Source organism: Streptomyces sp. NPDC056373 (assembly GCF_042262425.1).
GTDB lineage: Bacteria > Actinomycetota > Actinomycetes > Streptomycetales > Streptomycetaceae > Streptomyces.
Genome location: NZ_JBHJPX010000007.1, coordinates 308,316 through 422,057, shown reverse-complemented (window position 1 = coordinate 422,057; position 113,742 = coordinate 308,316). Strand labels below are relative to the sequence as shown.

Sequence of the window (113,742 nt, the reverse complement as noted above, 5' to 3'; positions counted from 1 at the left end):
GTTGGTTTGCTGGGCGCCTATCAAATTAAAATCTTTCTCTAATATTGGGGGGGGGGGTTTTTGTTTCATAACCCCCCCCCCCCCGCCCTGCTGCGTACTTGAAGCGTGTACGATCCGGATGCTTCACCGAACCATCACATCGCCTTCACCTGAAGGCCATGCAGGGGGGACGAACGTCCATGCGTATACGCCTTGTCGCCACCACGGCCGTCGCCGCCGGAGCTCTCACCGCCCTTACGGCGGTTCCGGCCCAGGCCGCCGAGTACGACTCCGCGCTGAAGATCCGGGGCATCCAGTACGACGCTCCCGGCAGCGACTCGAACCGGTGCTCGGGCGGGAACACCGCCGCGGAGTACCTGACCATCGAGAACTACTCGCGCTCCACGACCGTGAACCTCAAGGGGTACGTCGTGAAGGACGCCGCGGGCAACAAGTTCACCTTCACCGCGAGCCACACCCTGCAGCCGGGTGACTACGTGAAGCTGCGCGGCGGCAACGGGGCCGACTCCGACGCCAAGAACGTCGTCTACCGCGACAACTGCAACTTCATGTGGAACAACGACAAGGACACCATCTACGTGTACAAGCCGTCCGGCAGCCGTGCCGACGTGCACTCGTACACCAAGCGCGGCTCCGACGCGGACGGCAACGGGTACATCACCTACCACGGCTGATCCCTTCGCCGGACCGGCTGCCCGCCCCTCTCCTGAGGGGCAGGCAGCCGGCGGTCCAGGCAGGCGCGCGGGCCCGTGAGGTCGGTGCCCCGGGCCAGGGGCTTCGCGGGCCGTCCGGTGTGCTGGGCTCAGACCTCCAGGTCGGCTTCGATGCGGCGCAGTTGGTGGCGGGCCATGGCGAGGTTGGCCCGGCTGCCGTCGAGCACGAGGTAGAGGAAGAGCCCGCTGCCACCGCGCCCCTTCAGGAGGCGGATGAGGTGGTACTGGGTGTTCAGGGTGATCAGGATGTCCTCGATCTCCTCCTTCAGTCCCAGGTGCTCCATGGTGCGCAGCTTGGATCGCACGACGTCGGTGTTGCCCGCGGCGGCGACTTCGAGGTTGAAGTCCTTGGTGCCGCCCAGGGTGCCGAGGGCCATGCCGCTGGTGTAGTCGACGAGGGCGGCGGCCGTCGCTCCGTCGATGGAGCTCAGGCATTCCTTCAGCGCGGTCTCCGTGTTGGCCATGCGCTCGGTTCCTTTCCTTCGGTCTTCTGCTTCGGTGGGTCGGAAGGTTCGGGTGGGTTCAGATGCCGGTCTGCGGGCGCGGCAGGTGTGTGGGCCGCTGCGGAGTGCGTACCGGGAGGGTGCCGATGGGGCGGTCCGCGGCCGTGGGCACCGTCGCGAGATGCTCTTCGGACGCCGGCCGGTCGGCGTGGCGGCCGGTGCCCGGGCCCACGCGCGTGGCGAGCAGGTCGGCGATCCGGGCGCCGCTGCGCCGGCCTTCGAGGTGGAGGCGGCCGACGTTGACGCGGTCCTCGGCGAGAAGGGTGAGTACGGCGGTGGTTCCTGCGGCGTAGGTGGCGACGTAGCCACCGGAGCCCCGCACCAGCAGTTCGCGGAAGTCGCCGCGGGCGGCGGCGTCGGTCATGCGGTGGGCGACACCGAGGGCGGCGGCGGTGAGCGCCGCGAGTCCCTCCGGTTCGGTGTCCGGCACGTCGTGGGCGAGGACCAGTCCGTCGACGGTGGCCGCGAGGGAGCCCGTCAGCCGGGGTATGCGGGTGCGGAGCCGACGCAGTTCGTCCAGGACGTCGGTCTCGACGGCCATGAGCAGTCTCCTTTCGGCACGCTGTCTTCGCGCGCGGATCACAGTGCCTCCAAGGCGTGCAGGAGCCGTCGCAGGAATGCGGTGTCGGGCTCGTCCGGTGCGGTGGGACGAGGAGGGGGGCCCGGCTCGGCGGACACGGGAGCGGGGGCTGGGGTCGGGGCGGGGGTGGGGACCAGGGGGGCTACGGGAGCCACCAGTCCGGCGGCGGCGAGGCGGCGGAGTTCGACGAGGGTGTGGAAGGTGCGGCAGGCCAGGGCCGTGGCGATCTGGGCTGCGGTGCGGACACCGTCGACCTGGGCGAGGGTCCGGCCGCGGCGGGCCGGCAGGTCGGCGGCGTCCGGGCCGGGCACGCGGGCGAGAGGAGCGCGGTCGACGGCGGGTTCGGGCCATATACGGTGCAGCAGTTCGCGACGGCGTCTGGACTCACGCAGGACGCTGTCCACCGGGACGGCCCGGACCGCTCCGAGCCAGTGTGCGGCTCCGGGGCGGAACCGGAGAGCCGGTCCGTCGTGGGCGAGGACGAAGTACGCGGCGTCGAAGAGGGCTCCCAGGTGGCACAACTCCAGCGCCCCGACGGGGAGCCGGCCGCTGTCCACCAGCTGCCGTCCGACGCGGCAGCGGCGCCCGGCCTGGTCGATCGCCTCCCACCAGCCGTCCGGGGCGAGCGCACCGCTGTGGGTGAGCAGGTCGCCGAGGTCGGGGGTGACGGCGGATTCGACGTGGACGACGTGTCCCGTGGCGAGGTAGACGATCCCCGACTCCGTGGACAGGGCACCGGTCGCCCCCTGCTCGGCGAGGGTGCTCAGCAGGGCCGAGGCTGGTTCGTCCGTGCGCGGGACCCGGGTCGGTGTGGTCATCCGAGCACCAGCCGGTCCGTCAGCTCGGCCAGCCGGATGCGGGCCAGGGCCAGGTTCCCTTCGCTGCGGTCGAGCCACAAGTGCACGAACACGGTGCTGTCGAAGGTCGTGGTGACGAACCTGAGCAGGTGGTACGAGTCGGCGTTCGTGATGATCAGGTCCTGCACGGGGGGCTCCTTGCCGGCCGGCCCGTCGGGCTCGCCGGGAGCGCCGCCGGGCGAGGCACCTGCACCGTCGGCCGACGGTCCGGTGAGGGCGAGGGCGCCGCTCTCGGTGGCGAGGCGGGCGAGTTCAGCGGTTTCCGCAGACGTCGCCTCCGCGTCGCCACCGGGTGCGTCACCCACCGCGCCCAGGGCTAGACCACTGATCCAGTCGACCACCGACGCCCCTCGAGCACCTGGCAAGCGCATGGCTTCCAGCAGACTCTCGTCGATTCCGGGCACGCCGAATCCCCTCCCCCTGCACGGCCGTTCCCGCGAACGTGAGCACGACACTACGGAATGTGGTGGGCGCAGGTGAACGCTTTGGCATTTTCCAAAGGAATGTGCAGTGAAGCGGGCGGGGGTGAACGGGGCTGATCGGAAGCGGGCAGGATGCATCGCGGGGCGCGTCGGCGCGCCCGGCCCCGTGGGCAGCCTCACAGGTCGGCCAGGATTGCGGGGGAAACGGAAGAAAACGTATCTTGACCTCCTGCTTTTCAGGTTCGTCAGGTGGAAGGTGCTTGCGTGGGACGTCGCGAGAAGCCGGTCGACCCCGACGCCGGCCCCGTGCAGCGGCTCGCGCACGATCTCCGTGTCCTGCGGGAGAAGGCGGGGAAGCCGCCGTACCGGGAGATGGCCGAGCGGGCCGGCTACTCCCTCACCGCGATGTCTCAGGCAGCAGCCGGCGATCAGCTGCCGTCGCGGGCGGTGGTGAGGGCCTACGCCGAGGCTCTGGATGCCGATCCGGACGAGTGGGAACGGCGCTGGCGGGAGGCGGACGCCGAGGTCCGGGTGCCCGCGCCGGACGAGAAGCCGCCGTATCGGGGACTGGCCCGCTTCGAGCCGGACGACAGCGGCCTGTTCTTCGGCCGGGAGGCGCTCGTCACCGAACTGATGGAGTGGGTGCGCGAGCACCGCTTCGTGGCGCTGTTCGGCGCGTCCGGAAGTGGCAAGTCGTCACTGCTGCGGGCGGGGCTGATCCCGAGACTGGGGCAGGCGGAGGGTGCGGGGCGGCCGGCGGTGATCCGTGTGCTCACCCCGGGTGAGCGGCCCGCTCTCACACACGAGAAGGTGTTCTTCCCCGGCGACGGCGACGGCGAGACATGGGTGATCGTCGATCAGTTCGAGGAGCTGTTCACCCTCTGCCACGACCGCGCGGAACGAGACAGGTTCCTGGATCTGCTGCTCGCGGCCCGTCGGCCGGAGAGCCGACTGCGCGTGGTGATCGCGGTCCGCGGCGACTTCTACGGCCACTGCGCCGATCACCGTGAGCTGGCGGAGACCGTCTCCCGGGCCGCTCTGCTGATCGGGCCGATGAGCCGGGACGAACTGCGCGAGGTGATCACCGGCCCGGCCGCCTCCGCCGGCCTGAACGTGGAGCGCGCTCTCACCGCCCGCATCATCGACGAGGTCGTGGACCAGCCGGGCGCACTGCCCATGCTCTCGCACGCACTCCTGGAGACCTGGCACCGCCGCCGCGGCCGACTGCTGACCCTGGCTGCCTACGAGGAGACGGGCGGCGTACGCGGCGCGATCGCCGCCACCGCGGAGGAGGCGTACGGGGGGCTGTCGGCGGAGCAGGGCAGGACTGCCCGGCGCATCCTGCTGCGGCTGATCGCACCCGGCGACGGCACGTCCGACACCCGTCGTCCGGCGTCCCGCGGTGAACTAGGCAGCGGCGCGCACGACGTGCTGGAACGTCTCGCCGCAGCCCGTCTGGTCATCCTGGACGGCGGCACCGTGGAACTCGCGCACGAGGCGCTGATCACCGGCTGGCCGCGCCTCGCCGACTGGATCGAGGAGGACCGGGAGCGGCTGCGCGAGCGGTGCCGGCTCGGTGAGGCGGCGCGCGGCTGGGAGGAGCTGGCAGGTGACTCCGGCGCGCTGTACCGGGGCACGCGACTGGCGCGGGCCGAGGAACTGTTCGCCCGGCGCAGGAGCGACGACCGGCCGGCGCAGCCGGAGGACGACCTCACGGCGCAGGAGCGAGCCTTCCTCACCGCTTCCCTCGCCGCCCGGGACACCGAACGGGAGGCCGAGACCCGCTCCGCGCGGCGGACGCGCTCACTGATCGTCGGTCTGTCCGTCTTCCTCGTGCTGGCGCTGACGGCCGGTCTGGTCGCCTGGCAGCGTGATCAGGTGAGCCAGGAGGAGGCCGCCAAGGCCGCCGCCCGCCGCCTGGCCACCGTGGCCGGCAGTCTGCGCTCCACCGATCCCCGTACCGCCGCCCTGCTCGGCGTGGCGGCATGGAGGACCGCCCCGCTCACCGAGTCCCGCTCGGCGCTGCTGGGTGCTCTGGCGCAGCCGGAACGCGATGCCTTCACCGACCCCCAGGCCGGCAAGGGCGTCCAGCGGTTCCTCACCGACGGCGGCCGGACACTGGTCAGCGTCGACGGCTCCGCGGTGACCGCCCGGAACGTGGCGACCCACAAGGTCACCGCTTCTCACCGGCTGCCGGGCGGTGGCGAGGTGGCCGACGTCGGGCCCGGCTCCCGGTACCTCGACGTCATCGGGCCGGACGGAGGCGAGATGCTGTGGGACCTGCCACGGGGCAGATCCGCCGCCGACCTGGGCGACGCCTATCCGCAGGGCAGTGCGCCCGACGGGAGCGCCTATCTCGCCGCGCTGCCGGACGGTCCGGGCGCGGTCCGGCTGCGCCGGACGCACGACGGCAAGGTCCTCTTCACCACGCGTATCGGGCGCACACTCACTTCGGCGGCCGTGGGCCCCGGTGGACGTCTGGTCGCCCTGTGTCCTGCCGAAGGGCCGCTCCAGCTGTGGGACACATCCGGCCGCACGCGGCTTCCGGGATCCTGGGACAAGGCGGACGCGACTTTGTGCGGCACCGGTTCCGGTGCGGACGGCGGTGCACGCCTGCTGCGGTTCAGCGCTGACGGCGGACGGCTGACCGCCGTCTACGGCACGAAGGCCGTGGTCTGGGACACCCGCAGCGGGCGCACGCTCGCCGAGATCGCCAGTGAGGGGGTCACCGGCTTCACCCAGGCCGCTCTCTCCCCCGACGGCGAGTTCCTCGCCGCGGCGGACGACCACGCACTCACCGTGTGGCGACTGGGCACCGGCGGCACGCAGGTCTTCCTCCGGCCGCTGTCCAAGGATGAGGCGAGCGGACTGACCTGGGACCCGGGCAAGCCCCGCCTCCTGCGCTACCTCGACGGGGCCACGGTCCACACCTTCGACCTGACCGACCGTCTCACCCCTCGGTGGCAGAGCACTCCGGCCGACCGGGGCGCGCTCAGCCCGGACGGCGCCGTCCTGGCCACCGTCGCCCGGTCCGGCGGCGGCTACCGTTTCGAGCTGCGTTCGACAGGCACGGGCACGGTCCTCGCCCGCGCGACAATCGGCGCACTGCCGGGCCTTACCGGTGATGACATCCCTCTGCTGGCCTTCAGCCCGGACGGCGGATCGCTGGCCGTCGCCGACACCACGTCGTCGCACGGCTCCCTGCGCCTGCGCTACACCGTGTGGGACGTGAGGTCGCACCGGGTGCGTACGGTCCTCGAAACCTCCGGTGCCGCCGACCGGCCGGCCACCGCCCTCGCCCTGGGGCCCGGCGGCCGCACGGTGCTGGCGGCCCGCTCCGCCACCGGCGTCTCCACCACAGAGGTCTGGGACACCCGCGACCACCGGCGGTCCGGGGCCGTGCGAGGTCTCTCCGGGGTGGCTCTGGCCGTACGGCCCGACCAGGACCTGCTCGTGACCTCCGACGATCAGTACGCCGATCCTGGGACCGGGAGGGTCTCGGGGCGCGCGCTCGCCGACGGCCGCCAGGTGACCGTGCTGGCGTTCAGTCCCGATGGCACCCGGCTCGCCGTCGGCGACTCCACCGGCCACGTCACCCTGTGGGACGGCGATGTCCGTCACCGTGCTGGTGCGCTCACCGGCACCTCCGACACGGCCACCCAGGGCGAGCCGGAGGCGGTGGGGGCGCTCGCCTTCTCCTCCGACAGCGGCACGCTGGCGGTGGGCGGCGCGAACGGAACCCTGCGGCTGTGGGACACCGCGACCCAGCAGCAGCTCGGGACGGACCTGCCCACGCCCGGCGACGAGATCCGTTCCGTCGCCTTCGCCGAGGACGGCCGGACGGTCTACGCCGCCGGCCCCGACGTGCTGCTCCAGCGTTTCCCCATCGCCCCGGACCTGGCCGTCCGCACCATCTGCGCCCGCGCCGGTGGCGGACTTACCGAGGCTCAGTGGCGGACCTACGTCCCCGACGCGCCGTACGAAAACGTGTGCGCCGAAAGCGGCTGAAGTATCCCAAACCGGAAGAACCACCCGGGGACCGGATTGTTCAGGGTGGCCTCGCGGGTCGCTGAAAAACACCTCTGACCTGGACGATCAGTGACCAGAACAACCGCGGCGCCCCTTCGACGGCGTCCGGACATCCCCTCAGTCAGGTTCTGGTCCCATGCGCACTCACGCCCTCGTTCCCTCGCTCCTTCTGCTCGGCGCCCTCTCCTTCACGGCGGCCTGCTCTTCCGGATCGGACAGCTCCTCCGATGTGACAGACGCCGACGGCCGGCCCGGATCCAGCGCCACTCCGTCACCGGTCCGCACCGTCGATCCGTCGAAGATCAAGGGCCTGCGGATCGTCAGCCACAGCAGCGAGCAGAGTTCCTGCCCCTTCGCCACGAGCTATCCGGACGTGCCCGGAGCCGAGGCGATGACAGCCGCGATGCGGAAGGACGTGGAGAAGCGCCTGACCGGCTTCCGTTCGGGGCAGTGCGAGGACGGCACGCCCGGCACGCCGCCCCGAGAGCTCAACATCAGCCACCAGTTCCTGGTCGCCTCCGGCGACGTCCTCGGTGTCCGCCTCAGGACACAGGACCACAGCGCCGCGGCGTCCGGGCTGTCCACCACGACGTACTGGTACGACGGCAAGGCCGACGCGTACCGCACGGCCCTCGGACTCGTCGCCGAGGGCTCCCGGGACGCCTTCATCACCGCCCTGGAAGACCGGCTGAAGGGGCGCGAAGGTGTCGACGCCGCCGCCCTCGACGACACGTTCTCCGACCCGGCCTCCCGTACCGCCGCCCTGGACGACATGGCGATCACCGCCGACGGCGGACTGCGGGTGAACCTCGACCGCGGTGAGGTGGGCGTCCCGGCAGCCGGGGCCCTGACGGTGGTCCTCCCCAGGAAGACGATCACCCCCTGGTTGTCCGCGTTCGGACAGCGTGTCCAGCGGCAGACGATGACGCCCAGCCCCTCGCTCGACCTGGGTGTGCCCCACACCTCCACGCCGACCGCCCCCGCCCCCACCGCCTCCGGTGACGACAACACCGACTGCAAGAAGGTCACGTGCATCGCTCTGACCTTCGACGACGGACCGGCGGCGCCGGAGACCGCGACCCTCCTCACCTACCTGGCGCAGTACAAGGCGCGCGCCACCTTCTTCACCGTCGGCCAGAACGTCGCCGCCCACCCCGACCTGGTCCGCGCCGAAGCCCGCGCCGGACACGAGGTCGGCAATCACTCCTGGAACCATCCCGATCTCACCAAGCTCACCCCCGGGCAGATCGCGTTCCAGCTCAACCGCACCAGTGCCGCCATCGAGGCCGCCACCGGCAAGGCCCCCACCCTCTTCCGCCCTCCCTACGGAGCCGTCAACGCCCGGGTGAAGGCGGCGACCACGCTCTCGCCCGTGCTGTGGGACGTGGACACCGAGGACTGGAAGTACCCCGACGCCGACAAGGTCGCCCGCAGCGTCATCACCAAGGCGCGGCGCAACGGCGTCGTCCTGATGCACGACATCCACCCCACCTCGGTCGCCGCGGTCCCGCAGATCCTGCGCACGCTGAGCGCCCGCGGCTTCCACTTCGTCACGGTCAGCCATCTGCGCGCCACCCTCTGAGCGCTGCCGTACGCCGACATGCCCTTACGCACGAGGCGGCGGGAAGTCCACTCGCCGTCACCTTGCCCGACGACCCCATCAGACGCCGGCTCGTAGCCGGACACCGAAGGAGTACGCGTTGCTGCCCAAGTCAGTCAGGTGGGGGATGGTCCCCGCCCTCGCAGGTGTGGTGACCGTCGCGGCCGCCGTTTCGGGGCCGGACGCCGATGCCGTCGGCCCCGCCGCGACGTCGGCCCGGCACCGTGCGGGGGCAGGGAAGGAGGCGGCCAGAACGGTCACCCTCATCACCGGAGACCGGGTCACCCTGCGCACGCGGACCAGCGGTGGCGGCCCCACCGTGTCCGTGCTGCCCGGCAAGGGCCGGGAGGGCATGGCATTCCGCGTGGAGCACGCCCGTCGTGCCGGGACGCAGCACATCAGCGTGGTCCCCGCCGACGCCGAACGCCTGCTGTCCGCCGGTACGTTGGACGCGCGGCTGTTCGACGTCACGGAGCTGGTCCGCATCGGCCGGGACGACGCGCACTCACACTCGCTGCCGTTGATCGTCGCCGAGCGGCACGGCCTGGCGCCCGCTCGTTCCGCCCTCACCGCTCACGGCGCCGGTCTCGGCCGCACTCTGCGCGCCCTGAACGGCAGCGCGCTCACCCAGCCCAAGGACGGCACCGGCGGCCTGTGGCACTCGCTGCTGAGGGGCGGGCTGTCGAGCCGCGTCAGCAAGCTCTGGCTGGACGGCACGGCGAAGGTCCTGGACGACGAGAGCAACAAGATCATCGGCGCTCCCACCGCCTGGAAGTCCGGTATCAACGGCAAGAACGTCCTGATCGCCGACCTGGACACCGGCATCGACGCCGCCCACCCGGACTTCAAGGGGCGTATCGCCGCCACCAAGGACTTCACGGGCACCGGCATGAAGGACGGCTACGGCCACGGTTCCCACACCGCCTCCACCATCGCGGGCACCGGTGCGGCCTCCCACGGCAGGTACGCGGGAGTCGCACCGGGCGCCAAGCTGCTCATCGGCAAGGTCTGCGACGACAATGGCGAGTGCCCCGACAGCGAGATCATCGCGGGCATGGAGTGGGCCGCGGCCCAGCACGCGGTCGCCGTCAACCTGAGCCTCGGCGGCACGGCCACCGACGGCACGGATCCGCTGTCCACCGCACTGAGCCGGATCACCGCGCAGACCGGCACCCTGTTCGTCGTGGCAGCGGGCAACGAGGGCGGACCGACGGGCAACGGCGTCGACGGCACCGTGGAGAGCCCGGGCAGCGCCCAGGCCGCGCTCACCGTGGGCAGCAGCACCAAGCGCGACACCCTCAGCGACTTCTCCAGCCAGGGGCCCCGGCTCGGCGACGACGCCGTCAAGCCCGACCTGGTGGCGCCGGGCGAGGACATCATCGGCGCCCGCGCCGACGGCACCAACCTCGACACCCCGGTGGACAACCCGCGCTACGAGCTGGCGTCCGGCACCTCCATGGCCACCCCGCACGTCACCGGCGCGGTCGCCCTGCTCGCACAGGCCCATCCCACGTGGAAGGCCGCCGACTTCAAGCGTGCCCTGACCTCCTCCGCGCACGGCCTGAAGAAACTGACCGCCTTCCAGCAGGGCTCCGGCCGCCTCGACGTCGTGCGCGCGCTGAAGCAGAAAATGTCCGTCACCTCCGGGGCCGCGAACCTGGGCCTGTTCGCCTGGCCGCACGCCGGAGCCACGGCTACCCGGCAGATCACCTACCGCAACGAGGGCGACAAGCCCGTCACTCTCAAGCTCGCGCTCGACGCGTACGGTCCCGGCGGCAGGAGCGCCCCGGCCGGCATGTTCTCCCTGGGCGCCGACAGCGTGACCGTCCCGGCCCATGGCACCTCGACCGCAACCGTCACCGGCCGCACCACGAAAGCCCAGGTCGGCCGCTTCGGGGGCGCCGTGGTCGCCACCGCCGGGGCCACCACGGTGCGTACGGCGGTCGGTCTCTTCGCCGAACCAGCCCGCCACACCCTGACCATCTCCGGCCGCAACCGCGACGGCAAGCCCGCCGCGGGCACGCTGCTGACGGTCTTCGGCCCGCACACCGGCATCCAGCAGCAAATCAAGCTGGGCCCCGACGGCAGGTTCCGGCTGCGCCTGCCCGAGGACGACTACGACATCGTCGGCATCGACGACAGCCTCGCCGCGACCGACAGTTCCGGCACCACCACCGGCACCCGGACCCTGCTCGTCGCCACGGGCGTCCACACCGACCGGGACCGCACCGTGCTCCTGGACGGCCGCAAGGCCGGCAAGGTCGGGGCCCGCACCGACCACCGGGACGCCACCGCCGTCTCCACCTCGGCCACCGTCGAACTGGACCCCGCGCGGGGAGACCAGACTTACGCCCTCACCGCCGTCGCCGGACGCAAGGCCACCCTGTACGCCACCCCCACCGCACCGGCCACCGGCCACCGCGTCACCTTCGCCTCCTCCACCACCCTCACGGGCGGGGCCCCGGGCCACGCCTACCGCTACTCCCTGCGCACCTCGCACCGCGGGGGCGTCCCCGCCGTCACCGACCCCGTCGTCCACAACCGGCAACTGGCCACCGTGCACGCCACCTACGCCTCCCAGGGCGGCAGGCGGGCCGTGGCCGTACGGGCCGACGAGCCCTCGACCGGCGAGTCCCTGACGCCGTTCATCCCGACCCTGCGCACGTCGCTGCCGAGCCGGGTGACCGAGTACTACTCCCCCGGACTCACCTGGACCCACACCCTGGACCTCTTCGGGACGACACAGAGCCTGCCCGACGGCGGCCTGCCCGACCACGACACGACCACCGCGGTCCGCCGCTACCGACCCGGCCACACCTACCGCGTCGACTGGAACCGGGCCCCCGTCGGCCCCGCCGTCCACAGTCCCACCCGCGAAGGCGACGACCTGCACCTGGACTTCGCTCCCTACGCGACCGCAGGCGCCGGGCAGCAGCTCGACGAGTCCAACGCGACCGGGGTACTGGACGGAGAGGTGGTGCTCTCGTCCGGCGGACGGGTGCTGGACCGAACCAGCCCCTTCCTGGTCGGCCTCACCACCCCCATCGCCGGCAAGCGCCGCTACACGCTCACCGCGCACACCACCCGCACGGCGGACTGGACGGCACTGGGTACCCGCTCCACGGTCAGCTGGGGCTTCACTTCGGCACGGCCAAGCGGCTCGGCATCCTCGGTCCTGCCACTGCTCACCGTGCACGCGGGCGGGGCGGTCGACCTCACCGACTCGGCCCCCGCCGGCCGCGCCTTTCGCCTGCCTTTCGCCGTGCGTCACCCCGCGGGCTCCGAGCGGACGCCCGTGACCAGGCTGACCCTCCAGGTCTCCTACGACGACGGCCGCACCTGGAGGACCGTCCACGTCACCCGCCGCGGCGCCACGGCCGAGGCCCTGCTCCACCACCCGGGCCACGCCGGTTACACCTCCCTGCGGTTCGCCGCCGCGGACCAGGCGGGCAACACCGTCACCCAGACCGTCATACGGGCCTACCGCATCGCACCGGCCCACTGACACGGTCTCGCCGGGCACCGGTGAAAAGCTGCCGGTGCCCGGCGCTTCCAGTTCATACTCACGAACCTTTCACAGATCCTCTCGGGTCGGGTTGTCCGCCGGGGCAGGTAGACACCTCGAACGAATGTGGCGCGGGTCGCTGCCACCTGGAGAATTCGAGGCAACCTTCCGCCAGGCGGAAGCATCCAGGAGGTGCGGCACCCGTTCAGGGAATGGAATCGCATTGAGGATGCATACAGGATTCACCGACCGGTCGGCCCGGAATCCGTCCGGACCATTGGCTTGTAATCGCCCTTACGGTTGTACTGAATTGACAATTCAATCGTGGAACCATGCATAAAGAGTCTCTGACCTGCGCATACTCGATTCGCACACATCGAGGAGGATGGCCGATATACAACCCTGCCGCTCCTTTGCTTCCGCTTCACCAAGAGGTTCTTGAAAGTTGACCAGACCCGCATGTAGCTTGATCGCCGGTGATCGAAGGTGAATCACCAGGACCCGATATTCGAAATCCGAAGCCCGGAGAATCCATACCGCCCATCAGAGCTTTGGGCAGATCTACGGCGGATACATGGCATCCGAAACTTTCGATGTGTGTGTGGTCGGCAGCGGCGCGAGCGGTTCCGTCGTTGCCCAGGAATTGGCGTCCAGCGGGCTGAGTGTGCTCGTGCTGGAGGAAGGAAGGGCGCTCGACCCCGGCGAATCCTTACGGAGTACCGAAAGCGCGTGGGAAAACGCCCTCGTGCCCACTCCCAGCGGCACCTTGCTCCCGCTGGGCCGCCCCTGGAGCGCGTCCGCGCTGGGTGGCGGCACGGCCCTGTACGCGGGAATCTCCTTCCGATTACGGGCCGTCGACTTCAACGCCCGGGCCCATGTGGCCGCCGACGCGCTCGACCCGGCATGGCCGATCGGCTACGACGACCTGCGGCCCTACTACGATCTCGTCGAACGGCGTATCGGGGTGGCCCGGACCACCGGTGCCGACCCGCTCGAACCCCCAGGGCAGCCGGCCGTGATGCCCGCCCACCCCTTCAGTACGCAGGGACGGCTGATCGCCGAAGCCGCCCAGCGCATCGGGCTGCGGCCCTTTCCGGCTCCGCTGGCCATCAACTCGGTTCCGTACGCGGGACGGCCGGCCTGCGTACGATGCGGCCCCTGCAACGAACACGTCTGTCCCACAGGTGCCCGTGCGGACGCCGCGTCCCTGCTGGCGAGGAGGCCGCCGCCGGCCGGCGCCCTGCGGATCGAGCACGGCGCGAAGGCCCTGCGGATCGTTCTGCGCAACCGGCACCGCGCCGGCTGGGTCGAGTGGCTGGATCTGCGCACCCGCACCCGGCATGTGACCCGGGTCCGCCGTGTCGTCCTCGGCGCCAACGCCGTCCAGTCCGCCGCACTCCTGCTGCGCTCGGCCCAGCCCGGCGCCCCGGACGGCCTCGGCAACAGTACCGGGATGGTCGGCCGGGGTCTGTCCTTCAAGATCAGCGGCTATGTCTCGGGAACGGCCGCGGTGTACGTCCCCTTCCCGGACGGTCCGGCCCGGGACCAGGGCGGGCCGTTCTGCACCGTGGTGCTCGGCGACCACTACCTCGACGCCGACGCCCCCTCCGGCCTCGGTGGCCTGCTGTACGAGGCGAGCGGCGATGACCGGGCGGTGCGGGACGGCCGTATCCGGTTGCGGGTCCACTTCCTGGCGGCCGACCAGCCGATGCGTGACAACCGGGTACGGCTGTCACGGGAGCGCGGCCCGCTGAACCTGCCCAGGATCGTGCTGGAGTACGCGACGCACCCCCTGGACAAACGGCGTCTGGGATACCTTTCGCGGCGGGCGTCGGAGGTGCTGGCCAAGGCGGGCGTCGACGACATCGCCTACGAGGACTCCCACTACCAGTTCGGCAGCAGGCATCTGCACGGCGGCTGCCGGGCCGGCGTCGATCCCGCGGAATCGGTGGTCGACCCCTGGGGCAGGGTCCACGATCTCGACAACGTCCACGTCGTCGACGGCGGCTATTTCCCGTACTCCGGCGGGGTCAACCCGACACTGACCATCCAGGCCAACGCGCTGCGCATCGCGCGCCGGATCGTCGCCGAGTCGGGCTCGGGCGGCGCCGCGCCGCCGGGCCCGGCCTGCACCGGCTGACACAGCCCTTCCCGTCTCACGGCCCAGCCCTCCGCCCCGCGCCGACGTGCTGCCGGGCTTCTGCCGGGCGACCTGCCCCTGGCCTTTCCGTCCCCCCTCCCACCCTGGAGCACCCTCATGTCCACGCGTCCGCTCGTTCCCGGCCACGCCGACGCCCTCGAACGGGCCCGTCGTGTCACCGCGTCGGAGAAATGGGATCTCGACCGCCGGTTCCCCCTGGTCCTCGACCGTGCGTCGGGTGCCGAGGTATGGGACGTGGCGGGCAACCGCTACGTCGACTTCACCTCGTGCAGCGGCGCCGCCCCGCTGGGCTCGGGCCACCGCCCCGTTCTGGAGCGGGTCATGACCGAACTCTCCCGCAGCGGCGGCATCCTGCCCGGACCGCTGTCCGCACTGCGGGTCGAACTCGCTGAGCGGCTGGCCTCGCTGTTCCCCGTGGCGGAGCGTTCCTTCTTCTTCCGTACGGGCTCGTGCGCCACGACCGCCGCCGTCCGCCTGGCACGCGTGCACTCCGGCGCCCGCACCGTACTGACCAGCGGTTATCACGGCTGGCACGACTGGCATCTGCAGGACCGGGGCCCCATGGGCCCACCAAACCGCGATCCGGACAGCCTGGACTTCCGCTATGACCTCGACCTGCTCGACGCGCTGGCCACCACGCACGGGCCGGTCGCCGCGGTGATCGTCACGCCGGAGGTCAACTTCTTCCCGCAGGAGTACGCGCGCGCCCTCCAGGACGCCGTGCGCCGCCATGGCGCACTGCTGATCGTGGACGAGGTGATGACCGGCTTGCGGTACGCCACCGGCGGCTACCACACGGCCGCGGGCCTCACTCCCGACCTCATCACCCTGAGCAAGGGCCTTGCCAACGGCACCGCCCTGTCCGCGGTGGCCGGCCGGGCCGCGGTGATGAACGCGGTCGAGGACACCTACCTCGGGAACACCTACCAGCGCGAGGTCACCCCGTTCGCGGCTGCCCTCGCCACTCTGGAAGCACTGGCGGACGGCACCGCGCTCGCCCGGATGCACGAGGTCGGCGCACAGCTGATCCACGGACTCAACTCGGCGTTCGCCCACCACTCCACGGCGGCCTGGGCCTTCGCCCACCCCACCATGTTCGACGTCGTCTTCGCGGATGCCCGGCTCGGACAGGCGTTCTGCCGGCAGATGTGGAGCCGCGGCTTCCTGATGCAGTACGGCGGCCGGCTCATGCCGTCGGCCGCCACGGCGGACGCGGACCTGGACGCGGCCGTGAAGGCGGCCGACGACGCGCTTGCCGCGGCGCTCGCGGAGACCGGCACCGGCGACATGCAAGCCGGCCGTGACGGCGAACTCCTCGCTGCGGCGACCGAGTTCGCCCGAGAGCGGTTCCTGGCCACTCCGGACACGGTGAAGACGTGGTTCCGGCGCGTCGAACGTCCCTGAACACGGCCGTCGGCCAGCCCTCGACCCGCTTCCCGTTTCCCGCTTCCCGCTTCCCGCTTCCCGCTTCCCGCTTCCCCCTTCCCGCTTCCCGCTTCCGCAGGAGAGTCATGCCCCGTCCCCCCGCCCTGTCTTCCAGCCCGGTCCTGCTCGGCGGCGAGAACCGCTCCGGCACCACCGTCCTCAGCGTCCTGCTCGACTCGCACCCGGATCTGGTCGTCGGCCCGGAGATCGACTTCACCGACCCCGTCGACCTCGGCCCTCACATCCTGGCCGTGTGCGAGCTGATGGACCGCGGCGACCCACGGGTCGCCGGAACGACCAAGGACGCCATCGACCCCGAGTGGTACGACGGCATGCACTTCGTCGTGCAGTGCGAGCGCTCCGGTCTGGCGCGAGACGACATACGGGACCTGGTGACCGGCCTGATGGCCGAGCGCGGCACCCACCTGTCCACCCCGGAGGACCGCTGCCGGCTCGTCGACGCCATCGGCGAACTCCAGCAGCGGCGAACAGGCGCTGCCCGGTGGGGCATGAAGCTCCAGCGGAAGATCCAGGACATCGGCACGTACGCCGCGATCTGGCCCCGAGCCCACTTCATCCACATCATCCGCGACGGCCGCGACCTGGCCGCCTCACACCTCAAGACCGTCCCCGACTGGGGCTACCGGACCGTCGCCGAGGCGGCCCACGGCTGGCTGGAGGTCGTCACCCGGCCGCGAGCGGCGGCGCCCGCAGGCCGCTATCTGGAGGTGCGGTACGAAGATCTCGTGACCCGCCCCCGCGAGACCGCCGAGCGGATGCTGGACCACCTCGGCCTGCCGTGGGACGAAGCCGTGCTGCGGCACGCGGAGCACGAGCACGCGCTGTTCGAGAGGCCCTGGGGACACCCGGCCGCGGAAGCGGCAGGCAGGCCGCTGTACACCGGACGCAACGGGCGATACCTGCGGGACCTCACGCCGGCGGAGATCGAGGAGTTCGAGCGGATCGCCGGCAGTGAACTGCGGCGCCTGGGCTACGGCTTGTCCATGCCGGATCCCTGGAGCACGGGGTGACGCGGGAGACCGGGCAGGCAGCAGGCCGACGCTTCCTGCCCCGCGGCTTCCACATCCTGCTGACAGCACAGACGGTCTCCCTCGTGGGCTCCCAGGTGACGCTGCTCGCCCTGCCCCTGACCGCGATCCAGCTGCTCGGCGCGGGACCGTTCGAGACCGGAGCCCTGCTCGCCTGCGGACGGGCCCCCTACCTGCTGCTGGGCCCGCTCGTCGGGGTGCTCGTCGATCGGCTCCCGCACCGGGCCCTGCTGATCACGGCGAACACGGTCATGGCGCTCACCCTGGCCACCGTTCCGCTGGCCGCCCTGACCGGACACATCTGCCTGCCCCATCTGTACACCGTCGTCATCCTGGTGGGAGCGGCCACCGTGCTCGCCGACGTGGCCTTCCTGGCGTGCGTGCCCACCGTCGTGCCGTTGTCCCAACTGGTACGGGCACAGACCAGGCTGGAGCTGGGGCAGTCGGCGGCCCTGGCGCTCGGACCGCCGCTCGCGGGATGGCTGATCGCCGGCTTCTCCGCACCGACCGCGATCCTCGCGGACACGGCGTCGTTCCTGGCGGCGACCGCACTGCTGCCGTACGTGACGACGGACCGAGTGCCGGGCGCCCCCACGACCACAGCCCACGCGGGCTCCCGGTCCCTCGAGCCGACGCACGGCATGATCCGCCGCGTCCTCTCGGAAGCGGCCGAGGGTGCCCTCTTCGTGCTGCGCACGTCCCGGCTGCGCGCGGTCACCCTCGCCACCGGCACGCTCATCTTCTGCTACAGCGCCTACTCCGCCGTCTTCCTTCTCCATCTGACCGAGCGTCTGCACCTGAGTGCCGCAGCGACCGGCACGGTCACGGGCATCGCCGCGGCGGGGTGTGTCGTCGGCACACTGCTCGCCCGGCCGGCCGCGCGAGTCCTGGGCCTGGGCCGTGTTCTGGTCGCATCCCTCCTGGCCGCCGCCGTAGGCGCGATGCTCACTCCGATGTTCCAGGTGTCGGGATGGCTGGTGTGGCCGGCCGTGGGGCTTTCGCAGCTCCTGCTGTGGACCAGCCAACAGGTCTACAACATCCACCAGGTGCCGATCCGCTACGCCCTTTCCCCGCCCGAGCTGCACGGCAGGGTGAACGCGAGCATCCGCACCGTCGTCTGGAGCCTTGCCCCTGTGGGCGCCCTGCTGGGCGGCGCCTGCGGTGCCTGGTTCGGAACGCGCACGACTCTCCTCGGCAGCGGGGCCCTGATCGTGACGGCCGCGGCGTGGATCGTGAAGTCGCCGCTGTGGGCCGTAAGAACGCCGCAACTCGCCGAGCTGCACCCCGAACCCGTGTCCGCGACGGCCCACTCCACCGGACAGGACGAAGCCACGCACCCGCCTCGTGGTGAAAGGGACGAGCACAAGCGCCCGTCCTGACATCACGACCACGGCCCGCCGGACCGTCATCTCGCCCCCCACAGCCGCTTCCCCCTCGCTCAAGGCAGGACACCACGTGAAGTTCATCGACATCGCCGCGCTCAGCCCACGCCCGGGACGCCTGGCCGTCTGGCGGGCCGATGGCCCGCCACCGGCCTCCGGTCTGTGGAGGAGCGATCCTCGGCCGGCGTCCCACGTGCAGGAAGCGCATGTCGCCCACGCGCTGGACGCGGTGGGTGAGAGCCCCCTGCCGCCGTCCTGGATCGGCACCGCCTTCGACCTGCCCGGCGCACTCGACGAGAACGCCTTCGCCACCGCGTTACGCGGCTGGACGGACCGCCACGAGACCCTGCGCAGCCGTCTCGCTCCCGCCCCGGGCACCGCACCGGCCGGCCCACTGCACCGCAGAACGCTACCGACCGGAGCCCTGAGCATCCACCGCACGGAAGCCGGAGATCACACCGACGGCCGGCGACTGGCGCGGTCTCTGGAGGAACTGTTCGACCGCGAAGCAGGCCCCCTGGGCTGGCCCGGATACGTGTGTGCCACCATCAGCCGTCCAGAGACGACCACCGTCTGTCTGGCCGCCGACCACTCCCTGATGGACGGCTACTCCGTCTTCCTGGTTGCCCACGAGATCCACACGCTGTATGCCGCAGCCCTAGCCGGCCCTGGTACCCCCGCACTGCCTCCCCTTCCCCTCACGGCAAGCTACCTGGACTTCGCGCAGGACGAGCGAGGCGCAGCCGACGCGCTCACGACCGAGCACCCGTCCATCGTCCGGTGGCGTCGATTCCTCGCCGAGGCCGGAGGCCGACTGCCGGAATTCCCTGTACCGGTCGGCGAGACGAGCAGCAGCCCCGGCACCCAGCCGGGCGGATACGCCCAGCTCCTCGACGCGTCCGCGGTACACGCCTTCGACCGGGCCTGCCGCGCCGCCGGGGGCGACTGCTTCACCGGCTTGCTCGCCTGCCTGGCCAAGGTGGGTAACGAGATCAGCGGCTCGGACACCTTCCGCACCATGGCCCCCTTCCACACCAGGACGGACCGCTGGTGGCCGTCCGTCGGCTGGTATGTGGGCATGGCCCCGATCGCCTTTCCCTTGCGGGGGACTGACTCCTTCGCCGAGGCAGTGCGCTCGGCGGTCACCGGCCTGGACGGAGTCAGGGACATGGCGCGCGTCCCCGTCCCCCGAGCCGAGCAACTCCTGGGCCGGCCCCTCCGGGACCCCTTCATGGTGTCGTACATGGACCTTCGCCGTACCCCGGGCGCCCAGCAGTGGAACACCTGGCGAGTCGTCACCCTCCGCGGCCGCACCTCCGACCCGGACGAGGTGTACCTGTGGTTCATGCGCACCCAGGACGGTCTCTCGGTCAGTTACCGCCACCCCGCCACGGGCCCCGCGGGCGTCGCAGTGCCTCGCTACGTGGCCCGCGCACAGAACGCCCTGTCCACCGTCACAGCCACCGGCCGCTGGCCGCTCCCCCCTGCCCCCACTCCCCTCATGCCAGGCATCCCGGGTCGCGTCTCGTAGTGACGGAGGCGGGCGCCGGCCGGTCCCTGCGGATGCGCAGGGACCGGCCGGCTTCGCAGTCGCCTGGATCAGCTGACCTCGCGCTTCGGCGTGATGGAAGTCGCCGTCGCCTTTCGGCCCGGCCACCACTCCGAACGCGAGCGGACCCGCAACCCCAACCAACGCTTCACCCGCCGCCACGTCTGACCGGGGGGCCGTGTCGGGGCATCGCTCGGCCACATGGGCGGGTGGTACCCCGACCGACCTGGCCCCCACGGTCCTTCACGAAACGACGATGCCGCCCATCCGCCGGGGGGCCGGCCCCCCGGCCGGAATCGTTGGCGTGAACAACCCCCGGACCGCTGTCTTGACAACCCCGAACTCACGAGAAAGGCTGTTGCACATAGAGAGTGCAGTTGCTCAATAGGAAACGGGAGCCCGCTGGTGGCCATCTCCGTCTTCGACCTCTTCTCCATCGGCATAGGGCCGTCCAGTTCACACACCGTCGGCCCGATGCGCGCCGCCGGTATGTTCGCCGGACGACTGGCGGAGGAAGGACTCCTCGCCCGCACGACAGCGGTGCGGGCAGAGCTCTTCGGCTCCCTCGGCGCCACCGGACACGGCCACGGCAGCCCCAAGGCGGTGCTGCTCGGCCTGGAAGGCAACGAGCCGCACACGGTGAACGTGGCCGAGGCCGGGCAGGACGTCGAGCGAATCACCTCGACAGGGCGGCTGCGGCTGCTCGGCCGCGAACTCGGCGACACCCACGAGATCGGTTTCGACACGGACAGCCAGCTGGTGCTGCACCGCCGCCGTTCGCTGCCGTACCACGCCAACGGCATGACGTTGTTCGCGTACGACGCCGAGGGCACACCCCTGCTGGAGAAGACGTACTACTCGGTCGGCGGCGGGTTCGTCGTCGACGAGGACGCGATCGGCGCGGACCGGGTCAAGCCGGACGACACTGTGCTCAAGTACCCGTTCACCAGCGGTGACGAGCTGCTGCGGCTGACCCGGGAGACGGGCCTGTCGATCTCGGCGCTGATGCTGGAGAACGAGCTGGCCTGGCGCAGTGAGAAGGACATCCGTGCCGGCCTGCTGGAGATCTGGCGGGTGATGCGGGAGTGCGTGGCCAGAGGACTGTCATGTGAGGGGATACTGCCGGGTGGGCTGAAAGTCCGCCGCCGGGCCACCGCCGTCGCCAAGGCGCTGCGGGCCGACGGCGATCCAGCCGGGCGGGCGCTGGAGTGGGTGACCCTCTACGCGATGGCGGTCAACGAGGAGAACGCGGCCGGCGGCCGCGTGGTCACCGCCCCGACCAACGGGGCCGCCGGAATCATCCCGGCCGTCCTGCACTACTACGTCGACTTCGTCCATGGAGCCGACGACGAGGCAGTCGTGCGGTTCCTGCTGGCGGCCGGTGCCATCGGACTGCTGTTCAAGGAGAACGCCTCCATCTCCGGCGCAGAGGTCGGCTGCCAGGGTGAGGTCGGCTCCGCCTGCTCGATGGCCGCGGGCGGCCTCGCGGAGGTCCTCGGCGGCTCGCCGGAGCAGGTGGAGAACGCCGCCGAGATCGGCATGGAACACAACCTGGGCCTGACGTGTGACCCGGTGGGCGGCCTCGTCCAGATCCCCTGTATCGAGCGCAACGGCATGGCCGCGGTCAAGGCCGTCACGGCGGCGCGGATGGCTCTGCGGGGCGACGGCCGCCACCATGTCTCCCTGGACAAGGTCATCAAGACCATGAAGCAAACCGGCGCCGACATGAAGGTCAAGTACAAGGAGACGGCCCGCGGCGGACTCGCGGTCAATGTCATCGAGTGCTGACGAAGGGGCGCCCGGGCTGTCGCACGCGCTACGCCGGACCCGACACGGCCGCCGCCGCCAGAGGGGAAGGGTACGCCTGTGCCGCGGCGCCGCGCGATCGGGACTGACCCGCAGGCGGGTCAGCGCGCCGGTTCCAGCCTGACCACGATCGACTTGGACGTCGGCGCGTTGCTGATGTCCGCGGTGGAGTCCAGTGGGACGAGGACATTGGTCTCGGGGAAGTAGGCGGCGCAGCAGCCACGCGGGGTGGGGTAGGCGACCGTTCGGAAGGCCGGCGCCCGGCGGTCGACCCCGTCGGAGAACTCGCTGATGATGTCGACCGGTTCGCCTTCGGTCAGGCCGTGGGCGGCGAGGTCGTCCGGGTGGACGAAGAGCACTCTGCGGCCCCGGTGGATGCCGCGGTAGCGGTCGTCCAGACCATAGACGGTGGTGTTGTACTGGTCGTGCGAGCGGATGGTCTGGAGAAGGAGCCGCCCCGGCGGGACGCTCAGCAGGTCCAGCTGGTTGACGGTGAAGTTGGCCAGTCCGGTACTGGTGGGGAAGCGACGCTCGTCGCGGGGCGGGTGCGGCAGGGCGAAGCCGCCCGGCGCCCGCACCCGGGAGTTGAAGTCCTCGAAGCCGGGTATCACCCGGGCGATCCGGTCCCGGACCCGGTCGTAGTCCGCCTCGAAGTCCGCCCAGGGCACGTGTGGACCGTCGCTCGCGAGGGCCGCGTCCGCCATCCGGCAGATGATCGCGACCTCGCTCAGCAAGGCGTCGGAGGCGGGTTCCAGACGGCCCCGCGAGAGGTGCACCATGCCCATGGAGTCCTCCACCGTCACCTGTTGCTCTCCGGCGGGCCGGAGGTCGGCTTCGGTGCGACCCAGGCAGGGCAGGATCAGGGCCTGGCGGCCCGCCACGGCGTGGGACCGGTTGAGCTTGGTGGAGATCTGCACCGTGAGCTCGCAGTTGCGCAGCGCGCGCTCGGTCAGGTCGGTGTCGGGGGCGGCGGAGACGAAGTTGCCGCCGAGGGCGACGAAGACCCGTACCCGCCCGTCCCGCATGGCCCGGATGGTCTCCACCGCGTCGTGGCCGTGGAGGCGCGGCGGCTCGAAGCCGAACTCCGCGCCGAGCGCGTCGAGGAAGGCGGCGTCCGGCTTTTCGTGGATGCCCATCGTCCGGTCGCCCTGGACGTTGGAGTGGCCGCGCACGGGGCAGAGTCCGGCGCCGGGGCGTCCGATGTTTCCGCGCAGGAGCAGGAAGTTGACGACGTCGCGGATGGTCGGCACCGAGTGGCGGTGCTGGGTGAGGCCCATGGCCCAGCAGACGACGATCTTCTCAGCGGCCAGGACCTCCTGGAACGCCTCCCGGATCTGCTCCACCGGCAGCCCGGTGGCCTCCAGGACGTCGTCCCAGGAGGTCTTGCGGGCCTGGTCGGCGAAGTCCGCGAAGCCGTGGGTGTGCGCGGTGATGAAGTCGTGGTCGAGGACCGTGCCGGGGGCGTCGTCCTCCGCCTCCAGGAGCATGCGGTTGAAGGCCTGGAAGAGGGCCTGGTCGCCACCTAGCCTGATCTGCAGGAAGAGGTCGGTGAGTTGGGTGCCGCTCCCCAGTACGCCGGAGGGCCGCTGGGGGTTCTTGAAGCGCAGCAGGCCGGCTTCGGGGAGGGGGTTGACCGAGATGATCCGGGCTCCCCGGTCCTTGGCGGTTTCGAGTGCCGAGAGCATCCGGGGGTGGTTGGTGCCCGGGTTCTGACCGACGACGAGGATCAGGTCGGCCTCGTACAGGTCCTCCAGCCGGACGCTTCCCTTGCCGATGCCGATGGTCTCGGTCAGGGCCGAACCGCTCGACTCATGACACATGTTGGAGCAGTCGGGCAGGTTGTTGGTGCCGAGGAGCCGGACGAAGAACTGGTAGGCGAAGGCGGCCTCGTTGCTCGCCCGGCCGGAGGTGTAGAAGGCCGCCTCATCCGGTGAGTCGAGTGCGCGCAGCTCCCGGGCGACGACGGCGAACGCCTCGTCCCAGGAGACCGGCCGGTAGTGGTCGCTGTCGGCGGGGCGGTACATGGGGTGGCTGAGGCGGCCCTGCCGGCCGAGCCAGTAGTCACTGCGCGCGGCCAGCTCCGCCAGGGAGTGTTCGGCGAAGAAGTCGGGGCCCACCCGGCGCAGCGTGGCCTCCTCGGCCACCGCCTTGGCGCCGTTCTCGCAGAACTCCGCGCGGTGACGGTGCTCGGGCTCGGGCCAGGCGCATCCGGGACAGTCGAAGCCGGACTTCTGATTGACGCTCAGCAGGGTGAGCAGACTGCGGCGGACGCCCATCTGCGCGTGGGCGTGGCGCAGGGAGGACGTGACCGCGGGAATTCCCGCGGCGTGGTCCTGGGGCGGGCCCACCCGCAGCCGGGAGTCGTCGGGGTCCTCGGCGGGTGCCTTGCGTGCCATCTGCTAGCGCTCCGCGAGGTTCGCGCGGGTGCCGAGGCGGTCCTGGACCCAGTCGTGGAACTCTCCGATGTGGTGCTCGCTGGGCACCAGGACTCCGCCCTTGGCGTACAGGCGGGAGCTCATGGCGGGCTGGCAGCGCTCGCAGGCGTCGAAGTCCTGCCGGTTGACCCGGTCGAACAGCTCCACGGACCGGCTGACGTCCCGGCCACTCTCCACCACGCCCTTCAGGTACAGCCAGTCGCACTCCACTATCGTGCGGTCGACCGCGACCGGGTACATCCGGTGGAAGATCACATGGTCGGGCACGAGGTTGATGAACACCTGCGGGCGCACCGTGATGGCGTAATAGCGGCGGTCCTGGTCCTCGGTGACGCCGGGGATGCGGTCCAGGCCCTCCGAGCCGTCGACGGTGAAGCCCTTGACGTCCGCGCCGAACTCCGCGCCATGTCCCACGTAGAACTGCGCGGCGTACCCGTCGGCGAACTCGGGCAGCACCTCGGTGAGTTCGGGGTGGATCGTCGCGCAGTGGTAGCACTCCATGAAGTTCTCGATGATGAGCTTCCAGTTGGCCTTGACGTCGTAGACGATCCGCCGGCCGACTTCCAGGCTGTCGACGTCGTAGCGCTCGATGGCCTCGACGCCGCCCAGGCGCGCGACCACGTCGGCGATCACCGACTCCTCGAACGGCGGCGGGTTCTCGGCCAGGCACACCCACACGTAGCCGAGCCATTCGCGCACGGCCACGCCCGCCAGGCCGTACTCGGTGCGGCCGATGTCCGGCATCTTGGTGAGGTTCGGGGCCGCGACGAGCTTGCCGTTCAGGTCGTACGTCCAGGCGTGGTACGGACACTGGAAGGCCCGCTTCACCTCGCCGGACTCCTGCGTGCAGAGCTTGGCGCCCCGGTGCCGGCACACGTTGAAGAAGGCCTTGACGGAGCCGTCCCGCGAGCGGGTCAGCAGGACGCTCTCCCGTCCGACGTCCACGGTCCGGAACGCGCCCGGCTTCGCCAGTTCCGACGAGCGTGCCGCGCAGAACCACATGGACTCGAAGATGTGCTCCTGCTCCAGGCGGAAGATCTCCGGGTCCGTGTAGTGGTCGCCGGGAAGGGTGGCGATCAGGCTGTCCGGCAGGCCGGTCGTAGTCATGGTTCACCTCGGAGTGCAGCGCCCCGATCGGGCGGTGGTTGCTTCATACGCAACGAGCCTCTTGCTACGCAACTCACAGTGCAGTCCGGCCGAGGCACTGTCAAGACCTTGACCGCGGGCCGCCACAGCCGGGACCATGTTGCGTATCAGTCCCACTGTTGCGCAATACGCACTTCCCTCAGGGAGGGCTCAGTGTCTCTTGGACCCACTACCGGCCGCGAGTTCGTCCTCACCCTGGCGTGCCCCGACCGCTCCGGCCTGGTCCACGCCGTCACCGGCTTCCTCGTCCGGCACTCCGGGAACATCCAGGAGAGCCAGCAGTTCGACGACCGGCTCAAGGACCGCTTCTTCATGCGGGTGCACTTCGACGTCACGGACCCGGCCATGACGCTGGAGGACCTGAAGTCCGGCTTCGCGCCGGTGGCGGAGGCGTACCGGATCTCCTGGCAGCTGTACGAGGCGTCGACCCCGACGCGCACGCTGATCATGGTGTCGAAGTTCGGGCACTGCCTGAACGACCTGCTCTTCCGCTGCCGTACCGGCGCGCTGAACATCGAAGTGCCGGCGATCGTCTCCAACCACCGGGACTTCGAGCCGCTCGCCGAGAGCTACGGCATTCCGTTCCACCACGTCCCCGTGACCCGGGAGACCAAGCCCGAGGCGGAGGCGCGGCTGCTGGAGCTGGTCGAGGAGCTGGACATCGACCTGGTGGTCCTCGCCCGCTACATGCAGATCCTGTCGAACGACCTGTGCAAGCAGCTCGAAGGCCGGGCGATCAACATCCACCACTCCTTCCTGCCGAGCTTCAAGGGAGCCCGTCCCTACGTCCAGGCGCACGAGCGTGGCGTCAAGCTCGTCGGAGCGACGGCCCACTACGTCACCCCGGACCTGGACGAGGGGCCCATCATCGAGCAGGACGTCGTCCGGGTGAGCCACTCACAGGGACCGGACAGCCTGGTCGCCCTGGGGCGCGACGTCGAAGCGCAGGTCCTGGCACGGGCGGTGGAATGGCACAGCCAGAGCCGCATCATGGTCAACGACAACCGAACGGTCGTCTTCCGCTGAGGAAATTGACCTCCCCCCCCTCACACCTGTTGCCCATTTCACCTAGGGTTTCGTCATGAGCAACCACGGTGCCGATTCCGCAGGCGCTCCGAGTGGGGGAGTGCAATCCGTCGACCGCGCTGTCGCCGTGCTGGAGATCCTCGCCCAGCACGGCGAGGCGGGCGTGAGTGAGGTGGCCGCGGCGATCGATGTCCACAAGTCCACCGCCTTCCGCCTGCTCGGCGCACTGGAAGCACACGGGATGGTCGAGCAGGAGAGCGAGCGCGGAAAGTACCGTCTCGGCTTCGGAGTCGTGCGCCTGGCCGGCGCCGTGACAGGCCGCATCGCCGTCACCCGCCACGGGCGGGGCATCTGCGAGCGTCTCGTCGACGACGTGGGCGAGACGCTGAACATCGCCGTGCTGGAGTCCCACCACGCGATCAACCTCTACCAGGTGCGCAGCACCTCGGCCATCGCCGCGCAGAACTGGGTGGGGCGGCAGACGCCGCTGCACTGCACGTCGAGCGGCAAGATCCTCCTCGCCCATCTCGACCGCGAGGACCGCGACGAGCTCCTGGCCGATACCGGCCTGCCCCGTCTGACGCCGCGCACGGTGACCTCCAGGAAGAAGCTGGAGGCGGACCTCGCCGAGGTCCGTGAGCAGGGCTACGCGATCACGATGGAGGAGTACGAGGAGGGCCTCAACGCCCTCTCCGCGCCCGTGCGATCGGACGAGGGCGAGGTCGTCGCCGCCCTCAGCGCGTCGGGGCCGGCCTTCCGGATGACCGAGGAGCGGATGCGCGAACTCGCGGAGATGATCGTCGCGGGAGCGGATGAGCTGAGCCGCCGTCTCGGCTACGCGGGCTGAGGGTCTGCCCATTCGCTGAGAGGACAGGAACCGTCCCTACGCGAGCGGCGGTCGGAGAGCCCCTCATGGGTTTCTCCGACCGCCGCTCGCGTAGGGGCCGGGTCAGCCCGTCCACTCCACGGCAGCGTCCAGCAGCCAGTCCGTCAGATAGCCGGCGAAGGAGGAGCGGACCAGTACCCAGAACCCGGCCCTCGGGTCGTCACGGGCCACCAGGACGACCTGGGTGCGGCCCAGGGTCGTCTGGGCGCAGCGGCCCGGGCCGAAGACGCGGGGGTGCAGGTCGAGCGAGCAGCCGTGGGCCAGCAGGTCGTGGGCACGGGGGCCGGCGACCAGGAGCGCGGTGCGCTGTGCCGAGACGTCGACGACGGACACGGGCTCGTCCCCGGCGGCTTCACGGATCCGGTTCTCCAGTCCGTTTCGACCGCCCGGCGGGCCCACCACGAGCCACTCGTCGGGGCCGAGCCACAGCGCGGTCAGCTCCCCGGCGCGGACGACCGTGCCGGGCTCGACGGGCAGTTGCAGACCCAGCGCCAGCCCCACGGCGTCCGCCGCCGCTCCCTTGGGATCGAGACGGACGTTGATCTGGGTCAGGAAGGGAAGCTCCGCCAGCCGGACGGCGCCCCCGGAGGTCCGGGTCGCCGCGGCCAGCCGGTCCGCGGCGTGTGCCAGGGGGCTGCGGAGCGGGGCGGTAAGGGCGGTGTCAGCCATCGCGACGGGCTCCCTCGGAGTCGTAGAGGACGGGGCTCGCGACGGTCACCGGGACGAGCCGGTCACCGACGGGGGCGTAGAGGCGCTCACCGATACGCTCGCGTCCGCCCTTGACCAGCGCGAGCGCGAAGGTCCGGCCGAGGGCCGCACTGCGGTAGCTGGACGTGACGTGGCCGAGCATCGGAACGGGCGGCGCGGGCAGCACGCTGTCGGCGACCAGTTGTGTGCCCTCGGGGAGGAACGTGCCCGGGTCCTCCGGGAGCAGCCCGACCAGGTGCTTGCGGTCGGGGCGGACGGTGTCGGCACGCGCGAAGGAACGCTTGCCGATGAAGTCGGGCTTCTTCTTCGACACCGCCCAGCTCATGCCGAGATCCTGCGGTGTCACCGTGCCGTCGGTGTCCTGGCCGACGATCGGATAGCCCTTCTCCGCACGCAGGACGTGCATGGTCTCCGTGCCGTAGGGGGTGATGCCGTACGGGGCGCCCGCCGCGTACAGCGCCTCCCACAGGGCGAGGGCCTCCCAGGGCGACACGTTGATCTCGTAGGCCAGCTCACCGGAGAAGCTGATCCGGCACACCCGGGCCTCGATGCCCGCGACCGTCGTGTCCCGCCACGCCATGAACGGGAAGTCGTCATTGGCGACGGCCAGTCGCGGTGCGAGTGAGCCGAGCACCTCACGGGACTTCGGACCGACCAGGGCGACGGTGGCCCACTGTTCGGTAACGGAGGTGCAGTGGACCTTCAGCTCGGGCCACTCGGTCTGGAGCCACTCCTCCATCCAGTCCAGCACGGTGGCGGCGTTGCCCGTCGTGGTGGTGACCAGGTAGCGGTCCTGGTCGAGGCGGATGACGGTGCCGTCGTCGAAGACCATTCCGTCCGGGCGGCACATCACGCCGTAGCGGATCATGCCGACCTTCAGGGTGCTCATCATGTTGGTGTAGAGCAGGTCGAGGAAGACGGCGGCGTCCGGGCCCTGGACATCGATCTTGCCGAGGGTGGAGGCGTCCATGAAGGCGACGCCCTCGCGGGCGGCGGCGCATTCGCGCAGCACGGCCGTCTCCATGTCCTCGCCGTCCCGCGGGTAGTACCAGGGCCGCTTCCACTGGCCGACGTTCTCGAAGAGAGCACCATGCCCGACATGCCACTCGTGCAGGGCGGTCGTACGGACCGGGTCGCTCAGCACGCCGCGGTCGCGGCCGGCGAGGGCGGCGAAGGAGACCGGGGTGTACGGGGGCCGGAACGTGGTCGTGCCGAGGGCCGAGATGTCCACGCCGAGCAGTTCGGCGACGACACCACTGGCCAATACTCCGGAGGTCTTCCCCTGGTCGTTGGCGGTGCCGGCCGTGGTGTAGCGCTTGGTGTGCTCGACGGAGCGCATGCCGGCGCCGGTCGCGCGGGCGAGGTCGTCGACGGTGACGTCGCGTTGGAGGTCGACGAAACGCGGGGCGCCCTCGCGGCCGGGGACGGTGAAGACCCGCATGGGTGGCGTCTGCGGCCGTGCCGCCACCCGCGGCAGGCGGGGCGCCTCCGCGGTGTAGCCCTCGGCCTCCACCGCGCGGGCTCCCGCGGCCGCCCCCTGGGCGAGGACGCGGGCGAGGTCGAGGACGCCGCTCGCGGAGCCGGCGACCTCAACGGCCTGACGGACGGTGTCGGGGACGAAGCTGCCGAGCTCCTCGTCGAGGCGGAGCTTGCCTCCCGCCTGACTGAACAGGTGCGCGACCGGATTCCAGCCGCCGGAGACCAGAAGCAGGTCGGCGGCGAACTCCCGCCGCCCCGCCGTTTCCCCGTAGGGCGCGACGGTCACGGCGGTGAGACGCGGGGCGCCGTCCGTGGCGGTGACGGCGTGTCCTGTCAGGACCTCGATGCCGGCCCGGCGGGTGCGCTCGGCCCACTCTCCCGGCTCGGGACGGGTGTCGACGACGGCCTCGATGGCGATGCCCGCCGCGGCGAGGTCCAGCGCCACCGCGTATGCGCTGTCGTTGGTGGTGAAGACCACCGCGTGGCGGCCGGGCAGCACGCCATGGCGGTTGACATGGGTGCGGGCCGCAGCTGCCAGCATCACGCCGGGCCGGTCGTTGTCCGCGAAGGCCAGCGAGCGTTCATGGGCGCCGGTGGCGAGGACGACGTGGCGGGCCCGGATGCGGTGGACGCGTTCCCGGGAGACCTGCTCGGGAGCCGCGGCGCCGAAGTGGTTGGTGCGGCGCTCGACGGCGAGCAGGTGATTGTCGTCGTAGTAGCCGAAGACCGTCGTGCGGCGCAGGACACGTACGTCGGGGGCGGCGTCGAGCCGGGCGGTCGTCTCGGCCACCCAGTCGGGTAGTTCGCCCGTGCCGAGGAGGCTGCCGCCGAGCTCCGGCTGGTCGTCGGCGAGGATGACGCGGGCACCCGATCGGGCGGCGGCGGCCGCCGCGGCGAGGCCGGCCGGGCCCGCGCCGACGACCAGGAGGTCGCAGTGGGTGTGCACGGCGTCGTAACGGGCCGGGTCCGGTTCGGTGGCGAGGCGCCCCTGGCCGGGGAGGCCGGTCGCGACGAGGCCGTCGTAGAGCTCGACGGTGGTGGCCGGGAGCATGGGCTCGGGGAAGGGTTCCTCGATCTGGACGACCGCGTTGGGTTCTTCGACGCCGGCCGAGAAGATGCCGCGGGGGCGGCCCAGTTTGATGCTGGTGCCGGTCTGGATGACCCCGTTGGCGAGGAGGGCGGAGGCGAGGGTGTCGCCCTTGCAGCCCTGGTACTCGGTGCCGTCGAAGGTGAACGTGAGGGGCTCGTCGCGGTGGATTCGGCCTCGGGTGGGGTGGCGGAACGGCTGGCTGTTCTCCCCCACCCCGCCCCTTCCCGAAACCAGGGGCTCTGCCCCCGGACCCCGCTGGGGGCTCTGCCCCCAGGCCCCCGTATCGGCCTGAACGGCCTCGTCCTCAAACGCCGGACGGGCTGGGATTGCTGGACGCGGCTGCAGAGAGACCGAACGCGCCTCAACCGTCTCCGGGCGCTCCTCCCCCGCCCGGTACACCGTCAGGATCTCGTTCGTCGACGTGTCCCGTACGGCGTTGAACCAGCGGCGGCAGCCCGCGGCATGGCTCCAGCGCTCGGCGAAGGGGCCCCTCGGGTTGTCGCGGAAGAAGAGGTAGCGGGCCCACTCCTCGTCGGTGAGGGTCGCCGGGGCCTCCGGGTACGGCACATGGGCCTGGCCGCCGTAGTGGAACTCGGCCTCGTCGCGAGGTCCGCACCACGGGCAGGGGATCAGCAGCATGGATCGGCTCCCAAAACTTCCAGTGGTCCTAGTGGGCCACCGCGGCCGCGCCGTGCTCGTCGACGAGCGCGCCGGTGGTGAATCGGTCGAGCGAGAAGGGGGCGTTCAGCGGATGCGGTGCGTCGTGGGCGATGGTGTGGGCGTAGACCCAGCCGACGCCGGGGGTGGCCTTGAAACCGCCGGTGCCCCAGCCGCAGTTGAGGTAGAGGTTGTCCACCGGGCTGAGGCCGATGATCGGGGAGGCGTCGGGGCTGACGTCGACGATGCCGCCCCAGGTGCGCAGGACGTGTGCGCGGGCGAAGACCGGGAAGAGTTCCAGGGCCGCCGCCATCTGCTCCTCGATGATGTGGAAGGCGCCGCGCTGGGTGTAGGAGTTGTACGCGTCGATGCCCGCGCCCATCACCAACTCGCCCTTGTGCGCCTGGCTGACGTACACGTGGACGGCGTTGGACATGACGACCGTCGGATGGACCGGTTCCAGCAGCTCCGACACGAGCGCCTGCAAGGGGTGGCTCTGCACGGGGAGTTCGATGCCCGCCATGGCCGCCAGGACCGAGGTGTGGCCCGCCGAGCAGAGCGCCACCTTGCCGGCGGCGATCGGGCCCCGGGTGGTCCGGACTCCGACGACCCGGTTGCCGACGACGTCGAGGCCGGTGACTTCGCAGTTCTGGATGATGTCGATGCCGGCGGCGTCGGCGGAGCGGGCGAGGCCCCAGGCGACGTGGTCGTGCTTGGCGATGCCCGCGCGGGGTTGGTAGGTGGCGCCCAGGACGGGGTAGCGCACGTCCGGGGAGATGTTGACGATCGGGCAGACGTCCTTGACGCCGTCCGCGTCGAGCCACTCGGCGTCCACGCCGTTGAGGCGGTTGGCCTCGACACGGCGCACACTGTCGCGGACGTCCTGGAGGCTGTGGGCGAGATTCAGTACACCGCGCTGGGAGAAGAGGATCGGGTAGTCGAGTTCGTCCGCCAGGCCTTCCCACAGCTTGAGGGCGTGCTCGTAGATGCCGGCGCTCTCGTCCCAGAGGTAGTTGGAGCGGATGATCGTGGTGTTGCGGGCCATGTTGCCGCCCGCCAGCCAGCCCTTCTCCAGCACGGCGACGTTGGTGATGCCGTGGTTCTTCGCCAGGTAGTGGGCTGTGGCCAGGCCGTGTCCGCCGCCGCCCACGACGACGACATCGTAGGAGCGCTTCGGCTCGGGGTTGCGCCAGAGCCAGTCGGGGTGTTCGGGGAGCTCGGCGCCGGGGGTGCGGGGGCTCATCGGGCGTCTCCGTTGTCGGACAGGTGCGGGTAGAGCGGGTGCTTGGCGGCCAGGGCCTCGGTGCGGGCACGCAGGGCGGCCACGTCCGGTTCCGGCTGGAGGGCGAGGGCGATGACGTCCGCGACCTCGGCGAAGTCCTCCTCGGTGAAGCCGCGGGTGGCCAGGGCGGGGGTGCCGATGCGCAGGCCCGAGGTGACCATGGGCGGGCGCGGGTCGAAGGGCACGGCGTTGCGGTTGACGGTGATGCCGATCTCGTGGAGCAGGTCCTCGGCCTGGCGGCCGTCCAGCTCGGAGTCGCGCAGGTCGACCAGGACAAGGTGGACGTCCGTGCCGCCGGTCAGCACCTTCACTCCGGCGGCTGCCGCGTCCGCCTGGGTGAGGCGTTCGGCGAGGATGCGGGAGCCGGCGAGCGTGCGGGCCTGGCGTTCGGCGAACTCGGGTGTCGCGGCGACCTTGAACGACACCGCCTTCGCGGCGATGACGTGCTCCAGGGGGCCGCCCTGCATGCCGGGGAAGACCGCCGAGTTGATCTTCTTGGCGAGGTCGGCCTCGTTGGTGAGGATGACGCCGCCGCGGGGGCCGCCCAGGGTCTTGTGCGTGGTCGTGGTCGTGACGTGGGCGTGCGGCACGGGGCTCGGGTGCAGGCCGGCCGCCACCAGTCCGGCGAAGTGCGCCATGTCGACCATCAGCAGGGCGCCCACCTCGTCGGCGATCCTGCGGAAGGCCGCGAAGTCCAGCTGCCTGGGGTACGCCGACCAGCCCGCGATGATCATCTTGGGGCGGTGTTCCTTGGCGAGCCGCTCGACCTCGTCCATGTCGACGAGGTTGTCCTCCTCGGACACGTGGTACGGCACGACGTTGAGCATCTTGCCGCTGTAGTTGATGCGCATGCCGTGCGTGAGGTGCCCGCCGTGCGCGAGATCGAGGCCGAGGACGGTGTCGCCGGGCTGGAGCAGCGCGAAGAAGACGGCGGTGTTCGCCTGGGCACCCGAGTGCGGCTGCACGTTGGCGAAGCCCGCGCCGAAGAGGGACTTGATGCGCTCGATGGCCAGCCGTTCGGTGACGTCGACGTGTTCGCAGCCGCCGTAGTAGCGGCGGCCCGGATAGCCCTCGGCGTACTTGTTGGTCGCGACCGAACCCTGGGCCTCCATCACGGCGGAGGGCGCGAAGTTCTCGGAGGCGATCATCTCCAGGGTGGACTGCTGGCGGTGCAGCTCGGCGCGGAGCGCGGCGTGGACGTCGGGGTCCAGCTCCGCCAGGGGGGTGTTCAGCGCGTTCATACGGCGTTCGCGTTCCTCTCGGCGGCCTCGACGACATTGGCGAGCAACATGGCGCGGGTCATGGGGCCCACGCCCCCGGGCATCGGCGCGAGCCATCCGGCGACCTGGGCGGCGTCCGGGTGGATGTCTCCGACCAGGCCCTGGTCGGTGCGGGTGATGCCGACGTCCAGGACGGCCGCGCCGGGGCGCAGCATGTCCTTGGTGATCAGTCCGGGCGATCCGGCCGCCGCGACGACGATGTCCGCCTCGCGTACGTGCCAGGCAAGGCCCTTGGTTCCGGTGTGGCAGAGGGTGACGGTGGCGTTCTCGGAGCGGCGGGTGAGCAGGAGCCCGATCGGCCGTCCGACCGTGATGCCCCGCCCGATCACACACACCCGGGCTCCGGCGAGCGGCACGTCGTGCCGGCGGAGCAGTTCGACGATGCCGCGCGGGGTGCACGGCAGCGGTGCCTCGACGCCGAGGACGAGCCGGCCGAGGTTGACCGGGTGCAGTCCGTCGGCGTCCTTGGCCGGGTCCATGCGCTCCAGCACGGCGCCCGCGTCCAGATGGCGGGGCAGCGGGAGCTGAACGATGTAGCCGGTGCAGGCAGGGTCGGCGTTGAGCTCGTCGATCGTCTCCTCGACCTGCTGCTGAGAGGCGTCGGCGGGCAGCTCCCGCCGGATGGAGGCGATGCCGGCCTGGGCGCAGTCCCGGTGCTTGCCACCGACGTAGGCGCGACTGCCGGGGTCGTCACCGACCAGGACGGTGCCGAGTCCAGGAGCCCGGCCGGTGAGGGCGGTCAACTTGGCCACGCGCTCGGTGAGTTCACGACGGATGGCGGCTGCGGTCGCCTTGCCGTCGAGGAGTTGTGCAGTCACCTCAAGGGTTCCTTCCAGCGAGGGTGTAGCTGAACGCCCCCTTCAGGGGCGCGGGGAACTGCGCGACAAGCCACGACGCGCCCGCAGACGACGACTCAGCCACGAAGCCGGGACATCGCCGGATCGAACAAAGGCTCCTCAGCCACTACCGCCTCGACGGACTGATCGAAGTACCCGACGTGCAGAACAGTCCCGGGAGCGGCCAGCTCCACCGGCAGCCACGCATAGGCGATGCCCTTGCCGATCGTGTAGCCGTACGCCGCACTCGTGACGTACCCCACCGCACAGTCCCCGTCGTACACCGGCTCCTTGCCCATGACGACGGCCTTCGGGTCGTCGATCGTGAGACAGGTCAGCTTCCGCCGGACATCGGTCTTGCGCCGCTCCAGCGCCGCCTTCCCGACGAAGTCGTCCTTGTCGGGCTTCACGGCGAAGCCGACCCCGGCCTCGTAGGGATCGTGTTCGTACGTCATGTCCGTGCCGAAGGAGCGGTAGCCCTTCTCCAGCCGCAGGCTGTTGAACGCGCCCCGCCCGGCCACGATCCCGCCCAGCGGCTCGGCCGCCTCCCACAGCGTGTCCCACAGCTTCTGGCCCAGGTCGGCGGTGGTGTACAGCTCCCAGCCGAGCTCGCCGACGTACGACAGGCGCATCGCGGTGACGGGCACGGAGCCGATGTGGGCGCGCTTGGCGCGGAAGTACTTCAGGCCGGTCGCCGAGAAGTCGGCGTCGGTGAGCGGCTGGAGGACGTCGCGGGCGCGCGGCCCCCACAGGCCGATGCAGCAGGTGCCGGGGGTGATGTCGCGGACCTGGACCGTGCCGTCGACGGGGAGGTGGCGGGTGAACCAGTCGAGGTCCAGGTTGCCGTTGGCGCCCACCTGGAAGAGGTCGGGAGCGAGCCGGGCGACGGTGACGTCGCTGCGGATGCCGCCGTCGTGGTCGAGGAGCAGCGTGTACGTCACCGAGCCGACGGACTTGGCGACCTTGCCGGTGCACAGCCGCTCCAGGAACTCGCCGGCGCCGCGCCCGCTGACCTCGAGCCGCTTGAGGGCCGTCATGTCGTACATGGCGACGGTCTCTCGGGTGGTCTGGGCCTCGGCGGCGACGATGGGCGACCAGTACTTCGCGGCCCAGTCGTTGGGGGTGACGATGGAACGGCCCTCGACCAGGCCCGCGTTGGTCTCGTACCACTGCGGGCGTTCCCAGCCGTTCGCCTCCAGGAAGAAGGCACCCAGCTCCTGCTGCCGGGTGTGGAACGGGCTGGTGCGGATCGGGCGCGGGTCCCCGGACGGTTGCAGCGGGTGCAGGATGTCGTAGACCTCGACGAAGTTCTGGCAGTCGCGGGCCAGCACGTACTCGGGCGAGAGCTGGTGCGGTTCAAAGCGGTTGACGTCGCACTCGTGCAGGTCGAAGGAGGAGCAGTAGCCGTCGACGAGCCATTCGGCCATGGCCTTCCCGACGCCCGCGGAGTGCGTGACCCAGACGGCCTCAGCGACCCAGAAGCCCTTGACGTCCGGGGACTCACCGAGCAGGGGCAGGCCGTCGGTGGTGAAGGAGAACAGGCCGTTGATGCCTTCCTCGACCTTGGCGTCCTTCGTCGCGGGGAGCAGTGACTGCGTCTCGCTCCAGGCCTCCTCGAAGTCCTCCTCGGTGAACTTCAGGACGGAGGGCATCTCGTCGGACTCGTCCACGGAGAGGATGTCGTCGGCGGAGATCGGCATCGGGCGGTGGCCGTAGTAGCCGATGCCCAGGCCGTCGAAACGGTCGCGGTAGTACAGGTCGGCGTCCTGGTGGCGCAGGATGGGGCGGACCGCCTCCTGCGTCTGTCCCGCCAGGGCCGGGACCGGGCCCGTCCAGGCGAGCTGGTGGGCGAGCGGGGTGAGCGGGAGGTTCATGCCGGCCATGCGGGCGATCTTGGGGCCCCAGATGCCGGCGCAGCACACGACGACGTCTGCGGGGATCTCGCCCTGGTCGGTCAGGACGCCGGTCACCTCGCCCTCGGCCTGCTGGATGTCGAGGACTTCGTGGCGGGCGAGGAAGTCGACGCCGCGCTCGGTGGCCCGGCGGATCTGTGCCTCGACGGCGAGGACCGCCTTGGCGAGGCCGTCCGTCGGCACGTGGAGGCCGGCGAGGACCTTGTCCGGGTTGACGAGCGGGTGCTGTGCGACGCACTCCTCGGTGGTCAGCAGGCGGGACTCGATGCCCCAGGAGGCGAGCCAGCCGTGGCGCCGCTGGAGTTCGGTGACGCGCTCCGGGCCGGTGGCCACCTCCAGGCCGCCGACCTGGAGGAAGCAGGGCTGCCCGTCGACGTCGAGTGAGCAGAGCTTCTCGACGGTGTAACGGGCCATCTCGGTCATGGTCTTGGAGGGGTTGGTCTGGAAGACCAGGCCCGGGGCGTGCGACGACGAGCCCCCGGTGGCGGGCAGTGGGCCCTGGTCGACCACGGTCACTTCGGTCCAGCCGCGCGCGGAGATCTCGTCGGCGAGCGCCGCCCCCACGACGCCCGCTCCGATGATGACCACCCGGGGTCCCGCCATCGCCGCACCTCCGACGTTGAAAGCGATCCAGTTGCTGTCTACGCAACAGGGTTCAGGTTGCGCAACTCAATGTGCCCGCCGCGCATCGGCGTGTCAAGGGGTCCGCGACGCCGGAAAAACACCCGGGGGCGAGGGGGAGGTACCGGCGCAAAACGACGAGGCCCGGCAGGCTGACGACACAGCCTGCCGGGCCTCTTCGGCCGGATTCACACGGGCGTTCCCGCGCCCTACTTCTTGATCCAGGCGTCGACCTTGTCGCGGTTGGCCTCGACCCACTTCTTCGCCGCGGCTTCGGGCGCCATCTTGTCCACCGCGATGTACTTGGCCACGGTGTTCTGGTCGTCGTTCGTCCAGCTGAAGTTCTTCACCAGGTCATAGGCGGGACTGCCCGACTTGGCGAACTTCGCGCTGACGATCTTGTCGAGTTCGTACACGGGGTAGTCGCAGGCGACCTTCTCCGCGTCGGCGTCGCAACCCTCCTTGTACTCGGGGAGGCTGACCTTCTTCAGCGGCACCTCGGACAGGAACCACTGCGGCTCGTAGAAGTAGCCGATCACCCATTCCTTGTTCTTCTCGGCGTTGCGGTACGCCTGGATGAGCGCGGTCTCGCTGCCCGCGTACACCACCTTGAAGTCCAGCTTGAGATTCTTGACCAGCGCCTCGTCATTGGTGACGTACGAGGGGTCGCCGTCGAGGAGCTGGCCCTTGCCGCCCGACTCCGAGGTCTTGAACTTCGACGCGTACTTGTTGAGGCTCTTCCAGTCGGTGATGTCCGGGTGCGCCTTCGCCAGCCACGGCGGCACGTACCAGCCGATGAGGCCCTTGTTGCCGGTCGGACCGGCCTCGACGGCCGTCTTCTGTTGGGTGATGTACTTCTTCTTCAGGTCGTCGTGGCCCCAGTTCTCCACGACTGCGTCGACCTCGCCCGTCCCGAAGCCCTGCCAGGCGATCTCCTCCTTGAGGTCCTTCTGCTCGACCTTGCAGCCGAGGTCGTGTTCGGCGACGTACGCGAGGACCGCCGCGTTGGCCTCGTAGCCCACCCACGGGTTGATCGCGAGGTTGAAGGTGCCGCATTTGCCCGAGCTGCCCGGGCCGGCCGCGCTGTCGTCGCCGACCTTCGCGCCCCCGCAGGCCGTGAGGGTGAGGCCGAGGACGGCCAGGCCGACCGCGCCGGCTCTCCAGTGTCGTGCCATGGTGAGGTGCTCCTTATGCTCCGGCGCGGCGAGCCGCCGCCTGAGTGATCCGGTCGAACATGACTCCGAGCAGGACGATGGCGAGTCCGGCCGCCAGTCCCTTGCCGTACAGCTGGCCCTGCGAGAACCCGGCCACGACGTCGTAGCCGAGGGCGCCCGCTCCCACCAGGCCGCCCACGACAACCATCGACAGCACGTAGATGAGGCCCTGGTTGGTCGCGAGGGTCAGCGCTCCGCGTGACATCGGCAGCTGGACCTTGGTGATGATCTGCCAGGTGTTGCATCCGGTGGACATCGCCGCTTCGACGGTGGTCCCGGGCACGGCCCGCACCCCGTCGGCGATGATCTTGATGGCGACAGGTGCCGCGTAGACGATCGCGGCGACGATCGCCGTGAACCGTGTCGCGCCGAACAGCGCGAGGAACGGCACGAGATAGACGAACGGCGGCATGACCTGGGCCGCGTCCAGGGACGGCCTGAGCAGCCGGTCGACGAGCGCGCTGCGGCCCATCCACACCCCGAGAACGACGCCGAGCAGCATCACGAGCACGGTCGCCACGGCGGTGGACGCCAGGGTCGTCATGGCGTCCGACCACACACCGGTGCCGATGAGCAGGCCCACGCACACGGCGGTGGTGACCCCGGCACGCCATCCGCCGAGCACCGTGCCGAGCGCGACGAGAGCGGCGCCCACGAGCCACCACGGGGAGTCGGTCAGCACGGTCTGGAAGGGGTTGAGCAGGCCGTTGGTGAGGAGGTCCCGGAAGGCGTTGGTCAGGCCCGACAGGTTGTCCTGCGCCCAGGTGGTCACGTCGGTCGCCGCCCTGGCGATGGTGCTTCCGGTGCTGCCCTCGCCCGGGAACTCGGCCGCCCACAGATACGTGTGCGACAGGTACACCAGGACCAGGGCCGCCACCCCCCCGGCCGCCAGCAGGTGCCGCCGCCACTTGAGGAAGGGACTGTCCGAGCCCCGGGCCGAGTCGGCCCGTCCGCTCGCGGCGGTGGTGACCCGGTCCAGCACGATGGCCAGGACGACGATGGCGAGTCCGGCGTTGAACGCCGTGCCGACGTCCAGTGACTGCAGCGCCTGGACGACGGTCGCTCCGAGGCCGGGCGCGTTGATCAGGGCCGCGATGGTCACCATGGCCAGGGCGGCCATGATGGTCTGGTTGACGCCCATCACCACGGTGCGTTTGGACATCGGCAGCAGGACCTTCAGCAGCGCCTGGCGCCGCGTCGCGCCCATCGAGTCCGCCGCCTCGACGGTGGTCTCGGGTACCGAGCGGATGGCGTGGGCGGTGATGCGGATCGCGGGTGGTGCCGCGTAGATCGCCGTCGCGATGGTGGCGGAGGCCGGGCCGATCAGGAAGAACAGGGTCAGGGGCGCCAGATAGACGAAGGTGGGCATCGTCTGCATGAAGTCCAGGAACGGCGTCACGATCCGGTTGACCCGGTCGGACAGCCCGGCCCACACGCCCAGGGGCAAGGCGAACAGGAGCGCCACGAAGACCGCGGAGAGGGTCAGCGCGAGGGTGTCCATGCTTTCCTGCCAGAGGCCCTGGAGGCCGAGGAAGGTGAAGCCGGCGACGGCGAGCAGCGCGACTCGCCAGTTGCCCACGGCCCAGGAGACATAGCCGGCGATGCCCACGACACCGAGCCAGCCGATCTGCGGAACCGGGCGGCCCGCGGTCGGCTGCGAGATCAGCTCCTGGACGAAGGTCACCAGGGAGTCGATGACCAGGCGTATCTCGTTGAAGAAGTAGAGGAAGAGCGGGTTGGTGTTGCGGTTCGCCCCGATGGAGTCGTTGACGTCGTTGAACCACCGGTGCAGGTCGGTGAGATCGGCCGCGGCGAGGGACAGGGTCTGCCTGCCGCGCAGCACGGCGAAGAGGACGAGCCAGACGACCAGGATCGCGGCCACGATCATCGGGCGGCTGACCGTGCGCGCGCGCCTGGCGGGAGCGGGCGGCTCCTCGGTCCCGGTTCTCTGCGGCCTCTCGGTCTTCTGCACGGCGACGGTCATCACGCGTCGCCTTCCTGCCCGGCGACCACCGCGAGGATCTCGTCGTCGCCGACGATGCCGAGCAGCTTGCCGTTCTCGACAACCTTGACCGGCTTGTCGGCCGCGAGCACCGCTCGCGTGGCCTCCTTCACCACGACGTCCGGGCCCAGCTCGGGACCGTCCAGGGGGTCGTCCGGCTCCGCAGGGCGCATGATCCACCGCAGGGTCAGCACATCACCGCGGGGCACGTCCCTGACGAAGTCCCGTACGTAGTCGTCCGCGGGCGCGCCGACCAGTTCGTCGCCGGTGCCGCACTGGACCATCTTGCCGTCGCGCATGATGAGGATGCGGTCGCCCAGCCGCAGCGCCTCGGACAGGTCGTGGGTGATGAACACCATTGTCTTGCCGACCTCGTGGTGCAGACGGACGACCTCGTTCTGCATGTCCCGGCGGATCAGCGGGTCGAGTGCCGAGAAGGGTTCGTCGAACAGGAGGACGTCGGGGTCGCCGGCGAGGGCGCGGGCGAGACCCACGCGCTGCTGCATGCCGCCGGAGAGCTGGTCGGGGTAGGAGCTCTCGTACCCGGCGAGGCCGACGAGTTCGACGACCTCCAGCGCGCGTTTGGTGCGCTCGGCTCTGCTCATGCCGCGGATCTCCAGGCCGAAAGCCACGTTGTCGACGACCCGGCGGTGGGGCAGCAGCCCGAAGTGCTGGAAGACCATGGAGAATTTGCTGCGGCGCAGTTCGCGCAAGCGGCTCGCGTCCGCGTCGCGGATGTCCTCGCCCTCGAAGAGGATCTGGCCGGCGGTGGGTTCGATGAGCCGGGTCAGACAGCGCACCAGGGTGGACTTGCCGGAGCCGGACAGGCCCATCACGACGAACACCTCGCCGGGCGCGACGTCGAAGTGCACGTCGCGCACGGCGGCCGTACATCCGGTGCGGTCCATCAGTTCACGCCGGGTGAGTCCGCGCAGCTCCTCGGATCCGGGTACCTGGGCCGCCTTGGGCCCGAACACCTTCCACAGTTCGCGTACGGAGATGACCGGCGTGGGTGCCGAGTCCTGGGGGGTGTCGCGCCGCCGCGGCGCCTCGGTCGTTGCTGGGGTCATGTTCGACCTCTTTTCGGCGTTCAGCCGCGGAACCAGTGCTGCGGCCGGGGTTGGATGTTCTGCCAGATGTGTTTGGGCTCCCGGTACTCGTCGAGACCGGTCGGTCCCAGCTCCCGGCCCACGCCGGAGTGCCCGAACCCACCCCATTCCGCCTGCGGCACATAGGGGTGGTAGTCGTTGATCCACACCGTGCCGTGGCGCAGACGGCGGGCGACCCGCTGGGCCTTGCCGGCGTCCTGCGTCCAGACGGCGCCGGCGAGTCCGTACTCGGTGTCGTTGGCGATGCGTACCGCGTCGTCCTCGTCGGTGAAGCGCTCCACGGTGAGGACGGGCCCGAAGGACTCCTCGTGCACCACACGCATGTCCTGACCGCACGCGTCGAGCACGGTCGGCGGGTAGTAGTGGCCGTCGGCCAGGCCCGGGTCACCCGGGCGTTCGCCGCCGCAGCGCAGGACGGCGCCCTCGGCGAGTCCGGCCGCGACGTACGCCTCGACCTTCGCCAGGTGCTGGGCGGAGATCAGCGGTCCGGTGTCGGCGAGCGGGTCGAAGGGACCGCCGAGGCGGATCCGCCGGGCGCGGCGGACCACCTCGTCGACGAACCGGTCGTGCAGCGCGTCCTCGACGATCAGCCGGGCGCCCGCCGAGCAGACCTGGCCCGAATGCAGAAAGACGGCCGTGAGCGCGAAGTCCACGGCCGTCTCGAAGTCGGCGTCGGCGAAGACGACATTGGGGTTCTTGCCGCCGAGCTCCAGCGCGACCTTCTTCACGGTCGCGGCGGCGGTGGCCATGATGCGTCTTCCGGTGTCCAGGCCGCCGGTGAAGGAGACCATGTCGACGGCGGGGTCTTCGGCGAGCGGTGCTCCCATCTCGGGCCCGGTTCCCAGGACGAGATTGGCGGCGCCGTCCGGAAGTCCGGCCTCTGCCAGTGCCCTCATCAGCAGGATCGAGGTGGAGGGGGTGAGCTCACTGGGCTTGAGGACGATCGTGTTGCCCGCGAGGAGGGCCGGTGCGACCTTCCAGCTCGCCTGGAGCAGCGGGTAGTTCCAGGGGGTGATCAGCGCGCACACGCCGATCGGCTCGTACACCACGCGGCTGACGGCGTCGTCGCGGCCGGTGTCGATCACGCGGCCGGCGTCGGTGCCGCCCAGCCCCCCGAAGTAGCGGAAGCAGGAGACGACATCGGCGATGTCGTACTCGCTCTCCACCAGCCGCTTGCCGGTGTCCAGTGATTCGGCGCGGGCGAACGCGTCGGTGTCGCGTTCGAGGATGTCGGCGGTGCGCAGCAGGAGTGCGCCGCGCTCGCGCTCGGAGGTCTGCGGCCAGGGGCCTTCGTCGAAGGCCCGGCGGGCCGCGGCGATGGCCGCCTCGGCGTCCGGGCGCGTGCCCTCGGACACGGTCACGGAGAGTGTGCCGTCTGCGGGGCATCGGATGTCCCGGTGGCCTCCGGCCACCGGATCCCGCCATGTGCCATCCACGTACAGGTCTGCCACGTCGGGGCCCTTCGAGCGAACAGCGTTGCGCATCGCGCACCGAATTGCTTGTGGTGGAACACTCTGGAGAAGGCGGGAACCCACGTCAAGGGGTTGGCCTATGACGGTTTTACCAAGGAGGCAACCCTGAGAACCCGACGTCGACCGGCCCGGAACGCCGGGTTTCCGGGCCGGTCGGCTGTCTGAAAACAGTGGGTTACGCGGGTGCTTCGCGGTGCCGGTAGTACGCGGCGCCGGACGGCGGCAGCGGCTCCTTGCCGAGGATGAGGTCGGCCGCCTTCTCGGCGATCATCATCACCGGTGCATAGATGTTGCCGTTGGTGATGTAGGGCATCACCGACGCGTCGACGACCCGCAGTCCCTCCACGCCGTGCACGCGCAGGTCGGCCGGACCGACGACGGACATCTCGTCGGTGCCCATCTTGCAGGTGCAGGACGGATGCAGCGCGGTCTCGGCGTCCTTGGCGACCCAGGCGAGGATCTCCTCGTCACTGTCCACGGACGGCCCGGGCGAGACCTCCCCGGCGTTGTACGGGTCCATGGCGGGCTGGTTGAGCAGCCTGCGCGCGACCCTGACGGCCTCGACCCACTCGCGGCGGTCCTGCTCGGTGGAGAGGTAGTTGAATCGCAGCGCGGGGTGCTCGGCCGGATCCTTGCTCTTGATCTTCACCGAGCCGATGGCGTCGGAGTACATGGGTCCGACGTGTACCTGGTAGCCATGCCCGCCGGCCGGCACGGAGCCGTCGTAGCGGACCGCGATGGGCAGGAAGTGGAACATCAGGTTGGGGTAGTCCACGTCGTCGTTGCCGCGGACGAAGCCGCCCGCCTCGAAGTGGTTGGTCGCGGCCGGTCCCGTACGGAAGAGCCACTGCAGGCCGATGAAGGGGGCGCGCCACTTCGCCAGGTACGGCTGCATGGACACGGGCTGCTTGCAGGCGTACTGGATGTACACCTCCAGGTGGTCCTGGAGGTTCTCGCCCACACCCGGCAGATCGTGTACGACGTCCACGCCGAGCGCCGCGAGCTCCTCGGCGTTGCCGATACCGGAGAGCTGGAGGAGTTGCGGGGAGTTGATCGCACCTCCGCTGAGGATGACCTCACCGGCTCTCACCCGCTGGGGTCTGCCGCGACCGCGCCGGTACTCGACGCCGACGGCGCGTTTGCCCTCGAAGAGGACGCGGGTGACCAGGGCACGGGTGGTGACGGTGAGGTTGGGCCGCTTCCGCGCGGGCTTGAGGTACGCCTTCGCGGCCGACAGCCGACGCCCGCGGTGGACATTGCGGTCGAATCTGGCGAAACCTTCCTGTCGATAGCCGTTCACGTCAATGGTGGGAGCGTGCCCCGCCTCCTCGGTGGCCGCGAGGAAGGCCTCGAACAGTGGGTTGGTCCCCGGACCCCGCTCGAGGACGAGGGGGCCGTCATGGCCGCGGAACTCGTCCTCCGGGTCGGCGGCCAGACAGTTCTCCATCCGCCGGAAGTACGGCAGGCAGTGTGCGTAGTCCCAGTTGTCCATGCCGGGATCGGCCGCCCAGCGCTCGTAGTCCATGGGGTTGCCGCGCTGGAAGATCATGCCGTTGATGCTGCTGGAACCGCCCAGGACCTTGCCGCGTGCGTGGTAGACGCGCCGGCCTCCCATGTGGGGCTCCGGTTCGGACTCGTATTTCCAGTCGTAGAAGCGGCTGCCGATCGGGTAGGTCAGCGCCGCGGGCATGTGGATGAAGACGTCCCATGGATAGTCGGGTCTGCCCGCTTCCAGGACCAGTACCCGGTTGCCGGGATCCGCGGAGAGCCGGTTGGCCAGTGCACTGCCGGCCGATCCACCACCGACGATGACGAAGTCGTACTGCAAGTCAGCCATGAGGCCTCGTCTCGCTCGCGCCGTAGAGAATGCGCGGCATGCTAGTACCGGTATCTCTATGCGCACCAGGTTGCGGACAACGCAACTTCAGATTTTCCACCCCAGGCCCGTGACCTGCATCGCTGTCGGCTATGTTAATCGCCCGTATAGTTGCGGTGTGAGCAACGACCATGCAGATACCGAAACGACAAGCGCGACGACCGGTGGGGTGCAGTCGGTCGACCGGGCCATCACCGTGCTGGAGATCCTGGCCCGGCGCGGCGAGGCAGGCGTCAGCGAGGTAGCCGGCGAGATCGACGTCCACAAGTCCACCGCGTTCCGGCTGCTGGGCGCCTTGGAGCTGCGCGGCCTGGTGGAACAGGCGGGCGAGCGCGGGAAGTACCGCCTCGGCTTCGGCATCGTCCGCCTCGCCGGTGCGGTCACCGGACGCATCGACATCACCCAGCAGAGCCGCCCGGTCTGCGAGCGTCTTGCCGAGGAGATCGGCGAGACGGTGAACCTCGCCGTGATGCAGGAGAAGTACGCGATCAACCTGTACCAGGTGCGCGGTCCGGGCGCCGTCACGGCGTTCAACTGGGTCGGCCAGCTGACGCCGCTGCACGCCACGTCCAGCGGCAAGATCCTGCTGGCCCACATGCCGGCCAAGGAGCGGGCCGCGCTGCTGTCGGACGCGGCTCTGAAGAAGATGACGCCGCGCACTCTGACCGCGAAGACGAAGCTGGAGAAGAACCTCGCCGAGGCGCTGGAGCGCGGCTACTCCTGGACTCTGGAGGAGTTCGAGGCGGGGCTGCACGCCATGGCCGCCCCGGTCCGCAACCGGGACGGAGAGGTCATCGCGGCGATCAGCGCCTCGGGACCGGCGTACCGGCTCACCGAGGACCGTATGCACGACCTCGCTCCGGTGCTGGTCAAGGGCGCAGACGAGATCAGCCACCGGATGGGGTACCTGGGCTGAGCCCGCCGCGCCGTCCACGCCGACCGCCCCGCGCACCGTGGTGGGCCGTCGCGAACCGCCGTTACTGTGGCCGCCCCGCGCCCAGGCGCTCCTGGACGAAGGTGTGGAACTCACCGATGTGGTGCTCGCTGGGCACGAGGACCCCGCCCTTGGTATACAGCCGCGAGCTCATCGCGGGCTGACAGCGCTCGCAGGCGTCGAAGTCCTGCCGGTTGACCCGGTCGAAGAGCTCCACCGACCGGCCGACGTCCTTGCCGCTCTCGACGACGTGCTTGAGGTAGAGCCAGTCGCACTCGACGATGGTGCGGTCCGTGGCGACCGGATACATCCGGTGGAAGATCACATGGTCGGGGACGAGATTGATGAACACCTGCGGCCGCACCGTGATCGCGTAATAGCGGCGGTCCTGGTCCTCGGTGACACCCGGGATGCGGTCCAGGCCCTCCGAGCCGTCGACGGTGAAGCCCTTGACGTCTGCGCCGAACTCCGCGCCATGCCCCACGTAGAACTGCGCGGCGTACCCGTCGGCGAACTCCGGGAGGACCTCGGTCAGCTCCGGGTGGATGGTCGCGCAGTGGTAGCACTCCATGAAGTTCTCGACGATGAGCTTCCAGTTCGCCCGCACGTCGTAGACGATCCGTCTGCCGATGTCGAGGTCCTCGATGCCGTAGTGCTCGATCGACTCCGTGTCGCCGAGACGCGCGACCACGTCCTGTACGACCTCGTCGAAGGGGGGCGGGTCCTCGGCGAGGCACACCCACACGTAGCCGAGCCATTCGTGGGTGGCCACCGTAGCCAGGCCGTACTCGGTGCGGCTGACGTCCGGCATCTTGGTGAGGTTGGGCGCCGCGACGAGTTTGCCCGTCAGGTCGTACGTCCAGGCGTGGTAGGGGCATTGGAAGGCGCGCTTGACCTCGCCGCTCTCCGCCGTGCAGAGCTTGGCTCCGCGGTGCCGGCAGACGTTGAAGAAGGCGCGTATGGACTGGTCGCGGGCACGGGCGACGAGGATGCTCTCGCGGCCCACCTGAACGGTCCGGAATGCTCCGGGACCGGCGAGGTCGGCGGAGCGCACGGCGCAGAACCACATCGCCTCGAAGATGTGCTCCTGCTCCTGGGCGAAGAACCCGGGGTCCGTGTAGGCGGTCCCCGGCAGGGTGGCGATGAGACTTTCCGGCAGGCCGGTCGAGGTCACAGTGCACTCCTCGGAAAACGTCGTGGATCGGGCATGCACGCGCCGGGACGAGCTACACCGGACGTCGTCGGTTCAAGGAGCAACGCCCGTTCAGGGCGTGTTGGCCGCGAGCTGCTTGCGCCAGCGCATGAACAGCCGGGGCTGGTTCATCCCGAGGACGGCGACCGGGTGTCCGGCCCGCCGGTAGACGGCCAGGACGTTACGGTCGTCCGCGGCGCCTTCCTCGATGGTGACGCTGTCGGCGCGGGACGCGTAGCCGACGAACTGGATCTTCACGCCGTACTGGTCGGACCAGAAGTACGGCGGCCTCGGTACGCCCGGTTCGGACTCGCCCCAGGAGAGCAGAGCGGCCACCGCCGCGTCGGGGCGTTCCCGGGCGCCGGTCCAGTGCTCGACGCGGCGGTGAGTGCCCGCGCGCGGGTCGTACCAGGAGGCGCAGTCCCCGACGGCGACCACCCCGGCCAGGCTGGTACGGCCGTCCGCGCCGCACTTGACGCCGTCGTCGAGTTCGACACCGGAGCCTGCCAGCCAGTCGACGCAGGGGCGGGCCCCGACGCCCACGACGACGATGTCGGCGGGGATGCTGCGGCCGTCCTCCATCAGGACGGCGTCGACGCGGGTCTCGCCGCTCAGTCCCTTGACGCCCACACCGCACAACAGGCGTACGCCGTGGTCGGTGTGGAGGGCGGAGACGATGCTTCCCATGCTCGCGCCGAGCGGTCCGGCCAGGGGTGCGGGCGCCGCCTCGACGATGGTCACGTCGAGGCCGAGGGCGTAGGCGGTGGAGGCGACCTCGGCTCCGATGAAGCCGCCACCGATCACGACCAGGCGTCCGCCCCGGGCCAGTTCGTCCCGCAGGGCGCGGGCGTCGTCCAGGGTGCGCAGGGTGTGCACACCGGCCAGGCCGTCCGTGCCGGGCAGGGTGCGGGCGGAAGCGCCGGTGGCGATCACGACGCCGTCGGCTCTCACCTCCCGGCCGTCGGTGAGCCGCACTGCGCGGGGCGTGGTGTCGAGTCCGGCGGCGCGTGAGCCGAGCAGCCACTCCGCCTGCAGGTCCTCGTCGTCCGGCTCCAGCGCGAGATCGGCTTCGCCGATGCCGCCGGCCAGGAACTCCTTGGACAGGGGCGGCCTGTCGTAGGGGCGGTGGAGCTCGTCGCCTATGACGACCAGCCGTCCGTCGTACCCCTGCTTTCGCAAGGAGCGCGCCGCTGACAGACCGGCCAGCGACGCGCCCACCACGGCCACTGTCCTCACGCGACGCCCCCGGCGAGCCGGGCGGCGATGCAGGGGGGCAGGTTCGGCGCTGCCGTGGACTGCCGGACGTAGATCATGCCGTCCTCGACGAAGACCTCGTGGGTGCGCACGGGGAGCTTGGCCGGCGGGGCGTCGACGGCTCCGGTCTTGAGGTTGAACTTCGAGGCGTGCAGCGGGCATTCGACCTCGCAGCCCTCCAGCCAGCCGTCGGCGAGCGACGCGTCCTGGTGGGTGCATGTGTCGTCGATGGCGAAGAGTTCGCCGTCGTCGGTGTGGAACACCGAGACCGGCGGGTCGATGTCGAGCCTGTGGGCCTCGCCTCGGGGCAGATCCACGAGACGGCACGCGGGAATCATCATGACACCTCGGTGCGTATAGCGAAACGGATTGCGGTGAACGCAACGCCAGTTTGGGGTCGCCCACAAACCCTTGTCAAGGAGTTCACGGGTCGCTCGCGGCTCCGATTTTTCGTTGCGCGATGCGGAACATCCTGCGCCATAGGAAACGCAGGTCAGAGCTGGGCACCCTTCAGAACCGGGATGCCGGCGACGACGTCGGCGCGTTCTCGATGCCCCAGCGGGCGGCCACGCGCACCGCGTCGGCCGTCGAGGCGACGTCGTGGACACGGACGCACCAGGCACCCTGCGCGGCGGCCAGGACCGACACCGCGGAGGTGGCCGCGTCCCGCAGGTGCGCCGGGCGGGCCCGGCCCGTCTCCGGGTCCCTCAGCAGGTGGCCCAGAAACGCCTTCCGCGCCGCGCCCACCAGAACCGGCCGGCCGAGCGCGGCGGTGACCTCCCGGAGGCGGCCGAGGAGTTGCCAGTTGTGCTCGGCGTGCTTGGCGAACCCCAGTCCCGGGTCGACGATGAGACAGTCCGGCGGGATTCCGGCGTCCAGGGCCGCGCCGGCTCTCGCCCGCAGTTCGTCGACGACGTCGGTGACGACGTCGTCGTAGACGGCGTGCGCCTGCATTCCGGCCGAGTGCCCGCGCCAGTGCATCAGCACATACGGCGTACCGGCCCCCGCCATCAGCGGCAGCATCGCCGGGTCGGCGAGTCCGCCGGAGACGTCGTTGACCAGAGCGGCACCGGCCTCGACGGCGCGGGCGGCGACCTCGGCCCGCATGGTGTCGACACTGACCGTCGCGCCGGCCGCGGCGAGTGAGCGCACGACCGGCAGCACCCGCCGCAACTCCTCCTCGACCGCCGGGCGGGCGGCGCCGGGACGGGTCGACTCGCCGCGGACGTCGAGGATGTCCGCGCCTTCCTCCAGTAGTGCGAGTCCGTGCGCGACGGCCCGCGCCGGTTCGAACCACCGCCCGCCGTCGGAGAACGAGTCGGGCGTGACGTTCACGATGCCCATCACCAGGGTCCGGGCCACGCGGGGAAGACCTCGGGGGCAAAGGGCGGGAACGGCCCGCGCGACGGCGCTCATGTTTTGCGGGGCGGGTCGGCGAGGGGACGCACGGAAGTCATCATGGGCTGGTCGACCTCGTTGCATATAGAGGAACAATGTGCGATTTGAGCAACGAGTGTGAGGACGACCGCGCGGCACTGTCAAGGCAGGTGACGGACCCCGGCCTCGTGACGGGTTCCGGACGCCAGCGCGACCAGCCGGGAGGCCTTCAGTTCGGTCTCGTCCCACTCCCGGGCCGGATCGGACCCCCAGGTGATACCGGCGCCCGTGCCGAAGCGCAGCAGCGGCCCTGCCGTGGCGGCCCGGTCGATCCAGAACGTGCGGATCCCCACGGCCAGTTCACCGGTCCCCCGGTCGGCGTCGACCCAGCCGACGGCGCCGCAGTACGGACCGCGGGGCGCTGTCTCCAGGGCCTCGATGATGCGCAGGGCGCTGTGTTTGGGCGCGCCGGTCACGGAGCCCGGTGGAAAGGTTCCGGCCAGCAGCTCGGGCCAGCCGGCGCCCTCCGCGAGTTCCCCGCGCACGGTGGAGACGAGGTGCACGAGCCCCGGGTGGCTCTCGACGGCGCACAGGGCCGGAACGGTCACGGATCCGGTGGCGCAGACGCGCCCCAGGTCATTGCGGACCAGGTCCACGATCATCACGTTCTCGGCGTGATCCTTGGGCAGCAAGTCGTCCGCGGTACGGCCGGTGCCCTTGATGGGTCCGGACTCCACGGTGCGGCCCGTGCGCCGCAGGAACAGTTCGGGCGAGGCGGTGGCGACTTCGACGCCGTGTGCCGGAAGCCGGACGGTGCCGGCGCAGGGCGCCGGGTTGCCGCGGGCGAGCAGCGCGCTGAGCGCGTCGATGTCGGCGACCGGATCGGGCAGGGGCGCGGAGAGCACCCGGCAGAGGTTGGCCTGGTAGACCTGGCCCGCCGCGATGTGCTCGCGGATGCGGCGTACGCCCGCGGTGTAGGCGGCACGGTCCAGCGACGACGTCCAGTCGCCGGGGGCGGGTCCTCGCCAGGCCCCGGGCTCAGGAGGAGGCACCGGCGCGTGACGCACATCGCCGAATCTCGCACAGACCGGGAGGCCCTCGAACCCCGCGACGACCGTCCAGAAGCCGGAGGAGTCCAGGGCCGCCGGGTCGTTGGTCACGTCGCGCAGATCAGTGGCGACGCACCCGCCGAAGCGGGCCATGGGAGCGGGAGCGTACACGGCGGTTCGTCCAGGGGGCGGCGGCGGATCGAAATCGTCTGGGCCGTGACGGCCGGGGTGGGTGGCGTTCATGGGTCTCGCTCGGTACTCGCCCGATGCGGGAAGACCGCAGGTGTTCGGCCACCCCGGCCGGTGGGCGGCGCTCGTGTCACCGGCCGCGGGCGGCCCACTCCTCCAGGTGCGGTGCTTCCGCGTCGATGGTGGTCGTGTCGCCGTGCCCGGTGTGCACGACCGTCTCGCCGGGGAGCGTCAGCAGCCGCTCGCCGATCGAGGTGATGATCGTGCCGAAATCGCTGTACGAGCGCCCCGTCGCGCCGGGCCCTCCCGCGAACAGCGTGTCGCCGCTGAACAGAGCCCCGAGGTCGGGGGCGTACAGGCACACGGCCCCGGGTGCATGCCCGGGCGTGTGCAGCACGCGCAGCCCGATGCCCGCCACGACGAGTTCGTCGCCGTCGGCGAGGGGGCCGTCGGGGTGCCGGTTCGGATGCGCCATCTTCCACAGCACCTGGTCGTCGGGGTGCAGCAGGACGCGCGCGCCGGTGGCGAGAGCGACGTCCGGCGCGGCGCGCACATGGTCGTCGTGGGCATGGGTGCACACGACGGCCGACAGCCGGCGGTCACCGACGGCCTCCAGGATGGCGTCGGAGTCGTGCGCCGCGTCGATGACGAGCACCTCGTCGTCGTCACCGACGATCCAGACGTTGTTGTCGACCTCCCAGGTACCGCCGTCGAGGCTGAACGTCCCGCTCGTGACGAGGTGTTCGATGCGGGGTGCGCCGGCCATCACAACACCACCACGGAGCGCAGCACGTCGCCGCCGTGCATCTTCTCGAAGGCCTCCTCCACGTCACCGAGTCCGATGGTCTCGGTGACGAACGCGTCCAGGTCGAACCGGCCGCCCAGGTACAGGTCGATGAGGGCCGGGAAGTCACGCGAGGGCAGGCAGTCGCCGTACCAGCTGGACTTCAGCGAGCCGCCGCGACCGAAGACGTCGAGCAGCGGCAGTTCCATCTTCATCTCCGGGGTGGGCACGCCGACCAGCACGACCGTGCCGGCCAGGTCCCGCGCGTAGAAGGCCTGCTGGTACGTCTCCGGGCGGCCGACGGCCTCGACGACCACGTCCGCTCCGAAACCGCCGGTGAGTTCGCGCACCGCCTCCACCACGTCGCCCTTGGCACCGTCGACGGTGTGGGTGGCCCCCATGGCCATGGCACGGTCCAGCTTGCGCTGGTCGATGTCGACGGCGATGACCTTGGACGCGCCGGCCAGCCGCGCGCCCGCCACGGCGGCCATGCCGACACCGCCGCAGCCGATCACGGCGACGGAGTCTCCCCGTCCGACGGCGCCGGTGTTGACGGCGGCGCCGAAGCCCGCCATGACACCGCACCCGAGCAGTCCGGCTGCCGCCGCCGGGGCGGCCGGGTCCACCTTGGTGCACTGCCCGGCGGCGACCAGTGTCTTTTCCGCGAAGGCGCCGATGCCGAGGGCGGGTGACAGGGGCGTGCCGTCGAGCAGCGTCATCGGCTGCGTCGCGTTGTGGGTGGCGAAGCAGTACCAGGGCTTGCCCTTGCTGCACGCCCGGCACTGGCCGCACACGGCGCGCCAGTTGAGGATGACGAAGTCCCCGGGCGCGACGCCGGTGACCCCCTCTCCCACGGCCTCGACACGACCGGCCGCCTCGTGGCCGAGAAGGAAGGGGAACTCGTCGTTGATCCCGCCCTCGCGGTAGTGGAGGTCGGTGTGGCAGACGCCGCACGCCTCGACCTTGACCAGCGCCTCACCCGGGCCGGGATCGGGGACGACGATCGTCTCGACGGAAACCGGGGCGCCCTTCTTCAGTGCGACGACGGCACGTACCTCGTGAGCCATGAGCTGCTCCTCAGACGGGAAACTCGAGCCGGGTGCGTTGCTTCCTGAGTTGCCTCATCAGATACACGCACCGCGATACGCAACTGAGCATCGGGGAGGAGGATACCGGGGGTCAAGGGGTCGACCGGAACCGGACGGACTCGGCCGGATCAGCGGGGCGGGAGATCCGGGCGATGAACGTCCCGACGAACGGTGCCCAGGAGATCCACCACGCCCAGTAGAAGATCGTCCAGCCGGAGAGCCACTCGCCGGCGCCGAAGGCACCCGTCGTGAAACTCATCTTGGGCAGCGACGCCAGATAGCCGCCCAGAGCTTCGGTCTGGCTCTCCAGGATGAACACGGTGGGGCCGACGGCGAAGACGAACAGCAGCAGCACGGCGGCAAGGATCGTGTTGCCGTTGCTCAGCCACTGGATGCCCCGGTGCACGCCGGACACTCACCTGACGTCCGGTGCCTCGGTCGGGCCCGGGCCGATGCCTGGAGCTGGGGGCCTTTCCGGTTCGGCCGGTTACTGCCCGAGGAGGGACGCCGAGGAGTCTCGATCGTCGACGGAGCTGGACCCGCGCTCCCCCGTCGTCAGGGCGCGGACCAGGCTCGCATTGACGCTCGTGCGCCAGGGTGCCAACCTCGGCACGTGCAGGTGACGATTCGAGAAGTGGCGAAGGCAGCAGGGGTTTCCCCGTCCACGGTGTCGCGGGCGCTGACTCCGGACGGGACCGTCAGCGCGGTCACCCGGGAACGGGTCCAGGCCGCCGCCGACCGCCTCGGCTACCAGCCGAACCGCGCCGCCCGAGGTCTCATCACCGGCCGTACGGGTCATCTGGGAGTGATCGTCCCGGACCTGCTCAACCCCTTCTTCGCGGACATCTGCAAGGGTGTGCAGGCCCGCGCCCGAGGCCTCGGCCACGCCGTGTTCGTCAGCGACGCCGAGCGGGACGAAGGCCTGGAGCTGGACGCGATCCGCACGATGACACCGGAGGTGGACGGCATCGTGCTCTGCGCCCCGCACCTGAGCAGCGAGGAACTGCGCTCCCTGGACCGGGTCACGGACAAACCGATCGTGCTGCTGCACCGCACGGAGCCGGGCTTTCCCAGCGTCACCGCCGACATGGTCGAGGGCATGACCGATGCCCTGACCCATCTGCACGCCCTCGGCCACCGCCGGATCGCCTACGTGGGCGGCCCCCGCAGCACCTGGACCGCCCATGAGCGGGCGGCCGGCATCCAGGCCATGGCCGCCACCTGCGGTGATATCGAGATCGTCCAGGTCGGCAGCGTCGCCCCCCACTTCGACGGCGGAGTCACGGGCGCCGCCGACGTGGTGCTGGCCAGCGGTGCCAGCGCGGTCGTCGCCTTCGACGACATCGTCGCCTTCGGCCTGATCAGCCGCTTCACCGCCCGCGGGGTCCGGGTGCCGGACGAGATGAGCGTGGTCGGGTGCGAGGACATCGCCCTGGCCGGGATGGCGGCTCCGCCGCTGACCACCGTGCACGTCCCCAAGGCGCACGCGGCGCGGGCGGCGGTCGACCTGCTGTTCCGGATCCTGGGAACGCCGGCGGAAGAAGGCGCCCCGCCGCCTCAGCGGGTACTGCCGACGCATCTGGTGGTGCGGGGGTCGACGGCGGTGATCGAGCAGAGCTGAACCGAGCCCGACGGCGGCTTCCGCCGGGGGCTCAGCCCTTGGGGACGGTGGTGTTGTACTTCTCGAACATGTCGGCCGCCGCCTCACGGACGGTCGTCTTCCCGAACAGCACGTCCTCGTTGAACCCCCGGAAGAGCAGCTTGTCCTCGCTGGAGCCCGACGGCGGGATCGAGGACGACGTGAGTCTCTTCTCGAGCGAGACGACGTACTCGTACACCGTCCGGTTGGCGCTGCTGAGACCGGGGGCGATCCGGTTCATGATCTGCCGGTTCGGCGGCAGTCCGCGTACCACGCCGAGGATGCTGCCCGCCTCGGGGTCGTTCAGCAGGAAGTCGAGCAGTTGCGCGGCCTGCCGTGGGTGCCTGCTGCCCCGCCGCACGCACATCATGCCCGGCCCCACGGTCAGTCCCAGCGGCGCGCCGGAGGAGACGGTGGGGAACGGGATGAGCCGGACGTCCCCGTAGGTGTCGAAGTACGGCTGCACGGTCGAGGTGATGTTGAACTCGGCTGTCGACAGCTTCCTCACCAGAAGGGAGTTGGGGGTCGAGCCGTCGTAGGAGGCAGTCTCGTTCGGCGGGGTGAAGATGCCCGCGTCGCGCAGGCGTGCGGTCATCTCCCAGAAGGCGGTGAGGTCGGCCCGGGTGAAGCCGAGCGAACCGTCGTGCCGGTACAGGGACTTGCCGCGCTGGACGAGCCAGAGGTCGAACGTCTCGCTGTAGCCCCCGAAGTCGGTGAGCGGGGCCCGGCCGGGTGCCGCCCGTTTGAGAGCGGGCCCCACGTCGTGGACGAGGTCGTCCCAGGTCCAGCCCGCCTTCGGAAGGCCGCCTGCCTTCTGCCAGATCTCGGGGTCCACGAGCAGCGCCTGGCAGGCCACTCCCGTCGGCACCGCCCACAGTTTGCCGTCCAGCCGGTTGGAGTCGACGTAGCGGCGGGGGACGCGGTCGAGGCGGACGCCGGAGAAGCCGGGGCCGCTGAGGTTCGCGATCAGCCCGTTGGCCGCGTAGTCCCGCAGCTCGTAGTAGTCCATCTGCAGCACGTCGGGGCCGGTGCCCGCCGCCACTTGCGTCGCGAGTCGCTGGAAGTAGGAGTCGTACCCGGTGAACGAGACCGAGACCTTGATCTTCGGATGGCGCCGCTCGAAGAGCCGGATCGCCTTCCGGGTGGCCAGGCTGCGCTCGTCGCCGCCCCACCACTGGAAGTCGAGCCCCACCTCGCCGTCGGCGGAGGTGGCGTCGGTGCCGCACCCCGCGACGGCCGTCCCCAGGCCGAGTGCGCCGAGGGAGGCGAGCACCCGGCGGCGGGAGGGCTGCAACGGGACAGCGGGTCGGCGGGTCGGAGTCATCGGCGGCCCTTCGCTGGGTGATCGAGTGGTGGTGGAACGACGATTGCAAACGATCCCACTCTGTTTCGAACTGGCCCGGAAGCTACGCGCGCCTGCTGACCCCCGTCAATGCAAGTGACCGAATAACCCTGGGAAAATCCCCGGCACCTCGCCCCTTGCGGTTGATCCAGACGCATGCAAACGTTGCCACCGTCCTCGATCCTCGGTGTGGAGGAGAAGCCCCCCATGGCTCAGGCGACCGCCCCGCCCCGGCCCCGATTCGACGACGGCGCCGCCGACACCCGGCCGGCCTCACGTCGTCGTTCGCAGGCTCCGGCCGCACATGTGTTCCTCGCGCCCTGGCTGATCGGCATGATCGCCCTGACCGTGGGCCCCATGCTCGCGTCGCTCTATCTGTCGTTCACCGACTACGGGCTCTTCACCGGTCCGAAGTGGGTGGGTCTCGCCAACTACCGCTACATGCTGGAGGACGACCAGTTCCTCGCCTCCATCGGCGTCACCCTCAAGTTCGTCCTGATCGGCGCCCCGCTCAAACTGGCCGCCGCGCTCGCCGTGGCGCTGCTGCTGAACCGCGACCGCCGCGGTGCCGGTCTGTACCGCGCCGCCTTCTACGCCCCGTCGCTGCTGGGCGCGAGTGTCAGCGTCGCGCTGGTGTGGCGGTCACTGTTCGCCACCGACGGGTTCACCGACAAGACCCTGGGATCCCTCGGAATCCATCTCGGCGGCTTCACGGACAATCCCGACTACGCGCTGTATCCGCTGATCACACTGACCGTCTGGCAGTTCGGCGCCCCCATGGTGATCTTCCTGGCGGGACTGAAGCAGATCCCGAAGGAGCTGTACGAGGCGGCCTCACTGGACGGCGCGAGCCGGCTGCGCACCTTCGTCTCCGTCACCCTGCCCATGCTGACCCCGGTTCTCTTCTTCAACCTGGTCCTGGAGATCATCCACTCCTTCCAGTCCTTCACCTCCGCGTTCGTGATCAGCAGTGGCACCGGAGGCCCGTCCGACTCGACGCTCCTCTACTCGCTCTACCTGTACAAACAGGCCTTCAGCAACTTCCACATGGGATACGCCTCCGCGATGGCGTGGGTCCTGCTCGTCATCATCGCGGCGGTCACGGCACTCGTCTTCCGTACCTCCCGCATGTGGGTCCACTACGGCCAGGAGGAAGCGTCGTGACGACCACCGCACCCCCGCCCTCGATGTCCGCCCCGGCCGCCGACGCGCCCTCGGGACGGCCGCGTTCAGTGCTCTGGCATGCCGTCTGTGTGGCGATCGGCGCCGTACTGCTCTATCCCGTGCTGTGGCTGCTGACCGCGTCGGTGAAGTCCGGCACCGAGATCATCTCGAACCTGAGCCCCGTCCCGGAGGTCTTCACCCCGGGCAACTACACCCACGCGATCGACGGCGTCAGCGGTATCTCGCTGTGGCGGCTGTTCGGCAACTCGCTGCTCGTCTCGGCCGGTACGGTCCTCGGCAACGTGCTGTCCTGCTCGCTGGCCGCGTACGCCTTCGCCCGGCTGCGGTTCCGCGGCCGGGGCCTCTACTTCGCGCTGATGATCGGCACGCTCATGCTGCCGCTCCACGTGGTGCTGATCCCTCAGTACATCATCTTTCAGAAGCTCGGCATGGTCGGCACATATCTGCCGTTGATCCTGCCGAAGTTCCTCGCGACCGAGGCCTTCTTCGTCTTTCTGATCGTCCAGTTCATCCGCTCGCTGCCGCGCGAGCTCGACGAGGCGGCACTCATCGACGGCTGCGGCCCCTACCGCACCTTCTGGCACGTCATCATGCCGCTGCTCAAGCCCGCGCTGGTCACCACGACGATCTTCTCGTTCATCTGGAGCTGGAACGACTTCCTGCCCCAGCTCATGTATCTGGCCGACCCGGACACCTACACGCTCCAGCTGGGCCTGCGGATGTTCGTCGACCAGGCCGGCAGCGCCGCCTTCGGCCCGATGTTCGCGATGTCCGTCCTGACGCTGATCCCGGTGGTGCTGTTCTTCCTCGCCTTCCAGCGGCTGCTGGTCGAGGGCGTGCAGACGTCCGGGCTGAAGGGGTAGGGGGTACGGCATGCGACGCCCCTGGTTCCAGCTCTTCGCGGACTGTCTGCTCCTCGGTGTGCTGTTGCTGGTCTGTTCCCTTCCGGTGGTGACCGCCTACCCCGCATTCGTGGCCGGCTGTTCGGTGCTGCGCGAACAGGCGCGTGGCGGGCCGGGCGTGACTCCCGTGACTCTGCTCGCCGCCCTGCGCCGGGTCCTGCGTTCCGCTCCCGTCGCCCTCTGCCTGGTTCCCGCCGGTGTGCCGGCCCTGCTGTGGCTGGACGCCGTGGTCCTGGACGCGTACCTGCCGGGCATGGCCCTGCCGGTGGCCGTGGCGAGCTCCGTCGTGGCCGCGACGGGGCTGCGGTGCGCGGCCGGCTGGCGGGAGGGCGTCGCCTGGCGGGTGGTCGTCACGGCGGCGTTCCGCTCGATGCCGCAGCGGCCGCTCGTGACGGTGCTTCTGGCGGGGGCGGCCGTCGCGGCCGCGGTGCTGCCGGCCATGTCCGTGGTTCTGCTCCTCGTCGTCCTCGGGCCGCTCGCCCTCGCCGCCACCGCTGTCGACGCCTGGCGGCCACTGGCGCTGTCACCCGCCGGGCCCGCCCCGGAGCCGTCCCGCTCGACGGCCTCCCCCCGTTCCGTCCCTTCTCCCCCGCCCGCCGGGTTGTCCTCCAACTGAACCGAAACGGAGACCTCATGCCTTCCGACACCGCACGCCGCCGCTGCGCCGTGGTGGGACTGGGCGCCCGCGCCCGGATGTTCACCTCGGCGCTCGCCGGTCCCTACGCGGACCGGATCGACCTGGTGGGTTTCTGCGATGTCAATCCACACCGCATGGCCGTGCACAACGAGTGGATCGGAGCGTCGGTACCCGAGTACCCCGCCGAGGACTTCCCCTTGATGCTGCGCCGCGAGCGCGTCGATCTCGTCGTCGTCTGCTCGGTGGACCGGACCCACGACCACTACATCGTCGAGGCTCTGGAGGCGGGCTGCGACGTGGTCACCGAGAAGCCGATGACGACGGACGCGGACCGCGCCCGCCGCATCCTCGACGCACAGCGGCGCACCGGCCGCCAGGTGCGGGTCGCCTTCAACTACCGTTACAACCCGGTGCACGCCGCCGTCCGGGAGGCCCTCGCGGCCGGGGAGATCGGCGAGGTCGGCTCCGTGCACTTCGAATGGCTGCTGGACCTGCGGCACGGCGCCGACTACTTCCGGCGCTGGCACCGCGAGAAGGCCAACTCCGGTGGCCTGATGGTACACAAGGCCACCCATCACTTCGACCTGGTCAACTGGTGGCTGGGCACCGAACCCGAGACGGTGTACGCGCAGGGCGGGCTGTTCTTCTACGGCGACGAGGCGGGCACCCGGCGCGGCCTGGCCCGTGACTACGCGAGGGCACACGGCTCGCCGGCCGCTGCGGACGACCCGTTCGCCGTGCGGATGGCCGACTCGCCGCTGCTCTCCGCGTTGTACCTGGACGCGGAGGCCGAGGACGGCTACCACCGGGACCAGAACGTCTTCGGGCCCGGCGTGACGATCGAGGACGACATGGCGGTGCTGGTCCGCTACGCGACCGGCTCGACCCTGACCTACCACCTGACCGCCTATGCCCCGTGGGAGGGCTACCGGATCGCCTTCAACGGCAGCGAAGGCCGCCTCGAACTGCTGGTGGAGGAGTCCACCTGGACCCGGCCCCAGGTACGGATCCAGGGCAAGAGCGCCGTGTTGCACGGAGAGGCGGTGGGCGACACGGCGGGACGCACGGAGCTGACGCTGCGCCGGTTCTGGGAGCCGCCGCGCGAACTGAAGGTCCAGACCGAGGAGGGCGGCCACGGCGGCGGGGACGTGCGCATGCTCGAGGACCTCTTCGGCGAACCCGCGGCCGACCCGCTGGGCCGGGCGGCGGACGCGGCCGACGGGGCACGTTCACTGGTCACGGGCCTCGCCGCGAACCGGTCCTTCGAGTCGGGGGCCCCGGTGCGCACCCGGGACCTGCTCGACGTGTGACGGCCGTGGGTCACCTTCCGGGTGATCGAGGAAGGCAGCGGTGGCGTGCTGTCCGTTCTCACGCTCCTGGACAGCAGCGCTTTCTCGGAGGAGAAGGCCGAGCGGATCCGAGCGGCCATGTGCGCCTGATCCCGGTCGACGGTGGCGCGGGGGCGACCTGCCGCCGCGTCAGGGAAGGGCCTGTTCGGCCCAGATGACCTTGCCGTCGGCCGTGTGCCGGGCGCCCCAGCCCTGGCATGTCTGGGCCACGAGGAGCAGACCGCGGCCGCCCTCGTCGTAGGTGCGAGCCCGCCGCATGTGCGGGGCGGTGGTACTGCCGTCCGACACCTCGCAGATGAGGGACCGGTCGTAGATCAGCCTCAGCTCGATGGGGGGTTCGGCGTGCCGGATGGCGTTGGTGACGAGCTCGCTGACCACCAGTTCGGTGACGAACGCGCAGGCGTCGAGGCCCCATTCGGCCAGTTGCAGGGAAGCGTTCTTGCGTGCCACTGCGACCGCGGCATGGTCGGGCGGTACGTCCCATGCGGCCACGTGGAAGGTGTCGAGGGCACGGGTGCGGGCCATGAGCAGGGCCACGTCGTCGGCCGGCCGTTCCGGAAGCATGGTCCGCAGCACCGCGTCACAGGTGCCCTCGAGTGAGGCGTCGGCGGCCTGCAGTGTGCGCAGCAGGGTGTCCATGCCGGCGTCGATGTCACGGGACCCCGCCTCGACGAGACCGTCGGTGTACAGCGCGAGCACGCTGCCCTCGGGCAGTTCCCGTTCTACGGCCTCGAAGGGCAGACCGCCGAGCCCCAGGGGGAGCCCTGCGGGTACGTCGAGGAACTCCGCCTGCCCGCCCGGTGTGAGCAGCGCGGGGACGGGATGCCCCGCGCGTGCCAGGGAGCACCGGCGGGAGACCGGGTCGTACACCGCGTACAGACAGGTGGCCCCGATGTCGCCGGTGCCGTCGGCGCCCGCGGCCAGGTGGCTGACCAGATCGTCCAGGTGGGTCAGCAGCTCGTCGGGAGGGAGGTCGACGTCGGCCAGGGTTCTGACGGCGGTCCGCAGCCGCCCCATGGTGGCCGAGGCCTGGATGCCGTGGCCGACGACATCGCCGACGACGAGTGCGACGCGGGCGCCGGACAGCGGGATGACGTCGAACCAGTCCCCGCCCACCCCGGCCTGCGCGCTGGCGGGCAGGTAGCGGGAGGCGACGTCGAGGGCGGACTGCTCGGGCAGCCGTTGTGGCAGGAGGCTGCTCTGCAGAGTCAGCGAGGTGGCGCGCTCTCGCGTGAACCGGCGGGCGTTGTCGATGCAGAGGCCGGCTCTGTCGGTGATCTCCTGTCCGAGCAGCAGGTCGTCCTCTTCGAAAGCCTCGGGGTTGCGGTGACGGGAGAAGGTGGCCACCCCCAGGGTGAGGCCGCGGGCTCGCATGGGTACGGCCAGCACGGAGTGGAAACCGAACCGGCGCATCCGTTCTCCGCGATCGGGGGTCTGGCGCAGCACGTGCTCCATGGCCTCGGGGGTGACCTGCTGGATCAGCGGCCGGCCGGCTGCCAGGCACTCTGCCGCCGTGGACCTGTCCGGATAGACGGCCACGGTCCCGTTCGGGACCACGGCCTCGGGACAGCCTTCGAGGACCGACTGGTGGGCGACGCGGCGCAGCCGCACGGGGCCGTGGGGGGATCCCGTTGGCGGGTCGTCGCCGTCGTCGATGGACGGCAGCAGGTCGACGGTGACGAAGTCGGCGAGCCGCGGTACGGCCACGTCGGCGAGTTCCTGTGCGGTGCGGACCAGGTCGAGTGTGGTGCCGATGCGCAGGCTCGCCTCGTTCAGCAGGGCCAGCCGCTGCCGGGCCTGCTGCTGCTCGGTCATGTCGTGCGCCGAGAGCAGTACTCCCTGTGGCCGGCCGTCGCCCGCCCGGACCGGGGCGAGGGAGACCGTCCACACGCTGGGGCGTTCGTGGCCCGCGAGCTGCAGCGAGACCTGGAGGTCCTGCCGCTCACCGGTCTCCAGCGCCCGCCGCATGCCCTGTTCGGCGCGGTCGGCCTGCGGGTGGTGCACGATCTCCGAGACACGCAGTCCGCGCATCGCCTCCTCGGGCAGTCCGATCACCCGTTCCATGTCGGCGTTGGCCCTGACCAGCCGCAGGCCGGTGTCGTACAGCGCCGTCGTGCAGGTGGACTGGGTGAAGCTCCTCCTGAGGAACGCGTCGTCGTCGGGGCTCACTCCGAGGCGGCTGACCGCCGTGAGCAGCAGCCACTCTCTTCGGCCGCCGTGGTTGCGGCGGAGGTGGGCCAGGAGGTTCACGGTCAGGGGGTGTCCCTCGCGGTGCAGGAGTGCCGCCGCGCCGTTCCACCTGGGGAGGGTGAGCAGGGAACTCAGCAGGCCGGGCGGGGGTTCGTCGGCGAGCAGAGCGGCCCCGGGCCGGCCGACCACTTCCGAGGCCCGGTAGCCGAGGAGCCTGTGTGCTCCGTCGTTCCATCCCGTGACCACGCCGCGCTCGTCCACGACGGCTTTCGCGGTGAGGGTGTCGTCGATCAGGTCCTCAGGCGGTGCCCCGCTGCCCTCGCCCGGGACGGATGCAGATCTCGCCATTGGCCCCTCAACCCGCCTCACCCACTAGGCATCCCTACCACTTAGTCTGGTATGCCCCAAGAATGACAGATATCTCCTGCCGCAGGTTGAATGGCCAGGGAGGCTGGTAAGCAGCGCGCTACCCGGGCGGAGGTCTTGACCATGTCTGTCGACGGCGAGCGGACCTGGCCGGACGCGGCCGAGTGGACCGGCAGGATCTACAGCGGGGGCTGGCGGACCGCCGGGGGCGGCACCCGCCGGATCGTCGAACCGGCCACCGGGGAACCACTGGCGGAGGTGGGTCTGGCCGCTCCGTCCGATGTCGAACGGGCGGGGTCCCGGGCCGCCCGGGCCGCGTCGGAGTGGGCGGCGGCCACCGCGTCGGACCGTGTCGATGTACTGATCCGTGCGGAGCGTGCCCTGCGTGAACGCAGCGAAGCGGTCCGTGAATGGATCGTCCGGGAGACGGGCGGCGTTCCCGCCAAGGGCGACTACGAGATCGCGGCCGGTCTCGCTCAGCTGCGGCACGCGGCCGTGCTCGCGTCACAGCCCCCGGGCGAGGTCCTCGTACCGCAGGTTCCCGGCGGGACGAGTCTGGCGTGGCGGGTGCCGCTCGGGGTCGTCGGGGTCATCACCCCGTGGAACGCACCGCTGCTGTTCGCGATGCGGGCGCTGGCACCGGCGCTGGCCCTGGGCAATACCGCGCTGCTCAAGCCCGATCCCCTCACCCCGGTCTCGGGCGGTGTCCTGGTCGCGCAGTTGTTCGCGGAGGCCGGGCTGCCCGCGGGTGTGCTGCACGTCCTGCCGGGTGATGCGGCGACGGGGCGGGCGGTCGCCGCGGACCCTCATGTCGCGATGATCTCCTTCACCGGCTCCACCGTGGCGGGGCGGGAGGTGGCCCGGATCGCCGGCGAGGGACTCAAACGCGTGTCCCTGGAGCTGGGCGGCAAGAACTCGATCGTCGTCCTGGAGGACGCGGACGTGGAGGCTGCCGCCGCGGCCGGGGCCATGAGCGCGTTCGGCTACCAGGGCCAGGCCTGCGTGGCGGCCGGACGTCACGTCGTCCACGCGGATGTCGTCGAGGCGTACACCGAGGCGCTGGTCCGGCAGGCGAAGGCGCTGCGGGTGGGTGACCCGCGCGACGAGGGCGTGGCGCTCGGTCCGGTCATCAGCGAGCGGCAGGCCGCCCGGATCGCACGGATCGTGGACGAGAGCGTGGACGCCGGAGCACGCGTCCTGACCGGAGGGACCCGCGAGGGGCTCTTCTATCCGCCCACCGTGCTGGACCGAGTCGGCCGGTCCATGCCCGCTTTCGAAGAGGAGATCTTCGGGCCGGTCGCCCCCGTCGTCCCGTTCCGGTCCGAGGACGAGGCAGTGGAGATCGCCAACGACACGGCGTACGGCCTGACCGCCGCCGTCCACTCCCGGTCCGTGCCCCGGGCGACCGCCCTCGCGCAGCGGTTGCGCACGGGCATGATCCACATCAACGACGTGTCCGCCAAGGACGCCGCGAACGCGCCCTTCGGCGGCATGGGGATCTCGGGCAACACCTCCCGCATCGGCGGCACCGCCAGCCTGGAAGCGTTCACGCAGTGGCGCTGGATGACGGCACCCGGGCCGTCGTGACCGCACCTCACAGGCCGTCGTGAGCGCACCTCCCGGGCCGTCGTGACCGCACCAGGGAGGAGCGAAACCTTTCGACGTCAGCACCGAATGCTGCGAGAAGTATTGACGACCCGTCAGGTGCTGCTCATATCATCCATGACGTTCGACAGGACAGCCGACGTTCGTGATACCGAACCGCAGATCCTCCCGCCCTTCATGGCAGCACCCCCACCCCCAAGGCGGATTCGAATGACATGGACAGGTCATAACCTCAGCCGCCGTGCGGCCCTGGCCACGACCGGCGGCCTGGCTGTCGGCGCGCTGCTGCCTCCCGGCACGGCGGGAGCCGCCGCGACCTACACGAACCCCGTGATCTGGCAGGACTTCGCGGACATCGACATCATCCGGGTCGAGAACACCTACTACTGCTCCGCCTCGACGATGCACTACTCACCGGGCGCCCCCGTCCTGCGCTCGTACGACCTGGTGAACTGGGAGATCGCCGGCCACGCGGTGCCCGTCCTCGACTTCGGCGCCAAGTACGACCTGAGCGGCGGACGCGGCTATGTCAGAGGAATCTGGGCCTCGTCGCTGGCGTACCGGCCGGCCGACCGGACGTTCTACTGGCTCGGCCAGATCGATTTCGCCCGGACCTACGTGTACACGGCCCGGTCCGTCGAGGGGCCCTGGAGCAGGCACACGACGCTCCCCCAGGTGTACTACGACGCGGGCCTGCTGGTGGACGACGACAACACCCTGTACGTGGCCTACGGCAACGGAGCCATCAGCGTGGCCCAGCTGTCCGCGGACGGCCGCAGCCAGGTGCGGTCCCAGCAGGTGTTCAGCACCCCGTCGAGCATCGGCACCCTGGAGGGCTCCCGCTTCTACAAGATCAACGGGAATTACTACATCTTCCTGACCCGGCCGGCCAACGGCCAGTACATCCTGCGGTCCACCAGCGGCCCCTTCGGCCCCTACACCCTGCGGCAGGTCCTGCTCGACCTGCCCGGGCCGATCTCGGGCGGGGGCGTTCCGCACCAGGGCGGGCTGGTGCGGACCCAGAGCGGTGCCTGGTACTACATGGCCTTCATCGACGCCTACCCCGGCGGCCGGGTGCCCGCCCTGGCGCCCGTCACCTGGACCGCGGACGGCTGGCCGGTCGTCCAGCTCGTGAACGGCGCGTGGGGCAGGTCGTACCCCGGCCCGGTCGTCCCGCCGCCGCCCCGGCAGGTCACTCCCCTGACCGGTGCCGACACCTTCGACGGAACGGTCCTCAAGCCCCGGTGGGAGTGGAACCACAACCCGGACAACGGCAAGTGGTCGGTGAACAACGGTCTGACCCTGCGCACCGCCACGGTCACCGACGACCTGTACTGGGCGCGCAACACCCTCACCCACCGCATCCAGGGACCCACGTCCACGGCGACGGTCCAGCTCGACCACTCCGCGATGCGGGACGGCGACCGGGCGGGACTGGCGCTGCTGAGGAACTCCTCCGCCTGGATCGGCCTGAAGCGGGACGGCGGCGCGACGCGGGTGGTGATGGTCGACGGGCTGACCATGGACGGCAACTGGAACACCACCGGCACCGGGATCGAGCGGGCGAGCGCGAGCGTGCCGGGGGGCCGTCTCTGGCTTCGGGCGAACGCCGACATCCGTCCCGGTGCGTCCCGGCCCGGCACCTTCTCCTACAGCACCGACGGCGTCACCTTCACCCGTCTGGGCCCCGCCTTCACCATGGGCAACGACTGGCGGTTCTTCATGGGCTACCGCTTCGCCCTCTTCAACCACGCGACGCGGGCGCTGGGCGGCTCGGTCCGTGTGACGAGGTTCGAGCTGTCCACCCCCTGAGCGACCCGACCAACCTTCCGCTCCCCCGCTCGTCCCCACCCGAGGCAACCCACGAGGAGACACATGAACCCCCGCATCAGGCGAAGCGAGCGAGCCCGAGGGCCGCTCTCAGGTGTGCTGGTCGCCGCCACCCTGCTGACCGGCGGAGCGACCGCCACCACCGGGGCCGCGTCCGCCGCTGCGGCCACCACGGCCGCCGCCCCGAAGGCGAGCACCCTCGGTGCCCAGGCCGCGCAGTCCGGACGGTACTTCGGGACAGCGGTGGCGGCCGGGAAGCTGAGCAACGGTGTGTACACGGGGATCCTCGACCGCGAGTTCAACTCGGTCACACCCGAGAACGAGATGAAGTGGGACGCCACGGAGCGCTCCCGCGGCTCGTTCACCTTCGGCCCCGCCGACCAGATCGTCAACCGGGCCCTCGGCCGCGGTCAGCGCGTACGCGGTCACACCCTGGTGTGGCACTCCCAGCTGCCCGGCTGGGTCAGCGGCATCGGCGACGCCGGAACACTGCGCAGCGTGATGAAGAACCACATCACCACGCTCATGTCCCGCTACCGGGGAAAGATCCACTCCTGGGACGTGGTCAACGAGGCGTTCGCCGACGGCGGCAGCGGCCAGTTGCGCAGCTCGGTGTTCCGCAACGTCCTGGGCACCGGCTTCGTCGAGGAGGCGTTCCGCGCCGCACGCTCCGCGGATCCGTCGGCCCGGCTCTGCTACAACGACTACAGCATCGAGAACTGGAGCGACGCCAAGACCCAGGGCGTCTACCGCCTGGTGCGCGACTTCAAGGCCCGTGGTGTCCCCATCGACTGCGTCGGCTTCCAGGCCCACTTCGGCGCCGGGGGCCCTCCGGGAAGCTTCCAGACGACACTGGCCAACTTCGCCGCGCTCGGCGTCGACGTCCAGATCACCGAACTGGACATCGCCCAGGCACCCGCCGCCGCGTACACCAACAGTGTGCGGGCGTGCATGAACGTCGCACGCTGCACCGGCATCACCGTGTGGGGCATCCGGGACAGCGACTCCTGGCGGGTCGGCCAGAACCCCCTGCTGTTCGACAACAACGGCAACAAGAAGGCCGCGTACCGGGCCGCCCTGACCGCGATGGGCGGCACTCCGGTGGCGTAGCGGCCCACGAGCCGGGGCCCGGGACGCACCGTACCGCTCGACAGCAGGAACGCGGCGCCTCCCCGAAGACGGGAGGCGCCGCGTCCGAGCGTGTCAACGACCCGCGTGGGCGGGCATCACGAGCCGCCGCGCCGGGTGTCGCGGACGAGCCGCCAGTCCTGCGAACCGTCGTCGGCCGCGCTCTGGAGGGTCAGCGGCCCTCCCGCGGTCGCGCCGGTGAGGTACAGACCGGTGTTCTTGACCGACTGGAGCTTGTAGGAACCGTCGGCGTTCTTGACGAGGTTCCAGCTGCCCGTGGGACTGTCGTCGACCCACTGGCCGATCCGCTGGCCGGCCGTGGCGCTGCCCGTCCAGATCGCCGCCGCGCGTCCGCCCGACTTGTTGAGCAGCGTCGTACCGCCCTTCGGCTCGGTCACCACGTGCCAGTACTGGGTGTCCTGGTTCGCCGCGGCGCCGGCGTCCTCCAGGACCACGTCGGGGACGTTCCCGTTGCCGATGTTCGCGTCGTTGGTCCTGTTGCCGGTGCCGATCACCTGGCCCGTCCTGCGGTTCACCAGCCGGTAGTAGGCGCCGTCCGAATCGCCGAGGTCGACCTCGGCGTAGGCGATCGTGGACGTCCCCTGGTTGTTGAGGATCGCGACGCGGCCGGTGCCGTCGACGTACTGGAGGTTGCGGCTGTAGCCGGCCTGCGAGGTCGTCTGGTACTCCGTCCACACGCCGTCGCTGCGTCCGCTGTCGTTGACCCAGACGCTGCCGCTGTTCGCCGCGTTGTAGACCAGGCGCCCGTCGGGCAGCCGGACGACGACCGGGCTGCCGCCGCCGGAGAGCGGGCGGGAGCCGGCGGTGACAGGCAGTGAGCCGACGGACATACCGGTCTGGGAACCGCGGAAGAACTTCAGCGGGTCGTCGGCGATCACGTACCTGGTGTCGGCCCCGCCGCCCCAGTACTCGAACGTCAGCATCCACTTGCCGTCGGCCGTGCGGACGACATTGGTCATGCCCGGACGGCCGCCGCCGATCTCCGTCTTGCCGCCTCCCATGTCCTGGACCGATCCGGCGAGGTCGACGACGGCGTCGCTCCACTTCGTGGCGCTGCCGTCCCACGTGCGGTGCGCGAGGATCTGTCCGTGCGAGTCCGTGGCGGTGGCGTTCGCGGGGTCCGGCTTCAAAGCGCCGGTCTTCGGGTCGAAGCCGAGGTAGTCGTTCTCGTCGGAGTAGTAGCAGACGAGCTTGCCCTTGTAGACCATCAGGTACGGCTCCCAGAGGGGGTCGACCTGCTTGGTCTTGTTGGCGTCGGCGACGTTCCGGCCGATGGCACCCGCGCTGCCGCCCTGCCAGCCGCCCGTCGCGACGATGTTGAGGACCTTCCAGGTCCTGCCCTCGTCGGTGCTGGAGTACAGGGCGATCGCCAGGTCGCTGCGGTCGCCGTCGTTGCTCGGCGTCCAGCTCGGGTCGGCGGCCTTGTGCTCCGTGTAGTAGGCGTCGTCACCCGACACGACGCTCGCCAGCAGCAGGGTGCCCGCCTTCAGCTTTCCGACGTTCTGCGGCAGCACGTAGAGGTAGGGGTTCGTCCAGTTGCTCGTGTATTTGGCGTACCTGGGGTCCTTCGAGAGGTAGGCGGGTGCCTCGACCTCGGACAGCGGCTGCCAGCTCGTGCCGTGGTCGTCGCTCTTGTAGACGGGCAGGGTCTGGCCGTCGGCGCTTCCCGACCCGGTGACGACCGTGGACTTCTCGAACGAGGCGACCAGGCGCCCGCCGGGCAGCTGGGCCGTCTTCGGGTAGACCGCGCAGTTGCCCCGGCCCTTCAGGCACGGCTCACTGCCGAGCTGGTAGACGATCCCGCCCGTCGGGTTGTACGCCTGCGCGCTCCCGGCGGGTATCGCCAGCAGCGCGGAGGCCGCGGCGAAGGTCCCCAGGGTCCTGACGGTCCTGGTCGTTCTGGTTGTCCCTCTCGGGGACGACCACGGTGCGGCTCGGTTCATCGGTTGTGTGTCTCCTTCTGCTAGGTTGCTGCGACCTGCTCGGTTGCCGCGACGAAGACGCGCACGTCCCACGCGCCGAGTGAGACGGACGTGCCGGCCCGAAGCGCCCCGCCGTCCAGCACGTCGGCCAACTCCACCGGCGCTTCGACCCGGGCGGGCTCGAAGCTCCAGTTGTGGACGACGTGGACGCGGCGGCCGTCGGCGGACGTGCCGGTGGTGACGGTGACGGACGCGGGCAGGTCGCGCCAGCCGCTGCGCGGCTGCGGCGCGAGCCAGGTGGCGAGCGCCCGGGCGAGGGAACGGCCGGGGACCGTGCCGACGTGGGTGACGCGGCCGGCTCCGTGGCGGCGGGTGGTGAGCGCGGGCCAGCGTCCGAAGTGCGGGTGGTCGTACTCGCCGAGGACGTCGGCGTCGGTGACGGTCAGACCGTCGACCCAGTGGGTCGCCGTCGCGTCCTCCGGCACCTCCAGGGGGCTGCCCGCCGTCGCCCGCACCGGGAGGGCATGCGTGAGGTTGCTGAACTCGTCGTACGACACTCCCGCGGCCTCGGTGAGACGTGCGGGTGCCGCCTCGTGCCGGGCCCGGGCCTCGTGGTCGGCGTACCCCGTGCGGGGGCCGAGGACCAGGTGGCCGCCCGCGTGGGCGTAGGCGGCGAGCCGGTCGAGCAGCTCGTCGTGGGCGATGTAGAGCGCCGGGACGACCAGGACCGGGTGGCGCAGCACGGCCTCCTCGGGTGTCAGGCCCGCGTTCTCGCCGCGGGGGTCGTGCAGTTGGCGGGCGTGGACGATGCGGACCTGGCGGCCGGCCTCGAAGGCGCCGCGGTAGAAGGGGTCGAGGATGCGGTGGTAGGCGGCCGGGTCCGGTGCGCCGGCGGCGTTCGCCAGCGGCGGGTATTTCTCCATCAGCCACTTGCTGGGCGTGGAGTGGACGACCGTGATGTCGGCGTCCGGTTCGAGGTCCGCGACGAGCGAGCCCGCCCGCTCGAACTCGGCGCCCAGGCGGGCGATCTCGGCGTACGTCCGGCCGGGCTGCCCGGTGTGCGGCAGGACTCCGCCCCAGTACGTCTCCGCGCCGAAGCGCAGCGTCTGCCACTGCCAGTACTCGATCATCCGCGCGCCGCGCGCCACGTGCGCCCAGGCGGCCTGGCGCCACTGCCCGTCGTAGCCGGGCCGGTTGTCCCAGCAGAAGCCGATGGAGTTGGCGTTGGTCTCGGTGACCAGGAAGGGCTCCTGACGGGAGGAGAACATCCAGTCCGCGGTCTGGTACATCGACCAGACGCCCGTGGTCTTCCAGACCTGCTCGTGCTCGTCGGGTGTGGGGTCGGGCAGCAGCAGGCCGTCCTGCATGTCGTAGTACGGATTGCCGGAGGCGATGTCGAGCCGGGCGGACAGCTCGTCGTCCGCGACGCCCTGCCGGGTGTAGGAGATGCAGGTGGTGACGAACTGGCCGGGAGGGGCGTACTCACGGACGATGTCCGCCTGCCAGCCGATGAACTCGGTGACCTGGCGGGCCTGGAACTCCCGCCAGGCGACGTCGTACTGGGGCTGTTCGTTGCCGTCCGGGGTCCACAGGTCGGCCCAGGTGGACAGGCGGTGGGACCAGTAGACCAGGCCCCACTCCCGGTTGAGGGTCTCGACGTCCCCGTACTTCTCCCGCAGGTGGTCCGTGAAGCGCTGGAAGACGCCGTGGTTGTGGAAGAGGTGCAGGCCCGGCTCGTTGTCCACCTGCCAGCCGATCACCGCCGGATGGTCCGCGTACCGGGCGACGATCCTGCGGATGATCCGCTCGGCGAAGAAGCGGAAGGCAGGGTGGGTGAAGTCGACCTCCTGGCGGGCGCCCCAGCCGATGCGCTCACCGGTGCGCCGCTCCCCCGTGATCTCCGGGTACTGGCGGGCCAGCCACGGCGGCACCGCGTAGGTCGGTGTGCCGAGGATGACGTCGATGCCGCGTTCGTGGGCGCCGTCGAGAACCGGCTGCAGCCAGTCGAGGTCGAAGCGGCCGTTCTCGGGCTCCCAGGTCGACCAGACCGACTCCCCCACCCGGATCACGGTGAAGTGCGCCTCGGCCATCAGGTCGAGATCGGTCTTCAGCCGTTCGCCGGGCCGCAGACCGGAATCGTATGTGGGGGTGTACTCGTGGTAATACGCGGCACCGAACAGAACGCGGGCGGGCAGATCCGCCATGGGAGGAACCTCCGTGAACAAGAAGGGGGGTACGGGGGGCTGCGCGCGCCCTACTGCTTGACGCTGCCTGCGGCCAGGCCGCTCTGCCAGTAGCGCTGGAGCAGCAGGAAGGCCGCGACGAGCGGCACGATCGAGATCAGGGAACCGGTCAGGACCAGGGGGAGCATGTCGCTGCTGGCGCCCGCGCCACCGTTCTGTGCCTGCTCCGCCCAGGAGGACAGCCCGACCGTGACGGGGTACAGGTTCGGGTTGTTGAGCATGATCAGCGGCAGGAAGTAGTTGTTCCAGGTCGCCACGAGGGTGAAGAGCAGGACGGTCACCAGGCCGGGGGCCAGCAGGCGCAGCACGATCCCGAAGAAGATCCGTGCCTCGCCGGCCCCGTCGATGCGGGCCGCTTCCAGGAGGCTGTCCGGGACGGCGTCGGAGGCGTAGACCCGCATCAGGTACAGGCCGAAGGGGTTGACGAGGGAGGGGAGGATGACCGCCCAGGGGGTGTTGACCAGGCCGACGCCCGCGAACAGCAGGTAGGTCGGGATCGCCAGGGCGGTGGCCGGGACCATGATGGCGCCGAGGACCAGGTTGAAGGCCAGGCGGTCCCCGCGGAAGCGGAACTTGGCGAATCCGTACCCGGCGGCGGCCGCGAGCAGGGCCGCGCCGAACGCGCTGACTCCGGCGTACACGGCGGTGTTGAGCAGCCAGTGCACGAAGACGCCGTCGTCCTGGGCGAAGGTCGCCCGGATGTTGGTCAGCAGCTGCGGGGCGTGCGAGAACCACAGGCCGAAGCTGTCGAACAGCCCTTGGGTGTTCTTGGTGGAGGCGATGAGCAGCCACAGCAGCGGCAGCAGGAAGTAGACGAGCGCCGCGAGCATGGCGATCGTCAGCGGGGTGCTGCGCCGGGACCGGCGACGCGGTGGCGGCGCCGGGGTGTGCTTCCGCTCGGTTCGGCGAGCGGCGGTGGTGCCCGCGGGAGTGGTCATGGTCACGGGGTCCTCCTGCGGTTCGCCGTGAGCAGGACGCCGTAGGAGGCGATGACGATGACCAGGCCGAGGAGGAAGGAGACCGTGGCCGCGAAGTTGACCTGCTGGCCGGTGAAGGCGAGGGAGTAGGCGTAGAGGTTGGCGGTGTAGGAGCTGCTGATGACGTCGGGGGCGATCTTCATCAGCAGGTTCGGCTCGTTGAAGAGCTGGAAGCTGCCGATCACGGAGAACAGCAGGGTCAGCAGCAGGGCGGGTTTCAGTGCGGGGAGCTTGATGGACCTCGCGATGCGCCAGGGGCCGGCGCCGTCCATCGCGGCGGCCTCGTACAGCTCGTGCGGGATGGTCCGCAGGGCCGCGTACAGAATGATCATGTTGTAGCCGACGAACTCCCAGGTGACGACGTTGGCAAGGCTGCTGAGCATCCATCCGTCGCTGAGGAAGTTCGGGGCCGGTACGCCGAGTTCGCGGCTCAGCTGGGCGAACGGGCCGAAGTCCGGCCCGTACAGATACCCCCACATGAGGGCCGCGACGACGCTCGGCACGGCGTACGGCACGAAGATGCCCAGCCGGATCACCCGGGCCAGCCGCAGCAGTCCGCTGTCCAGCGCGAGGGCGAACACCAGCGCCAGCCCGAGCATCAGCGGGACCTGGATGAGGAAGAACAGCGCCACGCGGCCGACACCGCGCAGCAGCAGGGGGTCGGTGAGTGCGGTGACGTAGTTGTCCAGGCCGACGAACACCGTTCCGCCGACGAGGCGTTCCTGGAAGAGGCTCAGGTAGGCGGCGTAGCCCAGCGGGGCGAGGAAGAGCAGCAGGAAGAGGATCAGGAACGGGGCGACGAACACGGGGCCGGCGACACGGCGGCGACGCGGGCCGGCTCCCTTCGGCCTCGATGCGGGTGGTGCGGTGGCGGCGGTCATGTCACGTTCCCTTGACGGTGAAGCCCTGCTTCTTGGCGTACGTGGTCAGGCGGGTCTGCCACGCGCCGAGCGCGGCGGCCGTGTCGGCCTTGCCGGCGAGGGACTTGCCGACGGTCTCGATCCAGTCGGTCGCCGCCTGGTCGTAGAAGGGCGGCCACTGGAAGGCGGGGTCGACCGTGTCGCCGATGGAGGCGAACACCTCGTTGACCTTCTGCCCGCCGTAGAAGGGGGCGGCGTCACCGGTGAAGGAGGGGTCGGTGAGCAGGGCCTTGGTGGCCGGGAAGAAGGACTGCTCGAGGGCGAAGAGCTTCGCGCCGGCCGGGTCGCTGTTGAGGAACTGGGCGAACTGCGCTGCGGCGATGGCGTTCTTCGTCGATCGCAGGACGGCCGTGGTCGAGCCGCCCCAGTTCCCGGAGGCCGGCTTGGACGCGTCCCACTGTGGCAGCGGGGCCGCGCGCCACTTGCCGGCGGTGGACTTGGCCGAGCCGGACAGGAAGGCCGGCCCCCAGGCCGCGGTGAGCCAGGTGGCGTACTTGCCCTTGTTGAAACCCGCGTACCAGCCGTCCGTGAAGTCGGGGTCGGTGCTGATGACGCCTTCCTCGGCGAGCCCGCCCCAGTACGCGGCGAGCTTCTTGGAGACGGTGTCGTCGACGCTGATGGACAGGTCGCTCTTGCCGGAGACGCCGTACGGGGTCGCGCCCGCCTGCCACAACAGGCCGTGCCAGGCGGCGGGTTCGTTGGCCGCGAAGTTGGTCAGGTAGACGTCCGGGTCGGCCTTGTGCAGTTTGCGGGCCGCGGCGGCGAAGTCGTCCCAGGTCTTGGGGACCTGGATGTCGTGCCGGTCGAAGATGTCCTTGCGGTACAGCATGCCCATCGGGCCGGTGTCCTGGGGTATCGCCCAGACCTCCCCCTTCGGGCCGCTGACCTGCCCCCACGTCCAGTCGACGAACTTGCCCTTGAGGGCCGAGGCGCCGTGCGGGCCCAGGTCGAGCAGGCTGTCGGTGATCGTGAACGTGGGGACCGCCTGGTACTCGATCTGTGCCAGGTCCGGGGCTCCGCTGCCGGCCTTCAGCGCGGTGCGCAGCTTGGTGTAGTGCGTGATGCCCTGGCCGGCGTTGACCACCTTGACCTTGATCGCGGGGTACTTCTTCTCGAAGAGGGCGACCTCCTTCTGGATGTTCGGGACCCAGGTCCAGAAGGTCAGCTGGGTCGGCGTCCGCATCGCCTTGTCGATGTCGGACCGGCTCACCGGCTTGGCCGCGGCGGACGAGCCGCCCGAGTTGCCACCGCCGCCGCAGGCCGACAGGGCCGCGCCGAGAGACAGCGCTCCGGTGGCGGTGAGGAAGAGCCGGCGGCTCGGTGCGGACGAGGGGATGGAGGTTGTGGACATGCTGGACTCCCGCCGAGGCGAAGGAAGAGGAAAGGCAGAGGCCGGCAGCGGCATGCCCGGGGAGAGCGAGGTGTGCGAAGGGTGGGAACCGGTGACCGCGGACGCCGGGGTGACCGAGCCGGGAAACGGGTCCTGCGAGGTGGGTGGCCCCCCGGTGGGCCGGTCGGGCAACCGCCTGTGGTGGCGCTTGTACGGGTGGAGGGTGCGGGACCGGGACGGTGCCGGCGGATGTCCGGTCCCGTCGTGGTTCCCTCGCACCCCGCGGGTGACGAAAACGGGACCGGGCGTCTCCGTCAGGCGGCCGGAGGGGCGTGGGCCTCGCCGGCCAGGGGCTGCACGGTATGTCGTAGCGGAGCCGAGTCCGCCCGGGCCGGTGGCGGCGCGGTGGACGAACGGACGACGAGCTCGACGGGTTGCGCCCGCGCCGTCGGCAGCTCCGCCTCCGGGTTCTCGATGGCGTGGACCAGCAGCCGCAGCCCCTCGTCGGCCACCGCGTCGAACGGCTGGCGCACCGTCGTCAGCGGCGGGCGGACGTAGGCGGCCAGCGGGATGTCGTCGAAGCCGACCACGCTGACGTCCTGGGGCACCCGCAACCCGGCTTCGGTGAGGGCGCTGATCAGGCCGACGGCCATGTCGTCGTTGGCGGCGAACACCGCCGTGAGGTCGTTCCCGGCGGCCAGCCGGCGTCCTGCCGCGTACCCGGACGCGGCGGACCAGTCGCCCTCGGCGACCGGGGGCTGCTCACGGCCACGCGCCGCGAGGGCCTGCCGCCAGCCCGCCAGCCTGTCCCGGGCGGCGAACCACCGTTCGGGGCCCGCGAGGTGATGGACCGTCGGATGTCCCAGGTCCAGCAGGTGTTCGGTGGCGGCCCTGGCCAGCGCCTCGGAGTCGACCCCCGCGGCGATGGTCCGCTCGCCCGTGCGGGTGCCGGCCGGCGCCCCGAGGACGAGCACCGGAACCTCCGAGGCGAGCGGATCGGCGTCCTCGTCGATGGGCTCCGACACGACGATGCCGTCCACGCCCCGCTCCAGGAGCGACTGCACGGCGCCACCGACGCCGCCCTGGTCGCCTTCGAGGGTGTTGACCACGCTCAGCGCGTATCCCGCGTCCCGCGCCGCCCGCTCGACACCGAGGAGCAGCGAGGCGGGACCGTACAGGGCCGTTCCCAGCGCCACCACGCCGATGGTCCGGGACCGCCCCGAGGCGAGGGCCCGTGCCGCGTTGTTCAGCCGGTAGCCGAGCCGGTCGGCCGCCTCCAGCACGCGGCGGCGCACGTCCACCGAGACGTATCGCTCGCCGTTGAGGACCCGTGACACCGTCTTCTGGGAGACACCCGCGGCTTTCGCCACGTCGACGCCTCGCGGCGCGGCGGGACCGCCGTCCCGCCCCCTTGCTCGCGTCATGGCGTCTCCCGATGTGCGGTGGATCGGATCTGATCGTCTGGACGGCCTCGGTCGCCCGCCTCTGTCGCCGGGTGACTGCGCTGTCATGACTGCGCAGACATATCTACGCAGTCGCGTGCGCCGCGTCAAGACTTCGTGCGAAGTCCGTTCCTCCAGCGGCCCGGGCCCCGGGGACTTCGCCTGTTGGTCCGGACCGGGGCGGCCGGGTGCCCGGCGGATACCGAGGGAGGTGCGCCGGGCGTCCTGGCAGGTCGGCGGGCTCAGGCGATCGCACGGGAGCTCAGGGGGCACCGGGCCCGTGAACTCGGCACCACGATCGAGCGCTCGACTACGACCTCAGGCCCGAACGGTCATCACGGCCGCCGCCGGGAGCACGGCGCGCCGGGCCCACCAGCTCCGGCAGCCCGAACGAGCACCCGCGACGACCGCAGGCCCGAACAGTCATCACGAGCGCACGGCGCGCCCGGCCCACCAGCTCCGGCAGCCCGAACGAGTGCTCGGCGACCGGAGGCCGGAACACGCACCACCGCCGCCGGGAGCCGGCCCGCCGGACGGCCGGCCGTGGCGTCTCAGCTCAGGTCCGGGGTCACCGGCGTCCCGCCCTCGTGGATCCGGCCGTCCCGCCGCCAGGGCCGTAGCTTCTCCGGGTTGCGGACAGCCCAGATCCCGGTGACGCGACCCGCAAAGACGCCGAACGAGGCCACGGTCATGACGATGCCGGCCCGCTGGGCCACCAGGCCCGGCCTGCCGTTGACCGACCGCTCCAGCAGTTCGAGGCCCGGAGCCTTGTCGGCGATGGCGACCATGTACTGGGCGATGTGGGTGCCGCCCTCGACGGGGCGCCGTGCGGCGCCCGCCAGGCCGCCGCCGTCGGCGGTCATCACGGCGGCGGGGTCGAGGAGACGGACCAGGGCGGCGATGTCCTTGCTCTCCCAGGCTTCTTTGACGTGCCGCACCACGTCGGCCTGGCCGGTCGCCTTCTCCTGGGTACGCGCGGCGCTCACCCGCCGCCGGGCGGAGGCCGCAAGCTGCTTGCAGGCCGCGGGAGTTCGCCCGAGAACCTCGGCGATCTCGGCGAACGGGTAGCGGAAGACGTCGTGCAGGACGAACGCCACCCGCTCGGCGGGCGTCATCGACTCCAGGACGACGAGGAAGGCCACGGTCACCGACTCGTCCAGGACGATCTGGTCGGCGGGGTCCGCGGGGCCGGTGCGGGCGGAGCCACCCACGGGGCCCCACTCGGCCCGGTCGGGCAGAGGCTCGGGCAGCCACGCGCCGACATAGCGTTCACGGCGGGCCCGGGCCGAGCCGAGCAGGTCCAGGCAGATGCGGCTGGTCACCGTCGTCAGCCAGGCGCCGGGAGAGAGGATCTCCTCCCGCCGACTTCGTGGCAGCGCGTACCAGCGTGTGTAGGCGTCCTGCACGGCGTCCTCGGCCTCGGTGACCGAGCCGAGCAACCGGTAGGCGACATTGATCAGTTGGCGTTGCTCGCCGGCTGTCTCGTCCGTACCGGTCCAGGCCGTTCCCATGTGTCGGCGTCCCCCTCGCCTTACCTTTCGCGCTCCCGCGTCGTCGGGCTGTCGAGACCTTATCGATCTCCTGCCCGAGGGCGGAAGAGAGGACTGTGACATGGCCACTGAAGTGACAGCGGCGGCACGGCGCGGCACCGCGTTCCTGCGGATCGCGATCGCCCTGCAGACCCTGACGATCTTCCTCCAGGCGGTGTCCGCCGGCTTGCTGCTGACCTCGTCCTACGGGGAGATGCTGCACAGCGTCGGAGCGCGGGTGATGTACGGGGCGTCGATGCTGTACGTGCTCGCGGCGGTGCTGGCGTGGAAGCCGGGCGGCGGCTCACCCCGCCCGATCTGGTACGCCTCGGGTTTCCTCGCACTCGCCTCGCTCCAGGTCGTGCTCGGCATCGCGCACGTCCCGTCGCTCCATCTCCCCCTGGGCGTGCTGATGTTCGGCCTGAGCTGTGATCGCCGTGCTCGCCTTCGCGATCCCCAGGCTGAGCGACATGCTGCTGGCCGCCGTCAACGCGATCGGCCTGATCGTCGCCCTCTACTACGGCCTCACCGCACTCGCCTGCGCGGTGCGCTTCCGCTCCGCGCGGCACGAGGGAGCGCGCGAGGCGCTGCTCGCGGTCGGCGTGCCGGCCGTGTCCGGGCTGGTGCTGCTGGGCCTGGGCGCCTACCTCGGCTACTCGTACCTCACCATGAGCGACCACTTCGAACTGAGCCCGGACAACGGGTGGTTCATGTTCTCGCTGCCCGCCGTGATCGTGCTCGCCGGCCTCGGCATGGCCGCCGTCGCCAAGTACGTCCGGCGCTCGCCCTACTTCACCACCGGGCGCGGCACCGACGCCGAGGCCCTCACCCTGCCGATGGACCGCACGGCGGTCTGACCCCCATGGAGCTCACCCCCATGTCGCACCCCCCTGCCCCGGGATCCGCCGACCTCGTCCTCACCGGCGGCCCCGTGCACACCGTCGACCCGGCCCGCAGCCGCGCCACCTCGGTGGCCGTGCGCGGCGGGCGGATCGTCGCCGTCGGCCACGACGAGGTGCGCGAGCTGATCGGGCCGCGCACCGAGGTCGTCGACCTCGCCGGAAAACTGCTGCTGCCGGGCTTCCAGGACGCCCACGTCCACCCGATGGGCGCCGGCCTCGAACTCGGCCTGTGCCACCTGGGCGACACCACCGACGCGGGCGAGTACCTGCGCAGGATCGCGGCGTACGCCGACGAGCACCCGGACGTCGAGTGGATCACCGGGGGCGGCTGGTCCCTGGAGGCGTTCCCCGGCGGCTCCCCCACGGCCGCCGCCCTCGACGCGGTCGTCCCGGACCGCCCCGTCTTCCTGCCCAACCGGGACCATCACGGCGCCTGGGTCAACAGCCGGGCCCTGGAGCGTGCGGGCATCGACGCCCGGACCCCCGACCCCGCGGACGGCCGGATCGAGCGCGACGCCGAGGGCAACCCCACCGGGATGCTCCAGGAGGGCGCGGTCCACCTCGTGGGCCGGCTGGTGCCCGGCCCCACGCCGGAGGAGCAGCTCGCCGGTCTGCTGCGCGCCCAGGCCGTGCTGCACGCGCACGGCGTCACCGCCTGGCAGGACGCCATCGTCGGCACGTACGCCAACCTGACCGACCCGGCCCCGGCCTATCTGACGGCCCTGGACCGGGGTCTGCTCACCGCGCGGGTCGTCGGCGCCCTGTGGTGGGACCGTGAGCGGGGCGCCGAGCAGATCGGCGAACTCGTCGCCAGGAGAGAGGAGTTGAGCCGGGACCGGTTCCGTACCGGGACCGTGAAGATCATGCAGGACGGCATCGCCGAGAACCACACCGCCGCCATGCTGTCCCCCTACCTGACCGGCTGCGGCTGTGCCTCGGACAACAGCGGCATCAGCTTCGTCGAGCCGGGCGAGCTGCGGAAGTACGTCACCGAGCTGGACGCGTACGGCTTCCAGGTGCACTTCCACGCGCTCGGCGACCGGGCGGTGCGTGAGGCGCTCGACGCCGTGGAGGCCGCCCGGGCCGCCAACGGCCACCGCGACACGCGGCACCACCTGGCGCACCTCCAGGTCGTCCACCCCCGCGACCTGCCGCGCTTCCGGGCCCTGGGCGCGAGTGCCAACCTGCAGATGCTGTGGGCCGCGCACGAACCGCAGATGGACGAGCTGACCCTGCCCTTCCTGGGCGCGGAACGCGGCGCGTGGCAGTACCCCTTCGGGGATCTGCTGCGCGCCGGTGCGACCCTCGCGGCCGGCAGCGACTGGCCCGTCAGCAGCCCCGACCCGCTCCAGGCCATCCATGTCGCCGTCAACCGCGTCTCCCCCGAGGCCCCGGACGGCACACCTGCCTTCTTCCCGGAGCAGCGCCTCGACCTGGGTACCGCCATCGCCGCCTACACGGCGGGCAGCGCCCATGTGAACCACCTCGACGACATCACCGGCAGCATCACCGTCGGCAAGGCGGCCGACCTGGTCGTCCTCGACCGCGACCCGTTCCGGGGGCCGCCCGAGGAGATCGCCGCGACCCGGGTCCTGGAGACCTTCGCCGAGGGGCGGCGGGTCCACACCGGCGCCTGAGGCGTGCTCCAATGCTCCGGGGCCCGTCGGTACGGAGGGGGATGAGGCGCGGTGGGGTCGTCGGGGGACGGGGTCATGCGGTCCGTGGTGTGGATACTGCTCGCCGTCGTGACGCTCGGCGTCGGAGTGGCGTCGGCCCGCGAGGTCGGCGGGGCGTTGGAGCGGGAGAGGGAGTACCGCGGCGCAGGGGCCTGTGCCGCGGTTCCCGTCGAGGCGTCGGGGTGCGTGTGGGAGCAGGAGTTCACCGTACGCAGCGCCGCCATGAACCGCGGGAAGCGGGGCGAGGCCCCGGAGGCGGAGCTGGTGCTGCCGTCGGGCAAGCCGTGGGAGGTGACGTTCCCGCGGACCGAGCCGGTGATGTCCGAGATGGCGCCCGACGAGAAGGTGGTCGGCGTGATCTGGCACGGGCAGGTCGTCGAGGTGCGGGACGCCGAGGGGCGTCGGCAGCAGACGTCCGACGGGCCGGTGGGATGGCCCGAGGATCGTCTGGGCGGTGCGCTGGCCTGCCTCTCGTTCGGCCTGGCGGCCCTGGTCGGCGGGGTGTGGCCGCTCTTCGCGCGGGGCGACGGGCGTCGGGTGACGGCGGCGAAGATGGTGCGGTGGCACGGCGTCGGCCTGGGCGCGACGGCGATCCTGACGCCCTGGGCGCAGGCCGCCAACGACTGGCCGTTCTGGGCCGTTCCGGCGATCTGGGGGCCGCTCGCACTGCTGATCCTGGCGTCCATGACGGCTTTCGCCCTCGGCGCGCTGCGCGGCGAGCTGGACGACGACGCACCCGCCCCGCAGCAGCCGGAGCCACAGGCTTCGTGACGGCCTGACCGCTGAGGGCTGCCGGGTCCACCGGACTGCGTGCGACGACGCCGTCCGGGCACGGGAGCTGCGACCCGCGCGTCTACGCCGTCTCATGCGGTCCGTTGTCGCGCCACCACGGGCGGGCCGTGGGGCCGAGGAGCTGCGGGTCGCGTTGCCGCTCAGGTCTGCCGGGCGTGCACGGGACTGTGGGCGACGTCGTCCGGGCACGGGCCGTGCGGCTCCCGCGTGCGCCGGTCGCGTCTCCAGTCGTACGCCGCGAGGGCCAGGGACGCGGCCATGCCGAGGAGCCCGGCGGCCATCGCGAGGAAGAGCGCGCCGCGGTAGTCGTCGCTCCGGCTGCCGAGCACCAGGTAGTAGAGGCCGGGCAGGGCGGCGGTGCCCACGGCGGCGCCGAGCCGCTGTCCGGTCTGCAGGGCGCCACCCGCCGCTCCCGCCATGTGCACGGGCACGTCGCGCAGGGTCATGGTGATGTTGGGGGAGATCACGCACCCTCCGCCGACGCCGCCGAGGAACAGGACCGGGGCGGCGATCCAGGGCGCGATGTCGAGGGGCGCGAAGCGCAGCAGCAGCGCGGTGCCGCCCAGTCCGAGGATGACGCCCGTGAGCCCGCCCACGGTGAGCAGGCGGCCGAGCCGGTCCACGAGCCGCCCGGAGACGGCGGCCGCGACGGCCGAGCCGAGCGCGAAGGGGGTCACGGCGAGGCCCGACTCCAGCGGGGAGAAGCCCAGGCCGTGCTGGTAGAAGAGGGCGAAGACCAGCCAGACACCGCTGAAGCCGATGAAGTAGAGCGTGCCGACGCCGGCGCCGACGGCGTAGCCGCGCACCGTGGTGAACAGGCGCGGATCGAGCAGCGGCTGGGTACCGCGGTCCAGCAGCCGGCGCTGCCAGCGGGTGAAGACGAAGAGCAGCGCGGCACCGGCGAGGAACATCCACCACAGCCGGGTGAGGCCGCCGGCCTCTGCCTGGACCAGCGGGTACATGAGCGCGAGCACGCCGAGGCCGAGGAGCAGGACTCCGGGCAGGTCCACGTGTTCCCGCCCGGAGCGCCGGGTGCGGGGCAGCAGACGGCGGCCGAGGAGGACGGCGAGGATGCCGATGGGGACGTTGACGTAGAAGATCCAGCGCCAGCCCTGGGCACCGTCGGCCAGGGCGAGGATCAGGCCGCCGGTGAGGGGGCCGACGGCGGAGGAGATGCCGACGGTGGCGCCGAAGAAGCCGAAGGCGCGGCCGCGTTCGCCGCCCCGGAACATCTGCTGGATGAGCGCGGAGTTCTGCGGGGCCATGAAGCCGGCGGCCAGCCCCTGGGCGAGCCGGGCCACCACCAGCAGGGTGATGTTCGGGGCCGCTCCGCAGGCTGCGCTGAAGAGCACGAAGCCGCTGAGGGCGATGAGGAAGATACGGCGCCGGTCCAGGGCGTCGCCGAGGCGTCCGGCCGTGACGAGGGCGAGACCGAAGGAGAGGGCGTAGCCGGACACCACCCACTGCACCTCGGCCGCGGAGGCGTGCAGCTGCTGCTGGATCGTGGGCAGGGCGACGGCCACGATCGACACGTCCAGCAGGCTCATGAAGCCGGCCACCAGAGTGACCCACAGGGCCCGCCACCGCTTCGGGTCGGGCTCGTACCCGTCCTCCCGCGCACCCTGGTCGTGGCCGCCCGCCGCTGACGCCGTCACTTGGGCTCCTCTCACCAGGAACGCACCCGGCGACTCAAGTTCCCCCGCCGGGGCACGGGCACACACCCGTCCCGGAGATCCTGCCGGACGGCGCTGCGTCCCGCCTCTCGCCCCGCGCACCCGTGCGTCACATTCCGTGATCAACCAGACGCCGTGTGAACGGGGTTGTTTGAGCGCGCGAGATCTGTGCAGGCGTGGTCTTTGGGAATGCGAACGGCGAAAGGAACCACGTGATGGCGGAGACCGACAACGACGAGTCGGTGGATCCCGCGGCGGTGAGACGGCACCGGGTGCTGTTCCGCGCGATCGAGAAGCGGCGCAACCCGAAGCTGCGTCGCAGCGACATCACGGTGACCGACGATGCGGCGGTCAAGCGCGCCACCAAGGCCGCCGCCCTCGGCAACGCGATGGAGTGGTACGACTTCGGCATCTACAGCTATCTGGCGTCGACCATCGGGCGGGTCTTCTTCCCGTCCACCAACGACACCGCCCAGCTGCTCGGCTCTTTCGCGACGTTCGCGGTGGCCTTCCTGGTCCGTCCGCTCGGGGGCATGGTCTTCGGGCCGCTCGGGGACAAGGTCGGACGCAAGCGCATCCTCTCCCTCACCATGATCATGATGGCGGTGGGGACCTTCGCGATCGGCCTGGTCCCCTCGCACGCGGCCATCGGCCTGTGGGCCCCGGCCCTGCTGATCTTCTTCCGGCTGGTGCAGGGCTTCTCCACCGGCGGGGAGTACGGCGGCGCCTCGACGTTCATCGCGGAGTACGCGCCCGACAAGCGGCGCGGCTTCTTCGGCAGCTTCCTGGAGCTCGGCACGCTCGCCGGTTACGTCGGCGCCTCCGGCCTCGTCGTCGTCCTGCAGATGCTCCTCAGTGACGACCAGATGCTGTCGTGGGGCTGGCGCGTGCCGTTCCTCGTCGCGGCCCCGCTCGGCCTCATCGGCCTCTACCTGCGGCTCAAGCTGGACGAGACGCCCGCCTTCCAGAAGCTGGAGGGCGGCCAGGCCAAGGCGAGCGAGGCGGCCGACGCCGTGGAGACCTCGGCGGCCGCCGACCTCGGCAAGATCTTCACCCGGTACTGGCGGCCGCTGCTGCTGTGCCTGGCGCTGGTCGCGGCGTACAACATCACCGACTACATGCTGTTGTCGTACATGCCGACCTACCTGTCCGACGAGCTGGGCTACGGGACCAACCACGGGTTGCTGATCCTGCTCATCGTGATGGTGCTGCAGATGTGCGTGATCAACCAGGTGGGGCGGCTCTCGGACCGCTTCGGGCGCAAGCCGCTGCTGATGGCGGGGATGCTCGGATTCCTGTTCCTGTCCCTGCCGTCGTTCCTGCTCATCCGGCAGGGCAGCGTCGTCCTCATCACCGTGGGACTGCTGCTGATGGGGCTCTCGCTGGTGGCGATGCTCGGCACCATGTCGGCGGCGCTCCCGGCGCTCTTCCCGACCCAGGTGCGCTACGGCTCGCTGTCGGTGGCCTACAACCTGGCCACCTCGATCTTCGGCGGTACGACACCGCTGGTGATCACTGCTCTGATCAGCGCCTTCGGCTCGACCCTGATGCCGGCGTACTACGCCATGGGCGCCGCGGCCATCGGTGTCGTCGCCGTGCTGTGCATGCGCGAGACCGCCAACCAGCCCTTGGCCGGCTCCCCGCCGTCCGTGGAGACGCAGGCCGAGGCGGAGGAACTCGTCCAGGCGCAGTCCCCCCAGCCCAGGTTCTGACCGCGAGGTGAAGGGCCCCGTCCGCGACCGTGCGGGCGGGGCCTTTCACGGTTGGGGCCGGGCGGAGCGGGAACACGGTGCGCGCCAGGACCCCCGAGGTGAGGCCGGTGAGGCGATGACCGAGTACGAGCGTTCCCGCACGATGCCCGCACAGCCCGAGCACGTCTTCGACCAGGCCGCGAACGTCGGACGGCTGGACAGCTGGCTGCCGCAGGCCCTGCACGTGGAGGCCGGGGATCTCCCGGCCGTCACCGTGCACGAGGACCGCACCGACGAGGACACCGACGCCGTGCTGCGGGCCCGGCCGGAACAGATGCGGCTCGAGTGGGGCACCCGTGAGCAGGGCGGCTACGCGGGCTGGCTGCAGGTCGCCGGGCTCGACGGCGGAGCCAGTGAGGTGACCGTGCACCTGTCGTTCCTCGACGACCGTCACGACCCGGGCGAGCGGGCCGCCACCGACGCCCTGGACAGCAGCCTGCGACGGCTGGAGGAGCAGGTGCGGCTGCACGTCGACCACGCCGGCTGACCCGCCGCGGCACGCGCGAAGCAGGGCGGGAAGTCATTCCCCCGCGGAGGCGTCCCGCTGGGCGCGTCGCCCGGCCGCGGCGACGTCCCGCATGGACAGCAGGAAACGCCGGACCACGGCCAGCTCCGCTTCGTCGAAGGACCGCATCGAGCCGACCATCTCGTGGATCAGCGGCCCGAAGAAGGACCAGCCCAGCCGGACGGCCTCGGCCCGCACGACCAGCAGCACGCGCCGGCGGTCCTCGGTGTCCCGTTCCCGGCGCACCAGCTCCAGTCGCTCCAGCCGGTCGACCAGGGCCGTGGTCGAAGCCGAGTTCACTCCCAACCGCGCGCCCAGCCACCCCGGGGTGGCGCGCACACCCTCGCGGCCGGCGTCCAGCAGATGGATCAACGCCCGTACGTCCGTGGGATGAAGCCCGTTGCGGCCCGCGAACTCGGCCGCGAACAGGTCCAGTTCCATCGTCACGGCCCGCAGCAGATGCACCATGCGCAGCCCGGGATCCTGGTCGTCCATGCTTCACTCCCCTAATATCTTGTTTGTCGAGAGTATCGGTGATCGAGCCGAATGGGGCGGGGACATGGATGACACGGCAGCGTTCTCCAGGGCGTACGACGACGTCCTGCGACGGTGGCCCGAGGACGTGCACGCCGTCGACGTCCCCACCCCCTACGGCAGCACCCGAGTCCACATCAGCGGGCGCGAGGACGGCACCCCGCTCGTCCTGCTGCCCGGCGGCGGAACCACCTCGACCGCCTGGTTCGCCACCGTCGCGGCCCTGGCCCCCGCCCATCGCGTCCATGCCGTCGACCTCATGGGCGACATCGGCCGCAGCGTCCACGACGGAGCACCGCTGCGCGGCGCAGCGGACCTGACGGCCTGGCTCGACGCCCTCTTCGACGCGCTGAACCTGGACGGCGCGCACCTGTGCGGCCACTCCTACGGCGCCTGGATCGCCCTCCGTCACGCGCTGCACGCGCCGCGTCGGCTCGGCAGGCTCGCCCTGCTCGACCCGGTCAACTGCTTCACCGGCATGAGCCCGCGCTACCTCGCGCACGCCCTGCCGATGCTGCTCAGGCCCAGCGCCGAGCGGGTGCGCGCCTTTCACCGGTGGGAGACCGGCCGTGACCCCGAGGATCCGGTGTGGCGGGCGTTCCTGGGGAGCACCGCCGCCGCCCGCCGGTCGAAGGTCGTGGCCATGCGGCGCCCCGAGGCGCGGGAACTGGCGGCGTGCACCGTCCCGACCCTGGTGGTCCTGGCGGAACGCAGCCGTGCCCACGATCCGTCGCGTGCGGCGGCCGCCGCGCGCCGGCTCCTGCCCTCGGCGAGCGTCGTCACGCTGCCCGGCGCCTCCCACCACTCCCTGCCCACCGAGCGGCCCGCCGAACTCAACCGGCTGCTGCGGGAGTTCTTCGCCTGAACGCCCCTCGGGGCCGTGTTCGCACCCCTGGTGCGGCTCGGGCCCGGTCTCGGACGGCACCGGCATCCCGCACATGAGCGGCCCGGCACGAGCAGGTCAGAGCCCACGCTGCCCGGGTTCTTGTTCGGAGTCTGTTTGTTCAGCCCGCTCCGGCCGACGTCGAACAACCAGGACCGCTATCCCTTGGTCGGCGGGCACCGACCGGGGTCCGCCTGGAGGGGGGCGGGGTGGTCATGACAAGGCGCGGGGTGAAACGGGGGACGCTCCTCGCGGTGGCGCTCGGCTGTGTGGCCGCGGGCGCCGTGATCGCCGCGGGGGAACAACGGCCGCCGGACGCCGGAAAGGCCGACGGCGCCGCCGTACGGGCCCTCACGGCTCAGGAGAAGAACCGGCTCCACCGGGCGGAACAGCTCTTGCTGCGCACCTGTATGCGGGAACACGGCTTCGAGTACCACCCTGTGCCGCGCGATCCCGTACCGCAGGCCAAGGAGTTCCCCTATGTGGTGGACGATGTCGCCTGGGCCCGCAGACACGGCTACGGCAGCGACATCCAGCGCGAGATGGCCCGGATGCGCGAGAAGGACGTCAACCAGCGGTACTTCCGCTCCCTGCCCCCCGATCGCCGGGCGCAGGCGTTGCGTGCGGCCAACGGCCGGGACCCGAACGGCGTCACCGCTCGCACGCTCGACGGCATGGTGCTGCGACGCAGCACCGAAGGCTGTCAGTCGCAGGCCGACCGCGTCCTCTACGGCGATCTGGCGGCCTGGTTCCAGGCCGAGGTGGCGCAGGATTCGCTCCCTGAGGTGCGCCGCAAGCGCGTCATGGCCGATCCGGCCTTCGGGCGGGCCGTCAAGCAGTGGGCTCGTTGCATGCGCGCCGCCGGCCATCCCTACGCCGGCCCGGCTCAGTTGCGCGAGGAGGCGCTGCCGGGCCCGGGCGAACCCGCGCTCGCACCGCGGCAGGAGATCCGCCTCGCCGTGGCCGAGGCCCGCTGTGCCGCCGACAGCGGCCTGGCCCGTACGGCACAGGCGTTGGACCGGACGTACACGATCCGGCTTCGCCACCAGTACCGCTCCGAGCTGGACGCAGCGCAACGGCTTCAGCTGGGAGCCCTTCCCCGGGCCGACGAGGTCATCGGCGACACGCGCTGACCCGTCGGGGCGGGGCGAAAAGAGAAGGCGTCACCCGCTCCACCCATGCACAGGAAACCGGGAACGGCCGTACAGCGCGGCCGATTCACACCACCGTGAAAGGCATCGTCATGCGCGTATCACGTTCGCTCGTCCTGGGGACGGCCCTGGTCGCCCTGGGCACCGGGCTCCTTCCCGCCGTCACCGCCCACGCGGCGGCCCCCGGCACCTCCCGGACCACGTCCGCGTCAGCCGTCCCGACCGTACCCGCGGGCGTCCAGGCCGACGGCAACCTCCACTTGTACCGCGACACCAACTACGCCAACTACTGCAGGGGTTACGTCGGCAACTCCGCGGACTGGGGAACCTGCCGCAACCAGGTCTCCTCCCTGTGGAACAACGGGTACCCCGGGAACCTGGACGACGTCTGGGTGTACTACGGCCCGAACTACACCGGCGCGCGACGGGGCGTCTACAACGGTGTCGCGATTCCCGACCTCGCTCCGTACCCGTTCGACGCGGGGACGGGTACCGGAGCGGGCCAGTCGATCAACAACAACATCGCCTCCCACCGGTGGACGAACCTGTAGCCGTCTGACGTGACGAGGTCTGCGGGCCGCTCGTCGCGGCGGCCCGCAGCACCTGACAACGTCTTCCCGTACTCCCTGGCGATCGTCCCGCGCAGCCGATCAGCGATCAGCACGGCGCCCGATAGGGCGCCTCCGGGAGGTGCTGGTACCACTGGTCGCGGGTGAGGTGCGGGCGGGCGGTCCGGCACACGCGGGCGGAGACCCGTTCGGGTTCGGGGTCCCACAGTCGCACCGTGTGGTCGTTGGAGCCGGTGGCCAGGGTGCGGCCGTCGGCGGTGAAGGCGACGGCGTTGACGTCTCCCGCGTGGCCGGTCAGCGTCGCGAACTCCTCGGGAGCCCGCGCGGCCGGCATCTTCCACAGACGCACCGTGTCGTCGTTGCCCGCGGTCGCCAGCGTCTGGCCGTCGGGGCTGAAGCCGACCGCGTGCAAGGGCTCGGCATGTCCGGTGAGTTCGGTGGAGCGGCCCCGGAACCGGCCGTGGGCCAGGGGCCACAACCGTGCCGTGCGGTCGTCGCTCGCGGAGACCAGCATCCGGCCGTCGCCGCGGAAGGCGAGGGATTTGACGACCTGCGTGTGTCCCCGGAGCAGGCCCGGGCTCCGCGACGGCAGGGACGAGGTGAGCGCCCACAGCCGGATGACGCCGTCCGCACCTCCGCAGGCCAGGCTGCGACCGTCCGGCGCGAAGGCCACCGATTCCGCCGTGCCGGGCAGGAGGGCCCGCGAACGCGGGCGGTGCGGGTCGGTGATGTTCCACAGGCGGGCGCCCTCGTCGTCGGCGGTCACCGCCACGCGGCCGTCGGGACTGATGGCGACCGCGTCGACCGCGCCGTGCGCCCTGAGAGCGGCCAGGAAACGGGGCCGACGTGGATCGGTCACGGACCACAGGCGGGCCGTGCCGTCCAGGCTCCCCGAGATCAGGGTCTCGCCGTCGGCGGTGAAGGCGAGCGCGTTGACCGCGGCCGTGTGCCCGGCGAGCGACGCGAGTTCGTGTACGGCGCGGGGGCGCGTTGTCGACCACAGGCGGACGGTGCCGTCATAGCTGGCCGACGCCAGCACGCCGCCCCGCGGGGCGACCGCCACCCCGTAGACCGAACTGCTGTGCGCGGCAAGGGTGTCGGTGGCCAGGTCCCACAGCCGCGCGGTGCCGTCCTGGCTGCCGGAGGCCAGGGTGGCGCCGTCCGGTGCGAACGCCACGGACTTCACCGCCCCGTTGTGCCCCGTCAGGTGCTCCGCCTGATAGGGGCGGCCGGCACCGTGCAGGCTCCACAGCCGTACCCCTTCCACACCTCCCGAGGCGAGACTGTGTCCGTCGGGGCTGAAGGCGACCGCGTGGACCTTGTCCGTGTGCCCCCTCAGGGTGGCCGCCCGGGGCGAGCTCCGGCGGTCGGTGACCGCCCAGAGACGTACGGTGTGGTCCCAGCCGCCGGCCGCCAGGGTGCGACCGTCGGGGCTGAAGGCCACGGACGCGACGACGCCGCGGTGTCCTCGCAGCGGCGGCAACGGCCGCGGACGGCGAGGGCGGGTGACGTCCCACCGGCGGACGGTGCGGTCGGTGCTCCCGGCGGCCAGCGTACGGCCGTCCGGGCTGAAGGCGACAGACGTCGGACGGCCGTCGCCCGTGACGTGCCCTCCGGACCCGCCCTTCGCCGGACGCAGACCGGCCATCGGCCGCAGACCGTGCCGCCGCGAGGAAGACCACAGGCGCAGGACGCCGTCCTGTCCGGCGGTCGCCAGGGTGCGGCCGTCCGGGCTGAAGGCCGCCGAGAGCGGGACGCCGGTGTGACGGGTCGACAGCCGCCGGGGGCGCCGGGGATCGGTGATGTCCCAGAGCTGCACCGTGGCGGCCCCGTCCGTCGCCTTCGGGCCGGCGGGCCCCCCGCCGGCGAGGAGCAGACGGCCGTCCGGGCTGAAGGCCGTGGCACGCGTGCCTTCCGTGAGAACGGGACTGCCCTGGACAGCGGGTACCGTGCCGAGGGCCCGCGGCCGGTGCGGGCGGGTGGCGTCCCACAGCCGTACTCCCCCGGCGTGGCCGGTGGCCAGGAGACGGCCGTCCGGGCTGAACAGCACGGGCACGTCACCCCGGTGGCCGGCCAGTTCGGTGGCGTACGGGGTGGTGAAGGCACTGAGCAGGCTGCTGCGAGCCTCGACCGTGGGCGACAGCCGATAGGCGGCCAGCGACAACTGCAGCGCCAGGGCGGGGTCGGCCGACCGCAGCGTGCGGACCTGCTCGGCGACCCGCCGGGAGGTGGCGATGTCCCGTTGCTGGTCGGCTCTGTGCTGGGCTCGGACGGCGACGACCGTGGCGATGCTCGCCAGGGCGAGCAGAAGGCTGAGCAGCGCGATCAGACGGCGCATGCGCCGCACCCGCCGTCGTGCGGCGGCCTGTTCGGCCAGGTCGGCGGCCCGGGAGGCCTCGAGGAACTCGCGCTCCAGAGCGCTCATGTCTCGCGGGGCACCGGCGGACCACTCGGCGACCAGGGCCAGGCGCGACCCGCGGAGCAGGACCTCGGGGTCCCGGCCGACCGATACCCAGGCCTGGGCGGCTTCGGTGAGCAGGCGGTGGACCCGCACACTGTCGCGGTCCTGGGCGAGCCAGTCGCGCAGGCGGGGCCAGCAGCGGATCAGTGCCTCATGGCTGATCTCGACACTGTCCTGGTCCAGGGACAGCAGTCGTGCCGCGGCCAGCCGTTCCAGGGTCACCGCGGTGCCGGGGTCGGTGCCGTCCACCTCGTCCCGGGTGATACGCCGCTTGGTGTCCTCGGTGCCCTCCCCCAGCGCGCACAGGCGCAGGAACACCCCCTTGGCGATCCGCTGTCCGGACGCGGTCAGGCCGGTGTAGACGCTCTCGGCCGTACGTGCCAGGGCGCCTTCGATTCCCCCCGCGGCCTGGAATCCCGTCATCGTCAGCGTGTTGCCCCGTCGGCGCCGCCAGGTCTCCAGCAAGGCGTGCGACAGCAGAGGCAGGACGCCCACCCGGTCGTGTGTGTGAGCCACCAGCTCCGCGAGCAGCGCTCCCTCCAGCGTGCACCCGGCACGGACGGCGGGCCCGGTGATCGCCCGGCGCAGTTCGTCGGTCGTCAGCGGACCCACGGCGACCTGGGCGCCCCCGCACGCCTCCGACAGTTCCGGATGACGGGTGCAGTGCGGGTAGAAGTCGGCACGCACGCCCAGCACCACCCGGCAACGGCTGTCCTCGGCGTGCGCGGCCGCGGCCAGCGCCCGGATGAAGCGGGCCCGTTCGCCGCTCTCCCGGCACAGCGTGAAGACCTCCTCGAACTGGTCCACGACCAGCAGCAGTTCCGCGCCGTCGCCCTGGTCGGCCAGCGCTTGCCGCACCGCCCGGTGCAGGGCCTGGTCGCCGGAGGCGGAATCGACGTGCTGGGTCTCGGCCGAACGCGCGGCAGACGGGACCAGAGCGGCCGTGCTCGTCCGCAACGGGTGCGCGCCGGGCACGAGCACCACCGTTCGCCGCCGGCCGTGTGCCGTCTGCCAGCGCGGTACGACACCCGCGCGCAGCAGGGAGGACTTGCCCGACCCCGAGGCGCCGAACACCGCGACGAACCGGCTCTTCTCCAGCTGGGCCGTCACCGTGTCGACCAGTCGCTCCCGTCCGAAGAACCAGTCGGCGTCCTCCGCTTCGAACGCCGCCAGTCCGCGGTACGGGGCGACCTCGCCGGTACCGTCGCCCGGTCGGTCCCGCTCGGCTCCCTCCGCCTCGCTGCCGGCGGCGGCCAGCTCGGCCGCGACCTCCTGCCACCGCTGCTTCCACTGGCGTACATCGCCGTCACACGCCTCGACGTAGGCCAGGGCGACGGACAGCGTGGGCAGTCGGCGCCCCGCGGCCGCCTCGGACAGTGTCGCCGCCGAGTAGTGCGCCCGCTCGGCCAGGTTCCGGTAGGTCGGGCTGCCCGCCTTCTGCCGTAGTCGGCGCAGATCGGCGGCGAACTTGAGCAACGAACTCTCCCCCACGTCCAGCGGACGCTCTCTGCGCGGCACCCAAGTCCCCCTCATGCACCGGGCCCACATCTGTCTCATGGAGCATGGCCGGGCGGGGGTCACCCGGAAACGGTCATTACGCGCCAGCCGGAGAGCACGCCGACAGCCGGCCTCGCGCCGAACACCGACGCGGCCCCGACACCAACGGCCGCATGGAGCGCCGCGTCACCAACCTCTCCCAACAGCACGACTAGGGGGTGTCCGGCACCCCCGCCGGGCCGCGGTCATGCCCGTTGCACACCGAGGCGGCGCCGCACGCGGCGGCCCCGGTGCGGATGGGGACGCCGTTGGCGCGCAGCACCTCGCGGACGTCCAGGATCAGGGAGAACACCTCGCGGTTACGGTCACCGCCCTGCTCGTCCCAGGCCCGCTGCTCCGCCTCGACGGCCATCCGGTCCTCGGCGAACACCCGTTCGGTGAAACGCCTGATGAGGGGCCAGGCCAAGTGCAGAGCACCGGGCACGCGCGGCTTCTCGATCATGAGCAGGCCGAAGGTGTGGCAGCGGCGCTGTTCGGCGTCCTCGGGCACGTAGGCGACCCAGAGGCGGAAGGCCGGCCGCTCCGCGTTCTCCGGGACCAGGTCGAGGGTCTGGTACGGGTAGTCGGTACGGATCGTCATGACGTCGCGGGAGTCGTTGCCGCCGATCCCCTCGGCGGCCAGCAGGCCGGCCCCGCGGTTCCGCTTGCCCCCGGCGTGGCTGAACAGGTACCTCGCCTCCACCGACCGCTCGTCGGCGCGCGAGTCGAGCAGCTCGGGGTGGAGCCTCCCGACCACGCCCCGGTGCAGGAACTGGTGGTTCATGTCGAGCAGGTTCTCGTGCATGAACGAGTAGTGGCAGCGCACGGTCCTGGAGTAGGTCATCGTCCGGTACCGGGGCGAGCCGTACGCCGGCAGGTCGGGCAGCGGGGTCGCGGCCGCCTTGTCCGGGTCGCCGGGGAACACGAAGACCAGGCCGTAGGCCTCCCGCACGGGGTAGCAGCGCACGCCGCGCGGGGGCCGGCCGTCGCCTTTGGAGAGGTACGGGATCTGCGAGATGCGGCCGTCGCCGCGGTAGGCCCAGGCGTGATAGCAGCAGCGGAGTGTCTCGCCCTCCACGACACCCGTGCTCAACGGCACCTGCCGGTGGGCGCACCGGTCCTCCAGCGCGTACACGGTGCCGCTGTGCCCGCGGTACAGCGCGATGCGCTCGCCGGCGAACGCCGCCGCGAACGCCCGCTCGCGCCGTACGCTCTTCGACACGGCGACCGGATACCAGAAGTCCGGGTCGGCCCCGACGCGCCGGAGATCGACCATGCCGGTACGCGGGTCACGGTGCGCCGCCGGCCACTCGCGCCCGGCGGTCAGGGCCCCGGCCTCGTGGGTCTCCGTCATACCTCTCCCTCACGCGTACGGGCAGTGACAGCCGCACGTCCCGTCAGGCAGCACCCGGCTGCCGGTGCGGGCACCCGGCACCGCCCATCCTCGCCGCGCCGCACCGCGCACGCCCTGCCCGGCGCGTACGGACGGGTGAGTCGGGCCGGCGGCCGGTCCCGGGCAGACCGGACAGACCCGTGCCGAGCATGATGCGGTCACGGTCTGCTACAGGGTGGCGTCGGCACGGATGACGGTCTCGATGCCGCCGGGCAGCGGATCCGGTGCCCGGTACCGCTCGCGCAGCTGCGTCTCGCCGGCCTCGTCCGCGATCGGCTCGCCGGCACGACGGACCAGGCTCTGCTCGAACGGCACGTGCAGGCAGAACGCGTGAGTCGGCGCGCGGTGGTCGGCCCGCGGTGGTCTGCGCACAGCCACGCGCTCCACGTCAGTCCCGCACGAGTCCGCCGACCCACCAGTCGTGCGGCCTGCCGTCGTTGGCGATGCCGCGGCTGCGCAGCGTCCCTTCGACGGTGAAGCCCAGCCGTTCGGCCACGGCGCGCGATCCGGTGTTGCCGGTCATGGCCCACCATTCGATGCGGTGGACGTCGAGCGTGGCCCACCCCCAGTCGCACAGAGCTCGCGCGGCCTCGACCGAATAGCCTCGGCCGCGCTGCTCCTTGACCGCCCAGTAGCCGAGTTCGTAGACGCCCGCGCTCACCTTGGTCAGACAGTACGAGCCGACGAGCGCGGCACTGTCCTTGCGGAACGCCCCGAGGACGTAGTCCTTGTCGGCGGCCCAGCCCTCGGGCCACTCGTCGAGGACCCTCTTCTCGGCGTCCTGCCGTGCGAAGGGCACGGGCACCGGTGTGTAGAACTGGATGTCCTCGTCCTGGCAGGCGTCGTGCACCGCCTCCACGTCGCCCGGCTCGAAAGCCCTCAGCACCAGGCGCCCGGTCTCAAGTGTCACTGGATCCACCGCGTCAGTATGAGCGCCGCCCAGGGCCCGCGACGAGCGAATATCGCCCCTCGATCCGCCAACGCGCGTTGCTCTGCGGGTGCCGGAGTCGTGCGGCCCCCCTGGTGTGCGGGGAGGTGTTCCGCGACGGACAGGGCGGCGCGGCGCCGGTTCCCCCGGAGACGAGGAGCGTGGTCGGTGTGGCCCGGAACCGCCGGTTGATCCTGAGCTCGCCGTCCGAGGTCTGGGACCTGCTGTCCGAGGGCCATCGCTACGGTGAGTGGGTCTCCGGCACGCAGCAGGTCACGGCCACCGACCCGCACTGGCCGGCAGTGGGCGCCCGTCTGCAAGTCCGGGTGGGTCTGGGCCCGTTGGTGCTGGACGACACCTGCGTCGTACGCATCTGCGAGCCGGGCCGCCGTCTGGAACTGGAAGCCAAGGCGGACCCCTTCGGCGCGGCCCGCATCGCCATGAACCTGATTCCCTGGGGTGAGAACACGCTCTTCGTTCTCGACTGGCATCCCCTGCGCGGCCCCGGCACCCGGATGCACGGGCTCCCGGTGGACTACCTCGTCTCGATCCGCAACGGCATGATGCTGACGAAACTGGCCCGGATCGCCGTGCGCGAGCACCGCGACAGCGTCGGTGGCGTACCGCGGCGCGCCCGCAGCGGCTGAGAACGGCGGAGGGTGGCGGAACGGCCGGGGCGGGGCAGCGACCCGCCCCGCCCCCGGCCCCGCGCTCACTCCTCGTCGCGCAGCCGGCCCGCCAGTGACGTCAGCGCCTCCGTCTCCTCGGTGTGCCCCAGGGCTGTCAGGCGGACGACGGCCGCGTCCAGCCGGGTGAGGGCGGGGGCGGGGCGCTCCAGATAGAGGCCCTCCACGACACCCGCGAGGCGCACGCACTCGGCCCACTCGCCGGCCCGGTCGTCGTCCCGCCCCGGCTCGCCGAGCAGCGTCAGTGCCTTGTCCAGAGCCGCCAGAGCGTCCTCGTACGCGCCGGCGAAGGCGTTGACCCGCCCGTGTTCGTAGGCCAGGGCCGTGTCCAGGGAGCGGCCCTGGGCCTCGTACCCGGCGGTGCGGGCCTCGTCGGCGACCCGGCCGGCGTCGGCGAGAACGGCGAGGGCGTCGGGCAGCCCGTCCGCGCCCTGCTGCTGCGCCTGCAGACGGGCGAGTTCGCGCAGGGAGTTGCTGAGGTACTCGTAGCGCGGGTCCTCGGCGTGGGCGGCGAGCGCCTGGTCCGCGGCCTCCCGGGCCCGGCCGAACTCACCGGACTCGGCGAGCAGTACGGCCGTCTCCGCGGCGATCATGGCGTGGCTGCCCCGGTCGTCGTCCCAGCCGGCCGACTCGGCCGCGAGCGCGACGAGCTCGGCCGTGGCGGCCTTGAGGTCCTCCCCCGTGTGCAGTGCACGGGCGCGGGTCAGTCGCAGCTGGGCCACGAGCCGGTCGTCCAGCTCTCCGGCGGCCACGTCCGGCTCGGCCAGCAGGGAGTCGAGCAGCGCGATGCAGTCCTCGACGCGGCCCAGGTCGAGACTGAGCTGGGCGGCGTTGCTGTAGGTGCAGTACGCGTCGGTCCGGTTGCCGTGCCGCAGGTCCAGCTCCGCCGCGCGCGTCAGGTGCCGCAGCGCCTCCTCGGGTCGGCCCAGGTGCATGCAGGCCTCGGCCAGGTCGGCGTGCAGGCGGGTGGTGCCGACCGCGTCGGCGGGCCGGTCGGCGGCCAGCCGCAGGCCCTCGGCCAGATCGGTGTACGCGGCCTGGGCGTCCTGGAGGACGAGCCGGATCCTGCCGCGCAGTCCGAGCGTGCGGGGCAGGTGCCAGGCGGGGCCGTGCGCCGTCAGCCGGTCCAGGAGGGCGTCGGTCTCGGTGACCGCCGCGGGCAGGTCGCCGGAGACGGCGTACGCGGTGGCCCGCAGCATGTGTGCGCCCGAGATCTGCCCGGCGATGTCGTGCCGGGCGGCGAACTCGCGGAGCAGGTCCGCCTCGGCGAAGACCGGCGCGGCGTGTTCCTGGCTGCGGGTCGTCTGCAGACGCAGGGCGAGCGCGGTCGCCCTCAGCCGCAGCAGGCGTGCCTCCTGGTGCGGGGTCAGGCCGGGTGTCTGCGCGTGCGTGCGGACCAGGGCCGCGTGGGCGTCGGTGAGGGCGGCGGCCTTCGCCTCCGGTCCGTCGGCGCCCTCCGCGAGGATCTCGGCGTTCGCGAGCAGGACGCGGGCCCGGGCGAGCGCGGCTTCGCCCGGCTCGCCGGCGTCGTCGTACAGGCCCGCGGCCTCGTCGTTCAGTGCGGCGGCGTCGGTGAACCGGTCCTTCTCGTGGGCCCGGTTCGCCTCTTCCGCCAGCAGGTCCGCGCGCAGCCGGCCGACCGGTCCCACGGCCGGGTCGTCGGGGTGGGTGTAGCCGCGGGCGGCGACGAGTGTGCGCAGCCGCGCCCAGCAGGCCCGCGCGTCGGGGTGGCCCTGCTCGTCCAGCGTCCGTGCGCGCAGGACGAGGTCGGCGAGCGTTTCGGGAACGGCGGGGGCCGGGCGGACGGCCGCCGGGGCGGCGGGGGCGGCCGGGGTCACGTCGTCGAGGCTGCGGGTGCGCAGGGTCAGCTCCAGGGTGTCCAGGAGCGGGACGCGGTCCAGACGGTCCCTGCGGCGGTCGGTGTGGGCCGTGGTTCCGTTGCGCGCGTCGAAGCGGGCGGCGAGGTCGTCGGCGCGGCTTCGCACCTCGGCGCGCAGGGCGGCGGCGGTCCAGGTGCGGCCCGCGTGACCGGCGGCGGGCAGCTCGCCGTGGCCGAGGAGTTCGACGCGCTGGAGGAGGACCTCCACGCCGGTGAGGAAGTCGAGCTGGTCGAGGGGCGAGTCGACCTCGTCGAACAGGTTCCGGTTCTCGGCGAGCAGCTCCAGGCCGCGGGCCTCGTTGCCGGTCAGCGCGCAGAACTCCAGGTGCCGTCCGACCTCCCCGGACATCGAGGGGTTGCGGCGGCAGCCGCGGTAGCCGGCGAGGTGCAGTTCGCGGGCCCGCTCGGCGTGCCCGGTGCGCAGCAGAGGCAGCAGCGCGTACGACAGGGAGCGGGCGGGCTCTTCCTGGCAGGACTCCTTGCCGGCCAGGACGGGCTCCCAGACGCGCAGGGCGTGCTCGTCGTCGCCGGCGGCCAGGTGGTGGCGGGCGCGTCGGCAGATCTCACAGGCCTCGCAGTCGCTGAGCCGGGTGCGGGTGCGGGCGGCCCACAACTCGTAGGCGAGGGCGGTGTCCTCACCGATGTGGACGGCGAGCTGGTACGCCTCCCCGTAGTAGGGCTGGAGGCCGAGGCCGGCCCGCTCGTAGCGGTCGCGCATCTCGGTCAGCCACTGGCGCAGGCTGGTCAGCGGTATCTCGGGCAGGGCGCGCAGGGCGTTGGACACCCACTTGAACCGCCAGAACAACAGATGGCGCAGGGACTCGTCGAAAACGTCGGGCTGCTCGTCGAAGAGGGTGAGCAGACGCGCGAAGACGACGGGCGACTTCCGGGGTTCGGAACCGTAGGTGTACGCCTCCTGGAGTTCGAGGAGGGTGCGGAAGAGCGGCAGGGGCTGCGCGAACTGCTCTGCGGCGTCGACGAGTTCCTCGGCGGTGACGGTGCGGGTGCGGCCGTAGGGACGCCGTTGGTTCTCCTGGAGCGCCCGGTACAGCTCGTCGGTGTTCTGGGGATGGGGTGCGGTGGGCATCGTCAGCTGTCCTTGCGGAGGGCGTGGGCGAGCAAGTCGAGGAAGGAGCGGTTGATGAGGCTCGATTCGGCGGGCCTGAGGGGGCGCCGGGAGAGCATCGCGGCCTGTCCGTACAGGGCTTCGGCGCTGGTGCGGGCCAGTTCGGGCTCGTCGATGGCGACGGCGGTGCGGACCAGCGGATTGAGCTGGTTGAGGATCAGCTGGGCCCGCGGTGCCTCGTGGCGCAGGGCGCCGAGGATGTCGCCCCACAGGCCGCCCTCCTGCTCACGGGCGAGCTGGGAGCGGGTGCGTTCGTGCCGGGCCTCGCGGCTGTCGATGAGCAGGGCCGGCGCGGAGACGGGCTGGAAGGTGCGCAGGGCGACGTCGCAGTCGAAGACGGCCAGGGCGTCACGGGCCTGCGCGAGATAGGCCGCGGCGGCGAGCTCCGTCTCCCGGTCGACGGGGTCGAGGTGGGCGGTCAGGGTCGCCGGGTCGAGGTCGGCGACGGTGGCCCCGGGCCTGATCTCGGGCAGCCGGTGGACCAGTTCACGGTCGTAGGTGTAGCCGCCGTTGACGACACCGAGCCCGGCGGCCGAGGCGATCGCGGCGACCTGACGGAACTCCTCCACGCTCGACGTCACCAGCACGGTGCGGTGGGTGCGGGCGAACTCGTCCAGGGTGCAGTGCCCGTCGGTGGTCTCGAACGGCAGCCAGGGCAGCAGCATCCGCAGGATCTCGTCGTCGTGCACGGCGAGGGACTTCACGGCCAGGTGGTGGGCCTGGAGGAAGCGGCCGAGCAGGTCCGGGTCGCCGGCCGCGGTCCGGGCGATCCAGTCGCGCAGCCGCTCGGCGAGGGCGTCGCGGACGGCGGCGAGGGTGGCGTCCTCGTAGAGGGACTCGCGGGACGCCGTGGGGCGCAGGCTCTCGGCGTCGACGACACAGCGGACGAAGAACGCCCAGTCGGGCAGGATCTCCTCGGCCTGCTCGGACAGCAGCATGCCCTTGACGTGCACACGGTGGCCGTGGTTGCGCCCGGCCGGCACCGTCTCGGGCAGGATGCAGGCGATGCCCTTCAGGCCCACGACGGGCAGGTCCAGCTCGATGGTGTCCAGCGGCTTGAAGCCGAAGACCTCCTCACCGTATGCGGTCAGGGCCCGGGAGCGGGACCCCGGCGTGGCATACGAACGCGCCCAGGGGGCGGGCTCGGGATTGACGGGCGTGCCGGGGCGCTCCGGGCCGCCCGTGCCGTCGTCGAAGGTGACCGGGTGGCGCAGCAGAGAGCCGAAGTGGCGGGCCAGTGCGTGCACTTGCGCCGGCCGGGTCCACTCCCCCGCGTCGGCGCGCGGCGTCAGGGTGACCGTGGTGCCGGGCCGGGGGCGGGCGGACGCGGGCAGGGTGCGGACGGTGTAGCTGCCGTCGCCGCGCCCGCGCCACTCCACGGCGGGTGCGTCGGGGGTGCGGGCGGAGCGGCTCAGGACCTGGATCTCGTCCGCGACCAGGAAGCAGGAGAGCAGGCCGATGCCGAACTGGCCGATGAAGTCGGCGCGTTGCTCGGCGACCTGCTCGGCGCGCTTGCTGCTGCGGCCGATCGTGGCGAGGAAGGTGTGCACGTCGGCCTCGGTGAGTCCGACGCCGTCGTCCTCGACACGTACCACCGAGCCGTCGGCGTACAGGCGCACGCCGAAAACGTCGGCGGGGGCGGCCGGTTCGAGGGCGTGCCGGGCGGTCAGCGCGTCCACCGCGTTCTGCATGAGTTCACGCAGGTAGACGCGGGGGCTGGAGTAGAGGTGGTGGGAGAGGAGGTCCACCAGGCCGCGGAGGTCGACCTGGAAGGTGCGGTCGGTGGCGGCCTGGTCGGTGGCGTGGTGACGCAACGGCATGGGGCAGTCCGGGGTGGAGGGAACGGCGGGGTGGGCGATGGTCCGCGGACCGGGCCGAGGACGGCCGGGGCGGGGCGGCCGGCGGCTCAGAAGGCCTTGCGGAAGCGCGCGTACACCTTCTGCGGGTCCGCCATGAAGGTCCACGGCCACTCGGTGAACACGCCTTCCAGCTCGCGGAAGACATTGGAGGCGGTGCTGCTGCCCGCCAGCGACAGGGCCATGGCGAAGATGTTGTAGTCACCCTGCCAGCCCAGGCGGCGCTCGTACGCGTGATGCAGGATGCTGCGCTCGGCCGCTTCCCTCAACTCGGTCCGGATCCGCGGGTGCTGCAGGCAGTCGCGGTGGTCGGACTCCACCCAGTCCTCGATGTGCGCCATGGCGACGGCGCAGCCGAGCCGGTGCCCGTCGGGCGCGCCGGCGAAGGCCTTCCTGGCGAACTCGAGGGCCTGGCCCGGCTCTCCGCCCCAGCGGGGCTGGAGGTGCGACACCCACTCCAGGTGGAGGTCCAGGTTCAGGGGATCACGCCGCAGGCCGGCTGCGAGCCGGGCCTCCTGGACGCTGTCGTCGAGGGACATGCCGCGTCCCGAGGTGAGCAGATGGCGCCACGGTGTGACCCAGTCGGGCCGCAGCTCGGCGGCCTCCAGCAGGTGCTCCTCGGCGATGCGCAACCGCTCGTAGAAGGTCTGCCACTGGTCGCGGCCGACGTCCACGGCACGGGCGGACGTACGCGCTTCCCAGCCCCAGGCGACGTGGCGCGCACCCGATATCAGCAGGGCGGTCGCCCGGAGTTCCTTGTCGTCCTCGTCCTCCTCGGCGGCCCGGACGATCCATTCCTCCAGACCGTCCACATCGGTCAGTTGCCCCAGGACAGCTTGTTCGCTGCCGAGGTCGAAGGGGGCGAGGGCGGCCTTGACCGCCGCCCAGTCACCGGCGTCGGCCGCTTCCACCAGGGCGAGTACCCGGGCGTCCCCGAGTGCGCGCAGTCGGTACGTCCCGTTCTTCTGCCTGCGCGAGACGGGCAGGGCGTGCGGATCCGCCGTCGGTCTCTCCCCGCCCCCACCGAACAGCTTGCCGAACATGCCGCGCCCTCCCCTGCTCCCGCGTGATCTTCCGGTGCAGCATAGGCGGACCCACCGACATGCTCTCCACCGGGTTTTCACGGGCGCTTCACGAGACGGGACGGTACAAGTCCGGCTCTCCCGCCCGGTCAGCGGCCATCGTGGCGGGGCCTGGAACGTCCCGGGCCGCTACGGCTGGGTCGGCTGCACGGGCACGGCGGCGCACATCGACCCGTCCACGGGAACGGTCGCCGTCCTCCTCACCCAGGTGGCGATGGAGAGCCCGACGCCCACACCGCTCATGCGGGACTTCTGGAGGAGCGCGGCAGGCGGCTGAAGCCGTTCGGCCGGAGGCCCTCGCCCGTTCGGGTCAGCTGTCGGGGATGCGCAGGGCCAGTACGGCGACGTCGTCGTCGTTGCCGGCGGGGCGGACACGGCGCAGGAGCTGGTCGGTGAACGAGGTGAGGGGCCGGTGGGCCAGTGCGGCGGCGTGCTGGCGCAGTCGGTCCAGTCCCTCGTCGAGGGTGCGGCGGGGCGCTTCGACGAGTCCGTCCGTGTACAGCACCAGGGTGGAACCGGGCGGGAGCTGCGCGGTGGCGTCCGGGCGCCGGGTGCCGGTCTGGGTGCCCAGCAGGATGCCGTGGCCGTCGGTGAGGTAGCGGGCCAGGCCGTCCCGGCTGATCAGCAGCGGCGGCGGGTGACCGGCGTTGGTCCAGGACAGCTGCCATCCGTCGTCGGCCGGTTCGATCCGGGCGAAGATCGTCGTGGCCATGGTGACGTCGGTGATGTGCTGGATCGCCTCGTCGAGCCGTTCGACGATCCGGCTGGGAGGCTCGTGCTGGGACCAGGCGTAGGCCCGGAGCATGTTGCGGACCTGCGCCATGCCGGCCGCCGCCTCCAGGTCGTGGCCGACGACGTCCCCGATGGCCAGCGCGGTGGACGCGTCGGACAGGGGGAAGGCGTCGTACCAGTCGCCGCCGACCTGGGAGGCGTCGGGTGCGGGCAGATAGCGGACGGTCATCTGCAGGCCGGAGACACCCGGCATCTGCGGCAGCAGATGGTTCTGCATGGTCTCGGCGACCTTGCGCTGGCGCTGGAAGAGGCGCGCGTTGTCCAGGGCGAGGCCGGCCCGGCGCGCGATGTCCTCGATCAGGGGGAGGTCGACGGGCGTGAAGGCCGCCGACTTCTCGTCGCGGCCCAGGGTCAGCGCTCCCAGGACGGCGCGGGTGGAGCGGATGGGCGCGATGGCCGCGGAGCGCATCCCGGTGACGTCGAACAGGCGGCGCTGCTCGACCGCGATGCCGGAGTCCGGTGCCCCCTGGTAGGTCTGCGGGCCGGCCAGGTTGGAGGCGACCCCGCGCAGGGCCCTGGACAGGGGCATCGGGGATTCCTCGGGGATCGGCGGCATCGGTCCCTGCAGATCCTCGTGGTGCGTGAGCTTCTCGCCGTCGGCGTGGACCACGAGGGTGCGCCACACCTCGTCGCGCTCGGTGATCAGGTCGACGACCACCCAGTCCGCGAGGCGCGGCAGGACCAGGGTCACCAGCCGGCGCAGCGCCTCGTCCACGTCGAGCGTGGAGGTGAGCTGCGTGGTGGTCTCGGCCAGCAGGGCGAGCCGTGCCAGCTCCGACAGCGGCCGCCCCCTCGGCTCCGGCTCCCGCTCCGGCTCGGCGGCCTGCGGGTGGCCGGGGGCGTGAAAGACGACGAGCGTGCCGTCGTCCCGGCCGTCGAGGTCGTACGGCGTGATCATCCAGGAGATGCGCAGCACGGTGCCGTCGCCGCGGGCGAAGTAGTCCTCGTCGGCCTGGGCGGTGCGCCCGGCGTGGAAGGCCTGCCGCATGGCGCACTGGGTTCTCGGCAGGGGCTGCCCCTGTGGGCCGCGGTGCAGCAGGTCGTGCGCGTCCTGCCCGATCAGGTCGGCGGCGGGTCGGCCCAGCAGCTGCTCGGCGTGGGCGTTCACGGCGATGATGCAGCCCTGCTCGTCCACGAGGTAGGCGCCGGCGCCGATGGCTTCCAGGGACGCGGTCGAGGCGACGGACGCTGTCGGCACGGACGACCCGTGAACGGACTCCGTGTGCTCCGGCCCCGTCATCGCGGCCTCCCTGCTGATCGGGCCGGCCTCCCGCTCGCCGGCGTCCCCTGCTTGCTTGCCTTCCCCGTATGCCCATACGAGAGAAGATTCCACGTGCCGGGGCCACGTCACTGCTGCGTGCGTCCCTTGCGGGCCTTTGACCTGCGGTCGTCGGGAAAACACGGCGTCCGGCGGGGACGAGCTCGCAAGCGCGTGTCCGCCGGGGCGGGGCAGCCCGGTGGACGCCTTCAGCTCAGGTCGAGGTCGGCGTGCAGCAGGCTGTGGTCCGAGTACGCGGTCGGATGCACGCGGTGCCTGAGCGGGACGACGCCTCGCAGGAACACGTAGTCGAACTTGCTCTGCCAGTCGGTCGTCGGCCCGCAGGCGCCGGTGGGCGACGGACGGCACTGCGGGTCGGCATCCGTGGCCAGCGCCCAGACGGCGGACAGTTCCGGGGCGTCCGGCACGGCGTTGAAGTCGCCGAGGACGATCGCGCGGTCGTGCCGGGCGACCTCCGACGCGAGCACGCGGGTCTGCTCCGCCCGGACCTCCTCCTGACGTCGCTGGGCGAGATGGGTGTTGAAGACCCGGACGGACCGGCCGTCGACGGTGGTGGTGACGGCCATGTACCCGCGGTCCTCGGAGCCGCCGTCGGGATACTCCACGGTGACCGGGTCCGTCATCGGCGCGGCCGACAGGAGCGCCTGGCCGAAGGCCCCGGGGCTCCACGGCGTCCCCCCGCACCGGCCCCACTTGCGCATCACCGACCCGTACTCGACGTGGTAGGCCAGCCCGTGCAGGTTCCGCAGATACTCCCGGATCCGCTCGACGTCACGCACGCACGCTTCCTGAAGGCCGACGACCTGGGGCGCGTACGCGGCGATCTCCGCGGCCTTGTCGACGTCGCTCGCCTCGCAGGGGTTGCAGATGTTCCACGTCATGACCCGGTTCGGCACGGCGTCCCTGGCCGCCACGGCGGGCTGCGCCCCGGCGAAGAGGGCACCGTCGGGTGCGCTGGGTCCGACGAGCACCACGCCGACCGCCAGCATGACGCCCGCGAGCAACCGCGCGCCCGTGCGCCTGTCGAGCACCATCGCCTCCTCAAGGTGGACACGTCCGGCCTCCGGCGCCTCCCCGCACGAGGTTATGGGACGGGATCGTCGGCAACCCAGGGGATGGGCGATCTCGTTGCCGACGTCACCGTTCACGCTCACTCGGTCCACGGCCCGCCGAAGAGGCGCCGGGGCGAAAGGCGCCGGGGCTCGCGCCGCGCTCCGTGCGGGACCGAAAGGCCCCCGCGGGGCTCGGCCCCCGCGCCTCCGTGCGGGAACGAAGGCGCCACGGCTCGCGCCGCGCACCGTGGTGCTGGCGCCTTCGGCGGTGAGGGACAAGGCTGTGCGTAGGGTGGCCGGACTGATGATCGACGCGGGCGGTGCGACATGGAGTGGCAGAAGTTCGCCGAGGAAATGGCCGTGCTGGCGCGGACCCTGCTGAAGCAGGAGTCCGTGCAGCAGACACTGGACGAGATCGTGGCGTCGGCCGTGAGGCTGGTGGACGGCTGTGACGCGGCGGGGATCCTCGCGGTGCGCAAGGGCCGTGCCGTCACGCTCTCCTCCTGCGGTGACATGGTCGAGGAGTCCGACCGTCGGCAGGGCGAGCTGGGCGAGGGGCCGTGCTTCGATCTCGCCCGCCGCTCCGACGACGAGCGCGTGTTCCGGATCGTGGACATGACCCGCCCCCAGCCGGACTGGCCCCGATACGCCGAGGCCGCCCGCGCTCTCGGCATCGGCAGCATGTCCGGGGTCCTGCTCTACACCCACGACGAGGACTTCGGCGCGCTCAATCTGTACGCCCGCCGCCCGGGCACCTTCACCGAGGACATCGCGACCGCCGGCTGGCTGCTGGCCTCGCACGCCGCCGTCGCCCTCGCGGACGCCCGCACCATCGACCAGCTCGAACACGCGCTGGAGACCCGGCACGCCATCGGCGAGGCCATGGGCATCCTCATGGAGCGCCACGGGATGAGCGACGAGGACGCCTTCGGCGTGCTGCGCAACATCTCCCAGCACCACAACATCAAGCTGCGCGACGTCGCGCAGCGGATCCGGGAGAAGCGCTCCGGCAAGCAGTCCTGAGCGCCCTGGACGAGCCCATCAGACATCCCATGTAGGAGAGCGAAGCGTCCCTCTCCTGGCCACCCCTGCACCCGGCGGCCGCCCCGACGGCCCCACATAGCGCCTGCTCATAAAGGTTTTGCCGCCCACGCTCTGGACAAGCAGGGAAACATCCTCGTTAATTCATCCCATGTCATCGGCGTTCGTCCCGCCGGGCGCACGAGCTGGGGTCAGTGGCTCCGACCCCTGCCGCCGCTCCTGAACCCCGCGCGACGGCCATGACGCCGGCCCGGCAGGCCGCCCTCGCCCCACCGGATCCGCGACCGCCATGTGCACCGCCGTGCCCGTGGCCCGTCGCGCCCGCTCACGGACAACGGAGTCTTCACCATGCCACTGCCCGACCGCCCCTTCGGCCGCAGAAACTTCCTCGCCGCGGCCGCTCTCGTGACCGGCACCACGGCCCTGCCCGGCCTGGTCCTCGCCCCGCGGGCCGCCGCCGCCGTACCGCCCCAGGTCACCCTCCCCGACCGCGGCATCTGGGACGACGCCACCTCGTCGACCTGGACCGACGGTTTCCTGAGCGGCAACGGCGAGTACGGCGCGGTCTACTACGGTGCGCCGACGCTCGAGAAGATGATCTTCAACCACCACCGGTTCGTCCTGCCCAACGGCAGCCGGGACGTCATGCCTCCCGTGATATCGGGCTACCTCGAGTCCGCCCGCGACAAGGCCCTGGCAGGCGACTACGCCGGTGCCTCCTCGACCTTCGCCCACGGGTGGAACCTGCGCTGGACGCAGACCTTCCACCCCGGCTACGAGCTGCAGCTGTCCACCCCGGGCATGACCACGGTCAACGACTTCGCCCGGATCACCGACTTCCGCACCGGCGAGGTCACCCACACCTGGACCGACCAGTACGGCACCTGGAAGCGACACGTCTTCGTCTCCCGCGCCGATCAGGTCATCGTCCACGAACTGCTGCCCGCCACCGGCCGCACCGTCGACACCACGATCAGCGTCAACACCGCCCTGGAAGGTGCGCCGACCAGCGTCACCTGCACCACCACCGCCACGAAGAGCGGCGCCGACGGCTACCTCAACCTGCGCGGCACCTATCCGTCCGGGGGCGCGTACGGCTACGAGGGAGTCACCCGGGTCGTCGTCACCGGCAGCAACGCATCGGTGACCGCGAGCGGGGCGACGCTCGTGGTCGCGAGAGCCACCAAGGTGCTGCTGCTGACCAAGCTCGGCCGGTACGAGACGGCCACCGGCTGGAACTCCCAGCCGCTGCAGACCGCGCTCGCGGCGCTCACCGCCGACTACGCCACCCTGCTCGGCCGCCACACCCCGAAGCACCAGGTGATGTACGACCGCTCCAGCCTCGACCTGAACGTCTCCACCGCCGACCGGCAGCTGTCCACCAGTGCCCTGATCGCACGCCAGAAGAGCAACTCCTCCACCATCGACCGCGCACTGCTGGAGCGCATGTACGACTCCGGCCGCTACCTGTTCGTCAGCTCCAGCGGCGTCCTGCCACCACGCCTGACGGGGATCTGGACCGGCACCTGGAACGGTTCCTGGGCCGACGACATCACCACCGACGCCAACATCAACCTGCAGGTCGCGGGCGCCAACATCCTCGATCTCGGCGACGCCATGCAGGGCTATTTCGATCTGGTCCTCGGCCAGTTGGCCCACTGGCGGGACAACGCGACCAACCTCTACGGCGCCCGCGGCTTCCTCGCCCCGTCCCGCACCGACGGGGAGTACGGGCACATGCTGCACTTCAACAGCGACAGCTTCCCCGGCGAGGCGTGGACCGGCGGTGCCGACTGGCTGCTCTACCCGCTGCTGGAGTACTACCAGGTCACCGGCGACGCCGACTTCCTGAAGAACAAGCTCGGTCCCGCCCTGATGGAGCTGGCCCTGTTCTACGAGGACTTCCTGACCCGTACCGACTCCAAGGGCAAGGCCGTCTTCGTCCCCTCCTTCTCCATGGAGAACACTCCGACCAGCACCGGCCAGTCGCTCTCCATCAACGCCACCGGCGACATCATGGCCGGCAAGCACGCCCTGCAGGCCGCCATCGACGCGGCAAACGAGCTCAACCTGGAGCAGGGCGGCGGCCAGGGCGTGGAGCGCTGGACCGCGCTGCTGGCCAAGCTGCCCGACTACACGATCAACGGCGACGGGGCGCTGGCCGAGTGGTCCTGGCCGGGCCTGACCGACCGCTACAACCACCGGCACGTCCACCACATGTACGGCGCCTGGCCACTGCACGAGATCAACCCCGAGGAGGAGCCCGACCTCGTCAAGTACGCCCGCAGGGCCCTGGACCTGCGCGGCGACGAGAACTACTCGGCCCACGGCAGCCTGCACCGGGCCCTGGCCCGCGCCCGCCTCAAGGACGCCCCGGGCGTCTACGCCAACCTGCTGAAGATCTACGGCAAGAACATGGTGTGGCGGTCCCTGATGACGTCCCACAACCCCAATCTGGACATCTACAACTGCGACGCCGCCAACGCCATACCGGGCGTGCTGGGCGAAGCCCTGGTCCACAGCCGCCCGGGCTTCCTGGAGATCCTCCCGGCCCTCCCGGACCAGCTGCCCTCCGGCACCATCAAGGGCGTACGGGGCCGCAACCGTGTCACCGTGCGGTCCCTGACCTGGGACACCGGCGCCCGTACCGCGACCGTCACGCTCGTCTCCGACATCGACCAGGACATCACCTTCGCGTGCCGGCGGGGCATGACCTCCGTCAGCACGCCGGCGACCGTGAAGACGTCCCCCCTGGGCAACCACGCCCGCGTCGTGTCGCTCACCGCCGGGACGGTCACCACGATCTCCGTCGGCCTGCTGACCGGTCCGTTCAAGCTGGTGAACCACAACAGCGGCAAGGTCATGGAGGTATCGGCCTCCTCCACCGACAACGGCGGCTCCGTCATCCAGTACGACTGGTCGGGCAGCCCCAACCAGCAGTGGAAGCTGCTGCCCGGCTACGACGGCTCGTTCCGGCTGTCCAACGTCAACAGCGGCAAGGTGCTGGACGACCCGGGGAGTTCCACCAGCGCCGGCACGGCCCTGGACCAGTGGTCGGACACCGACTCCGCCAACCAGTGGTGGAAGGTCGTGCCGGCGTCCACCAGCGGCTACTACCGCCTCGTCAACGTCAAGAGCGGGCTCTGCGCGGACGTGCAGGGCAACTCCACGGACAACCGCGCCAAGGTCATCCAGTGGCCCGCCACCAGCGGAGCGAACCAAGAGTGGCAGCTCGTGGGGCTGTGAGGGGTGTCACGGATCCATCCCACTATTGATGGGATGGATCTTCCGTGGTCGCTACACAGCGATCCTTCCCTAGATCACTTCACACGCTTTACCTGCAACTTTGCCCAAGCCTCTAGACGGCTCGACCCAACAGCATCTATAAACATCCCATCTCTTCACGAACGACACACAGGTGTCGTCTCGGCGTAACAACTCCCGCTACGGGACCAGCGCGAGGAATCCAACGATGAGACTCAGATCCGCTCTCTGCTCGGCCGCTTCCGTCGTCTGCGCACTGACGCTGCTCAGCGCCTGCGGCGGCGGCTCCACCACCGCCGCGTCGTCGAGCGGCAAGCCGCTCGTGGGTGTCGACTACCCCCGCTCCGACACCGACTTCTGGAACTCGTACATCAAGTACACGCCCCAGTTCGCCAAGGAGCTGGGCCTGGACCTGAAGACCACCAACTCGCAGAACGACGTCGCCAAGCTGACCGCGAACGCGCAGACCTTCATGAGCCAGGGGGTCAAGGGCGTCGCGATGGCCCCGCAGGACACCGCCGCCATCGCGCCGACCCTGGCGCAGATGGAGGCCAAGAAGATCCCCGTCGTCACCGTGGACACCCGCCCCGACAGCGGCAAGGTCTACATGGTCGTCCGCGCCGACAACCGCGCCTACGGCGAGAAGGCCTGCCAGTTCCTCGGCACCAAGCTGGGCGGCAAGGGCAAGGTCGTCATGCTCCAGGGCGGCCTCGACTCGATCAACGGCCGTGACCGCACCGAGGCGTTCAACGACTGCATGAAGAAGAACTACCCCGGGATCAAGGTCTTCGGCGAGGCCACCAACTGGGACGGAGCGATAGCGGCCCAGAAGCTCCAGACCGACCTGACCGCCAACCCGGACATCAAGGGCGTCTACATGCAGTCCAGCTTCGCCCTGTCCGGCACGCTCCAGGTGCTCAAGCAGCGCGGTCTGCTGGTCGACCCGAAGAACAAGAAGCACGTGTTCGTGGTCTCCAACGACGGCATCCCCGAGGAGCTCAAGTCCATCGCCGCGGGCAAGATCGACGCCACCGTCTCCCAGCCGGCCGACCTCTACGCCAAGTACGCCCTGTACTACCTGAAGGCCGCGATCGACGGGAAGAAGTTCAAGCCCGGCAAGACCGACCACGACAGCACCATCATCCAGGTCCGTCCCGGCCTGCTGGAGGACCAGCTCTCCGCCCCGCTGGTCACGGCGGACGGCGGTACCTATGGCGGCGTCGCCAGCGTCAAGAGCGACGACAAGGCCCTCTGGGGCAACAACCTCGGCTGACATTCCCCCGGCACAGCGACGGCTGACGAGAACTAGGCGGTTGAGATGAAGGACGGGGAGCGAACAGCGAACCCCGTGCCCGTCCCGGCGGACCATGGGCGGGCCTCCACGGGCCTGCCCATCGTCGAGGCGACGGGCATAGTCAAACGATTCGGTCCGACGGTGGCCCTGAACGGCGCCCGGATCACCATCAGAGCCGGCGAGACCCACGCGCTCGTCGGACGCAACGGGGCGGGCAAGTCGACCCTGGTGTCCGTCCTCACGGGTCTGCAGTCGCCGGACGAGGGCAAGGTCACCTTCGGCGGCAGCCCCGCACCGCGACTCGCGGACCGCGACGCCTGGCGGCAGCGCGTGGCCTGCGTCTACCAGAAGTCCACGATCATCCCCACGCTGACCGTCGCGGAGAACCTCTTCCTGAACCGGCACGACCACGGACGCAACCGGCTGATCAGCTGGACGGGCGTGCGCCGCCGGGCGCAGGAACTGCTGTCGACCTGGTCGGTGGACGTCGACCCGCAGACCCCGGCCGGCGACCTGAACGTGGAGCAGCGGCAGTTCGTGGAGATCGCCCGGGCGCTGTCCTTCGGGGCCCGGTTCATCATCCTCGACGAACCCACCGCGCAACTCGACGGGGCGGCGATCAACCGGCTCTTCGACCGCATCCGCGACCTGCAACGCCAGGGCGTGACCTTCCTGTTCATCAGTCACCACCTGCAAGAGGTCTACGAGATCTGCGACATGGTCACGGTGTTCCGCGACGCCCGGCACATCGTGACCGCCCCGGTCGCCGGTCTCCCCCGCACCGAGCTCGTCGCCGCGATGACCGGCGAGGCGGCGGCGGACCGGCGGCAGGAACGCCCCAGCAGCCTGAACCGCACCGCACCGCCCGCGCTGTCCGTGCGGGCGCTGGGCAGTGACAACGACTACGGTGACGTGTCGTTCCGGGTGGGCGCCGGGGAGATCGTCGGACTCGCGGGGGCCGCCGCCAGCGGTCGTACCGAGGTCGCCGAGACCGTCGTGGGTCTGCGGGCCGCCACGACCGGCAACATCGAGATCGCCGGGCGCCGGCCCCGGCCGGGCAGCGTGCCGGCCGCCCTCGCGGCCGGTGCCGGGTTCGTCCCGCAGGACCGGCACCACCAGGGCTTCGTGCCCGACATGTCGATCGCGGACAACGCCACGCTGTCCGTGCCCCAGCGGCTCGGCTCCAACGGGTTCCTGAACCGCGGCCGGCGGGACCGGCTCGCCGAGGACATGATCCAGAACCTGGCGATCAAGACACCCGGCCCTGAGCTGCCCGTCTCCGGACTCTCCGGAGGCAACCAGCAGAAGGTCGTCATGGCCCGTGCCCTGGCCGACGACCCCCGGCTGCTGGTCCTGATCAACCCGACCGCGGGCGTGGACGTGCGGTCGAAGGAATTCCTCCTCGGCAAGGTCGAGGAGACCGCGGAGAGCGGCACCGGAGTGCTCATCGCCTCCGACGAGCTCGACGACCTGCGCATGTGCGACCGCGTCCTGGTGATGTTCCAGGGCCGTGTGACGAACGAGATCGCCCGAGGCTGGCACGACCACGACCTCGTCGCCGCGATGGAAGGAATGGACCTCAATGCCTGAAACCGTCGTCGCCGACGCGTCCGTCACCACGACGGACGCGCACCGCGCGAAGCGGACCGCGCTGCTCGGCGGCCGGATCCCGCTGGCCCGGCTGCGCGACCTCGCCCTCGTTCCCGCGATCGTGGCCATCGCGATCGTCGGCCAGATCGTCAACCCGGTCTTCCTGCAGGCCGACAACCTCATCAACGTCCTGCAGACCATGTCCGAGATGGCGCTGCTGGTCCTCGCGCAGACGATGATCCTTATCGTCAAGAAGATGGACCTGTCCCTGGAGTCGACGATGGGTCTCGCGCCCGGCGTGGCCGCCTGGCTCGTGGTGCCGGCCGGAGCCGGACACGGGCTCGGGCTCATACCCGGTGGCCTGTCGATCCCCGTGACCCTGGCCGTGGGTCTGCTGATCGGCGTCATCAACTCCGTGCTGATCATCCGCTTCGGCCTCAACGGCTTCATCGTCACGCTCGGCATGCTGATCGTGCTGCGCGGCATCCTCACCGGCATCTCCGGCGGCCAGACGTTCTTCCAGCTGCCGTCGTCGATGCTCTACCTGGGCACCGCCCAGTGGTTCGGCATGCCGGCCTCGATCTGGATCTGCCTGGCCCTGTTCGCCGTCGCGATCGTCGTCCTCGGCTGGACCAGCTTCGGCCGTTCGCTCTACGCCATCGGCGGCAACGTCGACGCGGCGAAGGCGGCCGGCATCCGCACCGACCGGGTGCTGTGGATCGTCATCGTCACCGGCAGCCTGCTCGCCGCCCTGGCGGGGCTGATGCTCTCCGGACGGCTGGCCTCCGTCGCCTCCGCCCAGGGCAACGGCTACATCTTCACCGTGTTCGCCGCGGCCGTCATCGGCGGCATCAGCCTCAACGGCGGCAAGGGCACCGTGTTCGGCGCCTTCAGCGGCATCCTGCTGCTCTTCATGATCCAGAACGTGCTCACCCTGGCCGGTGTCCCCGCCCAGTGGATCGGCGCCCTCAACGGCCTGATCATCCTGGTCGCCCTGACCATCTCCCGGATCACGGGCGGCAAGGTCCAGGAGTGAACCGGGCGGCCTTCGCCGCCGGACACCGATCACCGCCTCACCCTTCCCGCCGCAGGGGGGCCATGCGCCCCGCCCGCCCCCACAGGAGTTGCCGCCATGTCCTCGCCCGTGCCCGCTACCGCCCGCATCATCGCCCTGGACGTCCTCGACGTCCGCTTCCCCACCTCCGAGCATCTCGACGGCTCGGACGCGATGAACCCCGAGCCCGACTACTCGGCCGCCTACGTGGTCCTGCGCACCGACGCCGGCGACGGGCTGGAGGGCCACGCGCTGGCCTTCACCACCGGACGGGGCAACGACGCGCAGGCCGCCGCCATCGCCACCCTCGCCCCGCACGTCGTCGGACGGTCGGTCGAGGAGGTCTGCGGCGACCTCGGTGCCTTTTCCCGCTCCCTCGTCCACGACCCCCAACTGCGCTGGCTGGGGCCGGAGAAGGGAGCCATCCACATGGCGACGGGCGCCGTCGTCAACGCCGCCTGGGACCTCGCGGCCAAGCGCGCCGGCAAGCCCGTCTGGCGCCTCCTCGGGGAGATGTCCCCCGAGGAGCTCGTCGCACAGGTGGACTTCCGCTGGCTGTCCGACGCGCTCACCCCCGAGGAGGCCCTGGAGATCCTGCGCCGCGCCGAGCCGGGCCGCGAGCGGCGCATCGGCCTGCTGATCGACGGCGGCTACCCCGCGTACACGACCACTCCGGGCTGGCTCGGCTACTCCGACGAGAAGCTGGCCCGGCTCTCCCGGGAGGCCGTCGCCGACGGCTTCACCCAGATCAAGCTGAAGGTGGGGGCGTCGCTGGAGGACGACATCCGGCGCATGCGTGTCGCCCGCGAGGCCGTCGGCCCGGACATCCGCGTCGCGGTCGACGCCAACCAGAGATGGGACGTCCAGCCCGCCATCGACTGGATGCGCGAGCTGGCCCCCTTCGACCCGTACTGGATCGAGGAGCCCACCTCCCCCGACGACATCCTCGGCCACGCGGCCGTCCGCAAGGGGCTCAGCCCGATCAAGGTCGCCACCGGCGAGCACATCGCCAACCGGGTCGTCTTCAAGCAGCTGTTGCAGGCCGGCGCGGTGGACATCGTGCAGATCGACTCGGCGCGCGTCGGCGGGGTCAACGAGAACATCGCGATCCTGCTGCTCGCCGCGAAGTTCGGCGTGCCGGTCTGCCCGCACGCCGGTGGAGTGGGCCTGTGCGAGATGGTGCAGCACCTGTCCATGTTCGACTACGTCGCCGTCTCCGGCACCACCGAGGACCGCGTCATCGAGTACGTCGACCACCTGCACGAGCACTTCGTCGACCCGGTGCGCGTCGTCGACGGCCACTACCTCGCACCGGCCCTGCCCGGGCTGAGCGCGCAGATGCACCCGGAGTCCCTCAAGGAGTACTCGTACCCCGACGGCCCGGTCTGGTCCTCCCGTGTCTGAGTTCGCGCCCCTGGTCGACTCCCACCACCACGTGTGGGACCTGGAGCGGCGTGCGCAGCCCTGGCTGGACGAGCCCGGCCTCGAACCGATCCGCCGCACCTACGGCGTCGAGGACCTGCGGCGGGAGGCGATCCGGCCGATCGCGGGCCGGTGGCTGGCGCGGACCGTGCTCGTCCAGTGCGTCGCGTCGCTGCCGGAGACGGCGGAACTGCTCCTGCTCGCCGACAAGGACCCGCTGGTCGGCGCGGTCGTCGGCTGGGCGGATCTCGCCGGGGCCGACGTCGGGGACATGCTCGACGTGCTCCTCGCCGGTACCGGGGGCAGGAACCTCCGGGCCGTGCGGCACGTGGTGCAGGCGGAGCCCGATCCGGAGTGGTTGCAGCAGCCGGTCGTCGAACGGGGCCTGCGCGCCGTCCAGGACCGGGGCCTCGGCTACGACGTGCTCATCCGCAGTCATCAGTTCCCGCAGGCCATTCGCCTCGCCCAGCGCTTCCCCGAGCTTCCCCTGGTCCTGGACCACGCGGGGAAGCCCCCCATCGGCCCGCACGCGCA

General features: G+C 71.1%; 80 protein-coding genes and 5 pseudogenes (1 of these 85 cut by a window edge). 39 read left to right on the top strand and 46 right to left on the bottom strand.

Going from position 1 to position 113,742, the window contains the following annotated elements:
• Window positions 1-179: 179 nt before the first annotated feature.
• Window positions 180-674 carry a lamin tail domain-containing protein gene (locus tag ACFCXS_RS17600; protein WP_376644223.1) on the top strand — a complete coding sequence of 165 codons (495 nt, stop codon included), beginning with the start codon at window positions 180-182 and terminating at the stop codon, window positions 672-674.
• A gap of 128 nt (window positions 675-802) precedes the next feature.
• Here ACFCXS_RS17600 and ACFCXS_RS17595 read toward each other — a convergent pair whose 3' ends face one another.
• Genes ACFCXS_RS17595 through ACFCXS_RS17580 form a run of 4 tightly spaced genes read right to left on the bottom strand, consistent with a single transcriptional unit; the run spans window position 803 to window position 3,057 of the window.
• A complete protein-coding gene (locus tag ACFCXS_RS17595) occupies window positions 803-1,177 on the bottom strand; it encodes a hypothetical protein (RefSeq protein WP_031110827.1) in 375 nt (124 codons plus the stop codon).
• A 58-nt stretch (window positions 1,178-1,235) separates the two neighbouring features.
• Window positions 1,236-1,757 (bottom strand): roadblock/LC7 domain-containing protein, encoded by a 522-nt coding sequence (locus tag ACFCXS_RS17590; RefSeq protein ID WP_376644222.1) that lies wholly within the window; start codon window positions 1,755-1,757, stop codon window positions 1,236-1,238.
• Between the two features lie 38 nt (window positions 1,758-1,795).
• Window positions 1,796-2,614 (bottom strand): hypothetical protein, encoded by an 819-nt coding sequence (locus ACFCXS_RS17585; RefSeq protein WP_376644221.1) that lies wholly within the window; start codon window positions 2,612-2,614, stop codon window positions 1,796-1,798.
• Complete coding sequence (locus ACFCXS_RS17580) at window positions 2,611-3,057, bottom strand: hypothetical protein (protein ID WP_376644220.1); 447 nt, start codon at window positions 3,055-3,057, stop codon at window positions 2,611-2,613. Before ACFCXS_RS17580 ends, ACFCXS_RS17585 begins: the two co-directional genes overlap by 4 nt.
• Before the next feature lie 282 nt (window positions 3,058-3,339).
• Between ACFCXS_RS17580 and ACFCXS_RS17575 the strand changes: the two genes are divergently transcribed.
• The 10 genes and pseudogenes from ACFCXS_RS17575 (at window position 3,340) to ACFCXS_RS17530 (ending at window position 21,563) form a co-directional block, all read left to right on the top strand.
• Window positions 3,340-7,083: a hypothetical protein gene (locus ACFCXS_RS17575; RefSeq protein WP_376644219.1), complete on the top strand. Its 3,744-nt coding sequence runs from the start codon at window positions 3,340-3,342 to the stop codon at window positions 7,081-7,083.
• Between the two features lie 157 nt (window positions 7,084-7,240).
• Window positions 7,241-8,686 (top strand): polysaccharide deacetylase family protein, encoded by a 1,446-nt coding sequence (locus tag ACFCXS_RS17570; RefSeq protein ID WP_376644218.1) that lies wholly within the window; start codon window positions 7,241-7,243, stop codon window positions 8,684-8,686.
• A gap of 118 nt (window positions 8,687-8,804) precedes the next feature.
• On the top strand, window positions 8,805-12,209 hold the full coding sequence (locus ACFCXS_RS17565) for a S8 family serine peptidase (protein WP_376644217.1): 3,405 nt from the start codon (window positions 8,805-8,807) through the stop codon (window positions 12,207-12,209).
• 574 nt (window positions 12,210-12,783) lie between these two features.
• A pseudogene (locus tag ACFCXS_RS17560) lies at window positions 12,784-12,885 on the top strand (NAD(P)-binding protein); the annotation flags it as partial.
• 69 nt (window positions 12,886-12,954) lie between these two features.
• Complete coding sequence (locus ACFCXS_RS17555; protein ID WP_376644257.1) at window positions 12,955-14,349, top strand: GMC oxidoreductase; 1,395 nt, start codon at window positions 12,955-12,957, stop codon at window positions 14,347-14,349.
• 117 nt (window positions 14,350-14,466) lie between these two features.
• Window positions 14,467-15,774: an aminotransferase class III-fold pyridoxal phosphate-dependent enzyme gene (locus tag ACFCXS_RS17550; protein ID WP_376644216.1), complete on the top strand. Its 1,308-nt coding sequence runs from the start codon at window positions 14,467-14,469 to the stop codon at window positions 15,772-15,774.
• A 107-nt stretch (window positions 15,775-15,881) separates the two neighbouring features.
• A complete protein-coding gene (locus ACFCXS_RS17545) occupies window positions 15,882-16,826 on the top strand; it encodes a sulfotransferase (RefSeq protein ID WP_376644215.1) in 945 nt (314 codons plus the stop codon).
• Window positions 16,823-18,223, top strand: a complete 1,401-nt coding sequence (locus ACFCXS_RS17540) for an MFS transporter (protein ID WP_376644214.1) — start codon at window positions 16,823-16,825, stop codon at window positions 18,221-18,223. Before ACFCXS_RS17545 ends, ACFCXS_RS17540 begins: the two co-directional genes overlap by 4 nt.
• A 76-nt stretch (window positions 18,224-18,299) precedes the next feature.
• Entirely contained in the window at window positions 18,300-19,757 is a 1,458-nt protein-coding gene (locus ACFCXS_RS17535) for a condensation domain-containing protein (RefSeq protein WP_376644213.1), read from the top strand.
• A 423-nt stretch (window positions 19,758-20,180) separates the two neighbouring features.
• Window positions 20,181-21,563 carry an L-serine ammonia-lyase gene (locus ACFCXS_RS17530; protein ID WP_376644212.1) on the top strand — a complete coding sequence of 461 codons (1,383 nt, stop codon included), beginning with the start codon at window positions 20,181-20,183 and terminating at the stop codon, window positions 21,561-21,563.
• A 119-nt stretch (window positions 21,564-21,682) separates the two neighbouring features.
• Here ACFCXS_RS17530 and ACFCXS_RS17525 read toward each other — a convergent pair whose 3' ends face one another.
• Both ACFCXS_RS17525 and ACFCXS_RS17520 read right to left on the bottom strand, forming a co-directional pair.
• Window positions 21,683-23,977, bottom strand: coding sequence for an FdhF/YdeP family oxidoreductase (locus tag ACFCXS_RS17525; protein WP_376644211.1), 2,295 nt, complete (start codon window positions 23,975-23,977; stop codon window positions 21,683-21,685).
• 3 nt (window positions 23,978-23,980) lie between these two features.
• Window positions 23,981-25,123, bottom strand: a complete 1,143-nt coding sequence (locus ACFCXS_RS17520; protein WP_376644210.1) for an aromatic ring-hydroxylating dioxygenase subunit alpha — start codon at window positions 25,121-25,123, stop codon at window positions 23,981-23,983.
• A 192-nt stretch (window positions 25,124-25,315) separates the two neighbouring features.
• Between ACFCXS_RS17520 and purU the strand changes: the two genes are divergently transcribed.
• Together purU and ACFCXS_RS17510 are read left to right on the top strand one after the other, a co-directional pair.
• The gene (purU, locus tag ACFCXS_RS17515) at window positions 25,316-26,188 is read left to right on the top strand and encodes a formyltetrahydrofolate deformylase (protein WP_376644209.1); all 873 of its coding nucleotides are present in this window, start codon (window positions 25,316-25,318) and stop codon (window positions 26,186-26,188) included.
• Between the two features lie 55 nt (window positions 26,189-26,243).
• Window positions 26,244-27,035: an IclR family transcriptional regulator gene (locus ACFCXS_RS17510; RefSeq protein ID WP_376644208.1), complete on the top strand. Its 792-nt coding sequence runs from the start codon at window positions 26,244-26,246 to the stop codon at window positions 27,033-27,035.
• A 102-nt stretch (window positions 27,036-27,137) separates the two neighbouring features.
• Here ACFCXS_RS17510 and ACFCXS_RS17505 read toward each other — a convergent pair whose 3' ends face one another.
• From ACFCXS_RS17505 to betA, 11 genes are all read right to left on the bottom strand, one after another.
• A complete protein-coding gene (locus tag ACFCXS_RS17505) occupies window positions 27,138-27,743 on the bottom strand; it encodes a sarcosine oxidase subunit gamma (RefSeq protein ID WP_376644207.1) in 606 nt (201 codons plus the stop codon).
• Window positions 27,736-30,990, bottom strand: coding sequence for a sarcosine oxidase subunit delta family protein (locus ACFCXS_RS17500; protein WP_376644206.1), 3,255 nt, complete (start codon window positions 30,988-30,990; stop codon window positions 27,736-27,738). Before ACFCXS_RS17500 ends, ACFCXS_RS17505 begins: the two co-directional genes overlap by 8 nt.
• 28 nt (window positions 30,991-31,018) lie before the next feature.
• Window positions 31,019-32,251 (bottom strand): sarcosine oxidase subunit beta family protein, encoded by a 1,233-nt coding sequence (locus ACFCXS_RS17495; protein ID WP_376644205.1) that lies wholly within the window; start codon window positions 32,249-32,251, stop codon window positions 31,019-31,021.
• Entirely contained in the window at window positions 32,248-33,531 is a 1,284-nt protein-coding gene (gene glyA, locus ACFCXS_RS17490; protein WP_376644204.1) for a serine hydroxymethyltransferase, read from the bottom strand. Before glyA ends, ACFCXS_RS17495 begins: the two co-directional genes overlap by 4 nt.
• Complete coding sequence (locus ACFCXS_RS17485) at window positions 33,528-34,388, bottom strand: bifunctional methylenetetrahydrofolate dehydrogenase/methenyltetrahydrofolate cyclohydrolase (RefSeq protein WP_376644203.1); 861 nt, start codon at window positions 34,386-34,388, stop codon at window positions 33,528-33,530. Before ACFCXS_RS17485 ends, glyA begins: the two co-directional genes overlap by 4 nt.
• A 95-nt stretch (window positions 34,389-34,483) precedes the next feature.
• Entirely contained in the window at window positions 34,484-36,922 is a 2,439-nt protein-coding gene (locus ACFCXS_RS17480; protein WP_376644202.1) for an FAD-dependent oxidoreductase, read from the bottom strand.
• Window positions 36,923-37,149: 227 nt separating this feature from the next.
• The gene (locus ACFCXS_RS17475) at window positions 37,150-38,115 is read right to left on the bottom strand and encodes an ABC transporter substrate-binding protein (protein WP_376644201.1); all 966 of its coding nucleotides are present in this window, start codon (window positions 38,113-38,115) and stop codon (window positions 37,150-37,152) included.
• Between the two features lie 13 nt (window positions 38,116-38,128).
• Complete coding sequence (locus tag ACFCXS_RS17470; protein WP_376644200.1) at window positions 38,129-40,138, bottom strand: ABC transporter permease; 2,010 nt, start codon at window positions 40,136-40,138, stop codon at window positions 38,129-38,131.
• Window positions 40,138-41,226, bottom strand: a complete 1,089-nt coding sequence (locus ACFCXS_RS17465; protein ID WP_376644199.1) for a glycine betaine/L-proline ABC transporter ATP-binding protein — start codon at window positions 41,224-41,226, stop codon at window positions 40,138-40,140. Before ACFCXS_RS17465 ends, ACFCXS_RS17470 begins: the two co-directional genes overlap by 1 nt.
• 20 nt (window positions 41,227-41,246) lie before the next feature.
• Window positions 41,247-42,716: an aldehyde dehydrogenase family protein gene (locus ACFCXS_RS17460; RefSeq protein ID WP_376644198.1), complete on the bottom strand. Its 1,470-nt coding sequence runs from the start codon at window positions 42,714-42,716 to the stop codon at window positions 41,247-41,249.
• A 196-nt stretch (window positions 42,717-42,912) separates the two neighbouring features.
• Complete coding sequence (gene betA / locus ACFCXS_RS17455; RefSeq protein WP_376644197.1) at window positions 42,913-44,574, bottom strand: choline dehydrogenase; 1,662 nt, start codon at window positions 44,572-44,574, stop codon at window positions 42,913-42,915.
• A gap of 208 nt (window positions 44,575-44,782) precedes the next feature.
• Between betA and ACFCXS_RS17450 the strand changes: the two genes are divergently transcribed.
• Window positions 44,783-45,529 carry an IclR family transcriptional regulator gene (locus tag ACFCXS_RS17450; protein ID WP_376644256.1) on the top strand — a complete coding sequence of 249 codons (747 nt, stop codon included), beginning with the start codon at window positions 44,783-44,785 and terminating at the stop codon, window positions 45,527-45,529.
• 61 nt (window positions 45,530-45,590) lie between these two features.
• Here ACFCXS_RS17450 and ACFCXS_RS17445 read toward each other — a convergent pair whose 3' ends face one another.
• The 8 genes and pseudogenes from ACFCXS_RS17445 to ACFCXS_RS17410 form a co-directional block, all read right to left on the bottom strand.
• Window positions 45,591-46,721, bottom strand: coding sequence for an aromatic ring-hydroxylating dioxygenase subunit alpha (locus ACFCXS_RS17445; protein WP_376644196.1), 1,131 nt, complete (start codon window positions 46,719-46,721; stop codon window positions 45,591-45,593).
• Between the two features lie 90 nt (window positions 46,722-46,811).
• On the bottom strand, window positions 46,812-47,975 hold the full coding sequence (locus tag ACFCXS_RS17440) for an NAD(P)/FAD-dependent oxidoreductase (RefSeq protein WP_376644195.1): 1,164 nt from the start codon (window positions 47,973-47,975) through the stop codon (window positions 46,812-46,814).
• Window positions 47,972-48,334: a bifunctional 3-phenylpropionate/cinnamic acid dioxygenase ferredoxin subunit gene (locus ACFCXS_RS17435; protein ID WP_358287766.1), complete on the bottom strand. Its 363-nt coding sequence runs from the start codon at window positions 48,332-48,334 to the stop codon at window positions 47,972-47,974. The genes ACFCXS_RS17440 and ACFCXS_RS17435 overlap by 4 nt, the downstream gene beginning before the upstream one ends.
• Before the next feature lie 169 nt (window positions 48,335-48,503).
• Window positions 48,504-49,337 carry a dihydropteroate synthase gene (gene folP / locus ACFCXS_RS17430; protein WP_376644255.1) on the bottom strand — a complete coding sequence of 278 codons (834 nt, stop codon included), beginning with the start codon at window positions 49,335-49,337 and terminating at the stop codon, window positions 48,504-48,506.
• Between the two features lie 194 nt (window positions 49,338-49,531).
• On the bottom strand, window positions 49,532-50,572 hold the full coding sequence (locus ACFCXS_RS17425) for a chorismate-binding protein (RefSeq protein WP_376644194.1): 1,041 nt from the start codon (window positions 50,570-50,572) through the stop codon (window positions 49,532-49,534).
• Between the two features lie 166 nt (window positions 50,573-50,738).
• Entirely contained in the window at window positions 50,739-51,374 is a 636-nt protein-coding gene (locus tag ACFCXS_RS17420; RefSeq protein ID WP_376644193.1) for an MBL fold metallo-hydrolase, read from the bottom strand.
• The gene (locus ACFCXS_RS17415; RefSeq protein ID WP_376644192.1) at window positions 51,374-52,459 is read right to left on the bottom strand and encodes an S-(hydroxymethyl)mycothiol dehydrogenase; all 1,086 of its coding nucleotides are present in this window, start codon (window positions 52,457-52,459) and stop codon (window positions 51,374-51,376) included. Before ACFCXS_RS17415 ends, ACFCXS_RS17420 begins: the two co-directional genes overlap by 1 nt.
• A 157-nt stretch (window positions 52,460-52,616) precedes the next feature.
• A pseudogene (locus tag ACFCXS_RS17410) lies at window positions 52,617-52,892 on the bottom strand (BCCT family transporter); the annotation flags it as partial.
• A gap of 222 nt (window positions 52,893-53,114) precedes the next feature.
• Between ACFCXS_RS17410 and ACFCXS_RS17405 the strand changes: the two are divergent.
• Complete coding sequence (locus ACFCXS_RS17405) at window positions 53,115-54,101, top strand: LacI family DNA-binding transcriptional regulator (RefSeq protein WP_376644191.1); 987 nt, start codon at window positions 53,115-53,117, stop codon at window positions 54,099-54,101.
• 31 nt (window positions 54,102-54,132) lie between these two features.
• Here the strand turns inward: ACFCXS_RS17405 and ACFCXS_RS17400 are convergent, their stop codons facing one another.
• Complete coding sequence (locus tag ACFCXS_RS17400) at window positions 54,133-55,443, bottom strand: ABC transporter substrate-binding protein (protein WP_376644190.1); 1,311 nt, start codon at window positions 55,441-55,443, stop codon at window positions 54,133-54,135.
• Between the two features lie 225 nt (window positions 55,444-55,668).
• Between ACFCXS_RS17400 and ACFCXS_RS17395 the strand changes: the two genes are divergently transcribed.
• From ACFCXS_RS17395 to ACFCXS_RS17380, 4 genes are read left to right on the top strand one after another with little or no spacing between them, the layout of a single operon-like run.
• Window positions 55,669-56,625 carry a carbohydrate ABC transporter permease gene (locus ACFCXS_RS17395; RefSeq protein WP_376644189.1) on the top strand — a complete coding sequence of 319 codons (957 nt, stop codon included), beginning with the start codon at window positions 55,669-55,671 and terminating at the stop codon, window positions 56,623-56,625.
• A 23-nt stretch (window positions 56,626-56,648) separates the two neighbouring features.
• The gene (locus ACFCXS_RS17390) at window positions 56,649-57,509 is read left to right on the top strand and encodes a carbohydrate ABC transporter permease (RefSeq protein WP_376644254.1); all 861 of its coding nucleotides are present in this window, start codon (window positions 56,649-56,651) and stop codon (window positions 57,507-57,509) included.
• Window positions 57,510-57,519: 10 nt separating this feature from the next.
• Window positions 57,520-58,164 carry a hypothetical protein gene (locus ACFCXS_RS17385; RefSeq protein WP_376644188.1) on the top strand — a complete coding sequence of 215 codons (645 nt, stop codon included), beginning with the start codon at window positions 57,520-57,522 and terminating at the stop codon, window positions 58,162-58,164.
• Window positions 58,165-58,181: 17 nt separating this feature from the next.
• Window positions 58,182-59,495, top strand: a complete 1,314-nt coding sequence (locus ACFCXS_RS17380) for a Gfo/Idh/MocA family protein (RefSeq protein ID WP_376644187.1) — start codon at window positions 58,182-58,184, stop codon at window positions 59,493-59,495.
• 168 nt (window positions 59,496-59,663) lie between these two features.
• Here the strand turns inward: ACFCXS_RS17380 and ACFCXS_RS17375 are convergent, their stop codons facing one another.
• A complete protein-coding gene (locus tag ACFCXS_RS17375; protein ID WP_376644186.1) occupies window positions 59,664-62,072 on the bottom strand; it encodes a SpoIIE family protein phosphatase in 2,409 nt (802 codons plus the stop codon).
• Window positions 62,073-62,213: 141 nt separating this feature from the next.
• On the opposite strand from ACFCXS_RS17375, the gene ACFCXS_RS17370 reads away from it, so the two are divergent.
• From ACFCXS_RS17370 to ACFCXS_RS17360, 3 genes and pseudogenes are all read left to right on the top strand, one after another.
• On the top strand, window positions 62,214-63,677 hold the full coding sequence (locus tag ACFCXS_RS17370; RefSeq protein ID WP_376644185.1) for an aldehyde dehydrogenase family protein: 1,464 nt from the start codon (window positions 62,214-62,216) through the stop codon (window positions 63,675-63,677).
• Window positions 63,678-63,905: 228 nt separating this feature from the next.
• A complete protein-coding gene (locus tag ACFCXS_RS17365; protein WP_376644184.1) occupies window positions 63,906-65,507 on the top strand; it encodes a glycoside hydrolase 43 family protein in 1,602 nt (533 codons plus the stop codon).
• A 63-nt stretch (window positions 65,508-65,570) separates the two neighbouring features.
• Window positions 65,571-66,632: pseudogene (locus tag ACFCXS_RS17360) on the top strand (endo-1,4-beta-xylanase); the annotation flags it as partial.
• Between the two features lie 119 nt (window positions 66,633-66,751).
• Here ACFCXS_RS17360 and ACFCXS_RS17355 read toward each other — a convergent pair.
• From ACFCXS_RS17355 to ACFCXS_RS17320, 8 genes are all read right to left on the bottom strand, one after another.
• Complete coding sequence (locus tag ACFCXS_RS17355) at window positions 66,752-68,617, bottom strand: RICIN domain-containing protein (RefSeq protein WP_376644183.1); 1,866 nt, start codon at window positions 68,615-68,617, stop codon at window positions 66,752-66,754.
• 20 nt (window positions 68,618-68,637) lie between these two features.
• Window positions 68,638-70,800, bottom strand: coding sequence for a beta-galactosidase (locus tag ACFCXS_RS17350; protein ID WP_376644182.1), 2,163 nt, complete (start codon window positions 70,798-70,800; stop codon window positions 68,638-68,640).
• Window positions 70,801-70,850: 50 nt separating this feature from the next.
• The gene (locus ACFCXS_RS17345; protein ID WP_376644253.1) at window positions 70,851-71,777 is read right to left on the bottom strand and encodes a carbohydrate ABC transporter permease; all 927 of its coding nucleotides are present in this window, start codon (window positions 71,775-71,777) and stop codon (window positions 70,851-70,853) included.
• Between the two features lie 2 nt (window positions 71,778-71,779).
• Complete coding sequence (locus tag ACFCXS_RS17340) at window positions 71,780-72,697, bottom strand: carbohydrate ABC transporter permease (RefSeq protein WP_376644181.1); 918 nt, start codon at window positions 72,695-72,697, stop codon at window positions 71,780-71,782.
• A gap of 1 nt (window position 72,698) precedes the next feature.
• Entirely contained in the window at window positions 72,699-74,087 is a 1,389-nt protein-coding gene (locus ACFCXS_RS17335; protein ID WP_376644180.1) for an ABC transporter substrate-binding protein, read from the bottom strand.
• 293 nt (window positions 74,088-74,380) lie between these two features.
• Window positions 74,381-75,490, bottom strand: a complete 1,110-nt coding sequence (locus tag ACFCXS_RS17330) for a LacI family DNA-binding transcriptional regulator (protein WP_376644179.1) — start codon at window positions 75,488-75,490, stop codon at window positions 74,381-74,383.
• Window positions 75,491-76,059: 569 nt separating this feature from the next.
• Window positions 76,060-77,019 carry an RNA polymerase sigma factor SigJ gene (gene sigJ, locus ACFCXS_RS17325; RefSeq protein ID WP_376644178.1) on the bottom strand — a complete coding sequence of 320 codons (960 nt, stop codon included), beginning with the start codon at window positions 77,017-77,019 and terminating at the stop codon, window positions 76,060-76,062.
• 222 nt (window positions 77,020-77,241) lie between these two features.
• Entirely contained in the window at window positions 77,242-77,409 is a 168-nt protein-coding gene (locus ACFCXS_RS17320) for a hypothetical protein (protein WP_376644177.1), read from the bottom strand.
• Between the two features lie 53 nt (window positions 77,410-77,462).
• Here ACFCXS_RS17320 and ACFCXS_RS17315 point away from each other — a divergent pair.
• The 3 genes and pseudogenes from ACFCXS_RS17315 to ACFCXS_RS17305 all read left to right on the top strand — a co-directional run.
• Window positions 77,463-77,894: pseudogene (locus tag ACFCXS_RS17315) on the top strand (amino acid transporter); the annotation flags it as partial.
• A gap of 20 nt (window positions 77,895-77,914) precedes the next feature.
• Window positions 77,915-79,576 carry an amidohydrolase gene (locus tag ACFCXS_RS17310; protein WP_376644176.1) on the top strand — a complete coding sequence of 554 codons (1,662 nt, stop codon included), beginning with the start codon at window positions 77,915-77,917 and terminating at the stop codon, window positions 79,574-79,576.
• A gap of 75 nt (window positions 79,577-79,651) precedes the next feature.
• Window positions 79,652-80,386 carry a hypothetical protein gene (locus tag ACFCXS_RS17305; RefSeq protein ID WP_376644175.1) on the top strand — a complete coding sequence of 245 codons (735 nt, stop codon included), beginning with the start codon at window positions 79,652-79,654 and terminating at the stop codon, window positions 80,384-80,386.
• Between the two features lie 161 nt (window positions 80,387-80,547).
• Here ACFCXS_RS17305 and ACFCXS_RS17300 read toward each other — a convergent pair whose 3' ends face one another.
• Entirely contained in the window at window positions 80,548-82,062 is a 1,515-nt protein-coding gene (locus ACFCXS_RS17300; protein WP_376644174.1) for an MFS transporter, read from the bottom strand.
• A 233-nt stretch (window positions 82,063-82,295) separates the two neighbouring features.
• Between ACFCXS_RS17300 and proP the strand changes: the two genes are divergently transcribed.
• On the top strand, window positions 82,296-83,792 hold the full coding sequence (proP, locus tag ACFCXS_RS17295; protein ID WP_376644173.1) for a glycine betaine/L-proline transporter ProP: 1,497 nt from the start codon (window positions 82,296-82,298) through the stop codon (window positions 83,790-83,792).
• A gap of 115 nt (window positions 83,793-83,907) precedes the next feature.
• Window positions 83,908-84,318 carry an SRPBCC family protein gene (locus ACFCXS_RS17290; protein WP_376644172.1) on the top strand — a complete coding sequence of 137 codons (411 nt, stop codon included), beginning with the start codon at window positions 83,908-83,910 and terminating at the stop codon, window positions 84,316-84,318.
• 33 nt (window positions 84,319-84,351) lie between these two features.
• Here the strand turns inward: ACFCXS_RS17290 and ACFCXS_RS17285 are convergent, their stop codons facing one another.
• The gene (locus tag ACFCXS_RS17285) at window positions 84,352-84,831 is read right to left on the bottom strand and encodes a MarR family transcriptional regulator (protein WP_376644171.1); all 480 of its coding nucleotides are present in this window, start codon (window positions 84,829-84,831) and stop codon (window positions 84,352-84,354) included.
• Window positions 84,832-84,895: 64 nt separating this feature from the next.
• Between ACFCXS_RS17285 and ACFCXS_RS17280 the strand changes: the two genes are divergently transcribed.
• The 3 genes from ACFCXS_RS17280 to ACFCXS_RS17270 all read left to right on the top strand — a co-directional run bounded on the left by ACFCXS_RS17280 (window position 84,896) and on the right by ACFCXS_RS17270 (window position 87,455).
• The gene (locus tag ACFCXS_RS17280; protein ID WP_376644170.1) at window positions 84,896-85,735 is read left to right on the top strand and encodes an alpha/beta fold hydrolase; all 840 of its coding nucleotides are present in this window, start codon (window positions 84,896-84,898) and stop codon (window positions 85,733-85,735) included.
• 233 nt (window positions 85,736-85,968) lie between these two features.
• The gene (locus tag ACFCXS_RS17275; protein ID WP_376644169.1) at window positions 85,969-86,886 is read left to right on the top strand and encodes a hypothetical protein; all 918 of its coding nucleotides are present in this window, start codon (window positions 85,969-85,971) and stop codon (window positions 86,884-86,886) included.
• Between the two features lie 110 nt (window positions 86,887-86,996).
• A complete protein-coding gene (locus ACFCXS_RS17270; RefSeq protein ID WP_376644168.1) occupies window positions 86,997-87,455 on the top strand; it encodes a hypothetical protein in 459 nt (152 codons plus the stop codon).
• 106 nt (window positions 87,456-87,561) lie between these two features.
• Here the strand turns inward: ACFCXS_RS17270 and ACFCXS_RS17265 are convergent, their stop codons facing one another.
• The 4 genes from ACFCXS_RS17265 to ACFCXS_RS17250 form a co-directional block, all read right to left on the bottom strand.
• Window positions 87,562-91,452 carry an XRE family transcriptional regulator gene (locus tag ACFCXS_RS17265; RefSeq protein ID WP_376644167.1) on the bottom strand — a complete coding sequence of 1,297 codons (3,891 nt, stop codon included), beginning with the start codon at window positions 91,450-91,452 and terminating at the stop codon, window positions 87,562-87,564.
• Window positions 91,453-91,642: 190 nt separating this feature from the next.
• Window positions 91,643-92,824 carry a Rieske 2Fe-2S domain-containing protein gene (locus ACFCXS_RS17260; RefSeq protein ID WP_376644166.1) on the bottom strand — a complete coding sequence of 394 codons (1,182 nt, stop codon included), beginning with the start codon at window positions 92,822-92,824 and terminating at the stop codon, window positions 91,643-91,645.
• Between the two features lie 207 nt (window positions 92,825-93,031).
• Window positions 93,032-93,235, bottom strand: coding sequence for a hypothetical protein (locus tag ACFCXS_RS17255; RefSeq protein ID WP_376644165.1), 204 nt, complete (start codon window positions 93,233-93,235; stop codon window positions 93,032-93,034).
• A gap of 16 nt (window positions 93,236-93,251) precedes the next feature.
• Window positions 93,252-93,782, bottom strand: a complete 531-nt coding sequence (locus ACFCXS_RS17250; protein WP_376644164.1) for a GNAT family N-acetyltransferase — start codon at window positions 93,780-93,782, stop codon at window positions 93,252-93,254.
• A 179-nt stretch (window positions 93,783-93,961) separates the two neighbouring features.
• Between ACFCXS_RS17250 and ACFCXS_RS17245 the strand changes: the two genes are divergently transcribed.
• On the top strand, window positions 93,962-94,438 hold the full coding sequence (locus tag ACFCXS_RS17245; RefSeq protein WP_376644163.1) for an SRPBCC family protein: 477 nt from the start codon (window positions 93,962-93,964) through the stop codon (window positions 94,436-94,438).
• Window positions 94,439-94,503: 65 nt separating this feature from the next.
• Here ACFCXS_RS17245 and ACFCXS_RS17240 read toward each other — a convergent pair whose 3' ends face one another.
• From ACFCXS_RS17240 to ACFCXS_RS17230, 3 genes are all read right to left on the bottom strand, one after another.
• The gene (locus tag ACFCXS_RS17240; protein WP_376644162.1) at window positions 94,504-97,443 is read right to left on the bottom strand and encodes a hypothetical protein; all 2,940 of its coding nucleotides are present in this window, start codon (window positions 97,441-97,443) and stop codon (window positions 94,504-94,506) included.
• 2 nt (window positions 97,444-97,445) lie between these two features.
• Window positions 97,446-99,302, bottom strand: coding sequence for an HSP90 family protein (locus ACFCXS_RS17235; RefSeq protein ID WP_376644161.1), 1,857 nt, complete (start codon window positions 99,300-99,302; stop codon window positions 97,446-97,448).
• 86 nt (window positions 99,303-99,388) lie between these two features.
• A complete protein-coding gene (locus ACFCXS_RS17230) occupies window positions 99,389-100,381 on the bottom strand; it encodes a hypothetical protein (protein ID WP_376644160.1) in 993 nt (330 codons plus the stop codon).
• A 151-nt stretch (window positions 100,382-100,532) separates the two neighbouring features.
• Between ACFCXS_RS17230 and ACFCXS_RS17225 the strand changes: the two are divergent.
• Window positions 100,533-100,697, top strand: a pseudogene (locus ACFCXS_RS17225) (serine hydrolase); the annotation flags it as partial.
• A 33-nt stretch (window positions 100,698-100,730) separates the two neighbouring features.
• On the opposite strand, the gene ACFCXS_RS17220 reads toward ACFCXS_RS17225, so the two are convergent.
• Window positions 100,731-102,452, bottom strand: coding sequence for a SpoIIE family protein phosphatase (locus ACFCXS_RS17220; protein ID WP_376644159.1), 1,722 nt, complete (start codon window positions 102,450-102,452; stop codon window positions 100,731-100,733).
• A gap of 227 nt (window positions 102,453-102,679) precedes the next feature.
• Window positions 102,680-103,525, bottom strand: a complete 846-nt coding sequence (locus ACFCXS_RS17215; protein ID WP_376644158.1) for an endonuclease/exonuclease/phosphatase family protein — start codon at window positions 103,523-103,525, stop codon at window positions 102,680-102,682.
• Between the two features lie 345 nt (window positions 103,526-103,870).
• On the opposite strand from ACFCXS_RS17215, the gene ACFCXS_RS17210 reads away from it, so the two are divergent.
• The 7 genes from ACFCXS_RS17210 to ACFCXS_RS17180 form a co-directional block, all read left to right on the top strand.
• The gene (locus tag ACFCXS_RS17210; protein ID WP_376644157.1) at window positions 103,871-104,566 is read left to right on the top strand and encodes a GAF and ANTAR domain-containing protein; all 696 of its coding nucleotides are present in this window, start codon (window positions 103,871-103,873) and stop codon (window positions 104,564-104,566) included.
• A 366-nt stretch (window positions 104,567-104,932) separates the two neighbouring features.
• Window positions 104,933-107,830, top strand: coding sequence for an RICIN domain-containing protein (locus ACFCXS_RS17205; protein WP_376644156.1), 2,898 nt, complete (start codon window positions 104,933-104,935; stop codon window positions 107,828-107,830).
• Window positions 107,831-108,056: 226 nt separating this feature from the next.
• Window positions 108,057-109,121: a sugar ABC transporter substrate-binding protein gene (locus ACFCXS_RS17200; protein WP_376644155.1), complete on the top strand. Its 1,065-nt coding sequence runs from the start codon at window positions 108,057-108,059 to the stop codon at window positions 109,119-109,121.
• Window positions 109,122-109,166: 45 nt separating this feature from the next.
• Window positions 109,167-110,732, top strand: coding sequence for a sugar ABC transporter ATP-binding protein (locus ACFCXS_RS17195; protein ID WP_376644154.1), 1,566 nt, complete (start codon window positions 109,167-109,169; stop codon window positions 110,730-110,732).
• Complete coding sequence (locus tag ACFCXS_RS17190; protein ID WP_376644153.1) at window positions 110,725-111,768, top strand: ABC transporter permease; 1,044 nt, start codon at window positions 110,725-110,727, stop codon at window positions 111,766-111,768. The genes ACFCXS_RS17195 and ACFCXS_RS17190 overlap by 8 nt, the downstream gene beginning before the upstream one ends.
• 96 nt (window positions 111,769-111,864) lie before the next feature.
• Window positions 111,865-113,190 carry an L-fuconate dehydratase gene (locus ACFCXS_RS17185; protein WP_376644152.1) on the top strand — a complete coding sequence of 442 codons (1,326 nt, stop codon included), beginning with the start codon at window positions 111,865-111,867 and terminating at the stop codon, window positions 113,188-113,190.
• On the top strand, window positions 113,183-113,742 hold the 5' portion of the coding sequence (locus ACFCXS_RS17180; protein ID WP_376644151.1) for an amidohydrolase family protein. It continues 352 nt past the right edge of the window; the window shows 560 of its 912 coding nt (coding positions 1-560); it begins with the start codon at window positions 113,183-113,185; its stop codon lies beyond the right edge, outside the window. Before ACFCXS_RS17185 ends, ACFCXS_RS17180 begins: the two co-directional genes overlap by 8 nt.

Coding starts and splice junctions, on each gene's coding strand:
- ACFCXS_RS17335 (WP_376644180.1), bottom strand. CDS start 74,087: ATGTCCACAACCTCCATCCCCTCGTCCGCACCGAGCCGCCGGCTCTTC.
- ACFCXS_RS17395 (WP_376644189.1), top strand. CDS start 55,669: ATGGCTCAGGCGACCGCCCCGCCCCGGCCCCGATTCGACGACGGCGCC.
- ACFCXS_RS17290 (WP_376644172.1), top strand. CDS start 83,908: ATGACCGAGTACGAGCGTTCCCGCACGATGCCCGCACAGCCCGAGCAC.
- ACFCXS_RS17275 (WP_376644169.1), top strand. CDS start 85,969: ATGACAAGGCGCGGGGTGAAACGGGGGACGCTCCTCGCGGTGGCGCTC.
- ACFCXS_RS17505 (WP_376644207.1), bottom strand. CDS start 27,743: ATGGCTGACACCGCCCTTACCGCCCCGCTCCGCAGCCCCCTGGCACAC.
- ACFCXS_RS17400 (WP_376644190.1), bottom strand. CDS start 55,443: ATGACTCCGACCCGCCGACCCGCTGTCCCGTTGCAGCCCTCCCGCCGC.
- ACFCXS_RS17185 (WP_376644152.1), top strand. CDS start 111,865: ATGTCCTCGCCCGTGCCCGCTACCGCCCGCATCATCGCCCTGGACGTC.
- ACFCXS_RS17190 (WP_376644153.1), top strand. CDS start 110,725: ATGCCTGAAACCGTCGTCGCCGACGCGTCCGTCACCACGACGGACGCG.
- ACFCXS_RS17310 (WP_376644176.1), top strand. CDS start 77,915: ATGTCGCACCCCCCTGCCCCGGGATCCGCCGACCTCGTCCTCACCGGC.
- ACFCXS_RS17510 (WP_376644208.1), top strand. CDS start 26,244: ATGAGCAACCACGGTGCCGATTCCGCAGGCGCTCCGAGTGGGGGAGTG.
- ACFCXS_RS17345 (WP_376644253.1), bottom strand. CDS start 71,777: ATGACCACTCCCGCGGGCACCACCGCCGCTCGCCGAACCGAGCGGAAG.
- ACFCXS_RS17480 (WP_376644202.1), bottom strand. CDS start 36,922: ATGGCGGGACCCCGGGTGGTCATCATCGGAGCGGGCGTCGTGGGGGCG.
- ACFCXS_RS17545 (WP_376644215.1), top strand. CDS start 15,882: ATGCCCCGTCCCCCCGCCCTGTCTTCCAGCCCGGTCCTGCTCGGCGGC.
- ACFCXS_RS17425 (WP_376644194.1), bottom strand. CDS start 50,572: ATGGCCCGCTTCGGCGGGTGCGTCGCCACTGATCTGCGCGACGTGACC.
- ACFCXS_RS17520 (WP_376644210.1), bottom strand. CDS start 25,123: ATGACTACGACCGGCCTGCCGGACAGCCTGATCGCCACCCTTCCCGGC.
- ACFCXS_RS17475 (WP_376644201.1), bottom strand. CDS start 38,115: ATGGCACGACACTGGAGAGCCGGCGCGGTCGGCCTGGCCGTCCTCGGC.
- ACFCXS_RS17260 (WP_376644166.1), bottom strand. CDS start 92,824: ATGACGGAGACCCACGAGGCCGGGGCCCTGACCGCCGGGCGCGAGTGG.
- ACFCXS_RS17305 (WP_376644175.1), top strand. CDS start 79,652: ATGCGGTCCGTGGTGTGGATACTGCTCGCCGTCGTGACGCTCGGCGTC.
- ACFCXS_RS17280 (WP_376644170.1), top strand. CDS start 84,896: ATGGATGACACGGCAGCGTTCTCCAGGGCGTACGACGACGTCCTGCGA.
- proP (WP_376644173.1), top strand. CDS start 82,296: ATGGCGGAGACCGACAACGACGAGTCGGTGGATCCCGCGGCGGTGAGA.
- ACFCXS_RS17390 (WP_376644254.1), top strand. CDS start 56,649: ATGTCCGCCCCGGCCGCCGACGCGCCCTCGGGACGGCCGCGTTCAGTG.
- ACFCXS_RS17385 (WP_376644188.1), top strand. CDS start 57,520: ATGCGACGCCCCTGGTTCCAGCTCTTCGCGGACTGTCTGCTCCTCGGT.
- sigJ (WP_376644178.1), bottom strand. CDS start 77,019: ATGGGAACGGCCTGGACCGGTACGGACGAGACAGCCGGCGAGCAACGC.
- ACFCXS_RS17195 (WP_376644154.1), top strand. CDS start 109,167: ATGAAGGACGGGGAGCGAACAGCGAACCCCGTGCCCGTCCCGGCGGAC.
- ACFCXS_RS17340 (WP_376644181.1), bottom strand. CDS start 72,697: ATGACCGCCGCCACCGCACCACCCGCATCGAGGCCGAAGGGAGCCGGC.
- ACFCXS_RS17585 (WP_376644221.1), bottom strand. CDS start 2,614: ATGACCACACCGACCCGGGTCCCGCGCACGGACGAACCAGCCTCGGCC.
- ACFCXS_RS17525 (WP_376644211.1), bottom strand. CDS start 23,977: ATGGCACGCAAGGCACCCGCCGAGGACCCCGACGACTCCCGGCTGCGG.
- ACFCXS_RS17200 (WP_376644155.1), top strand. CDS start 108,057: ATGAGACTCAGATCCGCTCTCTGCTCGGCCGCTTCCGTCGTCTGCGCA.
- ACFCXS_RS17375 (WP_376644186.1), bottom strand. CDS start 62,072: ATGGCGAGATCTGCATCCGTCCCGGGCGAGGGCAGCGGGGCACCGCCT.
- ACFCXS_RS17370 (WP_376644185.1), top strand. CDS start 62,214: ATGTCTGTCGACGGCGAGCGGACCTGGCCGGACGCGGCCGAGTGGACC.
- betA (WP_376644197.1), bottom strand. CDS start 44,574: ATGGCTGACTTGCAGTACGACTTCGTCATCGTCGGTGGTGGATCGGCC.
- ACFCXS_RS17320 (WP_376644177.1), bottom strand. CDS start 77,409: ATGCCGAGCACGACCTGGAGCGAGGCGAGTGCGAGGAAACCCGAGGCG.
- ACFCXS_RS17270 (WP_376644168.1), top strand. CDS start 86,997: ATGCGCGTATCACGTTCGCTCGTCCTGGGGACGGCCCTGGTCGCCCTG.
- ACFCXS_RS17235 (WP_376644161.1), bottom strand. CDS start 99,302: ATGCCGTTGCGTCACCACGCCACCGACCAGGCCGCCACCGACCGCACC.
- glyA (WP_376644204.1), bottom strand. CDS start 33,531: ATGAACGCGCTGAACACCCCCCTGGCGGAGCTGGACCCCGACGTCCAC.
- ACFCXS_RS17570 (WP_376644218.1), top strand. CDS start 7,241: ATGCGCACTCACGCCCTCGTTCCCTCGCTCCTTCTGCTCGGCGCCCTC.
- ACFCXS_RS17350 (WP_376644182.1), bottom strand. CDS start 70,800: ATGGCGGATCTGCCCGCCCGCGTTCTGTTCGGTGCCGCGTATTACCAC.
- ACFCXS_RS17550 (WP_376644216.1), top strand. CDS start 14,467: ATGTCCACGCGTCCGCTCGTTCCCGGCCACGCCGACGCCCTCGAACGG.
- ACFCXS_RS17355 (WP_376644183.1), bottom strand. CDS start 68,617: ATGAACCGAGCCGCACCGTGGTCGTCCCCGAGAGGGACAACCAGAACG.
- ACFCXS_RS17595 (WP_031110827.1), bottom strand. CDS start 1,177: ATGGCCAACACGGAGACCGCGCTGAAGGAATGCCTGAGCTCCATCGAC.
- ACFCXS_RS17465 (WP_376644199.1), bottom strand. CDS start 41,226: ATGACCCCAGCAACGACCGAGGCGCCGCGGCGGCGCGACACCCCCCAG.
- ACFCXS_RS17380 (WP_376644187.1), top strand. CDS start 58,182: ATGCCTTCCGACACCGCACGCCGCCGCTGCGCCGTGGTGGGACTGGGC.
- ACFCXS_RS17415 (WP_376644192.1), bottom strand. CDS start 52,459: ATGGCTCACGAGGTACGTGCCGTCGTCGCACTGAAGAAGGGCGCCCCG.
- ACFCXS_RS17600 (WP_376644223.1), top strand. CDS start 180: ATGCGTATACGCCTTGTCGCCACCACGGCCGTCGCCGCCGGAGCTCTC.
- ACFCXS_RS17330 (WP_376644179.1), bottom strand. CDS start 75,490: ATGACGCGAGCAAGGGGGCGGGACGGCGGTCCCGCCGCGCCGCGAGGC.
- ACFCXS_RS17365 (WP_376644184.1), top strand. CDS start 63,906: ATGACATGGACAGGTCATAACCTCAGCCGCCGTGCGGCCCTGGCCACG.
- ACFCXS_RS17590 (WP_376644222.1), bottom strand. CDS start 1,757: ATGGCCGTCGAGACCGACGTCCTGGACGAACTGCGTCGGCTCCGCACC.
- ACFCXS_RS17420 (WP_376644193.1), bottom strand. CDS start 51,374: ATGGCCGGCGCACCCCGCATCGAACACCTCGTCACGAGCGGGACGTTC.
- ACFCXS_RS17230 (WP_376644160.1), bottom strand. CDS start 100,381: ATGTTCGGCAAGCTGTTCGGTGGGGGCGGGGAGAGACCGACGGCGGAT.
- ACFCXS_RS17215 (WP_376644158.1), bottom strand. CDS start 103,525: ATGGTGCTCGACAGGCGCACGGGCGCGCGGTTGCTCGCGGGCGTCATG.
- ACFCXS_RS17435 (WP_358287766.1), bottom strand. CDS start 48,334: ATGATGATTCCCGCGTGCCGTCTCGTGGATCTGCCCCGAGGCGAGGCC.
- ACFCXS_RS17240 (WP_376644162.1), bottom strand. CDS start 97,443: ATGCCCACCGCACCCCATCCCCAGAACACCGACGAGCTGTACCGGGCG.
- ACFCXS_RS17210 (WP_376644157.1), top strand. CDS start 103,871: ATGGAGTGGCAGAAGTTCGCCGAGGAAATGGCCGTGCTGGCGCGGACC.
- ACFCXS_RS17220 (WP_376644159.1), bottom strand. CDS start 102,452: ATGACGGGGCCGGAGCACACGGAGTCCGTTCACGGGTCGTCCGTGCCG.
- ACFCXS_RS17205 (WP_376644156.1), top strand. CDS start 104,933: ATGCCACTGCCCGACCGCCCCTTCGGCCGCAGAAACTTCCTCGCCGCG.
- ACFCXS_RS17500 (WP_376644206.1), bottom strand. CDS start 30,990: ATGCTGCTGATCCCCTGCCCGTGGTGCGGACCTCGCGACGAGGCCGAG.
- ACFCXS_RS17470 (WP_376644200.1), bottom strand. CDS start 40,138: ATGACCGTCGCCGTGCAGAAGACCGAGAGGCCGCAGAGAACCGGGACC.
- ACFCXS_RS17285 (WP_376644171.1), bottom strand. CDS start 84,831: ATGGACGACCAGGATCCCGGGCTGCGCATGGTGCATCTGCTGCGGGCC.
- ACFCXS_RS17495 (WP_376644205.1), bottom strand. CDS start 32,251: ATGAGCCCCCGCACCCCCGGCGCCGAGCTCCCCGAACACCCCGACTGG.
- folP (WP_376644255.1), bottom strand. CDS start 49,337: ATGGGCATCGTGAACGTCACGCCCGACTCGTTCTCCGACGGCGGGCGG.